Origin of the sequence: Streptomyces sp. NPDC005492 (genome assembly GCF_040605995.1) — a bacterium.
Taxonomy (GTDB): domain Bacteria; phylum Actinomycetota; class Actinomycetes; order Streptomycetales; family Streptomycetaceae; genus Streptomyces.
Genome location: NZ_JBEXDX010000015.1, coordinates 1 through 112,426 on the forward strand (window position 1 = coordinate 1; position 112,426 = coordinate 112,426).

At 70.6% G+C, this 112,426-nt stretch carries 108 protein-coding genes (1 of these 108 cut by a window edge); 56 read left to right on the top strand and 52 right to left on the bottom strand.

Annotated elements, in window-relative coordinates:
• Positions 1-318: 318 nt before the first annotated feature.
• From ABZT04_RS21230 to tgmB, 4 genes are all read left to right on the top strand, one after another.
• The gene (locus tag ABZT04_RS21230; protein ID WP_356058311.1) at positions 319-1,491 is read left to right on the top strand and encodes a hypothetical protein; all 1,173 of its coding nucleotides are present in this window, start codon (positions 319-321) and stop codon (positions 1,489-1,491) included.
• Between the two features lie 203 nt (positions 1,492-1,694).
• Positions 1,695-1,991 (top strand): YkvA family protein, encoded by a 297-nt coding sequence (locus ABZT04_RS21235; protein WP_356058312.1) that lies wholly within the window; start codon positions 1,695-1,697, stop codon positions 1,989-1,991.
• A gap of 165 nt (positions 1,992-2,156) precedes the next feature.
• Positions 2,157-2,348 carry a putative ATP-grasp-modified RiPP gene (tgmA, locus tag ABZT04_RS21240; RefSeq protein ID WP_356058313.1) on the top strand — a complete coding sequence of 64 codons (192 nt, stop codon included), beginning with the start codon at positions 2,157-2,159 and terminating at the stop codon, positions 2,346-2,348.
• Between the two features lie 16 nt (positions 2,349-2,364).
• Positions 2,365-3,351: an ATP-grasp ribosomal peptide maturase gene (tgmB, locus tag ABZT04_RS21245; protein WP_356058314.1), complete on the top strand. Its 987-nt coding sequence runs from the start codon at positions 2,365-2,367 to the stop codon at positions 3,349-3,351.
• Between the two features lie 80 nt (positions 3,352-3,431).
• On the opposite strand, the gene ABZT04_RS21250 is transcribed toward tgmB, so the two are convergent.
• Positions 3,432-4,580 (bottom strand): serine hydrolase domain-containing protein, encoded by a 1,149-nt coding sequence (locus ABZT04_RS21250; RefSeq protein ID WP_356058316.1) that lies wholly within the window; start codon positions 4,578-4,580, stop codon positions 3,432-3,434.
• A gap of 209 nt (positions 4,581-4,789) precedes the next feature.
• Between ABZT04_RS21250 and ABZT04_RS21255 the strand changes: the two genes are divergently transcribed.
• Positions 4,790-6,829 (top strand): SpoIIE family protein phosphatase, encoded by a 2,040-nt coding sequence (locus ABZT04_RS21255; RefSeq protein WP_356058317.1) that lies wholly within the window; start codon positions 4,790-4,792, stop codon positions 6,827-6,829.
• A gap of 4 nt (positions 6,830-6,833) precedes the next feature.
• On the opposite strand, the gene ABZT04_RS21260 is transcribed toward ABZT04_RS21255, so the two are convergent.
• Positions 6,834-7,301 carry a hypothetical protein gene (locus tag ABZT04_RS21260; RefSeq protein WP_356058319.1) on the bottom strand — a complete coding sequence of 156 codons (468 nt, stop codon included), beginning with the start codon at positions 7,299-7,301 and terminating at the stop codon, positions 6,834-6,836.
• Positions 7,302-7,445: 144 nt separating this feature from the next.
• On the opposite strand from ABZT04_RS21260, the gene ABZT04_RS21265 reads away from it, so the two are divergent.
• Positions 7,446-8,414, top strand: a complete 969-nt coding sequence (locus ABZT04_RS21265) for a helix-turn-helix domain-containing protein (RefSeq protein WP_356058321.1) — start codon at positions 7,446-7,448, stop codon at positions 8,412-8,414.
• Positions 8,411-8,923, top strand: coding sequence for a GNAT family N-acetyltransferase (locus ABZT04_RS21270; RefSeq protein ID WP_356058322.1), 513 nt, complete (start codon positions 8,411-8,413; stop codon positions 8,921-8,923). Before ABZT04_RS21265 ends, ABZT04_RS21270 begins: the two co-directional genes overlap by 4 nt.
• A gap of 7 nt (positions 8,924-8,930) precedes the next feature.
• Here the strand turns inward: ABZT04_RS21270 and ABZT04_RS21275 are convergent, their stop codons facing one another.
• Both ABZT04_RS21275 and ABZT04_RS21280 read right to left on the bottom strand, forming a co-directional pair.
• Entirely contained in the window at positions 8,931-10,703 is a 1,773-nt protein-coding gene (locus ABZT04_RS21275; RefSeq protein WP_356058323.1) for an ABC transporter ATP-binding protein, read from the bottom strand.
• An 89-nt stretch (positions 10,704-10,792) separates the two neighbouring features.
• Entirely contained in the window at positions 10,793-11,650 is an 858-nt protein-coding gene (locus ABZT04_RS21280; protein WP_356058325.1) for an aldo/keto reductase, read from the bottom strand.
• A 287-nt stretch (positions 11,651-11,937) separates the two neighbouring features.
• Here ABZT04_RS21280 and ABZT04_RS21285 point away from each other — a divergent pair, with 287 nt between their 5' ends.
• On the top strand, positions 11,938-12,825 hold the full coding sequence (locus ABZT04_RS21285; protein ID WP_356058326.1) for a Gfo/Idh/MocA family oxidoreductase: 888 nt from the start codon (positions 11,938-11,940) through the stop codon (positions 12,823-12,825).
• Here the strand turns inward: ABZT04_RS21285 and ABZT04_RS21290 are convergent, their stop codons facing one another.
• The 3 genes from ABZT04_RS21290 to ABZT04_RS21300 form a co-directional block, all read right to left on the bottom strand.
• Entirely contained in the window at positions 12,826-13,170 is a 345-nt protein-coding gene (locus ABZT04_RS21290) for a hypothetical protein (RefSeq protein ID WP_356058328.1), read from the bottom strand. It lies immediately after the preceding gene.
• 133 nt (positions 13,171-13,303) lie between these two features.
• Positions 13,304-14,194 carry a GNAT family N-acetyltransferase gene (locus ABZT04_RS21295; protein ID WP_356058329.1) on the bottom strand — a complete coding sequence of 297 codons (891 nt, stop codon included), beginning with the start codon at positions 14,192-14,194 and terminating at the stop codon, positions 13,304-13,306.
• Positions 14,195-14,418: 224 nt separating this feature from the next.
• Positions 14,419-16,836 carry a GH92 family glycosyl hydrolase gene (locus tag ABZT04_RS21300; RefSeq protein WP_356058331.1) on the bottom strand — a complete coding sequence of 806 codons (2,418 nt, stop codon included), beginning with the start codon at positions 16,834-16,836 and terminating at the stop codon, positions 14,419-14,421.
• A 331-nt stretch (positions 16,837-17,167) separates the two neighbouring features.
• Here ABZT04_RS21300 and ABZT04_RS21305 point away from each other — a divergent pair, with 331 nt between their 5' ends.
• The gene (locus ABZT04_RS21305) at positions 17,168-18,355 is read left to right on the top strand and encodes a glycoside hydrolase family 64 protein (protein WP_356058332.1); all 1,188 of its coding nucleotides are present in this window, start codon (positions 17,168-17,170) and stop codon (positions 18,353-18,355) included.
• A 322-nt stretch (positions 18,356-18,677) separates the two neighbouring features.
• Positions 18,678-19,772: a PP2C family protein-serine/threonine phosphatase gene (locus ABZT04_RS21310; RefSeq protein WP_356058334.1), complete on the top strand. Its 1,095-nt coding sequence runs from the start codon at positions 18,678-18,680 to the stop codon at positions 19,770-19,772.
• A 3-nt stretch (positions 19,773-19,775) separates the two neighbouring features.
• On the opposite strand, the gene ABZT04_RS21315 is transcribed toward ABZT04_RS21310, so the two are convergent.
• The 4 genes from ABZT04_RS21315 to ABZT04_RS21330 form a co-directional block, all read right to left on the bottom strand.
• Positions 19,776-22,022 carry an MMPL family transporter gene (locus ABZT04_RS21315; protein WP_356058335.1) on the bottom strand — a complete coding sequence of 749 codons (2,247 nt, stop codon included), beginning with the start codon at positions 22,020-22,022 and terminating at the stop codon, positions 19,776-19,778.
• A gap of 96 nt (positions 22,023-22,118) precedes the next feature.
• Complete coding sequence (locus ABZT04_RS21320) at positions 22,119-22,559, bottom strand: Lrp/AsnC family transcriptional regulator (RefSeq protein ID WP_356058337.1); 441 nt, start codon at positions 22,557-22,559, stop codon at positions 22,119-22,121.
• A gap of 23 nt (positions 22,560-22,582) precedes the next feature.
• Positions 22,583-23,932 (bottom strand): transaminase, encoded by a 1,350-nt coding sequence (locus ABZT04_RS21325; RefSeq protein WP_356058339.1) that lies wholly within the window; start codon positions 23,930-23,932, stop codon positions 22,583-22,585.
• An 847-nt stretch (positions 23,933-24,779) separates the two neighbouring features.
• Entirely contained in the window at positions 24,780-25,862 is a 1,083-nt protein-coding gene (locus ABZT04_RS21330; protein ID WP_356058340.1) for an alpha-hydroxy acid oxidase, read from the bottom strand.
• Positions 25,863-26,087: 225 nt separating this feature from the next.
• Between ABZT04_RS21330 and ABZT04_RS21335 the strand changes: the two genes are divergently transcribed.
• From ABZT04_RS21335 to ABZT04_RS21375, 9 genes are all read left to right on the top strand, one after another.
• Positions 26,088-27,518 carry an ATP-binding protein gene (locus ABZT04_RS21335; RefSeq protein WP_356058342.1) on the top strand — a complete coding sequence of 477 codons (1,431 nt, stop codon included), beginning with the start codon at positions 26,088-26,090 and terminating at the stop codon, positions 27,516-27,518.
• Positions 27,515-27,937 (top strand): roadblock/LC7 domain-containing protein, encoded by a 423-nt coding sequence (locus tag ABZT04_RS21340; protein WP_356058343.1) that lies wholly within the window; start codon positions 27,515-27,517, stop codon positions 27,935-27,937. The genes ABZT04_RS21335 and ABZT04_RS21340 overlap by 4 nt, the downstream gene beginning before the upstream one ends.
• Positions 27,934-28,296 carry a DUF742 domain-containing protein gene (locus ABZT04_RS21345; protein ID WP_356058344.1) on the top strand — a complete coding sequence of 121 codons (363 nt, stop codon included), beginning with the start codon at positions 27,934-27,936 and terminating at the stop codon, positions 28,294-28,296. Before ABZT04_RS21340 ends, ABZT04_RS21345 begins: the two co-directional genes overlap by 4 nt.
• Entirely contained in the window at positions 28,268-28,876 is a 609-nt protein-coding gene (locus ABZT04_RS21350; RefSeq protein ID WP_356058346.1) for an ATP/GTP-binding protein, read from the top strand. The genes ABZT04_RS21345 and ABZT04_RS21350 overlap by 29 nt, the downstream gene beginning before the upstream one ends.
• A complete protein-coding gene (locus ABZT04_RS21355; protein WP_356058347.1) occupies positions 28,873-30,090 on the top strand; it encodes a cytochrome P450 in 1,218 nt (405 codons plus the stop codon). The genes ABZT04_RS21350 and ABZT04_RS21355 overlap by 4 nt, the downstream gene beginning before the upstream one ends.
• The gene (locus ABZT04_RS21360) at positions 30,087-31,313 is read left to right on the top strand and encodes a cytochrome P450 (RefSeq protein ID WP_356058348.1); all 1,227 of its coding nucleotides are present in this window, start codon (positions 30,087-30,089) and stop codon (positions 31,311-31,313) included. Before ABZT04_RS21355 ends, ABZT04_RS21360 begins: the two co-directional genes overlap by 4 nt.
• A 204-nt stretch (positions 31,314-31,517) precedes the next feature.
• Positions 31,518-32,138: an L-threonylcarbamoyladenylate synthase gene (locus ABZT04_RS21365; RefSeq protein WP_356058350.1), complete on the top strand. Its 621-nt coding sequence runs from the start codon at positions 31,518-31,520 to the stop codon at positions 32,136-32,138.
• A 102-nt stretch (positions 32,139-32,240) separates the two neighbouring features.
• On the top strand, positions 32,241-33,002 hold the full coding sequence (locus ABZT04_RS21370; RefSeq protein ID WP_356058351.1) for a dienelactone hydrolase family protein: 762 nt from the start codon (positions 32,241-32,243) through the stop codon (positions 33,000-33,002).
• A 178-nt stretch (positions 33,003-33,180) separates the two neighbouring features.
• A complete protein-coding gene (locus ABZT04_RS21375; RefSeq protein ID WP_356058353.1) occupies positions 33,181-34,353 on the top strand; it encodes a glycoside hydrolase family 64 protein in 1,173 nt (390 codons plus the stop codon).
• An 85-nt stretch (positions 34,354-34,438) separates the two neighbouring features.
• On the opposite strand, the gene ABZT04_RS21380 is transcribed toward ABZT04_RS21375, so the two are convergent.
• The gene (locus ABZT04_RS21380) at positions 34,439-36,811 is read right to left on the bottom strand and encodes a M4 family metallopeptidase (RefSeq protein ID WP_356058558.1); all 2,373 of its coding nucleotides are present in this window, start codon (positions 36,809-36,811) and stop codon (positions 34,439-34,441) included.
• A gap of 434 nt (positions 36,812-37,245) precedes the next feature.
• Here ABZT04_RS21380 and ABZT04_RS21385 point away from each other — a divergent pair, with 434 nt between their 5' ends.
• The 12 genes from ABZT04_RS21385 to ABZT04_RS21440 all read left to right on the top strand — a co-directional run bounded on the left by ABZT04_RS21385 (position 37,246) and on the right by ABZT04_RS21440 (position 50,162).
• Complete coding sequence (locus ABZT04_RS21385) at positions 37,246-38,544, top strand: extracellular solute-binding protein (RefSeq protein WP_356058355.1); 1,299 nt, start codon at positions 37,246-37,248, stop codon at positions 38,542-38,544.
• Positions 38,545-38,551: 7 nt separating this feature from the next.
• Positions 38,552-39,463, top strand: a complete 912-nt coding sequence (locus ABZT04_RS21390; protein WP_356058356.1) for a sugar ABC transporter permease — start codon at positions 38,552-38,554, stop codon at positions 39,461-39,463.
• Positions 39,460-40,356, top strand: a complete 897-nt coding sequence (locus ABZT04_RS21395) for a carbohydrate ABC transporter permease (RefSeq protein ID WP_356058358.1) — start codon at positions 39,460-39,462, stop codon at positions 40,354-40,356. The genes ABZT04_RS21390 and ABZT04_RS21395 overlap by 4 nt, the downstream gene beginning before the upstream one ends.
• 47 nt (positions 40,357-40,403) lie before the next feature.
• On the top strand, positions 40,404-41,534 hold the full coding sequence (locus tag ABZT04_RS21400; RefSeq protein ID WP_356058559.1) for an ROK family transcriptional regulator: 1,131 nt from the start codon (positions 40,404-40,406) through the stop codon (positions 41,532-41,534).
• A 34-nt stretch (positions 41,535-41,568) separates the two neighbouring features.
• Entirely contained in the window at positions 41,569-43,095 is a 1,527-nt protein-coding gene (locus ABZT04_RS21405) for a GMC oxidoreductase (protein WP_356058360.1), read from the top strand.
• 14 nt (positions 43,096-43,109) lie between these two features.
• Positions 43,110-43,721: a nucleoside deaminase gene (locus tag ABZT04_RS21410; RefSeq protein WP_356058361.1), complete on the top strand. Its 612-nt coding sequence runs from the start codon at positions 43,110-43,112 to the stop codon at positions 43,719-43,721.
• A complete protein-coding gene (locus ABZT04_RS21415; protein WP_356058362.1) occupies positions 43,718-44,644 on the top strand; it encodes a sugar phosphate isomerase/epimerase in 927 nt (308 codons plus the stop codon). Before ABZT04_RS21410 ends, ABZT04_RS21415 begins: the two co-directional genes overlap by 4 nt.
• A gap of 93 nt (positions 44,645-44,737) precedes the next feature.
• Complete coding sequence (locus ABZT04_RS21420; RefSeq protein WP_356058364.1) at positions 44,738-45,988, top strand: MFS transporter; 1,251 nt, start codon at positions 44,738-44,740, stop codon at positions 45,986-45,988.
• 105 nt (positions 45,989-46,093) lie between these two features.
• Positions 46,094-46,276, top strand: coding sequence for an antitoxin (locus ABZT04_RS21425; RefSeq protein WP_356058365.1), 183 nt, complete (start codon positions 46,094-46,096; stop codon positions 46,274-46,276).
• Between the two features lie 154 nt (positions 46,277-46,430).
• Positions 46,431-47,444 carry an MHYT domain-containing protein gene (locus tag ABZT04_RS21430; RefSeq protein ID WP_356058367.1) on the top strand — a complete coding sequence of 338 codons (1,014 nt, stop codon included), beginning with the start codon at positions 46,431-46,433 and terminating at the stop codon, positions 47,442-47,444.
• 116 nt (positions 47,445-47,560) lie between these two features.
• Positions 47,561-49,066, top strand: coding sequence for a metallophosphoesterase (locus ABZT04_RS21435; RefSeq protein ID WP_356058368.1), 1,506 nt, complete (start codon positions 47,561-47,563; stop codon positions 49,064-49,066).
• Between the two features lie 67 nt (positions 49,067-49,133).
• The gene (locus ABZT04_RS21440; protein ID WP_356058370.1) at positions 49,134-50,162 is read left to right on the top strand and encodes an LLM class flavin-dependent oxidoreductase; all 1,029 of its coding nucleotides are present in this window, start codon (positions 49,134-49,136) and stop codon (positions 50,160-50,162) included.
• A 2-nt stretch (positions 50,163-50,164) separates the two neighbouring features.
• On the opposite strand, the gene ABZT04_RS21445 is transcribed toward ABZT04_RS21440, so the two are convergent.
• Both ABZT04_RS21445 and ABZT04_RS21450 read right to left on the bottom strand, forming a co-directional pair.
• Positions 50,165-51,139: a TauD/TfdA family dioxygenase gene (locus tag ABZT04_RS21445; RefSeq protein WP_356058372.1), complete on the bottom strand. Its 975-nt coding sequence runs from the start codon at positions 51,137-51,139 to the stop codon at positions 50,165-50,167.
• Positions 51,140-51,267: 128 nt separating this feature from the next.
• Positions 51,268-51,732, bottom strand: a complete 465-nt coding sequence (locus ABZT04_RS21450; protein WP_356058374.1) for a hypothetical protein — start codon at positions 51,730-51,732, stop codon at positions 51,268-51,270.
• 157 nt (positions 51,733-51,889) lie between these two features.
• On the opposite strand from ABZT04_RS21450, the gene ABZT04_RS21455 reads away from it, so the two are divergent.
• The gene (locus ABZT04_RS21455; protein WP_356058376.1) at positions 51,890-52,720 is read left to right on the top strand and encodes an aldo/keto reductase; all 831 of its coding nucleotides are present in this window, start codon (positions 51,890-51,892) and stop codon (positions 52,718-52,720) included.
• Between the two features lie 94 nt (positions 52,721-52,814).
• A complete protein-coding gene (locus ABZT04_RS21460; RefSeq protein ID WP_356058377.1) occupies positions 52,815-53,249 on the top strand; it encodes a cupin domain-containing protein in 435 nt (144 codons plus the stop codon).
• A gap of 9 nt (positions 53,250-53,258) precedes the next feature.
• On the opposite strand, the gene ABZT04_RS21465 is transcribed toward ABZT04_RS21460, so the two are convergent.
• From ABZT04_RS21465 to ABZT04_RS21475, 3 genes are all read right to left on the bottom strand, one after another.
• Entirely contained in the window at positions 53,259-55,598 is a 2,340-nt protein-coding gene (locus ABZT04_RS21465; protein ID WP_356058379.1) for a SpoIIE family protein phosphatase, read from the bottom strand.
• 64 nt (positions 55,599-55,662) lie between these two features.
• Positions 55,663-56,130, bottom strand: coding sequence for a peroxiredoxin (locus ABZT04_RS21470; RefSeq protein WP_356058380.1), 468 nt, complete (start codon positions 56,128-56,130; stop codon positions 55,663-55,665).
• Positions 56,127-56,510, bottom strand: a complete 384-nt coding sequence (locus ABZT04_RS21475) for a MauE/DoxX family redox-associated membrane protein (protein WP_356058381.1) — start codon at positions 56,508-56,510, stop codon at positions 56,127-56,129. Before ABZT04_RS21475 ends, ABZT04_RS21470 begins: the two co-directional genes overlap by 4 nt.
• A 145-nt stretch (positions 56,511-56,655) precedes the next feature.
• On the opposite strand from ABZT04_RS21475, the gene ABZT04_RS21480 reads away from it, so the two are divergent.
• The 12 genes from ABZT04_RS21480 to ABZT04_RS21535 all read left to right on the top strand — a co-directional run bounded on the left by ABZT04_RS21480 (position 56,656) and on the right by ABZT04_RS21535 (position 69,157).
• On the top strand, positions 56,656-57,822 hold the full coding sequence (locus tag ABZT04_RS21480; RefSeq protein WP_356058382.1) for an acyl-CoA dehydrogenase family protein: 1,167 nt from the start codon (positions 56,656-56,658) through the stop codon (positions 57,820-57,822).
• Positions 57,823-58,590, top strand: coding sequence for an SDR family NAD(P)-dependent oxidoreductase (locus ABZT04_RS21485; RefSeq protein ID WP_356058383.1), 768 nt, complete (start codon positions 57,823-57,825; stop codon positions 58,588-58,590).
• Between the two features lie 24 nt (positions 58,591-58,614).
• Entirely contained in the window at positions 58,615-59,478 is an 864-nt protein-coding gene (locus tag ABZT04_RS21490; RefSeq protein ID WP_356058384.1) for an FCD domain-containing protein, read from the top strand.
• 82 nt (positions 59,479-59,560) lie between these two features.
• The gene (locus tag ABZT04_RS21495; RefSeq protein ID WP_356058386.1) at positions 59,561-60,361 is read left to right on the top strand and encodes an enoyl-CoA hydratase/isomerase family protein; all 801 of its coding nucleotides are present in this window, start codon (positions 59,561-59,563) and stop codon (positions 60,359-60,361) included.
• 2 nt (positions 60,362-60,363) lie between these two features.
• Positions 60,364-61,335 (top strand): acyl-CoA dehydrogenase family protein, encoded by a 972-nt coding sequence (locus ABZT04_RS21500; RefSeq protein WP_356058388.1) that lies wholly within the window; start codon positions 60,364-60,366, stop codon positions 61,333-61,335.
• Positions 61,332-62,471, top strand: coding sequence for an acyl-CoA dehydrogenase family protein (locus tag ABZT04_RS21505; RefSeq protein ID WP_356058390.1), 1,140 nt, complete (start codon positions 61,332-61,334; stop codon positions 62,469-62,471). The genes ABZT04_RS21500 and ABZT04_RS21505 overlap by 4 nt, the downstream gene beginning before the upstream one ends.
• A gap of 15 nt (positions 62,472-62,486) precedes the next feature.
• The gene (locus ABZT04_RS21510) at positions 62,487-64,070 is read left to right on the top strand and encodes a FadD3 family acyl-CoA ligase (RefSeq protein WP_356058391.1); all 1,584 of its coding nucleotides are present in this window, start codon (positions 62,487-62,489) and stop codon (positions 64,068-64,070) included.
• A 1-nt stretch (position 64,071) separates the two neighbouring features.
• Positions 64,072-65,268 carry a CaiB/BaiF CoA-transferase family protein gene (locus ABZT04_RS21515; protein WP_356058393.1) on the top strand — a complete coding sequence of 399 codons (1,197 nt, stop codon included), beginning with the start codon at positions 64,072-64,074 and terminating at the stop codon, positions 65,266-65,268.
• Positions 65,265-66,086, top strand: coding sequence for an enoyl-CoA hydratase-related protein (locus ABZT04_RS21520; protein WP_356058395.1), 822 nt, complete (start codon positions 65,265-65,267; stop codon positions 66,084-66,086). The genes ABZT04_RS21515 and ABZT04_RS21520 overlap by 4 nt, the downstream gene beginning before the upstream one ends.
• Entirely contained in the window at positions 66,086-67,225 is a 1,140-nt protein-coding gene (locus ABZT04_RS21525) for a thiolase family protein (protein WP_356058396.1), read from the top strand. The genes ABZT04_RS21520 and ABZT04_RS21525 overlap by 1 nt, the downstream gene beginning before the upstream one ends.
• A gap of 11 nt (positions 67,226-67,236) precedes the next feature.
• The gene (locus tag ABZT04_RS21530) at positions 67,237-68,385 is read left to right on the top strand and encodes an acyl-CoA dehydrogenase family protein (protein WP_356058398.1); all 1,149 of its coding nucleotides are present in this window, start codon (positions 67,237-67,239) and stop codon (positions 68,383-68,385) included.
• 46 nt (positions 68,386-68,431) lie between these two features.
• Positions 68,432-69,157: an SDR family oxidoreductase gene (locus tag ABZT04_RS21535; protein ID WP_356058560.1), complete on the top strand. Its 726-nt coding sequence runs from the start codon at positions 68,432-68,434 to the stop codon at positions 69,155-69,157.
• 1 nt (position 69,158) lies between these two features.
• Here the strand turns inward: ABZT04_RS21535 and ABZT04_RS21540 are convergent, their stop codons facing one another.
• Both ABZT04_RS21540 and ABZT04_RS21545 read right to left on the bottom strand, forming a co-directional pair.
• On the bottom strand, positions 69,159-70,409 hold the full coding sequence (locus tag ABZT04_RS21540; RefSeq protein WP_356058400.1) for an amidohydrolase family protein: 1,251 nt from the start codon (positions 70,407-70,409) through the stop codon (positions 69,159-69,161).
• A complete protein-coding gene (locus ABZT04_RS21545; protein ID WP_356058401.1) occupies positions 70,403-71,452 on the bottom strand; it encodes a CoA transferase in 1,050 nt (349 codons plus the stop codon). The genes ABZT04_RS21540 and ABZT04_RS21545 overlap by 7 nt, the downstream gene beginning before the upstream one ends.
• Positions 71,453-71,522: 70 nt before the next feature.
• On the opposite strand from ABZT04_RS21545, the gene ABZT04_RS21550 reads away from it, so the two are divergent.
• On the top strand, positions 71,523-72,488 hold the full coding sequence (locus ABZT04_RS21550; protein ID WP_356058403.1) for an enoyl-CoA hydratase/isomerase family protein: 966 nt from the start codon (positions 71,523-71,525) through the stop codon (positions 72,486-72,488).
• Between the two features lie 60 nt (positions 72,489-72,548).
• Here ABZT04_RS21550 and ABZT04_RS21555 read toward each other — a convergent pair whose 3' ends face one another.
• The 7 genes from ABZT04_RS21555 to ABZT04_RS21585 are packed head-to-tail and all read right to left on the bottom strand — an operon-like array spanning position 72,549 to position 78,767.
• On the bottom strand, positions 72,549-73,277 hold the full coding sequence (locus tag ABZT04_RS21555) for an enoyl-CoA hydratase-related protein (RefSeq protein ID WP_356058404.1): 729 nt from the start codon (positions 73,275-73,277) through the stop codon (positions 72,549-72,551).
• Positions 73,274-74,569: an amidohydrolase family protein gene (locus tag ABZT04_RS21560; protein ID WP_355916019.1), complete on the bottom strand. Its 1,296-nt coding sequence runs from the start codon at positions 74,567-74,569 to the stop codon at positions 73,274-73,276. The genes ABZT04_RS21555 and ABZT04_RS21560 overlap by 4 nt, the downstream gene beginning before the upstream one ends.
• Positions 74,570-74,594: 25 nt before the next feature.
• Positions 74,595-74,912, bottom strand: a complete 318-nt coding sequence (locus ABZT04_RS21565) for a hypothetical protein (RefSeq protein WP_356058406.1) — start codon at positions 74,910-74,912, stop codon at positions 74,595-74,597.
• Positions 74,878-75,261, bottom strand: a complete 384-nt coding sequence (locus ABZT04_RS21570) for a hypothetical protein (RefSeq protein WP_262062248.1) — start codon at positions 75,259-75,261, stop codon at positions 74,878-74,880. Before ABZT04_RS21570 ends, ABZT04_RS21565 begins: the two co-directional genes overlap by 35 nt.
• Positions 75,258-75,965, bottom strand: coding sequence for an ABC transporter ATP-binding protein (locus ABZT04_RS21575; RefSeq protein ID WP_356058407.1), 708 nt, complete (start codon positions 75,963-75,965; stop codon positions 75,258-75,260). Before ABZT04_RS21575 ends, ABZT04_RS21570 begins: the two co-directional genes overlap by 4 nt.
• Positions 75,962-76,648 carry an ATP-binding cassette domain-containing protein gene (locus tag ABZT04_RS21580; protein ID WP_356058409.1) on the bottom strand — a complete coding sequence of 229 codons (687 nt, stop codon included), beginning with the start codon at positions 76,646-76,648 and terminating at the stop codon, positions 75,962-75,964. Before ABZT04_RS21580 ends, ABZT04_RS21575 begins: the two co-directional genes overlap by 4 nt.
• A gap of 4 nt (positions 76,649-76,652) precedes the next feature.
• A complete protein-coding gene (locus ABZT04_RS21585) occupies positions 76,653-78,767 on the bottom strand; it encodes an ABC transporter permease (RefSeq protein WP_356058410.1) in 2,115 nt (704 codons plus the stop codon).
• 159 nt (positions 78,768-78,926) lie between these two features.
• Between ABZT04_RS21585 and ABZT04_RS21590 the strand changes: the two genes are divergently transcribed.
• From ABZT04_RS21590 to ABZT04_RS21605, 4 genes are read left to right on the top strand one after another with little or no spacing between them, the layout of a single operon-like run.
• Positions 78,927-79,373, top strand: a complete 447-nt coding sequence (locus ABZT04_RS21590; protein ID WP_356058412.1) for a nuclear transport factor 2 family protein — start codon at positions 78,927-78,929, stop codon at positions 79,371-79,373.
• Positions 79,370-80,458, top strand: coding sequence for an acyl-CoA dehydrogenase family protein (locus ABZT04_RS21595; protein ID WP_356058414.1), 1,089 nt, complete (start codon positions 79,370-79,372; stop codon positions 80,456-80,458). Before ABZT04_RS21590 ends, ABZT04_RS21595 begins: the two co-directional genes overlap by 4 nt.
• 2 nt (positions 80,459-80,460) lie before the next feature.
• Positions 80,461-81,246: an acyl-CoA dehydrogenase family protein gene (locus ABZT04_RS21600; RefSeq protein ID WP_356058416.1), complete on the top strand. Its 786-nt coding sequence runs from the start codon at positions 80,461-80,463 to the stop codon at positions 81,244-81,246.
• 20 nt (positions 81,247-81,266) lie between these two features.
• Entirely contained in the window at positions 81,267-82,085 is an 819-nt protein-coding gene (locus tag ABZT04_RS21605) for an acyl-CoA thioesterase domain-containing protein (protein ID WP_356058418.1), read from the top strand.
• 93 nt (positions 82,086-82,178) lie between these two features.
• On the opposite strand, the gene ABZT04_RS21610 is transcribed toward ABZT04_RS21605, so the two are convergent.
• Both ABZT04_RS21610 and ABZT04_RS21615 read right to left on the bottom strand, forming a co-directional pair.
• Positions 82,179-83,327: a thiolase family protein gene (locus ABZT04_RS21610; RefSeq protein ID WP_356058420.1), complete on the bottom strand. Its 1,149-nt coding sequence runs from the start codon at positions 83,325-83,327 to the stop codon at positions 82,179-82,181.
• On the bottom strand, positions 83,320-84,741 hold the full coding sequence (locus ABZT04_RS21615) for a long-chain fatty acid--CoA ligase (protein ID WP_356058421.1): 1,422 nt from the start codon (positions 84,739-84,741) through the stop codon (positions 83,320-83,322). The genes ABZT04_RS21610 and ABZT04_RS21615 overlap by 8 nt, the downstream gene beginning before the upstream one ends.
• Positions 84,742-84,807: 66 nt before the next feature.
• On the opposite strand from ABZT04_RS21615, the gene ABZT04_RS21620 reads away from it, so the two are divergent.
• The 3 genes from ABZT04_RS21620 to ABZT04_RS21630 all read left to right on the top strand — a co-directional run bounded on the left by ABZT04_RS21620 (position 84,808) and on the right by ABZT04_RS21630 (position 86,632).
• Positions 84,808-85,569, top strand: a complete 762-nt coding sequence (locus ABZT04_RS21620) for an SDR family NAD(P)-dependent oxidoreductase (RefSeq protein ID WP_355916049.1) — start codon at positions 84,808-84,810, stop codon at positions 85,567-85,569.
• 5 nt (positions 85,570-85,574) lie between these two features.
• Positions 85,575-86,327 carry an SDR family NAD(P)-dependent oxidoreductase gene (locus ABZT04_RS21625; RefSeq protein ID WP_356058422.1) on the top strand — a complete coding sequence of 251 codons (753 nt, stop codon included), beginning with the start codon at positions 85,575-85,577 and terminating at the stop codon, positions 86,325-86,327.
• A gap of 122 nt (positions 86,328-86,449) precedes the next feature.
• Positions 86,450-86,632, top strand: a complete 183-nt coding sequence (locus ABZT04_RS21630; protein WP_356058424.1) for a hypothetical protein — start codon at positions 86,450-86,452, stop codon at positions 86,630-86,632.
• Positions 86,633-86,677: 45 nt separating this feature from the next.
• Here the strand turns inward: ABZT04_RS21630 and ABZT04_RS21635 are convergent, their stop codons facing one another.
• From ABZT04_RS21635 to ABZT04_RS21675, 9 genes are read right to left on the bottom strand one after another with little or no spacing between them, the layout of a single operon-like run.
• Positions 86,678-87,511, bottom strand: coding sequence for an SDR family oxidoreductase (locus ABZT04_RS21635; RefSeq protein WP_356058425.1), 834 nt, complete (start codon positions 87,509-87,511; stop codon positions 86,678-86,680).
• Positions 87,508-87,963: a VOC family protein gene (locus ABZT04_RS21640; protein WP_356058426.1), complete on the bottom strand. Its 456-nt coding sequence runs from the start codon at positions 87,961-87,963 to the stop codon at positions 87,508-87,510. Before ABZT04_RS21640 ends, ABZT04_RS21635 begins: the two co-directional genes overlap by 4 nt.
• Positions 87,960-89,018 carry a CoA transferase gene (locus ABZT04_RS21645; protein WP_356058428.1) on the bottom strand — a complete coding sequence of 353 codons (1,059 nt, stop codon included), beginning with the start codon at positions 89,016-89,018 and terminating at the stop codon, positions 87,960-87,962. Before ABZT04_RS21645 ends, ABZT04_RS21640 begins: the two co-directional genes overlap by 4 nt.
• Positions 89,015-89,971 (bottom strand): LLM class F420-dependent oxidoreductase, encoded by a 957-nt coding sequence (locus tag ABZT04_RS21650; protein ID WP_356058429.1) that lies wholly within the window; start codon positions 89,969-89,971, stop codon positions 89,015-89,017. The genes ABZT04_RS21645 and ABZT04_RS21650 overlap by 4 nt, the downstream gene beginning before the upstream one ends.
• Before the next feature lie 31 nt (positions 89,972-90,002).
• Positions 90,003-90,401, bottom strand: coding sequence for a cobalamin B12-binding domain-containing protein (locus ABZT04_RS21655; RefSeq protein ID WP_356058430.1), 399 nt, complete (start codon positions 90,399-90,401; stop codon positions 90,003-90,005).
• Positions 90,401-92,002, bottom strand: a complete 1,602-nt coding sequence (locus ABZT04_RS21660; RefSeq protein ID WP_356058432.1) for a methylmalonyl-CoA mutase family protein — start codon at positions 92,000-92,002, stop codon at positions 90,401-90,403. The genes ABZT04_RS21655 and ABZT04_RS21660 overlap by 1 nt, the downstream gene beginning before the upstream one ends.
• On the bottom strand, positions 91,999-93,441 hold the full coding sequence (locus tag ABZT04_RS21665; RefSeq protein ID WP_356058433.1) for a FadD3 family acyl-CoA ligase: 1,443 nt from the start codon (positions 93,439-93,441) through the stop codon (positions 91,999-92,001). Before ABZT04_RS21665 ends, ABZT04_RS21660 begins: the two co-directional genes overlap by 4 nt.
• On the bottom strand, positions 93,438-94,616 hold the full coding sequence (locus ABZT04_RS21670; protein WP_356058435.1) for an amidohydrolase family protein: 1,179 nt from the start codon (positions 94,614-94,616) through the stop codon (positions 93,438-93,440). The genes ABZT04_RS21665 and ABZT04_RS21670 overlap by 4 nt, the downstream gene beginning before the upstream one ends.
• Before the next feature lie 35 nt (positions 94,617-94,651).
• On the bottom strand, positions 94,652-96,190 hold the full coding sequence (locus ABZT04_RS21675; RefSeq protein ID WP_356058436.1) for an AMP-binding protein: 1,539 nt from the start codon (positions 96,188-96,190) through the stop codon (positions 94,652-94,654).
• A 64-nt stretch (positions 96,191-96,254) separates the two neighbouring features.
• Here ABZT04_RS21675 and ABZT04_RS21680 point away from each other — a divergent pair, with 64 nt between their 5' ends.
• Genes ABZT04_RS21680 through ABZT04_RS21690 form a run of 3 tightly spaced genes read left to right on the top strand, consistent with a single transcriptional unit; the run spans position 96,255 to position 98,794 of the window.
• Positions 96,255-97,268 carry a ferredoxin--NADP reductase gene (locus ABZT04_RS21680; RefSeq protein ID WP_356058438.1) on the top strand — a complete coding sequence of 338 codons (1,014 nt, stop codon included), beginning with the start codon at positions 96,255-96,257 and terminating at the stop codon, positions 97,266-97,268.
• Between the two features lie 4 nt (positions 97,269-97,272).
• A complete protein-coding gene (locus ABZT04_RS21685; protein WP_356058440.1) occupies positions 97,273-97,992 on the top strand; it encodes an enoyl-CoA hydratase/isomerase family protein in 720 nt (239 codons plus the stop codon).
• Positions 97,985-98,794 (top strand): alpha/beta hydrolase fold domain-containing protein, encoded by an 810-nt coding sequence (locus ABZT04_RS21690; protein ID WP_356058442.1) that lies wholly within the window; start codon positions 97,985-97,987, stop codon positions 98,792-98,794. Before ABZT04_RS21685 ends, ABZT04_RS21690 begins: the two co-directional genes overlap by 8 nt.
• Here the strand turns inward: ABZT04_RS21690 and ABZT04_RS21695 are convergent.
• The 15 genes from ABZT04_RS21695 to ABZT04_RS21765 all read right to left on the bottom strand — a co-directional run.
• Positions 98,748-99,320 carry a TetR/AcrR family transcriptional regulator gene (locus ABZT04_RS21695; RefSeq protein WP_356058444.1) on the bottom strand — a complete coding sequence of 191 codons (573 nt, stop codon included), beginning with the start codon at positions 99,318-99,320 and terminating at the stop codon, positions 98,748-98,750. The two genes, ABZT04_RS21690 and ABZT04_RS21695, sit on opposite strands and share 47 nt — an antisense overlap.
• 92 nt (positions 99,321-99,412) lie before the next feature.
• On the bottom strand, positions 99,413-100,381 hold the full coding sequence (locus tag ABZT04_RS21700) for an LLM class flavin-dependent oxidoreductase (RefSeq protein ID WP_356058445.1): 969 nt from the start codon (positions 100,379-100,381) through the stop codon (positions 99,413-99,415).
• Between the two features lies 1 nt (position 100,382).
• The gene (locus ABZT04_RS21705) at positions 100,383-100,694 is read right to left on the bottom strand and encodes a DUF1330 domain-containing protein (RefSeq protein WP_356058446.1); all 312 of its coding nucleotides are present in this window, start codon (positions 100,692-100,694) and stop codon (positions 100,383-100,385) included.
• Between the two features lie 14 nt (positions 100,695-100,708).
• The gene (locus tag ABZT04_RS21710; RefSeq protein WP_356058447.1) at positions 100,709-100,897 is read right to left on the bottom strand and encodes a ferredoxin; all 189 of its coding nucleotides are present in this window, start codon (positions 100,895-100,897) and stop codon (positions 100,709-100,711) included.
• Positions 100,894-102,186 (bottom strand): cytochrome P450, encoded by a 1,293-nt coding sequence (locus ABZT04_RS21715; protein WP_356058448.1) that lies wholly within the window; start codon positions 102,184-102,186, stop codon positions 100,894-100,896. Before ABZT04_RS21715 ends, ABZT04_RS21710 begins: the two co-directional genes overlap by 4 nt.
• A gap of 70 nt (positions 102,187-102,256) precedes the next feature.
• Positions 102,257-103,108: an NAD(P)-dependent oxidoreductase gene (locus tag ABZT04_RS21720; RefSeq protein ID WP_356058450.1), complete on the bottom strand. Its 852-nt coding sequence runs from the start codon at positions 103,106-103,108 to the stop codon at positions 102,257-102,259.
• Positions 103,108-103,674 carry a DoxX family protein gene (locus ABZT04_RS21725; protein WP_356058452.1) on the bottom strand — a complete coding sequence of 189 codons (567 nt, stop codon included), beginning with the start codon at positions 103,672-103,674 and terminating at the stop codon, positions 103,108-103,110. The genes ABZT04_RS21720 and ABZT04_RS21725 overlap by 1 nt, the downstream gene beginning before the upstream one ends.
• Positions 103,671-104,588, bottom strand: a complete 918-nt coding sequence (locus ABZT04_RS21730; RefSeq protein ID WP_356058454.1) for an alpha/beta fold hydrolase — start codon at positions 104,586-104,588, stop codon at positions 103,671-103,673. Before ABZT04_RS21730 ends, ABZT04_RS21725 begins: the two co-directional genes overlap by 4 nt.
• The gene (locus tag ABZT04_RS21735; protein WP_356058455.1) at positions 104,585-106,243 is read right to left on the bottom strand and encodes an OB-fold domain-containing protein; all 1,659 of its coding nucleotides are present in this window, start codon (positions 106,241-106,243) and stop codon (positions 104,585-104,587) included. Before ABZT04_RS21735 ends, ABZT04_RS21730 begins: the two co-directional genes overlap by 4 nt.
• Positions 106,240-107,616 (bottom strand): cytochrome P450, encoded by a 1,377-nt coding sequence (locus tag ABZT04_RS21740; RefSeq protein WP_356058456.1) that lies wholly within the window; start codon positions 107,614-107,616, stop codon positions 106,240-106,242. Before ABZT04_RS21740 ends, ABZT04_RS21735 begins: the two co-directional genes overlap by 4 nt.
• A 35-nt stretch (positions 107,617-107,651) precedes the next feature.
• Positions 107,652-107,846: a ferredoxin gene (locus tag ABZT04_RS21745; protein ID WP_356058458.1), complete on the bottom strand. Its 195-nt coding sequence runs from the start codon at positions 107,844-107,846 to the stop codon at positions 107,652-107,654.
• A 42-nt stretch (positions 107,847-107,888) separates the two neighbouring features.
• A complete protein-coding gene (locus ABZT04_RS21750; RefSeq protein ID WP_356058460.1) occupies positions 107,889-109,256 on the bottom strand; it encodes an ABC transporter substrate-binding protein in 1,368 nt (455 codons plus the stop codon).
• A gap of 41 nt (positions 109,257-109,297) precedes the next feature.
• Positions 109,298-110,503: a CoA transferase gene (locus ABZT04_RS21755; RefSeq protein WP_356058461.1), complete on the bottom strand. Its 1,206-nt coding sequence runs from the start codon at positions 110,501-110,503 to the stop codon at positions 109,298-109,300.
• Positions 110,500-111,939, bottom strand: coding sequence for an aldehyde dehydrogenase family protein (locus tag ABZT04_RS21760; RefSeq protein WP_356058463.1), 1,440 nt, complete (start codon positions 111,937-111,939; stop codon positions 110,500-110,502). Before ABZT04_RS21760 ends, ABZT04_RS21755 begins: the two co-directional genes overlap by 4 nt.
• Positions 111,936-112,426, bottom strand: the 3' portion of a protein-coding gene (locus ABZT04_RS21765) for an SDR family oxidoreductase (RefSeq protein WP_356058464.1). It continues 244 nt past the right edge of the window; 491 of the gene's 735 nt are visible here — the last part of the coding sequence; its start codon lies beyond the right edge, outside the window; it ends in the stop codon at positions 111,936-111,938. The genes ABZT04_RS21760 and ABZT04_RS21765 overlap by 4 nt, the downstream gene beginning before the upstream one ends.

Below are 112,426 nucleotides of genomic sequence, written 5' to 3' on the forward strand. Positions count from 1 at the left end.
GCTGATCACGACGTACTGGATGTCGGCGAAGGTCCCCCGGCCCGCGTCGTCGGTGAGACCGCGTGGCGCACGGAAGGGACCCACCCCGAGCGGATGGTGGGCGGGTCCCGTCCGCCCCACCATTCTGGGGACCGGGCCATGTCAAAGACACGAGTGAAACCCGGCCGCCCGGAGCGAACCGATCACACCCCGCGCGTACACTCGCGCCGTATCGCGGGAAACCCGGACATACGAGACTCTCCGACCCCCGCTTGACGCGCCAAGATCTCCGACGGGGATACTGGTGGGTCAACGCCGCCCGCGCACGCAGATTGGCCTATGTCGAACTCCTCCGCAGCTCCGCCCACGATCCCCCACACGGTGTGGCTGGCTCGCGGCCGCCACGTCGGGTCCGACGCCGCCGACGTCGTACGGCGACAGTTGCAGCGACTCAAGGACCGCGAGGTCATCGACGACCATCTGGAACCGGACGCCGACGACGAACCGGATGTTTCCCAGCCGGTCTTCGAGGCGCGCTGGCGGGTCGAGGAGACGGTCACCGTACGGGCCCGGTTGACGCTGCCCTCCGCTCCGGAGCCGGGTGCGCCATCGGCCGACGGGCAGGAGTGGGTCCTCGTCGCGGAGGCCGAGCGGGTCTGGGATCCCCGGTGGCCCTCCCCCGCGACCATGTTCTGGCCCGGGGACCCCGAGGACACGGACGCCGGCTGGGACCATGTGACGGTTCCTGGGCTGCGCTTCCGGGAGGTCAATCCGCTGCCTTCCGACGAGAAGGAGCTGCGGCGCCTGTTCAGGAGCTGCGCGCAGGACGGCTGGAGCATTCACGTCGTCGTGCACGAGGCCATGACCCCGGACGCGCGCGGCCGGCTGCCCCTGGCGCGGCTGCTGCCCGAGAGCCTGCGGCACCGCGTGGTGGAGCACCGCGCCGCGCCGGACCAACTGCGGTCCGTGAACTGGGCGTTGCTGCGCGAGTTCGACTTCCAGGTGCCGCGCGGCGGTGCGGTGGTGCTGCCGACGAGCCCGGCCGCTCCGGGCTACGACGTGCGTGACTTCTCCGTGCGCAGCGTCTTCCTCGACGGTTCCGAGCCGACCGAACTCGTCGACGTGCTCTGCCGTTACGCCGCCTCGGCACGTCCGCTGCCGGAGGACGGGGAGGCGGCCCTCACCGCTCTGCGTGAAGAGTGGCGCCTGATGACGCTCGAGGAGGAACTGGCCCGGGAGCGCAGGCTGGTGGCCATGTACGCCGAGGCGCTGGAGGCGATGACGAAGTCCCGGGACCTCTACCGGGAGTCCGCCGACCGCGCCAACGAGGCGCTCGCCGCCCTGCGCGAGTCCGCCGGAGCCGTGGCCGGGTTGCCTCCGCAGTCGTCCGAGTCCGCGCTCCAGCGGACGTTCGGCCGCCTGCGGGACGCGACGAAGGCGCTGCGCCCCGCCTCGCCGGTCGACGCGGCCCGCGCGGATCTGCCGCGTGACGGTGATCGGGACGGTTCCTGACCGACCCTGTGGGACACGGGAAAACCGCTGCAAGACCCGTGACAGTCCTGGGAGTTGTGGCTGACGGTCAAGCGTGGTCGACGACTGTCAAGACCCTTCCTGGCGTTCGGGTGTGATGTTCCCCTCGCCGGCAATACCGGGGCCGTAACCGGGCATTCGGTTAGGGCACATGCTGTGCGGCCGCACCGGAAAAAGGGGCTCCCGTGGATTCGACCACAACCGTGATCGTCGTCGCCGTGGTGCTCGCGGTGGTGCTGCTCGCCGTGGCCGTCGGAGTGCTGGTGCGGCTCGTCCGTACGCGGCGCGGACTACGGCGCGCAGGGCTTCCGACCGGCCCCAAATGGGTTTTCTGGGGTGCCGTCCTCTACTTCGTACTGCCGACCGACCTGATGCCCGACCCCGTGTATCTGGACGACATCGCCGTCCTCCTTCTCGCCCTGCGCACGATGCGCAACTCCCTCGGCGAGCAGGAGGAGGGGCGGCCTGGCGACCCCGGCTGACCCCGGCGTGCGTCTCACGTCCCTTCCTGTGATTACGCAGCGTAAGGAAACCATTCACTCGTTCGATTCGTATAAGTCTCTGGAAGCAGACGGAAGTCGGCGGGTCGAGCGACCCCGCGGGGTGGCCGGCCGCTTGCACGAGGCAGTACCGACGAGGGAGAGACGATGCAACCGTTCGCGCTCAACTACGCTCGCCCGGCTTCACAGTTGGAGCTTACCGCTCCGTACAGCTACGACTCCGGACTGCAGTTGAACGTGCTCGCCGACGGACGGGTGGCCGCCCACGATCTCGCTCTGCTGAGAGAACTGGGCACCACAACGTCCACCGCAGGATCGAAGACCCACTTCGACGACTGAACACGGAACGACATAAATGACCGTGTTGGTCCTTACTTGTGAAGAGGACGTCACGGCGGACATGGTGGTGGTCCACCTGCACGCGTCCGGCGTCCCCGTGGTCCGGATCGATCCCGCCGACCTCACCGGCGGGGTCGCGCTCTCCGGCGAGTACGTCCACGGCGCCTTCCGGGGTCATCTGTCCGCCGGAGGGCGGCTGGTGAGCCTGAGTGGACTGCGGTCCATCTGGGTGCGCAGACCGGGCACCCCGGCCACCCGCGCACCCCAGCCCTCGGAGTGGCTCACCGAGGAGGCGTCCCAGGCGCTCTACGGCATGCTCCGAGGATCCGGCGCCCGCTGGATGAACCACCCCGACGCCGCTCGCCGCGCCCGGCACAAGCCCTGGCAGCTACGGCTCGCCCAGCGCAGCGGCCTGCCCGTGCCGGCCACCCTGATCACCACCTTCCCGCAGGCCGCCCGCGAGTTCTCGCAGCGCTTCCCGGACCTGGTGGTCAAGCCGGTCTCCGGTGCCCACCCGCAGGATCCGCCCAGAGCGGTGCCCACCAGCCGGGTCGCGCCCGACACCGACTTCGCCGCCGTAGCGTTCGGTCCCACACTCTTGCAGCGGCGGATCCCCAAGCGCGCCGACATCCGGCTCACCGTGGTCGGCGACCGGATGCTGGCCGCCCGCACGGCGACCGCCCCGGACGCGGACCCCGCCGAGGTCGACGTCCGCTTCGCCGCACCCGCGCAGCGCTGGCATCCCACCGAGGTCCCGCCGCGCATCGCCGATGCCGTCCGCACCTATCTGCGCGAGGCCGAACTGGCCTACGGCGCCTTCGACTTCGCCGAGGACGGCGACGGCACCTGGTGGTTCCTGGAGTGCAACCAGTCGGGCCAGTTCGGCTTCGTCGAGGCGGACACCGGCCAGCCGATCGCCCGGACGATCGCGGAGTGGCTGTCCCTGCCCGCCTCGTCGGAGCGGGAGGGACGCCTCGACGGGCCGGACAGCACGGTCGCTTGAACTTGAACTTGAACCTCAGCAGGAACGGTTCACCAGGCTCAGAGGCCGCCGTCACGTCCGGCATGTCGCGGACGCCGGAATCACGACCCGTACGTTCCTCCCAGCAGGCTGCACACGGCGTCCTCCTCGACCGCGCGTAGCTTGCTCAGCAGAGCGGGGTTACCGGACTGGTTCACCTGAGTTGTCAATGAGAATGTCAGCGCGCGTCGGCCGTCGGGGGTGGCCGCGATCAACTGTGTGTAACCGAGGGTGTTTCCGGTATGTCCGAGAACGACCCCGCAGCGGGTGGCGTAGCGGAAGAGGGCGAGTCCGGCGCTGTTGCGGCCCGGGCCGGCCGGTTCGGAGGCGCCGGGGATCCAGTGGCGCTGTTCCTTCACTGCCGCCCGGGAAGTGAGGGCTCCGGCGGCGTACGCGCCGATGAACGTGGCCAGGTCGCGGGGTGAGGAGGTGATGCCGCCGGATGCCCATACGCCCGACATGCTGATCGCCTCGCTGACGTCCTCCGGTCCGTTCGGCCCGCCGAAGGCGTAGCCGTGCATGTAGGGCTCGGGCATCTCGTACCCCTGCGGCAGGCTCGTGTCGCGCAGTCCCAGCGGCCGGTAGACCTCGCGGCGCAGCAGGTCCTCGTAGAGTCTGCCGGTCGCCGCCTCCGCCATCAGCGCCACGGCGATGTTGTCGGAGTTGGAGTAGCGGTACTGAGAACCGGGAGCGAAGCCGAGCGGTTCGCCGGCCACGAAGTCGAGCAGGTGCCGCGAGTCGAAGTGCCGGCGCGGGTCGGCCGCGATGAGGCTACGGAACTGCGGGCTCTGGCTGTAGTCCGGCAGCCCGCTGGTGTGTTGGAGCAGTTGGCGCAGGGTCACCGACCGCCAGGCCCGGGGCAGTTGGGGCAGCCGCGCGCCGATCGTGTCGTCGAGGTCGAGCCGGTGCTGTCGTACGAGACTCAGGGCCACCGCTCCGCTGAACGCCTTGCTGGTGCTCGCGGTCCGGGTGTGGTCGCGCGGTTCGAGCGGGCGGCCGGTGGTGATGTCGGCGGTGCCGGCCGTCAGGACGCGCTGCCGGTCGCCGTCGCGCAGCACGACGATCACGCCGGGCGGTCCGTCGGGAGCGGCGACCAGTGCGTCGAGGCCGCGTTGGAGGGAGTGGTCGTCGGCCGCCGCGGGCGACGCGGGCACGAGGGCGCCCACGCAGGTGGCGACCAGGAGGGAGACGAGGCGGAGCGGGAAGGGCATCGGGTGTCCTGGGGGCAGTCGGGTCAGGGCACGACCAGAATCTGGGTGCTTGTCCGCATCCGCGCGGGTACGTGCTCCATACGGCCCTCTTCGCTCCCCTCCCCCACGTCCCCCACGGTGTTGCCGCGCGGGCCGTGCTGTGCCGTAATCGGATGACCCGCGGTGCGGATCTTGGCCGGTGCCGTGCCGCGCCGGAAGGAGCGGCTGGGATGGACGCGTACGGTGCCGGGGACGGTGTCACTGCCGCCCCGGGAGGGTTGCTGGACCTGTTGCGGGTCGCGGCGGTGGTCCTGGACGCCGACGGATACATCACGCTGTGGAGCCCCGAGGCGGAGCAGTTGCTCGGCTACTCCCCCGAGGAGGCGCTCACGCAGCGCGCGGACCAGCTGTTGGTGGCGCCGGACGACCGGGTCCGGGCGCGGGAGCTGTTCGCCCAGGTGGGTACGGGTGCCCGCTGGGCGGGGGTGTTCCCCCTGCTGCACCGGGACGGCACCGAGCGGCAGGTGGAGTTCCGCACCATGCGGTTGCGCGACAGCCGGGGCCAGGCGCATCTGCTGGGGCTGGCGGCGGACGCGACGACGGTACGAACCGTGGAGCGGGACCTGGCCCTGTCCCACAGCCTCGTGCGGCAGACGCCGGTGGGCATCGCGGTGTTCGACACCGAGTTGCGCTGGGTCGGGGTCAACCCGGCCCTGGAACGGATCAATGGCCTTCCGGAGGCGGAGGTCGTCGGGCGGCGGATCGGCGAGGTGCTGCCGGGTCTGGACGTGGCGACCATCGAGTCGCGGATGCGCCATGTGCTGATCACCGGCAGGCCGCTGCTCGACCAGCAGACCGTGGGCCGGACGGCGGCCGACGTCGAGGACCGCGCGTACTCGGAGTCGTACCACCGCATCGAGGACGCGCAGGGCCGGGTCCTCGGGCTGGCGATGGCCGTACTGGACATCACCGAGCGGGAGCAGGCCGCCGCCGAGGTCGCGCAGGCCCGCCAGCATCTGTCCGTCGTGGCGGAGGCCGGGGTGCGAATCGGCACGACGCTGGACCTCCAGCAGACCGCGCGTGAGCTGGCCGACGTCGCGGTGCCGCATGTCGCCGACCTGGCCGCCGTCGACGTACTGGAGTCGGTCGTGACGGACGGCACGATCACTCCGGTGACCGAGGACGCGCAGGTCGAGTTCCGGGCGCTGGCCGTCGCCGCCGGATACCTCACCGACGCCATCCACGCGGCGGACCCGGTCGGCGAACTGGCCACCTACGGCCCCAACCGCATCATCACCCGGTGCGTGCGCGAGGCAGGACCGATCCTGGTCGAGCGCGTCGACCAGCAGATGATGCGGCGCATCGCCCGGGACGGGCGCGCCGCGCAGACCCTGCGTGCGGCGGGCGTCCACTCCTACCTGGCCGTCCCGTTGATGGCCCGAGGCGAGGTACTGGGCACGCTGAGCCTCTACCGCACCGTCAACGAGCGTCCCTTCGACGCACAGGACCGCCTCCTCGCCACGGAACTCGCCGCGCGCGCCGCGATCTGCATCGACAACGCCCGCCTCTACGCCCGCGAGCGCACCACCGCGCTGACCCTGCAACGCGGCCTGCTGCCACCGGCCCCGGCACGCCAGGAGGGCCTCGACATCGCCGCCCGCTATCTCCCGGCGCTGAGCGAGGTGGGGGGCGACTGGTACGACGTGCTGCCGCTGGGGCCGGGCCGTACCGGTCTCGTCGTGGGGGACGTGATGGGCAAGGGGGTGCAAGCGGCCGCCATCATGGGCCAGTTGAGCACCGCGACCCGTGCGCTGGCCCGACTCGACCTGCCGCCCGCGGAGTTGCTGCACCACCTGGACGACCTCACCGGTTCCCTCGGCGACACGATCGCCACCTGCGCGTACGGCGTGGTCGACCTCGGGCGGGGCACCTGCTGCCTGTCCAGCGCCGGGCATCTGCCGCCGGTCCTGATCCACTCCGACGGTGCCGCGGAACTCCTCGACATTCCCGGCGGGGTCCCGCTGGGTGTCGGCGGGGTGGACTTCGGTACCGCCGAAGTCGACTTCACGACGGGTGCGTTGCTCGCCCTGTACTCCGACGGGCTGGTGGAGAACCGCGGTGAGTCGATCGACGTGGGGCTGCACACGCTGACGCGGTTGCTGCAGAGTTCGCGCCGTCCGCTGGAGCAGACGAGCGACATGCTCCTCAACGCGCTGCGCCCGGAGCCCGACGACGATGTCGCGCTGCTCCTGGTGCGGGTCACCGGCTGACCGGTCAGGCGCCCGTGGTCGAGCCGGGACGGATGATCATAAGGACGGTGACGGTCGCCCACAGGAGGTTGAAGATGCCGGTGAACATGGCGAGTTGAACGGTTCCGGCACGCTCCACGGGCCGCCGCGCGCCCAGTTCCTCCAGGAGTTCGTCCTGACGCGGCAGGACGAAGGCGATGAGGATACCGGCGGCCACGGCGGTGAGGGTGATGGAGGCGATCAGCCAGCCGCTGCCCAGGACGCCCATCGCGGAGGCGGTGGCGAAGCCGAAGAGGGGCACGGCCAGTCCGACCGCGCCGTAGACGCGGCAGATGCGGTGCAGCAGCCGTACGGTCGTCACCCCCCTGTCGGGGCCGTCCGCGGCGGTGAGAGCGCGGCGGGCCGCCGGTGGGAACATGCTGGCGGCTACGGTCACGGGGCCGACGGCGACGATGGCGGCCAGGACGTGCAGAGTGAGAAGGATCTTGGTCACCGGCCCAGGCTAGGCAGGTACCGTCCGGCCGCACAGGGGCTGGAACGACAGCTTTCAACGGATTCCCGCCAATGCCTCCGGCCAGGCTGCTGTGGTGGATGGCCACGTCACCTGCCTGGCGGGAATCCGCCTATGGTGGCGTTCATGCACACCGTCGCGATCCTCGCCCTCGACCATGTGGTGCCGTTCGACATGGCGACGCCCATGGAGGTGTTCGGCCGCACCCGGCTGCCCGACGGCCGGAGCGCCTATCGGGTCCGGGTGTGCGGCGAGACGACGGACGTGCGGACGGACGGGTTCACGCTGCGGGTCGACCACGGGCTGGAAGCGCTGGCGGACGCCGACACCGTCATCGTCCCTGGCCGCTCGGAACAGGCCGCGCCGCCCTCCGCCCGGGTGCTGGCGGCGCTGCGGGAGGCAGCGGCGGCGGGCACGCGGATCGTGTCGATCTGCGCGGGCGCCTTCGTGCTGGCCGAGGCGGGACTGCTGGACGGGCTGCGCGCCACCACGCACTGGATCGCCGCCGACCTGCTGGCCCGCGCCCATCCCCTGGTCGACGTGGAGCCGGACGTGCTGTACGTCGACAACGGCCAGATCCTCACCTCGGCCGGGGCCGCCGCCGGACTCGACCTGTGTCTGCACATCATCCGCAGGGACTTCGGCTCGGCGGTCGCGGCGGACGCGGCCCGCCTGTCGGTCATGCCGCTCGAACGCGAGGGCGGGCAGGCCCAGTTCATCGTCCACCAGCATCCGCCGGTCCCCCAGGGCTCGGCCCTCGAACCGGTCCTCCGGTGGATGGAGGACCACCTCTCCCACGAGATCACCCTGGGCGCGCTGGCGACGCGCTCGGGCATGAGCGAGCGGACGTTCAGCCGCCATTTCCGCGAACAGACGGGCAGCACACCGCTCCAGTGGCTGCTGCGGGCCCGGGTACGACGTGCCCAGTACCTGCTGGAGAACAGCGACCACCCCATCGAACGCGTCGCCCAGCAGGCCGGGTTCGGCTCCCCCACCGCGTTCCGCGAGCGCTTCCGCCGGGTGGTCGGCACGACTCCGCAGGCGTATCGCTCGGCGTTCAACGGCAGGACGGTCCCGGAGGTGGCGCCGGTATGACCCCTCACTCCGAGGTCGCGGTCGTCCGCTGGTCGGGTGAGGACCCTTCGCAACTCGACGCCCTGGCCGGTCTGTTGGCGTCCTACCATCTGCGCACCGAGGACGAGAAGGGGGAACCCGTCGCCGACGTGGACGCCCTGCCGGACCGGTACCGGACCGAAGTCCGCGATCCACGCGCCGCGTTCGCCGACGCCGCCGTGCTGCTGGCCCTGTGCGGCGAGACGGTGGTGGGCTGCCTGGTGGTGACCGCTCCGGCCGACGGGCGGTCGGAGATCAAGAGGCTCTGGACCGATCCCGAGTTCCGTGGCCGGGGTGCCGCCTCCCGTCTGATCACCGCCGCGCTCGTGCAGGCCGCCCAAAGTGGCGCCGGCACCGTCCAGTTGTCGGTGTGGGCCTGGCGCACCGCCGCTATCGCCCTGTACGAGCGCCTCGGCTTCACCGTCACCGAGTCGTGGGACGCACGGGATCGGCTGGTGTGCATGGAGCGGGCGGTACGGCCGGTGCTCTGACCCGGGATCAGGCGACCTGGCCGCTGTGCAGCGCCGTGTACGCCCCACCCCGGCGCAGGAGTTCGTCGTGTGTGCCGATCTCCAGGATCTCGCCGTCACCCAGTACCACGATCCGGTCGGCGCCGCGGACGGTGGAGAGCCGGTGTGCCACGACGAAGGTCGTGCGGCCGCGCAGCAGTCGGGCCAGGGCCTGTTGGACGAGGGCCTCCGAGCGGGTGTCCAGGGCCGAGGTCGCCTCGTCCAGGATGAGCACCCGGGGATCCCGGATCAACGCCCGTGCGATGGCGAGGCGTTGGCGCTGTCCGCCGGACAGCCTGGCCCCGCGCTCGCCGACCAGGGTGTCCAGGCCCTGCGGCAACTTGTCAACGAACTCAAGGGCGTTGGCGTCGCGCAGTGCCGCGCGCACCGACTCCTCGTCGGCGTCGTCCATGCCGTAGGCCACGTTGTCGCGGATCGTGCCGTCGAAGAGGATCGACTCCTGGGGGACGACCGAGACGAAGCGCCGGTAGGTGCGCAGGTCGAGGGTGTTCATGTCGGTGCCGTCGAGCAGCAGTCGGCCGCTCGTGGGGCGGATGAACCCGATGACGAGGTTGAGGACGGTGGACTTGCCGGCGCCGGACGCGCCGACGAGGGCGACGGTCTCGCCGGGTACGACGGTGAGGGTGAAGTCGTGCACGGCGGGCCGGAGTTGGTTCCCGTCGTAGATGTGGCCGACGCTCTGGAAGGTGACGGCCCCGCATACCGAGGTGACCTCCGCCTTGCCCTCGTTGTCCTCCAGCTCCGGCGCCTGGAGCACCTCGCCGACCGAACGGACCGATTCCAGGCCCTTGGTGATGACCGGCGCCAGGCTCGCGAGGGTCGTGGTGGAGTTGGTGAGCGTGGTCAGGAAGGCGCTGAGCATGACGACGTCGCCCGCGGTGACTCCCCAGGCGCCGTAATACGACACGAGGGCCGCGCCGGCGAGGACCAGCACGCCGACCACGTTGAGGACGACCCAGGCCAGCGAGCCGAAGCGGCCGTTGAGCAGGTCGAGGCGGTTTCCGGTGGTGAGGAGCCGGCGGAGGGTGCCGTCCATACGGCGCAGGGCCTTGCCCTCCAGGCCGTGGGCGCGGGTGACCGGGATGAGCCGGGTCATCTCCGTCACGCGCGAGGACAGGGTCTCGACCTCGTGGCGGAAGTGTTCGTTGTGGGTGCGCAGGCGGGCCCTGAGCCGGGACACGAGGAGCGCGGCGACCGGCACGACGACCACGAAGACGGGCACGAACTCCGGTGTGCGGAAGGCGATGATGACCAGACCGCCGGTGAGCACGGTGATCGCGCCGAGCCCGGTCTCGGCGGTCTGCTGGACCATCTGCTCGACCGTCTCCACGTCCCGCACGACCTTGGCCTGGAGCACTCCGGCGCTGACCCGGGAGTGGTAGCCGATGGAGAGCTGCTGCATCCGGGTGCACAGCGCCGAGCGCAGGTCGGTGCCCATGCGGCGGACACTGCCGTAGAGGAGGCGGACGTAGAGGACGTGCAGCGGGTAGTTGATCAGCAGGATGAACAGGATGATCCCGGTGCTGATCCAGAGTCTGCTGACCGGCTGGTGCTGGACCACGGTGTCGATGATGGACGCGGTGATCAGCGGGAGCAGCCAGATGGGGCTGTGCTTGACCGTGAACACGGCGGCGGCCAGGGCCAGGCGTCTGCGGTCGGTGCGGAAGAGGTAGGCGAGGGTGCGGATCGGGTGTTCGTCACGGTAGTGGTGGTCGAGCGGTTTGTCCGTGGACGACGCCATCGACGGTGGTCCTCCCCCTGTGACCGGTCGGCGGGCAAGGGCTTTCTCGCCCTGCCCGCCCCTGCTGCACCTCGGGCGTCGTCACCCTCTCAGACGGCGTCCAGCTCCGCGAACTCATTTTGGGAGAGGGTCAGTTCGGGTGCGGCGGCCGAGTCGCGGATCGTCTCGGGGCGGCTGGCGCCCGGGATCGGTACGACGACAGACGACTTGGCGAGCATCCACGCCAGGCACACCCGCTGCGGGCTGACGCCGTGCCGCTCGGCGATCCGGGCGAACGGCGCGTAGGCGGAGCCGAGTTCTCCGGCGTGGGCGATGCCGCCGAGGGGGCTCCAGGGCAGGAACGCGATGCCGAGCTCGTCGCAGAGCCCCAGCTCCGGCTCGCTCGAGCGGAAGGCCGGGGAGAACTGGTTCTGCACGGAGACCAGCCGTCCGCCGAGGATCTCGTTCGCGAGCCGGATCTGCTCCGGGTTCGCGTTGGAGATCCCGGCCATGCGGATCTTGCCCTCGTCGAGCAGCTCCCGCAGCGCACCGACCGAGTCCGCGTACGGGACCCTCGGGTCGGGGCGGTGGAACTGGTAGAGGCCGATGGCCTCCACGCCCAGCCGACGCAGGGAGGCCTCGCAGGCCTCCTTGAGGTACTCGGGACGGCCGTCCAGGGTCCAACTGCCGTCCCCGGGGCGGAGATGGCCACCCTTGGTGGCGACCAGGACGTCGGCGCCGCGGTCGTGGGAGGCGAGGGCCTTGGCGATCAGGGTCTCGTTGTGTCCGACCTCGTCCGCGTGCAGGTGGTAGGCGTCGGCGGTGTCGATCAGGGTCACGCCCGAGTCGAGGGCCGCGTGGATGGTCGCGAGGGAGCGTGCCTCGTCGGGCCGTCCCTCGATCGACATGGGCATACCGCCCAGGCCGATCGCACCGACCTCGACGTCACCGATACGGCGGGTGTCCATTGCTCGTGCTCCTCTTCCGGTCTTCCGGCTGTAGCGCAGAACCGTGCGTCCGGCACCGCCGGGCGACCGGTCGGATCGCGGCGGGCGGGACGCGCCTTCCAGCCTCTCCGGACCGAGTCCGCAGGTCCAATAGAAGAAATCGAACGCATCCAGCAGCCGCACTGCTCAATCGGCGGTCGCCGCGAGGGCTTGCGCACCTGCCCCGTCCATGTGGCACGCTCACCGGCGACCGGCCGGTCGGATCGACTCCGGTCGGCATCAGGTTCGACCCGTGGAAAGGCAGCGCCATGCGCATCGGACTGCTCGGCACCGGCCCTTGGGCACAGATGGCGCACGCCCCCGCCCTCGACGGCCACGCGGAGTGGGACTTCGCGGGCGTATGGGGCCGCCGTCCGGACGCGGCGAAGGAACTCGCCGACCGGTACGGCGTACCGGCCTACGACGACGTCGACGCCCTCCTCGCGGATGTGGACGCCGTCGCCGTGGCCCTTCCGCCGTCCGTGCAGGCCGAGTTGGCGGCGCGGGCCGCGCGTGCGGGTCGGCATCTGCTGTTGGACAAGCCCCTCGCCCCGACGGTGGAGCAGGGGCGGGCCGTGGTCGACGCGGTGCGGGAGGCCGGGGTCGCGTCGGTCGTGTTCTTCACCACCCGCTTCCAGCCGGAGACCGAGGCGTGGATTGCCGAACAGGCCGCCGCCGAGGGCTGGTTCACCGCTCGGGCCGACTGGCTCGGCTCGGTGTTCACCAGCGACAGTCCGTTCGCCGCCTCCCCCTGGCGGCAGGAGAAGGGCGCGCTGTGGGACGTCGGCCCGCACGCCCTGTCCGTGCTGCTGCCGGTGCTCGGTGACGTCCGCAGGGTGGCGGCGGCCGTGCGGGGCCCCGGGGACACGACCCTGCTGATCCTGGACCACGTGGGCGGTGCGACGAGCACGCTGACCCTGAGCCTCACGGCGCCGACCGCTGCGGCAGGCGTCACGGTCGAACTGCGCGGCGAGGCAGAGGTGACCGGCCTCCCGGACAGCTCGGGCAGTGCGGTGTCCGCCCTGACCCGGGCCGCCGACGCGCTGGGCGAGGCCGTCCGCACGGGTCGGCCGCACCTCTGCGACGCGGCTTTCGGGCAGCGGGTCACCGAGATCCTGGCGGAGGCCGAGGCGATGGTGGCCGACGCGGCCGGCTGATCACTCGCCACCCGGTGCCTCCTCGTCCTCGTCGAACGGCTCGTCGCTCCACCGGAACCAGGCCCGCTCCCCCTCGATGTGCAGCAGAAACTCGGGCACGGGCCCGTCCGGCGAGGTGAGCGTGACCCGCCGCCGGATCTCGTCGTAGGCCTCCTCCCAGAGGGACGGGTCGTCGTCCGCCTCGACCAGTTCCCGTTCCCGTATGAACAAGTCCCGTACGGCGTCGAAGGCCGGACCTGGGGTGAACTCGCCGGACAGCCAAGGGAAGTCGGCGTCGTCGATGAGGATCTCCCCCACCGACTCCTCGCCCCCGCGTACCTGCCAGACCTCGCCGACGAACCCCATGCCCGCCTCCATCCCGCCGTAGAGCGATGTGCCGTAGATCCACCTGCCGCCAGCATGGCACCCGGCACTGACAGTCGGCCCGGAACGGATCATGGGCCGGGCCGACTGCCGGCAGGTCTACGGGCCGGTGCGGCTACTCGACGAACTGGAAGGTGGCGCGTTCCCGGATGAGGGGATAGCCGATCTCGGCGAAGTGCGCGGCCATCGGGAAGTTGCCCTGGTCCGTGGCGGCGGCTATGAACTCGGCGCCCCGCTCGGCGAGATGGTGGGTGCACTCGGCCAGCAGGTCGCGGGCGTAACCGTGCCCGCGCTGTTCGGGTACGACTCCGATGAAGCCGACGCAGGGGCCCGACGGGTTGCGGGCCGGGATGTGGATGCCCACGAGGTCGCCCTCGGAAGTGCGGGCGACCTGCCACCACTCGCGCGGGGACGGGCACCAGCGGAAGAAGTCGATCTCCTCCTGTGCGGCCTTTTCGACTCCCCCTTCGCGGATGGCCCGGCGGGCATGGGCGTCGAGAGTGACGGAGTGGATGCGGCGCAGTGCGTCGAAGAACACGGCGTCGTCCGGTTCGGGGGCGAAGACGAGGCGCCCGGGGCGTTCGGGCAGCCCGCACGCCGGAGTCCATCGGTAGATGAACCGCTCGACGAGGAGGTCGTAACCGGCCGCGCGCAGGGCGGTGAAGCGGGCCTCGGCGGCGGCACGGAACTCGGGGCTGTCGCGCCAGCCGGCGGGGAGGTTCAGCTCCACGTCGACGCGCCAGGGCGCGCTGCGCAGCAGTTCGGCGCCCGCCTCCGCCTCACCCTCGGCCAGGTCGAAGCAGTCGACGGCGAGGGGTTCGGTGTCGTCGGGGCCGCCCCACCAGGCGGCGCGTGCGACGACCGTGCCGTCCCGCAGCGCCACCCGCTGCCAGTCGGGCCGCCAGGTCGTCAGCCGGTGTTGCGCCCGGGCGCCGAGCGCGTCGGGAAGTGCGTCGAAAAGATGGGCGTCGCTCGCGTCGAGCGCGCGGATGACCAGATCGGTCATGGATTCCTCCGGGATGCGTACCGCGTGAAGCGCTCCCGGTCGGATCAGTCGAGGCACACCGGGTCAACGGGGAGGGAGCGCAGGGGTGTTGTGGATCGCATGGCACTCGCCTCCTTCCGCGGGTCTCCGGGCGTGCGGGCTCAGGCTAGGGCCGGGTCCGTCCGCCCGTCCAGCGAATTGCGCGGGTGGCCCGGCGGAGTGCGCCTCCGCCGGGCCACCGCACGTCAGTGGGGCAGTCCCGCCGGGTCGGCGGCCCAGCTCGTGTTCGGGTCGGTGCCGAGCCGGAAGTCCAGCCTGCCGCCCTTGAGAGTCAGGGCCGAGCCGGTCCAGGAGCGGTTCAGGTTCCGGCCGTCGAGGCGTACGGCGTCGACGTACGAGTGGGTGTCGTCGGCGTCGGGTGCGGTGATGACGATGTCCGTGCGGCCAGGCCGGTCCAGGACCGCCTTCGGGAAGAGGGGTGCGCCGAGCAGCAGGTCGGCGCTGCCGGGGGTGCGCGGATAGATACCGAGGGCCGAGAGGACGTACCAGGCGGACATGGTGCCGAGGTCGTCGTTGCCGGGCAGGCCCTTGGGGCCGGTCCCGTAGGCGGTGTCGAGGATCTGGCGGACCGTCGCCTGGGTCTTCCAGGGCTGTCCGAGGGAGTTGTAGAGCCAGGGCGCGTGGATGTCGGGTTCGTTGGTCGGGTCGTAGCGCAGCGCGTCGCCGCCCCGGACCGACCAGGCTCCGTCCGTCGTGTGGAAGAAGCCGTCGAGGCGGGTCGCGGCCGTCTCGCGTCCGCCCATCGCCTCGGCCAGTCCCGTCACGTCCTGCGGGACCATCCAGACGTACGCGGCGGCCGAGCCCTGCGCGAAGCCGAGGTCACTCGCCGGGTTGAACGGGGTCACCCAGGAGCCGTCGAGATTACGGGCCTGGATGTAGCCGGTGGCGGGGTTGAAGACGTTGCGCCAGTAGGCGCCGCGTTCGGTGAAGGTCTTCGCCTCGCCGGTACGGCCCAGCAGTGTCGCCCACTGGGCGAGGGCGGAGTCGGCGACGGCGTCCTCCAGGGTCTCGGCGGCGCCGCCCCAGCAGTGGCACGCGTCCTGGGCGGCGTAGTGGGAGGTCATGTACTGGGCCAGGTTGGGGCGTTGGCCCACGCACTGGCCCGGGCAGCCGGCGTCCAAGAGTTCGTCCGCGTTGGGCACGGTGGCCTGGTGGACGAGGGAGTCGAAGGCGCCCCGGTAGTCGAAGTTGCGGACGCCCATGGCGTAGAAGGTGGCCAGGGTCGCGGCGGACGGGTCGCCCGTCATGACGTGGGTGGCGCCGCTGATGTGCACCCAGCGGTCCCATACTCCGCCGTTCTGCCGGGCGAAGTTGTAGAGCGACTGGGCGAAGTCGCCCGCGACGGTGGGCTCCAGGAGGGCGAGCAGTTGGATCTGGGCGCGGTACTGGTCCCAGCCGGAGAAGTTGCTGTACTGCGCCCGCTGACCGGATGCCAGCCGGTGCACGGCCTGGTCCATGCCCCAGTAGCGGCCGTCCGTGTCGCTGATCAGGTTGGGCTGCATGAGCGCGTGGTAGAGCGCCGTGTAGAAGGTCTGGCGGCGGGCGGGGGTGCCGCCGTCGAGGCGTACGGTGCTCAGCTCGCGGTCCCAGGCGCGGGCGCCGGCCTCGGCGACGTCGGCCACGCGCGCGTGCGGGGCGATCTCCTGGCCGAGGTTGGTCTCGGCCCCCGCGAGGCTGACGTAGGAGATGCCGATCCGCATGTGGACATCGTTGTCGGCCGCCGTGTCGAAGCCGACCCAGCCGCCGGAACCGCGGCCCGCGCGGTCGGCGCCCGTGGCGTACCCCTCGCCTCCGGAGGCGGTCGTCGAACCGGGTGACACCGTGCTGTCGTGCCAGGTGCCGACCGAGGAGAAGGCCCGGTCGAAGGAGGCGCTGAAGTACAGCTTGTAGTAGCTCTTGCGGTTGTTGACGCCGCCGTTGGCGCGGCGTCCGCAGAAGGCGCCGGTGAGGACCCAGCCGGTGACCTTGTGGTGGGCGGTGTCGATGTCGACGTGCGCGTCCTCGCTGCCGTTGAGGGAGTTGGAGACGCGGAAGAGCAGGCTCGCCGGGCGGTCGGCGGGGAAGGTGAAGTCGGCTACTCCGGCGCGCTTGCTGACGGCCAGGTCGGCGGTGGCGCCGGAGGCGAGGCCGAGGGTGTAGCGGCCGGGGGTGGCCTTCTCGTCGGTGTGCGAGAAGTTCGACGCGTAGACGGCGTCCTTGGTGTCCGCCGACGGTGACGAGGTGACGTCGCCGACGAACGGCATGATCGGAACGTCGCCTGCCGCGCCGGGGTTGCAGCCCGCACCGTTGACATGGGTGAGGCTCAGGCCGCGGACGCGGGTGGCGCCGTACTCGTAGCCGTTGGCGGCACCCGTGCTGGTCTGGTCGCCGGTGGTGCTGGTCGGGGACCAGGCGATCATGCCGCCCGGGAGGGTGGCGCCGGGGTAGGTGTTGCCGCCGTTGGACGAACCGATCAGCGGATCGACGAGCGAAGACGCCCGCTCGGTCGGGGAGTTGGCCGCGGCGGCGGGGAAGGGCGTGGACGCGGCGAGCGCGCTCGTGATCGCGAGGATCGCGACCTTGGTGCCCACCCGTCGCACGGTGTGCGGGAGTTGCTGAGGCATGCGGCAAGTCGCCTTTCGACAAGGGGACATGGAGGTGTCGTGAGGCTAGGAGGGCATGCAATGGGACGGAAGAGGCGCCCGGATACGGGCGATGAAGCCCGCGTGAATGCTTCACCGAGCACTTAAGTGGCCCTTAAGCGGGGGTTAAGGCCTCCGCCTCATCCCGTCTCCGCAGGTCAGGGCCGTGCCGACGGTTCACTCAACGGTTGGCCGGGGCGGTGCTCGTGCGTAACATCGGGGCCCGGCGGCGGTGTCGACGCGCGATCTGAGAGCGCTCTCATCGTCGGCACCGTCCGCTGCCGCACTCCAACTCGCCCGGAGGTCCCCCCACATGACTCCCCGTCACCAGCGCGCACTCGGCCGCCGCAAGATGCTCTTCGCCCTCGGCGGAGCCGCGGTGGCCGCGCCCGCCATCGCGGCGCTCGCCCCCTACGCCCTCGCGGACACCGGTTCGGCCGCGGCGGGCGCGCTCCCGCTGACGCTGGTCAACAACAGCGGCTCGTTCGACAACGCGAGCGTGCACGTCTACATCGTCGGAAACGTGGACGGCAAGCAGGTGCGGGTCGCTCCCGACGGGACGCTCGCGCCGATAGCGCTCTCCGACAACGGTGCCGACGGCTTCACCGACTACGCGATCAGTCTGAACTCCGGTGCGGAGACGACGATTTCACTGCCGTACCTGTCGGGACGCATCTACGTCTCGCTCGGCGCGAAGCTCAAGTTCAAGGCCGTGGCGGACGGAAACGGCAACCCGGCACTCCAGTATCCGGCGGGCTGGGTGACGTCCGATCCCAACTACGGGGTGCTGCACGACTGTGCCGAGTTCACGCACAACGCGTCGGGCATGTTCTGCAACACGACGATGGTCGACATGTTCAGCGTGCCGCTGAGCATCCGGCTGACCGGCGCGCAGGACCAGACGACGGGGACGCTGCGCGACGGCGGGCGCGCGTCGGTGTTCGCCGCGGTGCGGCAGGTCGAGGCGTTCGCCCCGCTGGTCGTGGACGACACGCGGGTGATCGCACCGGGGCACGGGCTGGACGCGGGCCTGTTCTCGGCGGACTACTTCGCGCCGTACATCGACGAGGTGTGGAGCACGTACACCGGCAAGGACCTCACGGTCACGACGAACGCGGGCGCCTTCACCGGGCGGGTGCGCGCCGACCGGTTCACCTTCACCGGTCCCGCATCGGTGTCGTTCGCGAAGCCGTCGACACGGGACGTGCTGTTCTGCGACGGCAACCTGGCCGCCCCGAACGACGGCACCACGGGCCCGGTCGCGGCCGTGCTCGGCGCGGGCTTCAACCGCTCGACGCTGCTGTCGAACCCGGCTCAACCGACCACCGACGCCTCGGCCTTCTACCAGACGGACCTCACGAACCACTACGCGAAGGCGGTGCACGCGGCCACCGCCGACGGCAGGGCGTACGGCTTCGCCTTCGACGACGTGGCGGACTTCGCGTCGTACGTCCAGGACACGGCGCCTACGGCGATCCGGCTCACGCTTACGCCGTTCTGAGGCCGGAGAGGGCGGGAGCGCGGCCCCCGCCCTCTCCCGTTCCGGGCAGCTCAGGCCGACGGCCGCGTGCGCCGACGCGACCATGCAGGACCCGCGCCGATCAGCGGGATCCCCACTGCGCCCGAGGCCTGATCGCCGCGGACGATCAGGCCGGTGTCGCGCGTGCCGTCGGCGGAAGCGGCTGCGAGTCCCCTGGCGGCCGGTGCACCCTCTGCGAGGGTGGCGAGGCTCCCGCGCCTCGTACCGCTCCCCGGACGTCGCTCGGCGTGCGGGGCGGGGCCCGTCGTAGGAGCGTGGGGGTGTGGGAAAGGTGCGTGTGCGCGTGCCGCGCCGGAACCGGGAGCCGGCCCGGCGGGGGTGGCTGCGAGGCGCGCCTGCTCCCCTGTGGGTGCGGGTGCTGCCGGGTGTGCTGGTGGCCGGTGTGGGTGTGGCGACGCTGGTGAGCCCGAGCCCGCTCGACATCGGCTTTGTACTGGGCGCCATCCCGCCGCTGGCCGGTCTGTCGTACGGCCCCGTGGCGACCGTGCTCTTCGGCGGGCTCAGCGTCGCTCTGCTGACCGTCCCGGCCTTCCACCTGAACGATCCGGGCAGTACGGATCTGCTGACGATCTGCTTCGTGGCGTTGCTGAGTGTGTTCGTCTCTTTCGTACGGAGTCGGCGCGACGCCCAGCTCGATCTGGAGCGTACGGTCGCCGAGGCCGCGCAGCGGGCCGTCGTGCCTCCCTTGCCGGCGCGGGTGGGGGCGGTGCGGTGTGCGGGGCTGTACCGGGCGGCGCAGCGCGGGACGCTGGTCGGGGGTGACTTCTTCGACGTGCGGGACGGGCCGTTCGGGGTGCGGGCGGTGATGGGTGACGTACAGGGGCACGGGCTGTCGGCCGTGGCGACGGTGGCGTCCTTGCTGGGGGCGTTCCGGGAGGCGGTGCTGGACCGGCCCGACCTGGAGTCGGTCACGGCGCGCCTGGACCGCAGACTCGTGGTGGACTCGGCGCGGTCGCCGCACGCGGAACTGTTCGCCACGGCCGTGCTGCTGGAGTTCTCGGCGGACGCGCGGGCGGTGCGGATCGTGGCCTGCGGGCATCCGGCTCCGGTGCTGCTGCGCGACGGACGGGTCACGGAGATCGGCGTCGTGCCGTGGACGCCACTGGGTCTCGGTCTGGCCGATGCGGGCCCGCTCGGTGGTGCCACTGTGCCGCTGCTGCCCGGGGACCGCCTGTTCCTGGCCTCGGACGGGGTGTGGGAGGCGCGGGACACCGCCGGTGACTTCTATCCGTTCGTCGACCGGCTGGCCGCACTCGCCGACGGCGACTCCGGCGATCTGGCGGAGCGGGTGTGGGCCGATGTGCTGCGGCACTCCGAGGAGATCCGCGACGACGTCACGATGCTGGTGCTCACCCCGGAGGCGGCGCCCGGCGACTGACGCTCACGCGCCCTCGTGCCCGCCCTCCGCGTCGATGTGCGGCAGGATCCGGTCCAGGAACCGGGGCGTCCACCAGGCGTGCCGGCCCAGCAGGGTCATGACCGCGGGCACCATCAGCAGCCGTACGACCGTGGCGTCGATCAGCACGCTGACGGCCAGGCCGAGGCCGAGCATCTTGACCACGATGTTGTCGCTGACGACGAAGGCCGCGAAGACGCTGACCATGATCAGCGCGGCGCAGGTGATGACCCGTGCGGTGATCTCCAGGGCGTGGGCGACCGACGCCTCGGCGTCGCCGGTGCGCAGCCAGGCCTCGTGGACGCGGGAGAGCAGGAAGATCTCGTAGTCCATGCTCAGTCCGAAGATGATCGCGAACATCATCATCGGGACGTAGCTCTCGATGGGGACCTTGCCGGCGACGCCCAGCGCGGGGCCGCCCCAGCCCCACTGGAAGACGGCGACGACGACGCCGTAGGAGGCCGCGATCGAGAGGACGTTGAGGACGGCGGCCTTGAGGGCGACGAGGAGGCCGCGGAAGACGGCGAGGATGATCAGGAAGGCCAGGGCGACCACCACGCCGATGATCAGGGGCAGCCGACTGGACACGATGTCGCGGAAGTCGACCTGGGCCGCCGTGGTGCCGGTGACATAGCCCTTGGCGGAGGTGCCGGAGACCGCGTCCGGGAGGGTGTCGTGGACGAGCCGGTTGGTGAGGTCGGTGGTGTCGGCGCTCTGCGGGGACTGTTTGGAGTAGACGGTGCCGATCAGGACGTCCCCGTCCTTGGTGGTCGTCAGCGGGGTGACCTTCGCGGCGCCGTGCACCCCGTCGAGGGTCTTCTGCGCCTGCGAGGAGAGCGCGGAGCGCTGTGAGGACGGCACGCCGCTCTGGTCGATGACGACCGTGAGCGGGCCGTTGGAGCCGGGCCCGAAGGCGTCGGTCATCAGGTCGTAGGCGCGCCGGTCGGTGAACGAGGTGGGGTCGGCACCGTCGCCGATGTGGCCGAGCTGGATCGAGAAGACCGGGATCGCGAGGACGACGACGGCCGCGATGCCCGCCGCGAGGAAGGTCCACGGGCGGTGTTCGACGCGCTGGGCGTAGCGGTGCCAGGTGCCCGTCGGCTCGGTTCCCGGTTCGGCGTCGGTCTCGGCGACCGGGCGGCGCACCCGGTAGCGGTCGATGCGCCTGCCGAGGAGCCCGAGCAGGGCGGGTACCAGGGTGAGTGCGCCGATGACCGCCGACACGACCGTCACGGCGGCGGCCAGCCCGAGTTTGCCGATGAAGGGCACGCCGGACACGAACAGTCCGGCGAGCGCGATGATCACGGTGCAGCCCGAGACGAGGACCGCCCGGCCGCTGGTGGCCGTGGCCTGCCCGGCGGCGCGGACCGGATCCGTGCCGTTCATGAGGTTCTGCCGGTGGCGGGTGATCAGGAACAGGGCGTAGTCGATGCCGACCCCGATGCCGATCATCGTGGCCAGGGTCGGTGACACCGTGGCGAAGGTGAACGCCGCCGCCAGCAGTCCGAGGCAGGCGAGCCCTCCGATCACGCTGATCAGCGCGGTCACCAGGGGCATCGCGGCGGCGATCACACTGCCAAAGCCGATCAGCAGGACGACGATCGCCACGGCGAACCCGATGAGTTCGCTGACCCGGTCGTCGGCGGCGGGCCGGGCCAGTTCGCCGAGCGGTCCGCCGTACTCGACCTGGGCGCCGGCGGCGCGCAGAGGCTGCACGGAGTGGTCGACGCCGTGGAGGTAGCCGTCACCGAGGGTGGACGGCTGGACGTCGAAGCGGATGGTGATGTAAGCGGTCTTGGCGTCGGACGACAGGGGTCCCACGTTCTGCCCGGAGGACGTCGGCGGCTGCGTGCCGGGCTGGGGCAGCGGATTCTGCACCGACAGGACGTGCGGAAGCTTCTGCAGGTCGCCGACCGTCTCGGACATCTGCGAGTTCAACGAGGTGAGCTGCTTGTCCTTGTCGTGCAGAACGATCTGGCTGCCGTAGCCACCGGCCGCCGGATCGTGCTCCTTCAGCACCTGCTGTCCGTGGTGGGACTGGACGCCGGAGAGCGAGAAGTCGTCCGAGTAGTCGCCCCCGAAGGACCTGTTGAGGACCTGGAGCGCGGCCAGCGCCACCAGCCAGGCCACGATGACGATCACGAAGTGCCGGGCGCACCACTCCCCCAGCCGCCGCAGCACCCCCTTGGCCGCAGCCCCGCTGCCCCCTGCACTGGAATCCGTGGGCGTCATGACCTCGGCCTTTTCCGCCAGGGGACATTTCCGACATCCCCATTAGACGCCCGCTGGATCACTCCGGCATCTCGGGCCCCACCGGCACCTCCGGACTCAGCCGACGTCCCACAGGAACCGGTGGGTGTGGATGCCGAAGTACGGGAACGACTGGACGCTCCGGACCCCTTCGACCGGCCGCACCACGTCGTTCACGAAGTCCAGCAGGTCCCGCGGCCCGGGGGTGACCACCTCGGCGAAGAGATCGAAGCCGCCGGAGGTGAGCACGGCGTACACCACCTCGTCGCGCAGGGCGAGTTCGTCGGCGACGGCACGGGGGTCGCCGTCCACCTCGATACCGAGCAGCGCCATGGCCTGGCCGCCCATGGCCATCGGGTCGGTCACCCCGACGACCTGAACCGCCCTGGAATCCAGCAGGCGTTGGAGCCGCTGCCGTGCTGCGGACGCCGACAGACCGACCTTGGGTCCGAGATCGGCGTAGGCGATACGTCCGTCGGTCTGCAGCTCGCGCAGGATGGCCCGGTCGATGTCGTCCACGTGCCTGTCCCCACCTTCCTTTGTCAGTGCGTCAGTTCGGCGAGCGCGTCGGCGAGGACCCGGGTGTGGGTGTCGACGTCCCGCTCGGTGGTGTCGGGGCACATCAGCGCCATGTTGTGGAACGGGGTGAGCAGGATGCCCCGGTTGGCGAGATAGAGGTGGAGGAAGTCCTCCAGCTCCGGGTCCCCCGCCGCCTCCGACTCGGTGCCGGTGCGCGGGGCCGGGAACGCGAAGCGGTACTCGCTGCGGGCACCGAGACGGCTCACCGTCCAGGGCAGCGCGTGGGCGTCGATGCCCTGCTGCACACCGGCGGCGAAGCGCTCGGACAGCTTCACCATGTGGGCGAACGCCTCGTCGGTCAGGACGTGTTCGAGCGTGGCGCGCATGGCGGCGACGGAGAGCGCGTTGCCCGCCAGGGTGCCGCCGACCCCGCCCATGTCGACCAGGTCCAGGTCGGCGCGGCCGAGCAGCCGGTCGGCGAGTTCGGCGGACAGGCCGTAGGCACCGGCCGGGATGCCGCCGCCGATCGCCTTGCCGATGGTGAGCAGATCGGGTGCGAGGTCCCATGCCGCGGTGCAGCCGCCCGGTCCTGCGGAGAAGGTGTGGGTCTCGTCGATGATGAGCAACGTGCCATGGCGACGGGTCAGTTCGCGTACGGCGGCCAGATAACCGGGCTCGGGCAGCACGATGCCGATGTTGGTGAGCGCGGGCTCCATGAGGACGGCGGCGACGTCGCCGTGCGCCAACTCCCGTTCCAGTTGGGCGGGATCGTTGAACTCGGCGACGCGGCTGGTGAGCGTGACGTCGCAGGGGGCGCCGACGTTGCCGGGGCGGGCGGTGCCCCGGCCGTCCGGTCCTACGACGATGAGCGACTCGTCGACGCTGCCGTGGTAGCTGTAGCTGTTCACCAGGATCTTGGGGCGGTCGGTGACGGCCCTGGCGAGCCGGATCGCCCAGCGGTTGGCGTCGGTCGCGGTCAGCGAGAAGCTCCAGCGGGCGAGCCCGAAGCGACGGGTGAGCTCGGCGCCCACCCACTCGGCGTCCTCCGTGGGCAGCATCGCCGTGGCCCCGCCCTGCTCGCCGAACCGGCGCCGCACCGCCTCGGCCACCACAGCGGGCGAGTGGCCGGCCATGGCTCCGGTGTCACCGAGGCTGAAGTCGACGTACTCGTGCCCGTCGATGTCCGTGACACGGGCGCCCCGGGCGGTGTCGAGGTAGCGCGGGAAGGCCCCGGCGGTCTTGTTCATCCAGGTCATCGGCACCCGACCGAAGAGATGCTCGGCACGGGCGTAGGCGGCCTTCGAGCGCGGGTTGGCCCGCTCCGCCTCGGCGCGCTCGCGGGCGAGGAGGTCCTGGAGACGGGTGCGGTCCATGGGGTACCCCGGTGGTGTCGGCGACGGAATATCCGGACGTTATGACGGAATAGATGGTTCGGGCAAGGTTACGCGACAGATTCCACCGCTACGACACTCGATTCACGCGCGCCGCCCCAGACAGAAGCGGGCTTCGCCCCCCACCAGGTGATCAAGCGGACCCTGGCCAAGCCGGTGCCGAACTCGACAGCGCCGGGCATCACCACCGGCGGAGTTGGACACCTGGACGTCCGCGAGGAGGAGGTGGCGGTCGCCGCACCCCCGCTGGGGCAGCCCCGGCCAACTCGTCGCGGCGCCGGCGCCGACCACTCCGGAGGCGTTCTCGCTCAACCAGGCTCCGCCGACCTACGGCCACTCGCGCGCCAGAAGGGTCAGCGGGTGTCCGGTGAACCTGCCGAACGCCTGAGGGCCGCCGACAGGTGGAGCAAGTCCCGCCCGATCGCCGGGAGTTCGGCCACGCCCGTCAGACGCATCGTCTCGACCAACTCCGCCGTGAGGTCATCGAGCGGGTCGTCGCGGGTTCCGCTGCTACGACAATCGATTCACGCGTGCGCCGACCCCGCTGACGGACGTGGGCCGCAGCCTTCAACTACTCGCACACCGAGAAGGTCAACGGACGTGCGGTGACCCTGCCGACCGGCTGAGGTCCGCCCACGGATGGAGCAAGTCCCGTCCCATCGCCGGGAGTTCGGCCACGCCCGTCAGACGCATCGTCTCGACCAACTCCGCCGTGAGGTCGTCGAGCGGGTCGTCGCGGGTTCTGCTGCTACGACAATCGATCCACGCGTGCGCCGACCCCGCTGACGGACGTGGGCCGCAGCCTTCAACCACTCGCACACCGAGAAGGTCAACGGACGTGCGGTGACCCTGCCGACCGGCTGAGGTCCGCCCGCGGATGGAGCAAGTCCCGTCCCATCGCCGGGAGTTCGGCCACGCCCGTCAGACGCATCGTCTCGACCAACTCCGCCGTGAGGTCATCGATCAGGCGGGTCACACCCTCCGCACCGGCCAGGGTCAGTGCCCACAGGGCCGGGCGGCCGACGAACACCGCGCGGGCGCCCAGGGCGAGCGCGGTGAAGATGTGGGTCCCTCGGCGCAGTCCGCCGTCCACGTACACCTCCGTGCCCGTCCCGGCGACCGCGTCGACGACCTCCGGCAACGCCCAGGCGCTCGGAATCAGTCCGTCGAGCTGGCGGCCGCCGTGGTTGGAGACGATCAGACCGGCGGCGCCCGCGTCGACAAGGGCGCGGGCGTCGTCGCCCCGCAGGACGCCCTTGACGACGACCGGCAGGCCGGTCAGGTCACGCAGCCAGCCGATGACATCGGGCCCCAGGTCGCACGCGTGCTCGGCGGCCTCCCGGTCGGGGGTGCCGGCGACATTGCCGTAGAGGTCCTCGGGCCCGACGAAGTCGGCGACATGCGCGCCGGGTCTGCCGTGGGAGCCGATGACGGGGGTGTCGGCGGTCAGCACGACCGCCCGGGCCCCGGCCGCCACCGCACGCCGGAGCGTCTCCTCGGTCAGGGAGCGGCAGCGGGCCACGTACACCTGCACCCACCACAGCGCGCCCGAGGGTTCGAGGGCCGAGAACGGGACCGCCGTGTTCGAGGTCACCGCGAGCAGCGACCCCGCACCGGCCGCGCCGCGCGCGGTGGCCGCCTCGCCCTCGGGATGCGCCCGGCGTTGCAGGGTGCTCGGGGCGATGAGGACCGGTGTGTCGACTGCCGTACCCAGCACGGTCGTCGAGGTCTCGCACCGCGACACGTCCCGCAGGATGTGCGGACGCAGCCGGAACCCGTCCCAGGCCGGGGCGGCCTCGGCGGCACTGAGACCCTGGCCCGCGCCCCTGCGAAAGTAGGCGTGGATTTCCGGTGGGAGCAGAGCTGCCGCCTCGCCCTCGATGCCGTCCAGCCAACGCGTCACGCCCGCCACACCGGTCTCCCTCAAGTGCGATACACCGACCTTGGCCACTCAACTCCCTTTCCCCACACGTCATTTCAGACACTTGGCGCAGAAGTGAACAGAGGCCGGTCGGTTTCGAAGGGAAGTCCTGCGACACCGCGCGAGAGCGGTCGATGACGGTGTGTACTGTGCTCCGGACGCCACGCCCCAGGGGCCCGAACTCAGCCCTGCCCGACTGCGCTTGGACTCGATTCGATGACCGATTTACCGGACCTGGTGACCGGTGCGCTCACCGCCGGCACGCTGTCCGCGCTCGTGCTCGGTGCCGGGCTGCTGCGGTCACGGCGTCAACGTGCCCTGCAACGCGAGGAGATCGCCGACCTGCGGGACCGACTCCACGGTGTCCAGGCGGCGTTGGCGGCCGAGGTCGAGCATCTCGCGGTGCAACGAGTTCCGGCCGCCGCACGGCAGTTGACCCATCCGGGGGTCGCCGTGCCGGGGCCCGCGCAGCCGCAGTTCATCGGTTCGCCGCTCGGGATCGCCCTGGAGAACGTGCTGAGCGCGCTGCGTTCGGAGCTCAGCGCGCAGCGCACCCGCGTCGACGCCGCCGCACAGGCCGGGATGCGAGGCGCGACCCGGGAGATCCAGGCCGCGCTGTACCGCTTGCAGGACGCTCTGCGCGCGCTGCAACAGCGGTACGACGACCCCGAGTTGACGCAGACCTTGTTCATGCTGGACCACGAGAACGAGCAGTCGCTGCGCCGCGCGCAGGTGACGGCGGTCGTGTGCGGGGCCTGGGTCGGACTCGCGCGTGAGGAGTCACATCTCGTGGAGGCGGTGACCGGCGGCCAGGCGCGGCTCGCCGGATACCACCGGGTGCGGGTGCACAACCATCTCGAAGCGGGCACCGCACTCGTCTCGCACGCCGTCGAACCGGTGGCCATCATCGTCGCCGAGCTGCTCGACAACGCGCTGCGGCACTCCGCGCCGGACACCGACGTCGTGGTCAACCTGGAGCATGTGCATCACGGCGCCTGCGTCACCGTCGACGACGCGGGGCTCGGCATGACCCAGGACGAACGGGACAACGCCCGGCGGATGGTGGCCGGTTCCGACCCGATCCTCCTCACCGACCTGGGCGACCCGCCCCGCATGGGGTTCGCGGCGATCGGCCGGCTGACCCGGCAGTTCGACCTCGGCGTCGATGTGTCGTCGCCCTCTCCCTACGGTGGCGTGCGCGCGGTCCTGCGGATCGACAGCCATCTCCTCAGCCGTATCGACCCCGAGCGGCGGCCGCCCGCGGCCGGCGCCCCGCGCTCGACCCGCCGGGACCCCGCACCCGCCCCCACACCTGCCCACTCCTACGGCTCGGAGCGCGCCGGGGCCGACGGGCCCGGGCAACACCAGGCCGTACCCGACGCCGGAGGCCTGCCGCGCCGACGTCGGCGTACCCCGGTCACCGCGCCGGCCGCGCCGGAGGCACCGCTGCCGGAGCGCCGCCCGGAACAGGCCGCCGCCGCACTTGGCGCCCTCCAGTCCGGCACCGCCGCCGCGCGCGCCGCGAGCGACGGCGCCGGGACGGCCGTAGGAGAGAGGCCCTTAGAACCCGTAGAACCAGGGGCATTTGGAGCGCACGACATCGGTCGGCTCGATCACAACGACTACGAGGGGGGAGCGGCCAGATGACCAGCCGCGATGGGGGCGACACGGCGTGGGTGCTCGATCCGATCCTGGAGGTGCCGCACGTGGTGGCCGCGGTGCTGCTGACCCGGGACGGGCTGGTGCGGGGGTACACCGACGCGCTGTCCCAGGCCTCGGGCGAGCGGGTGGCCGCGATCACCAGCACGGTGCAGGGGGCGTGTCGGACCGCCGCGGCAGCGTTCGCGGACCGGGAGACGGCCGAGATTCGGCAGGTGGTCATCGAGTCCGACCACGGGTACGTCCTCATCGTCCCGACGGATCACGGGACTTGTGTGGCGGCCTACGGCGACGGCGAGGTGCGTCTCGACCTGCTGGCGCATCGGGTGCATTCGCAGGTGGCGCGGCTGGGAGAGAAGGCGATGGCCTCCGCTCCACGGGGGGTCGACGGCGGCGCACCGGCGTGAGCGGCCGCCGCGGCGGCCGTCCTCTGGTTCCCGCGTATCTGTCGACCGGCGGTGTGGCCCGGCCGAGCCGCCCCCAACTGGAGCGGCTGACCGTGCTCAGCGGCAGCGGCGAGCCCGTCCCGGCCGGTCTGCCCGCCGCTCAACTCGCCCTGCTGGACGCCCTGCACGGCGGTTCGCTGACGGTGCTGGAGACGGCGGCCCTGCTGGAGCTGCCGGTGTCCGCGGTGCGGGTCCTGGCCGCCGGTCTCCTCGACCGGAGCCTGGTGCTCGCCCGCGCCCCGATCCCGCCCGCCGAACGCTTCGACCCCGACCTGCTGAAGAGAGTGGCCGATGGCCTACGCGCCCTCAAGCACCCCTAGCGGCATCCATCTGCCGGACACCGCACGCGAGTTGGTGAAGATCCTGGTCGCGGGCCCGTTCGGGGTGGGCAAGACGACCCTGATCGACTCCGTGTCCGAGATCCGCCCGCTGCACACCGAGGAGCGGCTCTCCGAGGCGTCCGTCCACGTGGACGATCTCGACGGGGTGCGGGAGAAGTCGACGACGACCGTCGCGATCGACTTCGGGCGGATCAGTCTGCCGGGAGGGGTCGTGCTGTATCTGTTCGGTACGCCCGGGCAGGAGCGGTTCCGGGCGCTGTGGGAGGACATCGCGTACGGCGCGCTCGGGGCGCTCGTCCTGGTCGACGGCCGCCGGATCGACGCCTCGTTCGACGTGCTCGGGCTGGTGGAGGAGAGCGGGCTGCCGTACGCCGTCGCCTTCAACACTTTCCCGGACGCGCCCCGGCAGCACACCGAGGAACAACTGCGGGCGGCCCTGGACCTGGCGCCGGGCACCCCGCTGGTGACCTGTGACGCCCGGGACGCGAACTCGTCGATCGACGCCCTGCTGTCCCTGGTCCAGCATCTGATCGACCGCGACCCTCCGGAGCACAGGTGACCGCCACTCCCCTCACGCGTCCCGTCCGACTGTGGGAGGACGGCTTCGCGCGGGATCCCTACGGCTACTACGCGGCCCTGCGCGCCCAGGGCTCGGTGGGCTGGGCCGAACTCGCCCCGGACGTACCGGCGTACGTGGTCACCGAGCGGCGGGCCGCGCTGGACCTGCTGCGCGACACCGACACGTTCTCGCACGATCCCCGGCCGTGGGAGACGACGGTCGCCGAGGACTCGCCGGTCCTCGGGATGATGCGCTGGCGGCCCAACTCCCTGTTCGCGGACGGCACCGCGCATGTCCGCTACCGTGCCACGCTGATCGACACCTTCGAGCGGATCGAGCCACACGACCTGCGGGCGCGGGTACACCGGGCGGTGCATGTGCTGGTGAGCCGGATCGGGCCACGTGGAGAGGCCGATCTGGTGGGCGAGTTCGCCCGGCCGCTGATGGCGCTGGTGTTCAACAGTCTCTTCGGGCTGCCCGACAGCCAGAGCGAGCGGCTGGACCGTGCGCTGGGCATGATGATGGAGGGCGGCGCCCAAGCGGCCGAGGGCGAGGCCGAGTTCGGCGGCTATGTCCTCGAACTGATCGCGGCCAAGGCCGAGTTACGCGGCGACGACCTCCCCAGTTGGCTCCTGGACCATCCGGCCGGGCTGAGTCCGGAGGAGGTCACCTGGCAGGTGTTCCTCACCCTCGGCGCGGGCCACGAGCCGACCGCGAACCTGGTGTCCAACGCCCTGTCCCGCATCCTCGGCACCTCGGTCTACTACTCCACCCTGACCAGTGGGGCCCGCCCGGTCATGGACGCCGTGGCGGAGGTCCTGCACCACGAGACACCGCTCGCCAACTACGGCATCCACTACGCCCGTTCGCCCGTCACGTTCCACGGTGTGTGGATCAGACCGGCCGTACCGGTCGTCGTCTCGTACGGTGCGCTCGCCCACTTCGCCGAGCAGGAGGTGGTCAGCGGCCGGCATCCCAAGGACGCCTCGCACCTGTCGTGGTCGGCGGGCCCGCACGCCTGCCCGGTCAAACAGCACACGCTGCTCATCGCGACGGAGGCGATCGAGCGGCTCACACTGTGGCTGCCCGACCTCCAAACCGTCCTGCCGCGCGAGCGGTTGACCTGGCGGCCCGGTCCCTTCCACCGCTCGCTGACGTCTCTGCCCGTCCGGTTCAGCCCCCGCTCCCCCGACCAGCCAGGAGACCTGTCGTGACCGTGACTGACCGCATCGCGCTCGACCCGTTCGGCGCCGACATCGCCGCCGAGAGCGCCCGGCTGCGTGCCCTCGGCCCGATCGTGCCCGTCGAACTCCCCGGCGGTATCCCCGCTTGGGCGCCCACCGACCACGACACCCTGAAGCGACTGATGCTCGACCCCCAGGTCAGCAAGGACCCCCGGCTGCACTGGAAACTCTGGCCCGAGATCGGCGAACACCCCTCCTGGGCCTGGGTCATGAGCTGGATCGGCGTGACCAACATGCTCTCCGCCTACGGCCCCGACCACACACGGCTGCGCAAGCTCGTCGCGCCGAGCTTCACGCACCGGCGCACCGAGGCGATGCGGAGCCGGGTGGAGGCGATCACGGCGGAACTGCTCGACACGGTGGCGGCCGGTGACGCCGAGGTGGTCGACATCAAGGCGGCGCTCGCCCACCCCCTGCCGATGCGGATCATCTGCGAACTGTTCGGTGTGCCCGAGGAGTTGGTGGACGACACCGGGCGGCTGATCGCGGCCATCATGGACACCTCCGACCCGTCCCCGGAGCACGCGTCGTCCGTGCAGCACCAGATCGGCACGGTGCTGCCCGCGCTGATCGCCCACCGCGGCGAGCATCCCGGCGACGACCTCACCAGCGAACTGATCCGGGTGCGCGACGAGGACGGCGACCGGCTGAGCGACGAGGAACTGCTGTACACGCTGCTGCTGGTGATCGGCGCAGGCTTCGAGACGACGGTCAACCTGATCGGCAACGCGATCGTCGCCCTGCTGGGGCGCCCCGAGCAACTGGCCGCCGTACGCGCCGGGAAGATCGGCTGGGACGCGGTCGTCGACGAGACCCTGCGCGTCCACCCGTCCATCGCCTCGCTGCCGCTGCGGTTCGCGGTCAGCGACCTCAGGATCGGCGAGGTCACCGTGCCGGCGGGGGACGCCATCCTCACCACGATCGCCGCGGCCGGGCTCGATCCCGCGCGCTACGGCCCCGACGCGGACGACTTCGACGCCACCCGCGGAGCCGACGACCACCTGGCCTTCGGCATCGGCGTGCACCGCTGCATCGGCGCGCCGCTCGCCCGGGTGGAGGCCCTCACCGCGCTGCCCGCGTTCTTCGAACGCTTCCCGGACGCCCGGCTCGCCGTCGACGCGGACGAGCTGCGCCAGGTGCCGTCGTTCATCGCCTTCGGCTGGCAGGAGGTACCGGTCCAACTGCACGGCTGAGCCGGACACCCGGTCGGTGGGCGGTGGAACCGCCCCGCCGCGGCCTCGGAGGGAGCCGCGGGCGGAGCCGGTCCTGCCCGGGTTCGGGGGAGAGTCCCGAGCGCTCTCGTCGGCTTCCCCCGATTCGCCGGGGTACGCCCGGCGAATCGGGCGTCGGACGGGGCCCGCGCGGCGACCCGCGCGGGCACGGCATAAGCTCGGCGGGTGGCCAAGTACTTCGACGTGCATCCCGACAACCCGCAGCCGCGCACCATCTCGCAGGTCGCGGACAGTGTGCGCTCGGGTGCGCTGATCGCGTACCCGACCGACTCCTGCTACGCGCTGGGCTGCCAGCTCGGCAACCGTGACGGCCTGGAGCGGATCCGTCAGATCCGGCATCTGAACGACCGGCACCACTTCACGCTGGTGTGCCAGAACTTCGCCCAACTGGGCCAGTTCGTGCACATCGACAACGACGTGTTCCGCGCCATCAAGGCCTCCACGCCCGGCAGTTACACGTTCATCCTCCCGGCGACGAGGGAGGTGCCGCGCCAGTTGCTGAACGCGAAGAAGAAGACCGTGGGCGTCCGCATCCCCGACCATGTCGTCACCCAGGCGCTGCTCGCCGAGCTGGGCGAGCCGCTGCTGTCCAGCACTCTGCTCCTGCCCGAGGAGGAGGAGCCGATGACCCAGGGCTGGGAGATCAAGGACCGGCTCGACCACGTGGTGGACGCGGTGGTCGACTCCGGGGAGTGCGGCACGGAGCCGACCACGGTCATCGACTTCTCCAGCGGCGAGGCCGAGATCGTCCGGAAGGGGGCGGGGGACGTCTCCCGCTTCGAGTGACCCCGGCGACGGGCCCATGATCCGGCGTGCCACGATGATCGGACACGCCGCGCCGGACCGGCAGGTGGCCCGGCGCCGAACCGCTGGGAGGCACCCCACGCCATGACCGCCGTACAGGGCACAGCCGTGGACATTCCCACCGAGGACGGCATCGCCGACGCCTATCTGGTGCGTTCCGGCGATGAGCGCCCCCGTCCGGCCGTGCTGCTCTACCAGGACGCCTTCGGGCTGCGCCCGCACCTGAGGTCGATGGCCGACCGGCTGGCCGGGGCCGGTTACACGGTCCTCGTGCCGAACGTGTTCTACCGGCACGGCCGCGCGCCGGTGGTCGAGCTGCCCGAGTTCATCGATCCCGAGGCGCGTCCGGAGATCTTCGAGAAGGTCGGTCCGCTGATCATGGGCCTTGCCCGGCAGCCCGACCTGTTCAAGCGGGACGCCGGCGCCTATCTGCGCTGGCTGGCGGACTCGCCGCTGGTCGTAGACGGGCCGGTGGCGATCACCGGGTACTGCATGGGCGCCCGGCTCGCGCTGTACACCGCCGGTGCCTACCCGGAGCGGGTGGCCGCGGCGGCCGGATTCCACGGCGGGCGGCTGGCCACCGACGCCCCGGACAGCCCGCACCTGGCCGCCGAACACATCACCGCCGAGGTCTACTTCGGCCACGCCGACCAGGACCACTCGCTGCCCGAGGAGCAGATCAAGCGGTTCGAGGAGGCGCTCAGCGCGGCGGGCGTCCGGCACCGCTGCGAGGTCTACCCGGGCGCGCAGCACGGCTACACGCAGGCCGACACCTCGTCGTACGACGCGGAGGCCGACGAGCGTCACTGGGCCGCGCTGCTCGACCTGTTGAAGCGCACCTTCTGATCGAAGACTGCTCCCCTCTGATCCAACCCGGGTGCCCACGGCGTGAGTTGCCGTGGGCGCCTTTCGTTCATCGCATTGACATGGACGTGTCTCGGCGCGACTCTGAGAGCGCTCTCAGATAGGTACGGACCAATTTCGTACACCCCCCACACGGAGGTGAGGAGTGCTCATCCGACTCATGCGTCGCATGGGTGCCGCGACCGCGGTGGCCACGATGCTCGCGCTGGCGACACCACTGACGGCGGACGCCGCGGTGCCCGCCACCATCCCGCTGAAGATCACCAACAACTCGGGCCGCGGCGACGCGGTCTACGTCTACGACCTGGGCACCAACCTGGCCACCGGCCAGCAGGGTTGGGCCGACGCCGACGGCACGTTCCACGCCTGGCCGGCCGGCGGCAACCCGCCCACCCCCGCACCCGACGCGTCGATCCCGGGGCCGGCCGCCGGACAGTCCAAGACCATCCGCATCCCGAAGTTCTCGGGCCGCATCTACTTCTCCTACGGCCAGAAGCTCGTCTTCAAGCTGACCACCGGCGGTCTGGTGCAGCCCGCGGTGCAGAATCCGACCGACCCCAACCGCGACATCCTCTTCAACTGGTCCGAGTACACGCTGAACGACTCCGGGCTGTGGATCAACAGCACCCAGGTGGACATGTTCTCGGCGCCCTACGCGGTCGGGGTGCAGCGTGCCGACGGGACCACGGCCTCCACCGGACACCTCAAGTCCGGCGGGTACACCGGGTTCTTCAACGCCCTGCGCGGACAGCCCGGCGGCTGGGCCAACCTGATCCAGACCCGGTCCGACGGCACCGTCCTGCGAGCGCTCTCACCGGGATACGGAGTGGAGACGGGAGCCCTGCCGAGCACCGTGATGGACGACTATGTCAACCGCGTCTGGTCGAAGTACTCGACGTCGACGCTGACCGTGACGCCGTTCGCCGACCAGCCGAACACGAAGTACTACGGCCGGGTGTCGGGCAACGTCATGAACTTCACCAACAGCGCCGGAGCGGTCGTCACCAGCTTCCAGAAGCCGGACGCGGCCAGCATCTTCGGCTGCTACAAGTACCTCGACGCACCGAACGACCTGGTGCGCGGGCCGATTTCGCGCACCCTGTGCGCGGGCTTCAACCGCTCCACACTGCTGGTCAACCCCAACCAGCCGGACACCACCACGGCGAACTTCTACAAGGACGTGGTGACCAACCACTACGCCCGCAAGATCCACGCGCAGATGGCCGACGGCAAGGCGTACGCGTTCGCGTTCGACGACGTAGGCGCCCAGGAGTCCCTGGTCAACGACGGCAACCCGCAACAGGCCTATCTGACCCTGGACCCGCTGAGCTGAGGGAAACCGGAACCCGAACACCCCGCACGCCTGGGAGCGCGTGCGGGGTGCCGGGCTCACGGGTGGATCGGATGGTTCATGTTGATCAACTGGTCGTCAGTGCCGTGTCGTCGACGACGAAGCTGGTCTGCAGCGAGGAGTCCTCGACGCCGCTGAACTTCAACGCCACGGTGGTGCCGGCGAAGGAGGACAGGTCGAAGGTCTTCTGCGCGTACCCGGTGGCCTGGTTGAGGTTCGAGTAGCTGGCCAGGGTGGTCGAGCCGGCGGTGACCGTCAGCCTGTCGTACGCGGTGCTGGTGGTCGTCTCCGCCGTGTCGATGTGCAGATAGAAGGTGAGCGTCGCCTTGCAGCCGCTCGGTACGGCCACCGACTGGGTCAGCGTGTCGGTGTGGGTCGAGCCGTAGCCGTCCAGCCAGGCGTAGTACGAGCCGGCGTGCGCGGCCTGGCCGGTGTCGTTGGTGATGACTCCGCTGCTCGCGGTCCAGGTCGTGTTGCCCGACTCGAAGCCCGCGTTGCCCAGCAACTGCGTCGAGGTGCACGTGCCTCCCCCGCCACTGGAGCTCACGGTCCAGGTGAAGGACGCGGTGCCACTCGCCCCGGTGCTGTCGGTGACGGTCACCGTGGTGCTGTAGGTGCCCGCCGTCGTCGGAGTACCGGTGATGGCGCCCGTGGAACTGCTGATCGACAGGCCGGTCGGCAGTCCGGTCGCCGCGTACGTCAGCGAACCGCTGTTGGTGCTGCTGGCCGAGACCTGGAGGCTCACCGCGGTGCCGACGGTGGAGGACTGGCTGCCCGGGTTGGTCACCGTGACACCACTGGTCGGCACGGTGATGTGGCTGCCGACGTTGATGCCCGCGAAGGCGTTGCCGACTCCCGCGTACTGCGCGGAACTTGTGCCGTACAGCGCGGCGGCCGCGTTCAGGGCGGCGGTGCGCGCCGAGGCGTAGTTGGTGCTGGACGTCATGTACGTCGTCAGCGCCTTGTACCAGATCTGCAGGGCGGCGGCCCGGCCGATACCGGCGACTGCCACGCCGTCGGAGGTGGTGCTGGTGTAGGTGGTGCCGTTGATGACCTTGGTGCCGCTGCCCTCGGAGAGCAGATAGAACATGTGGTTCGCCGGGCCCGAGGAGTAGTGGACGTCGAGGTTGCCGACGCCGGAGTACCAACTGTCCGCGGAGCCGCCGTCCTTGCTCGGCTTGTCCATGTAACGCAGCGGTGTGCCGTCGCCGTTGATGTCGATCTTCTCGCCGATGAGGTAGTCACCGACGTCACTGCTGTTGTTGGCGTAGAACTCGACACCGGTGCCGAAGATGTCGGAGGTCGCCTCGTTCAACCCACCTGACTCACCGGTGTAGTTGAGCCCGGCGGTGTTGGAGGTGACGCCGTGGCTCATCTCGTGGCCGGCCACGTCCAGCGAGGTCAGCGCGTGGGTGGAGCCGGACCCGTCGCCGTACGTCATGCAGAAGCAACTGTCGTCCCAGAAGGCGTTGACGTACGCCGTGCTGTAGTGGACGCGCGAGTACGCGGCGACACCGTCGTTCTTGATGCCGCTGCGGCCGAAGGTGTTCTTGTAGAAGTCCCAGGTCGTCTGAGCGCCGTAGGCGGCGTCGGCGCCGGCCGTCTGGGTGTTGGAGCCCGCGCCGGTGCCCCAGACGTCGTCGGCGTCCGTCATCAGCGTGCCGGTGCCGGAGGTGGCGTTGTTGAGGCTGTACGTCTTGTGGCCGCCGCGCGTGGTGTCGTAGAGCTGGTATGTCGAGCCGGACAGCGTGGTGCTCAGCGAGACCGTGCCGCTGTACTGGGTGTTGCCGGTGCCGGTCTCGATGCCCTGGAACCGGGAGAGTTCCTTGCCGGTGGTGGCATCGGTGATCACGTGCAGTTGGCTCGGGGTGCCGTCGTCCTGGAAGCCGCCGATCACCGTTTCCCAGGCGAGCTTCGGGGTGCCGTCACCGGCCCAGATGACCTTGCGGGCGCTGTCGGTGCTCGGCGCCTTGGCGTCGAGGGCCTTGGCGGTCGTCAGAGCCTTGGTCTCGGCGGCCGACTTGGCGATGGACGCGGTGGTCGACGGGACCCTGAGGGTGTGCTTGTTGTTGAAGGTCGCGCTCACCGTGCCGGTCGCCCGCGTGGCGGGCAGGGTGTGCACGACGAGGTCGCCGCCGAGCACGGGGAGACCGGCGTAGGTGCGCTCGTAGCGGGTGTGGACGGTGCCGTCGTTGTCCTTGACGACATCCTTGACGACCAGTTTCTCCTTGGCGCCGAGGCCGAGAGTGCGGGCGGTCGTCGCGCTCTTCGCGGCGGCGCTCTTCACCAGGGCGGCGCGCTGGGCCGGGGTGAGCTTCGCCTCCAGGCTGCCGGTGAGCAGCGGACTCGGGTGGGGGGACGCGGGCTTCGCGGTCGCGGGCACCGACTGGATGCCGACGGCCAGGAAGGCGGCGGTGGAGACCAGGGCTCCTACCGCCATCCGCTTACGGGGAATGCGTCTCACTCGTACTCCTCCTGCGACGACCGCGGACGCGGTCGGTGACAGACCGGGCAGCCGGGTCTGCTGTCCGGGCAGAGCTGAGCCGTGCGGGACTGGGGGAACTTTGACCAATCCGTGGAGGATCCGTGGGGGTGGCTGCGTGGAGGATGACAGCGTTGACCCGTCCATGTCACGCAGGTCACGGGCACTCAAGGGTTTTCCCTCTGTCAGGGATTTCGCTACAAGTTCCGAAATTATTCGTGACGGCTGAGCCACGCCGGCGAAACAGACCCTTCCTAACGTCGCAGACAGCCACAGAGGTCCCAACAGCCGCATCGCGGTCGACGGACCGATAACGCTGCTTTCCCCGAAAATCTCCGGAATCCCGGAAATCCCTCCACTGTCCTCAGCGCCCCATGAGACAGGAGCCCCGAGTGTCCGATCCCTCCCGACGCGGCGTCCTCAGACTGTCCGCCGGTACCGCTCTGCTCGGCAGCCTCGCCCTCGCGGGCTGTGGTCGCGGCGACACCGCCACCGCGAAGGCTTCCGCCGAGTCGGTCGACGACAAGCCCGCCACCGGCGCCGTCGACGTCTGGGCCGCCCAGGGTGACGCCGACGTCCTCGCCAAGGTGCTCAAGCCCTTCGAGTCGGCGAACCCGGACGTCACGCTGAAGTTCACGCTGATACCGAACTCCGAGTACTACACGAAGCTCCAGGCCGCGATCGCGGCGGGCAAGGGCCCCGATGTCGCCCAGTTCTTCCCCGAGTCCCAGGCGCAGTTCCTCGACCCGTCGATCCTGCGGCCCGTGCCGCACGGACTCGTCGACTCCGGCGCGTTCTTCAAGAGCCTGTGGGACGCGGGTGTGGTGAAGGGCGTCGCCTACACGGTGCCCTGGTACGCCTACACGTACGCACTCGTCTACCGCGCCGACCTCGCGAAGAAGGCGGGCGTCGCGGCACCGGCCACCTGGGCCGAAATGGTGCCGTTCTTCAAGGCATTGCAGGGTGCCGGAGCCGTACACGCGCTCGGGGCCGACAACGGCTGGGACATCTTCAACGGCCAGGACGTGGCGATGTACGCCTGGCAGGCGGGCGGCAACCTGCTGTCCTCCGACGGCGGTTGGACCCTCGACACACCGGCGGTGGTCGACGCCCTCAAGTACAACGCGTCGTTCTTCACCTCGGGTTCCGCCGACACCGCGACCCCCACCTTCCTCGACGCCCAGCCGTACTTCGTGTCCGGGAAGACCGCCACGATGATCACCGGCCCGTGGGTGATCGGGCAGCTCGACACCGCCGCGAAGAAGACCGGCTGGACGACGGCCCACGTCGCCACGGCACCGCTGCCGGCCGGCGCCTCGGGCAGTACCTCCTTCTCCGCCGGAGGCAGCTGGGGCGTCCTCGCGGACAGCCGGAACACGGACGCGTCGTGGAAGCTCGTGCGCCACGTCTCGAAGCCGGGCACCCAGGTCGCGCAGTACTCGGCGTACGGCTCGCTGCCGGCCGTTGTCTCCGCCTGGAACGACCCGGCCATCAGGAAACAGCCGCTCCTCGACGCCTTCCTCACCCAGCTCAAGAACACCAAGGCCTTCCCACAGGTGGGTACGTGGCAGCAGGTCGCCACCCGGCTGGGCAAGGAGATGGAGACCGTGGCCAAGGGCACGCAGACCGCCGAGAAGGCCGCCGCGAACATCCAGGCCTACGCCAAGAGCCTCGGCACCGGGGCGGAGTGAGCCACGCATGACCAACACGCTCGTCCCCGGACCGCGGAGCGGAGCGGGCCGTTACCGGCGTACGGCGGTCGCGTGGCTCTTTCTCGCTCCGTTCGCCGTCGTGTTCCTGCTCTACACCGCGATCCCCACGGTGGCCGCCCTCGGGTTCAGCCTGACCGACCTGCGCGGCTCCGACCTGCGCCACCCGCTCGCGGTCGACTTCACCGGCCTGGACAACTACCTGCGCCTGTTCCAGGACCCGACGTTCCTGCGGGACATCCTGAACACCGCCGTCTTCGTCGCCGTCGGTGTGCCGCTGACCACGGCGATCGGCTTCGGGCTGGCCGTGGCGCTGAACTCCGGGATCCGGCGGCTGCGCGGGGTGTTCCGTACGGTCTTCTTCGCACCGGTCGTCACCAACGTCGTCGCGGTCGCCCTGATCTGGCAGTACGCCTTCAACTCGGGCGGCACCGTCGACAAGGCGCTGGGAGCCGTGGGCCTCGCCGGACCGAACTGGCTGGACGACCCGCACCTCGCCATGCCCGTGGTGATCCTGCTCGGCGTCTGGCGCAACTTCGGCACCGCGATGGTCCTGTTCCTCGCCGGACTGCAGGCCGTACCGGAGGACGTGTACGAGGCCGCCGCGCTCGACGGAGCGGGCAGATGGCGGCAGTTGAGGCACATCACCCTGCCACTCCTGCTGCCCACCACCCTCATGGTGTCGGTACTGCTGACCGTGTTCTACCTCCAGGTCTTCGACGAGCCCTATCTCCTCACGGACGGTGGCCCGTTGGGGTCGACCGAGTCCGTGTCCCTGTACACCTACCACCAGTTCGGGTCCGGCCAGCTGGGCATGTCCTCGGCCGCGTCCTTCGTGATGCTGCTGCTCGTCCTGCTGGTGAGTGCCGTCCAGTTCCGACTGCTGAGGCCCCGCACATGACCGTGACCGCCGTAGCCACGTCGTTGAACGACGCCGACCTGAGCGCCACCGAGGACCGCCTCGCCGTACGCGCACGGTCCGTCGCCCGCCCGCTGCTGTACTGCGCGCTGGTGCTGTGCGCGCTGCTCACGCTGCTGCCCTTCTTCTGGGTGGTCAGCGGCTCGCTGCGCGGCCTCGACGAGATCCGCTCCGACCCGGGCGCGTGGCTGCCGCGGCACGTCACGCCCGACAACTTCGTCCGGTTGTTCCGGACCGAAGGCTTCGGACGGTTCCTCACGAACAGTGTCCTGGTCGCCCTCATGGTGGTGATCGGCAACATCGTGGCGGCGTCGGCCGCCGGATACGCCCTCGCCAAGCTCGAATTCGCGGGCAGGCGGCTCGCGTTCGGCGCGGTGATGGCCGCGATGATGGTGCCGTTCACGACGGTGTTCGTCACCCAGTTCGTGATCACCGTCGACATGGGTCTCGCCGACACTCTCACCGGGATCGCGCTGCCCGGCGTGGCGCTGCCGCTGTCGGTGTTCATCATGCGGCAGTACGCGCAGTCGGTCCCCGACGAACTGCTGGAGGCGGCGCGCATCGACGGCGCCGGCGAGTTCCGGATCTTCTTCCGGATCTTCCTGCCGCTGGCCGGGCCGGCGGTCGCCACCATCACGATCATGTCGTTCCTGAACTCGTGGAACAACTTCATCTGGCCGCTCATCGTGGCCCAGAGCACGTCGAGTTACACCCTGCCGGTCGGCCTCGCCGCCACCAGCCAGGCGGCCCAGCACGTCACCGACTACGGCCTCGTCCTCGCCGGCGCGATCGTCGTGATGCTGCCGGTCCTCGTGCTCTTCCTGTTCCTCCAGCGCTACTTCGTGCAGGGCATCGCCGGATCGGGAATGCGGTGACGGAGACGACGGCGACCGTGCGGGCTGGAGGGGTGTCGATGTCGGGGATGAACCAGAGCGCCGTGCGGCGCGTCAACACCTCGGTCGTCCTGCGCGCGCTCGCGGTGTCGGCGGGGCCGACGACGCTCACCGCGCTCGCCGAGGGGGCGGGTCTGTCCCGCCGTACGATCGAGCTGATCCTGGACTCGCTCGTCGAGGCGGGCTGGGTGGCCGAGTTGGAGCGGATACCAACCAGCGGCAGTGCCGGACGCCCCGCCCGGCGATACGAACTGCGTGCCGAACACGCCCTGTTGGCGGCGGTCTGCATCAACACCGCGGACGCCTCGGCGGTCATCGCGGACGTACGCGGCCGCATCGTCGGCCGGGCACATCGCCCGCTGCGCGCCTACCAGGACCCGGAGACCACACTCGACGACGCGGCGGCCCTGGTGCGCGAGGCCCTCGCCGACGCGGGCGGCTCCCCGGACCGGCTGCGCGCCGGTGCGGTGGCGAGCGGTGGCGCCATCGACGACGAAGGTGTCGTACGACGACTGGTGCACACCACGCGCTGGGAGGGCGTACATCTGCCCGCCGAACTCGGTCGGCGGGTCCGGATGCCTTGGTTCGCCGACAACGACTCCAACCTCGGTGCGCTGGCGGAGCGTTGGCGGGGCGTGGCCGGTGACCACGACAACGTCGTATGGGCGATCCTCGGCAACCGGGCCGGTCTCGGCATCCTGATCCGAGGGGCCGTGCACCGGGGTCTGGACGGTGCCGCCGGTGAGATCGTCGAGGCGCGGTCGATCCCGACCGGCACGATCCAGGACCGCCCCGTGGCCTGGCTGACTTCACCGGAGGCGGCCCGAAGCGAGGTGGCGCTGGCCCGTTTCGAGGCGGCTCGGGCCGGGGACTCGGGAGCACTCGCCGAGGTCGACGAGTTCGTCGAGAACATCGCCTCGATCCTCACCACCCTGTCGTGGACGGTCGCGCCCTCGCTCATCGTGCTGGGCGGCGGTCTGGAGGACGCGGCCGACGTGCTGCTGCCCCGGGTGCGCGAGGCGATGCGCGCCGCCCGAACCCCCGCGATCGAACTCCGGGCCACCGGCCTGGGCCGCGACGCCGCGCTGATCGGCGCCGTGAAGCTGGCACTCGACCGGATGGACACCGAGCTGTTCGGCCCGCTGGTCACCGGCGCGTAACTCTCCCCACAGCAAACGACTTTGGAGTCTTCCAGTGACCGACACCCCGTACACCGACGTCCTCATCGTGGGCAGCGGCATCATGGGTTCCGTCGTGGCCCGGCTGTTGCGGGACAGCGATCCGGGGCTGACCGTCACGATGGTCGACGGCGGCAGCGCGATCGGCGAGGCACCCGGGCTGCATCTGCACGACGTCGCCGACCCGGCCCTGTGGTCGCGGTACAACGAGCAGGTCGACTCCGGCATCCAGGCCATGTACACCGGTGCCGAGGTGGTGCACGAGGTCGCGGACAGCCTCGCCGACCTGACGCCCGGCATGTTCCACGCGCTCACCTTCGGGGAGGACGCCGAGGCGATGCCCGCGTCGGCGCTCGCGTGGAACGCGGGGGGCATGGGCGTGCACTGGACCGCCGCGACCCCGTGGCCCGCCGGGGACGAGGTGTTCGACTTCGGCGACCCGGACCGCTGGGCGGCCGACGTCGATACCGCACGCCGTCTGCTGGCCGTCACGCCCTCCCCCATCGGCCCGACCGGGGTCGGCCGGACCGTACTCGACGTACTGCGCCGCCGCTACGACGACACCGCACCCGGCGACCGGCGCCCGCAGCCGATGCCGATGGCCGTCACGGCTACGGCCTCGGGCCCCATGCCGCGCACGGCACCGGGGACGATCTTCCCGCCGATCGCGGCCGGCGGTGACCCCGCCTTCGCCCTGATGACCGGCACGCTGGCCACCCGACTGATCGTCGCGGAGGGGCGAGTGAGGGGCGCCCGGCTGCGCACCGTCGCCGACGGCACGGAGTCCGAACTCCACGCGGGCACGGTGATCGTGTGCGCCGACGCACTGCGCACCCCGCAACTGCTGTTCGCCTCGGGGATCCGCCCCGAGGCACTGGGCCGGTACCTGAACGAGCACGCGTTCATCACCGCCCAGGTCCTGCTCGACCTCGACCGGTTCGGCATCGCCCTCGACGAGTTGCCCCTGCCGCGCACCGGCGAGTTCAGCACGGACTCGCTCTGGCTGCCGCGGAACGGGGCGGCACAGCCGTTCCACGGCCAGATCATGAACCGGACGTACGTCGACGGGAACGGCCGCCCGCTCGCCCATGCCGTGGGTCTGGCGCTGCTCGTGCCCGTCGAGTCGCGCCCCGAGAACCGGCTCGTCTTCTCGGAGTCGCACACCGACCTCGCCGGACTTCCGCGGATCGGCGTCGAGTTCGACTACTCCGGGACCGACCGCGCGCTGATCGACCGGGCACTGGCCGAAACCCGTTCACTGGCCGAGGAGTTCGGCCGCTTCGACGCCGGGACCGAACTCGCCCTGCTCCCGCCCGGCTCGTCCCTGCACCTCACCGGCACCGTCCGGTCGGGCACCGCCGACGACGGGTCCAGCGTGTGCGACCCGGACGGCCGGGTGTGGGGGTTCGACAACCTGTTCGTCGCCGGCACCGGCGTGATCCCCACGGCGATGGCCGCCAACGTCACCCTGACGGGCGCGGTGACCGCCGTACGGACCGCCCGTGCCGTCACCACCCGCACCGTGCCGCTCGCCGCGCGCTGAAAGGAAGTTCGACCGTGATCACGACAGCCAAGGAGTACCGCGTGGCCCTGCCCGCGTGGATCGACGACGAGTTGGCGGACGTGCCGCCGGTCGTCCCCGGCCGCGAGGACCGGATGCGTCTGGTGCACCGGCTCGCGGACCGCAACTGGCGGGAGGGCGACGGGGGTCCGTTCGCGGCCCTCGTCGCCGAGCGCGACACCGGCCGGATCGTCTCGGTGGGCGTGAACGTCGTTCTCTCCTCCGGCGTTTCCAGCGCACACGCGGAGGTCGTGGCGCTCGGTCTCGCCCAGACGGCGACCGGCGGCTGGGACCTCGGCGCCACCGGCCTCCCGACCCACGAACTGGTCGTCAACTGGCGCCCCTGTGTCCAGTGTTACGGCGCCACCATGTGGTCCGGGGTGCGCGGACTGGTGGTCGCGGGCGAGGGTCCGGAACTGGAGGAGATCACCACCTTCGACGAGGGCCCGCTCGGCGCGGACTGGGCCGAGCAGTTCGAGGCCCGCGGCATCGAGGTCGTGGGGGACGTGCTTCGGGACGAGGCGCTGGCCGTGTTCCGGAACTATCGCGATGCCGTCGACGAGGCCGACGGCATCGTCGTCTACAACGCCCGCGGCGGTGCCGAGTGACTCCGCGCTTCGCGACCGACGTGGTCACGTTCTACCACCCCGACTTCTGGGGCCTGGCCTCCGCGGACGCGGTGCGCGACTGGGCTTCGGCGAACCCCGGGGCCTTTTGGGACCGGGTGATGGCAGCGCTGGCCGAGGCCGGTGTCACGGGCCTCGAACTCACCTTCGCGCCGGGCGACATCGAGTCGGCGCTACGGGCCTTCGGCAGCGCGCCGGCCTTCCGCCGCGAACTGGCGGCCAGGGGACTGTCCGTCGTGAGCGCGTTCATCGCGGGGAGCGACTGCCCGGACTGGCGGGACGCCGACAACCTGCCCGCGATCGTCGCCGACGCCGAGCGACGCGCGGCCTTCCTGGCCGACATGGGGGCGGAACTCCTCGTCGCGGGACTGCCCATGCGGACGACGTTCGGGACCCGGCCGCCCTTCTTCGTCGACGCCGCGTACATGACCCGCATGGCCGGCCTCGCCCACGCGGTGGGCGAGGCCGTCTCCCGGCAGGGCGTGAAGCTCGCCTTCCACACGGAGTCCAACAGCACGCTCTGGTATGAGCGTGACATCGATCTGTTCATGGCACTGACCGATCCGCGCTATGTCTGGCTGTGCCCGGACTCCTGTCATATCGCACTCGGCGGAGGCGACCCGGTGGCCGTTGCCCGCCGTCACTCACCCCGCGTCGCCCTCGCCCACTGGAAGGACGCGGTCAAGCCCATCGATGTCGAACTCACCATCGACGAAACGGTCTTCGCCCGGCAGCAGCCGTACATGACCGAGCTGGGCACGGGCATCGTGGACTGGAAGGGCTGGGCCGACGCGATGTCCCGCACCCCCGGCGCCGGCACGGTGCTCATCGAACTGGACGAGGCGGCCGATCCGGTCGCCGCGCTGCGGGCGGGAACGGCGGTGGCGACGGCGTTCCTCGCGTGATCGGTTCCGGGACCGGGCGACGCCGTCGCCTCCCGGCACGCAGGACCGCCAACACCCCCCGGCCCACCCGCACTTCGCTGATACGGTCCGATCATGTCGCGCCTGGTGGAGGTTCCTGGGTACGTACGGTTCTGGACCGCTTCGGCGGTCTCGGCGTTCGGTTCGCAGATATCGGGGCTCGCGCTGCAGATCCTGACCGCCGTCACCCTGGGCGCGTCCGCCACGGAGGTGGGGCTGGTCAGCGCGGCCCGTTGGGCTCCCTATCTGCTGTTCGGCCTGGTGGCGGGGGTGCTGGTGGACCGGTGCCGGCGCAGGCCGGTGATGGTGGCGATGGATTTCGGCAAGGCCGCCCTGCTCGGTGCGATCCCGCTGCTGTACGCCCTTGACCGGCTCGGCATCGCCGCACTGTGCGCGTGCGTCTTCGCCTTCGGGACGCTCTGTCTGTTCTTCGACGCGGCCAACCATTCCTACGTGCCGCGGCTCGTCCCCAAGGAGCTTCTCAACGCGGGTTATGCCCGGGTGGGGCAGGCCGACGCGGCGGCCGGGTCGACCGGGCCGCTGATCGCCGGCGTGCTGATCAGGCTCGTCGGCGCGCCGCTCGCCGTGCTCGTGGACGCCGTCAGCTATCTGGTGTCCGGCCTGCTGCTCGGCTCGGTGCGGGCCCACGATCCCGTGCCCGATCGAGGCGCGCGGCTCGGTGTGGTCCGCGAACTGCGTGAGGGGGTGGCCTGGGTCTACCGCCGTCGCACCCTGGCGTCCATCGCGCTGACCTCGCATCTGATGCTTCTGTTCAACACCGTCGTGAGTACGGTCTTCGTGGTCTTCGCGCTGCGTGAGCTGAGGGTCGGGGACTTCGGTCTGGGTGTGGCGTATGCCTGCGCGGGCCTCGGCGGTGTGCTGGGCGGCGCGTTGTCCGCGCGGGTGGCGCGGAGGTTCGATGTCGCCGTCACCTTGATCGCCGGCCGTCTCCTCGCCGCCGTCGGCTGGCTGCCCCTGGTCCTCGCCCAGCGCGGGCCGTGGGCCCTGGCCTCGGTGTCGTCGGCCTTCTTCGTCGTCTCCTTCGCGATCTCGGTCGAGAGTCCCGTGGAGATGGGCTACCGCCAGGCGGTCACTCCCGACCGGCTGCGCGGGCGGATGAACGCCACGATCCGCTCGTTCAACTGGGGAATGGTGGCGGTCGGGGCACCGCTGGGCGGTCTGCTCGCCGACCGGGTCGGCTACCGGTTCGCCCTGTGGGTGGGCCTGTCCGGGGCGGTTCTCCAGGCTCTTCTGCTCGCCGTGTCCCCTACCCGCGAGGCCCGCGACACGGATGCGGCCGAACCCGCCCCGACCTGCGCGGTATGACCCTCGTCCGGGCCGCCGGGACGCACCTCGGGACGTACCGACATGCGGCTCGCGGGAAGCCGGGGGATGCTGGGAGGGCCAACGCACGTCCGAAGGAGGACACCCATGTCGTTCATGGACAAGGTCAAGGGAATGCTGGGTCAGCACCCCGACAAGGCCAAGCAAGGCGTGGACCGGGCGGGAGACATGATCGACGACCGCACGGGCAGCAAGCACGCCAAGCAGGTCGACATGGCGCAGGACAAGGCCAACGACTTCATCGACCGCGACAAGCCGCAACAGCCCTGACCGCTTCTGTCCCCGTATCAACCCCGTTGCGACCGAAGTAGCCTCCCGAAAGCTGAGAGTTAGTCGACTTCCGGTGTGAAAAGGTTGCGCGGCCGGGCCTCGATCCATACATACTCCCCCCACAAGAAGCCAGAACTCTGGGGGGAGTTGGCTCATGCAAGGCACGATCGACGGGTTTCGTTATGGTGCGGTGACCCCGGTGGCGGCCTATCTGATGGCCTGTCTCGGAGGGGCTCTGGGACTGCGCTGCGTGGTGCGGTCCCTGCACAACCAACAGTCGTGGAAGGCGGGTTGGCTCGCGCTCGGCGCGACAGCGATCGGTAGCGGCATCTGGACGATGCACTTCATCGCGATGATCGGTTTCCAGGTCGAGGAGACCCGGATCGGCTACGACGTCGGCCTCACGGTGCTGAGTCTGGCCGTGTCGATCGTCGTGGTCGGCATCGGTGTGTTCGCCGTCGGCTACCGCGGCGCCACCACCGGCACACTGTCCGCGGCCGGTGTCATCACCGGTCTCGGAGTCGCCGCCATGCACTATCTGGGCATGGCGGCCCTGGAGTTGAACGGCACGATCGAGTACCGCACGGCCATGGTCGCGCTCTCCGTGGTGATCGCCATCGTCGCCGCGACGGCGGCCCTGTGGGCGGCCGTCTCCATCCGGGGCTTCCTGACGAGCCTGGGCGCCAGCCTGGTGATGGGCGTGGCCGTGACCGGGATGCACTACACGGGCATGGCCGCCATGAGCGTCCATCTGCACGGCAGCGGCGGAGCATGGTCGGGCGACTCGCCCAACTCCTTATTGCTTCCGATGCTGTTGGGGCCGATCGTCTTCCTGGTACTGGCCGGGGTCGTCGTGATGTTCGACCCGCTGCTGGTGATGGGCGAGGGCAACTGGGACCAGTCCTTCGCCCGCCACCCCGTCACGGGCTCGGACACCGCCCGCGAGCAGCCCGCCGCGTACTCCGGCACATCGGGCCGACCGGCCGTCGGCACCCCGGGCCGTTACGAGAGCCCGCCCGCTGCGCCGGGCAGTCGCCGGAGCCCGACCCCGCATCGGGGCCCGGCCGCCCCACCGGCGAGTCCCCGAAACGCCTACAGCACCCCGCCCAAGCCCTCACCCGGCCGCCAGGACCCGTACGGGACCTCGCGCCGACGCCGGGAATGGTGACCAACTGCGCGCGCCACGGGCGGAGTTCAGTCGTCGTACACCTTGATGCGGATGCGGGGTGATGTTGCCAGGGCCCTGCCGATCTCCCTGGCAGGGCCCGTTGTTACGGTGCACCGGTGTCTGAATCTTCACGCGATACCCCTGAGGGCGCCGGTTGGGGATCGGCGGAACGCGGCGCGTACCAGCAGCTCATGCCGTCCCATGTCGACAAGGTCTCGTGGCTCGACCCGAAGACCCTGTGGGCCGCGCGCAACGGTGTGCTGGCGTCCTGGTTCGGGGACCCCACCGGCAGCACCCGAAGCCGTTGGGTGGCGCAGCGCACGGCCGCCGGAGCACCCGCCGACAAGCTGATCCGGCGCGACGACGCGGACACCTTCTCCTTCATGGTCATCGGCGACACGGGCGAGGGCGACGATCCCCAATACGCCGTCGTGCCGGGCTTTCTGAAGGTGAGTCAGGGAACGGACTTCGCCGTCATCGCGAGCGACGTCATCTATCCCGTGGGCACGGCGGACGACTACGACACGAAGTTCTTCCGGCCCTACCACGACTACCCGGCGCCCATCTACGCGATACCCGGCAACCACGACTGGTACGAGGGCCTCGGCGGCTTCATGCGCGTCTTCTGCGACGACGCGCCGCCGCTGCCCGCACCGCCCTCGCCGCGACCGCTGACGCGTGCCTGGTGGCGTGCGCTGCTGTGGCACCACTCCCGCCCGTCCGACGGCCAACACCTGGACAAGGCACGGGAGTTGCGCTCCTCCCCGCTCCAACAGGCCGTCCAGCCGGGTCCGTACTGGGCGATCGACGCGGGACCGGTGCGGATCATCGGCATCGACACCGGCCTGCTGGGCACGATCGACGCCGAACAGGGCGCCTGGCTGCGCGAGATGGCGAAGGGACCGACGCCGAAGATCCTCATCACCGGATCGCCGCTGTACGTGGACGGCGAGCACCACCCCTGCGCCATCGAGGGCGGCGGCACGGTCGACGACATCGTGAGCGACCCGGCCCACCGCTTCGTGGCGGCGATAGGCGGCGACATCCACAACTACCAGCGGTATCCCGTGCGGTTGGCGGACGGCCGTACGCTCCAGTACGTGGTCTCGGGCGGTGGCGGCGCGTTCATGCACGCGACCCACACCGTCCCGCGCGTGAACATCGCGAACGTCACCGAGCAGGACTTCCGCTGCTATCCACTGCGCGGCGACTCCCTGGCCTTCTACAGCGGGCTGTACGGACGCCGCCTCCACCTGCGCCGCTTCTTCACCCTCACCGAGGCCGAGGCGACGGCCGTGATCTGCGAGCGCCTCGGCATCCCGCCGACCCGCACCCCGGGCCCGCCGGTCCGCGTCACCCGGCGGATCCGGCTGGTCGCGAGTCTGCTGGGCGCGGGCGGCCGGCCCGAACGGACCTCGCGTTTCCGCCTTCCGGTGCGGAAGATCTACACCCAGCTCTTCTCGCCCAGTTCGGTGACGTACAGCCCGCCGTTCTTCAAGTGCTTCCTTCGGCTGGACGTCACCCCGGAGGCGGTCCGCCTGCGCTGTTTCGCGGCCACCGGCAACCGTGCCCAGGAGATCGACCCGCCGGTCGAGGACGAGGTCGTCATCCCGCTGCGCTGATCACACTCCCGCAATGTCCGGGTGCGACAATCGAGGCAGAACTGACGCACGACCGCCGGAGGAGCCCGTGTCGCCCACCTCACGCCCGTTGCGGAAGCTGGGCTTCCTGACGATCGGCCTGTTCGACGAGGCCGATCCGCGCCGGGGCCACGAGTCGACGCTGGAGATCATCGAACTGGGCGAGCGGCTCGGCTTCGACAGCGCGTGGCTGCGCCACCGCCATCTCCAGTACGGCATCTCCTCCCCCGTCGCGATCATGGCGGCGGCCTCGCAACGCACCAGCCGTATCGAACTCGGCACCGCGGTGATCCCGCTCGGCTGGGAGAACCCGCTGCGGCTGGCGGAGGATCTGGCGACCGTCGACATCCTGTCCGGGGGCCGTATCAACCCGGGTGTCAGTGTCGGCCCGCCGATGCACTACGACCACGTCAAGGACGCGCTGTACCCGGACACGGGCGACTCCGAGGACTTCGGCTACGAGCGGGTGCGGCGGCTCCTGGACTTCGTGCGGGGCAAGCCGGCCACCGACTTCAGCGGGGTCGAGGGCTTCGAGGTGTTCTCGGACCGGGTGCAGCCGCACTCCCCCGGTCTGGGCCGCAGGCTCTGGTACGGCGGCGGCAGCGCGAGTTCGGCGAAGTGGGCCGGCGAGCACGGGATGAACTTCCTGACGAGCAGTGTCGTCAAGGCCGAAGGGCCGGACGAGTCAGGGGACTTCGCGGAGATCCAGCTCTCCCACATCCGCACGTTCCGCGCGCATCACCCGGACGGCGACGCGGCCCGTGTCTCGCAGGGGCTGGTGGTCATCCCCACCGACTCCGCGTCGCCCCAACAGCGGGCGAAGTACGAGGAGTTCGCCCGCAAGCGCACTCCCCGCACGAGGTCACCGCAGGGGCCGGCCGGGCTGATGTTCGCGCCGGACCTGGTCGGCACCTCGGCGGAGATCGCCGAACTCCTGCACGCGCACGCCGCGTTCAGGGAGATCGACGAGGTGGCGTTCGCGCTGCCGTTCACCTTCGAGCACGAGGACTATGTACAGATCCTCACGGACATGGCGACGAGGCTGGGACCGGCGCTCGGGTGGCAGGCCACCGTCTGACCTCACCAACGACCGGGCTCGGTACCGACGATGGGCTCCGACGGCTTGCCGTCCACCCCGACCGGTATGTCGCCGGTGAGCATCACACGGTGCATGGTCCGGGGAAAGCCCAGGTGGGCGTTGTCGCTCGGGGCGAGATGGATGGTGGCCCGGTTGTCCCAGAAGGCCACGCTGCCCGGCTCCCAGCGGAACCGGACGGTGTACTCGGGCCGGGTCGCCTGCGCGAGCAGCAGCTCCAGGATCGCGGCGCTCTCCGAGCGGGAGAGATCGGTGATCTGCTCCAGGTAGTAGCCGTTGACGAACAGCACCCGCTCCCCCGTCTCGGGATGCACCCGTACCAGCGGGTGCACCGAGGCGACCTGGTGGTCCAGCAGATGGCGGACGTACGCGTCGTCGCCGGGCCGGGGTTGGTAGCCGACGCCGAGCCGGTGTTCGGCCCGCAGCCCGTCCACGAACTCCCTTACCGGCTGCGACAGTCCGGCGTAGGCGGCGGCCAGGTTCGACCAGGTGGTGTCGCCGCCGTAGGGCGGGACGGTCTCGGCGCGCAGGATCGTCGCGGCCGGCGGGTCGACGCGGGCGCCGTGGTCGCAGTGCCAGCCGCGCAGCAGGGTGTGCCGGCGTCGCTCCAGCCACTCCTCGTGCTCCATGCCGAACCGGCCGCCCAACTCCAGCCGGTCCGCGGTGGTTTCGACCTCGGGGAAGCCGGCCGGTGAGGCGCTGCCGCGCCGTCCGAGCACGACCGGTTGCCCGAACCGCCGCGCGAACGCCACATGTCCGGTGTGATCGAGCCGTTGGTCCCGGAAGAACACGACCTTCCAGCGCAGCACCGCCGCGCGGATCGCGGCGACCACGGCGTCGTCGAGTTCAGCGGCCAGGTCGACACCGGTGATCTCGGCACCGATGTGCCCGGCGACCGGCCGCAGCTCCATGCCGTCCACCCCTGTCGCCTCGTCCGTCGTACCGCTGTCCGTCGTCATGCGTGCTCCGTCGTCGTACGTGCCCGGTGGGTCGTCCCTTCCGGGTCGTACCCAGGTCGTACCGGTTCCAAGGAAGATCGTGACAGCGATCACCGTGGGAGGCGACCGGGCTGCCGCCCGGACCTGGTTCAGCGACTCGTGGCGCACGCGGGCCCGGGGGGGGTGGTCCGGCGGTGGATCGGGCTGCCGGGCGTGTACCACCCGGCCTTCTTGCGGACCGGCGGGGGCGGGCCGGCGTCTCGGGCGCGGGTCAGGGCCGCGAGGGCGTCCGGGCGGCTGTGCACCCACGGTCCGACGAGTTCGACGGCCCTGGCCCGCACCCGGGGGTCCGGATCCCGCTCCAGGAGCCGGATCGCGCGGGGCAGCAGCGCGACGCGGTCCGGGAAACAGACCCCCGCGTCCGGGACGAGCGGCTCGTCCAGCAGCTTGCAGCACTGTGAGCCGCGCCGCCCCGGCGCCTTCCGTGAGCTGCTCCGGCGCGGACCCGCCGCCGTACCCGCCATCCGCGAGGGACTGCGCCCCACGCACCCGCGCGTGCGTGAACAGCCCAGCGCGTCGACGAGTACGGGTTCGGGGATGCCGGTCGGTGCCATCGGGGTTACGTCCTCCGACCCTTTCGCCACGACGAGTCCGCGCCCCTGAACTCGGCCCTCACAAAGCCTTTTCCACCGGGCCGGGCGGCCCTGCCTCGCGGGCCGTCGCGTCGGCTGCCCATACTGGCTGTACCGCACAGTCAAGGGAAGGTCGACCGTGATCAGCATCCCGACGCACACCCTCAACGACGGAACGAAGATCCCCGCCATCGGTCTGGGGACCTGGCCGATGGACGACGCGACGGCCGAGGAAGCCGTCGACGGCGCGTTGCGCATGGGCTATCGCCTGGTGGACACGGCCACGAACTACCGCAACGAGACCGGCGTCGGCCGTGGCATCGCCCGCAGCGAGGTGCCGCGCGAGGAGATCCTCGTGACGACGAAGCTTCCGGGCCGCCACCACGGCTACGAGGAGACCCTCGCCTCCTTCGAGGAGTCCCGGACGCGGCTCGGCGTGGAGTACGTGGATCTGTATCTGATCCACTGGCCGCTGCCCCGCGTCGGCAAGTACGTCGATTCCTGGAAGGCGATGATCAAGCTCCGCGAGGAGGGTCTCGTCCGGTCGATCGGCGTCTCCAACTTCACGCCCGAGCACATCGAGCGGCTGGAGAAGGAGACGGGTGTGCTGCCCTCCGTCAACCAGATCGAGCTGCATCCGCTGTTCCCGCAGGACGAACTGCGTGCCTTCCACGCCGAGAAGGGCGTTCTCACCGAGAGTTGGAGCCCTCTCGGGCGCGGTTCCGAGCTGCTCGACGACCCCACGGTCGTGACGGTCGCGGAGGCGTTCGAGGTGACGCCCGCCCAGGTGGTGCTGCGCTGGCACACACAGCTGGGGGCGGTTCCGATCCCCAAGTCGGCGGACCCGGACCGGCAGCGCGCGAACCTGGACATCTTCGGCTTCGAACTCGGACCGGCCCAACTGGCCGCCCTCTCCGAGCACTCTCCGCAGCGCCTCGGCGGAGATCCGGAGACGCACGAGGAGTTCTGAGGTTTCCGGGGAAGTTCGTGTTGTGGCTGCCAACTGCCCTTCCCTGCCTCTATGTTCACGGCGGATGCTCACGATCTAGCCGAGAGGCCCTCGTATGCGCAACGCGTTCCGTACCGCCGTGACCGGGTCGGTGGCCGCCGCGGCCCTGCTGGTCGGCACCGCCGCCCAGGCGACTCCGGCGGGACCCGGTGTCACCGCCCGGCTGATCAGCCAGACCACGGTCGGCGACACCGACTACACCCTGCGCGAGATCACCATTCCGCCCGGCCAGGCCACCGGCTGGCACTACCACGACGGCCCCCTGTACGGCGTCGTCAAGCAGGGCACGCTCAGCCACTTCGACGCGAGCTGCGCCTCCGACGGCGTCTACCGGGCCGGCAGCGCCATCCAGGAGCCGGCCGGCTCGGGCAATGTGCACATCGGCCGCAACCTGGGGAGCACGCCTCTCGTCCTCGACGTGCTGTACGTCCTGCCGCACGGAGCACCGTTCTCGGAGGACGCGCCGAACCCCGGCTGCCCCTTCGAGTGAGCGGTCCGGTCAGCGCGGCGGCAGCGACTGTTCGGCCCAGATCGTCTTGCCGCCGCCGGTCTGCCGGCTGCCCCAGCGCTGGGTGAGCTGGGCGACGAGCAGGAGTCCGCGCCCGCCCTCGTCGTAGGCGTGGGCGCGGCGCAGATGCGGTGAGGTGGAACTGCCGTCGGAGACCTCGCAGATGAGGGCGCGGTCGCGGATGAGGCGGAGCTGGATGGGCGGTACGCCGTAGCGGATGGCGTTGGTGACGAGTTCGCTGACGACCAGTTCGGTCACGAAGGCCTCCTCGTCCAGTCCCCAGGCGGTCAGTTGCTCGGTGGCGGCCTGCCGGGCCCCGGCCACGTGCGCGGGGTCCGGTTCGATGTCCCAGGTGGCGACGCGGTCGGCGCCCAGTGCGCGAGTGCGCGCCAGCAGCAGGGCCACGTCGTCGCTGGGTTCCTCCGGCATCACGGCCTTCAGCACCGAGTCGCACAGCGCGTCGAGCGACTCGGCGGACGCGGTGAGCGCACGGCACAGTTCGACGCTGGCGTGGTCGACGTCGCGGTCGCGGTCTTCGATCAGCCCGTCCGTGTACAGGGCCACGGTGGAGCCCTCGGGCAGTTCCAACTCGACCGCCTCGAAGGGGAGTCCGCCGACGCCGAGCGGTGGTCCCGCCGTCATGGCGACGAGGCTCGCGGTGCCGTCGGGGAGCACGAGCGCCGGCGGCGGATGTCCGGCGGCGGCCATGGTGAGGCGGCGGGAGACGGGGTCGTAGACGGCGTAGAGGCAGGTGGCGCCGAGCTCCGCGACCTCGTCGCCGGTGTCGTCCGTCGCGAGGTGGGTCACCAGGTCGTCGAGGTGGGTGAGGAGTTCGTCGGGCGGCAGGTCGACGTCGGCGAGCGTACGCACGGCCGTGCAGAGACGGCCCATGGTCGCCGAGGACGGGATGCCGTGTCCGACGACGTCGCCGACGACCAGGGCGACCCGGCTGCCGGACAGCGGGATCACGTCGAACCAGTCGCCGCCGATGCCCGCGAGCGACCCGGAGGGCAGATAGCGGTGCGCCACCTCGACCGCCGCCTGTCCGGGCAGGCCTCTGGGCAGCAGGCTGTGCTGGAGGGCGAGCGCGGTGGAGCGTTCGCGGGCGAAGCGGCGCGCGTTGTCGATGCAGACGGCGGCGCGGCTGGCCAACTCCTCGGCGAGTACGGCGTCGTCGGCCGCGTAGTCGTCCGGGTGGGCCATGCGGACCGCCACCGCGACGCCGAGCGTGGTACCGCGCGCCCGCAACGGCACCGCGATCATCGAGTGGACGCCCTCACGGTGTGAACGGCCTTCCGGGGAGCGCGCGTTGCGGTCCTCGACCCAGCGGACGAACTCGGGTTCGCCGGCCTGGCTGCGTACCGCCCGTCCCTCGCGCAGGGCCTGCACGGGTGGCGAGGAGGGTGGATGGCTGTCCATCTGCCCCAGGTGGACGGCGGCAGCCGGTGTGCCCTCCTCGACGGAGCCGTGGGCGACGCGGCGCAGCATGATCTCGCCGTCCAGGGCAGGTGGTGGTTCGTCGGCGCCGAGCACCCACGGCAGCAGGTCCACGCTGGCGAAGTCGGCGTAGCGCGGAACCAGTAGCTCCACCAGTTCCTCGGCGGTGCGCACCACGTCGAGGGTGGTGCCGATGCCGGCCGCCGCTTCGTTCAGCAGGGCCAGCCGCTGCCGGGAGAGATACTGCTCGGTGCTGTCGAACGCCGCGAGGGCGACGGCCGTCGTCTCGCCGGAGGCGTCCTTGAGGGGCCACATCTCGATGCTCCAGGCGTGCTCCCGGTTCAGCGCGGGGGCGCCCGCCCAACTGTCGTAGCGGACTGGCCTGCCCGTCTCGGCGACCAGGCGCAGGTTGCGCAGGAAGCCCCGGCTGTGTTCGGCGTCCTCCACGCTCTCCGGGAAGAAGCGGCCGATCAGGACGTCCTCGGGTACGCCCATCACGCGGCAGGCGACGTCGTTGAGGCGGAGATAGCGCTGCTGGGTGTCGAAGACGGACAGGGACATCGACGCCTGCTCGAAGGCCTGCTCGGCCAGGGTGGGCGCGGGCGGGGCGGACGGTTCGACGGTGAGGACGTATCCCTGCGGCGTACCGTCCGCGCAGAGCGTCGGGCACGCCCGCACGTCGATCCGGAGCGGGGAGCCGTCCCGGTGCCGTAGGACGACCGGGCCGACGAGCGCGGCGATGGACGCGGCGGACGGGGGTTCGGCGAGGAGTGCCCCCACCGACCGTCCCACGGCCTCCTCGGCCGGGTATCCCGTCAGTGTCCGGGCACCCTCGCTCCACCCCGTCACGATGCCTCGGGCATCGATGACCGCCGCGGCGGAGGCCTGCTCCATATCGTCCAGGATGGTCCCTTTACCGCGTGGCATCAACCGCGATAGGGCATTTGCGCCCTCAGGGTCACTTCCGGTGGGCGCGGAGTGCGGCGAGGGCGCGGTCGGCGTGGGTGTTCATCCGCAGTTCGCTGGAGACGACCTCCAGGACGGTGCGGTCCTCGCCGATGACGAAGGTGGCCCGCCTGGTGGGCGCGAGCGAGAAACCGCGCTTCACTCCGAACCGCTCCCGGATCGCCCCGTCGACGTCCGAGAGGAGGGGCATGCCGAGGGTGTGCTTCCCGGCGAACTCCTGCTGCTTGTCGACCGTGTCACCGCTGATGCCGACGGGCCGCGCGCCGACGGCAGCGAACTCGGCGGCCAGGTCCCGGAAGTGGCAGGCCTCGGCGGTGCAGCCGGCGCTCAGGGCTGCCGGGTAGAAGAACAGCACCACCGGCCCCTCGGCGAGCAGTTCCGTGAGGCTGCGCTCCGCACCGGTCTCGTCCGGCAACGTGAAGTCCTCGATCTTGTCACCGACGTTCGGGCGTCCGCTCATGACGGTCCCTCCCCTTTGTTCTTCGCGACACTGCGCGCCCACAGTACGAGGGGCACCTGGAGCGGCAGCCGTCCGAGGGCCGCCGCCTTCTGCGGGGCCGGGCGGTTGCGCCAGTCCACCGCCATCTTCACGTTGGCGGGGAACACCCCGACGAAGAACGCCGCCGCGGCCAGTGCGGCCGTACGCCGGGTGCGCGGCACCGCGATCCCCGCGGCCAGCGCCAGTTCCACGGCACCGCTCGCGTAGGTCCAGCCCCGGGGCGTCCCCGGGAGGGCCCTCGGGACGATCGCGTCGAACTGTCTCGGCGCGGCGAAGTGGGCGGCCCCCGACGTCGCCAGCAGACCGGCGAGCAGCAGCGACGAGCTTGCGGACCGTGGCACGGTTCCTCCTCCGATGGCCTGGCGCGCGATATTACTCGACGGTAGGAGTCGCGTGACATCCGGTCTGCTCGTTCTCCGGACTCTACCTTCTTCGGTCTGACCTTTGATATGTTTCAAAACCAGACCGAAGAAGGGTCCACAGTCCATGGACTTCGAACTGACCGAGGACCAGGAAACGATCCGCAAGTCCGTCGCCGGACTGCTGCGCGACTTCGACGACCAGTACTGGATGGAGAAGGACCAGGCGCACGAGTTCCCGGCGGAGTTCTACGCGACCGTCGCGGGCGGCGGCTGGCTCGGCATCACGATCCCGGAGGAGTACGGCGGCCACGGCCTCGGCATCACCGAGGCCAGCCTGCTGCTGGAGGGGGTGGCGCGGTCGGGCGGCGGCATGAACGCGGCCAGCGCGATCCATCTGAACATCTTCGGCATGCATCCGGTGGTGGTGCACGGCTCCGAGGAGCTGAAGCGTCGGACACTCCCCCGCATCGCCAGCGGCGACCTGCATGTCTGCTTCGGCGTCACCGAACCCGGTGCCGGGCTCGACACCGCGAGCATCACGACGTACGCCCGGCGCGACGGCGACCACTACGTCGTCAACGGCCGCAAGGTGTGGATCTCCAAGGCCGTGGAGTCCGAGAAGATCCTGCTGCTGACCCGCACCAGCAAGGCGGACGAGGTCACCAAGAAGACCGACGGGATGACCCTGTTCCTGACGGACATCGACCGCGACCGGATCGACATCCGCCCGATCCCGAAGATGGGCCGCAACGCCGTCACCTCGAACGAGTTGTTCATCGACGACCTGCGCATCCCCGTCGAGGACCGCGTCGGCGAGGAGGGCCAGGGCTTCCGCTATCTCCTCGACGGCCTCAACCCGGAACGCATGCTCATCGCGGCGGAGGCGCTGGGCATCGGCCGGGCATCACTCGACAAGGCCGTCCAGTACGGCAAGGAGCGGGTCGTCTTCGGCCGCCCGATCGGCATGAACCAGGCCATCCAGTTCCCGCTCGCCGACTCTCTGGCCCGCCTCGACGCCGCCGAACTCGTGCTGCGCAAGGCGACCTGGCTCTACGACAACGGAAGGCCCTGCGGGCGGGAGGCGAACACCGCCAAGTACCTGTGCGCCGACGCCGGGTTCACGGCCGCCGACCGGGCCCTGCAGACCCACGGCGGTATGGGCTACTCCGAGGAGTACGGCGTGGCCCGCTACTTCCGCGAGGCCCGTCTGATGCGCATCGCGCCGATCAGTCAGGAAATGATCCTGAACTACCTGGGATCGCACACGCTGGGACTCCCGAGGAGCTACTGAATGACCGACAGCACAGGGCTGTTCGACCTCACCGGGCGGTCGGCGCTGGTCACCGGCGCCGGAGGCGGTATCGGTTCCGCGGTCGCCGAGGCGCTGGCGCGCGCGGGTGCCGCGGTCCTGGTGACCGACGTCGACGAGTCCGCCGCCGAGGCGGTCGCGGGGAAGATCAATGCCGCCGGCTTCACGGCGGCCGGCGCCGCCCTCGACGTACGGGACCGGTCCGGAGCCGACGCGGCGGTGACACGCGCGGCGGCGCTCGCCGACGGGACGCTGCACATCCTGGTCAACAACGCCGGAGTCATCGCCCCGGCCATGTTCGACAAGCTGGAGGAGGACGCGTTCCGGCGGGTCCTGGACATCCATGTGATGGGCACCTTCCACTGCGCTCAGGCCGCGCTGCCGTTCCTGCCGGACGACGGGAAGGGGCGGATCATCAACGTCACCTCGTCGGCCGGTCTGGTCGGCACGCTCGGGCAGGTCAACTACTCGGCCGCGAAGGCCGGGATCATCGGCCTGACGAAGTCCCTCGCCCGCGAACTGGCCCGCAGGCGCGTCCTCGTGAACGCCCTGGCTCCGCTCGCCGCCACGCCCATGACGGAGACGATCCGGACCAACGAGAAGTTCGCGGCGCAGATGCTCGCCCGGATTCCGCTGGGCCGGTGGGCCGAGCCGGCCGAGATCGCGGGCAGTTTCGTGTTTCTGGCCTCGGACGCGGCCTCCTTCATCACCGGCCAGGTACTGCCGGTGGACGGCGGCATGGTGATGTGACAGGCGGCGCGTGTGCTGTGTTGAATGGTTCAGCCAAAGAGGCCGACGAGCGCGATGAGCGCGGCCTGCGACGAGAGGCCTGAACCTGTGCAGAGCGCCGAGCACCCTTCCCGCACCGTCCGGGGACGCGCCGGAGCCGGAGAGCCCCGGCCGCGCTTCGGCACGCTCACCGTCCCCAAGGCGTCGGACGTGCTGGCGGCGGAGGTGCGCGAGCGGATCCTCTCCGGGGAGTTCACCGAGGGCATGGCGCTGCCGCCGGAACGGCAGCTCGTCGAGCAGACGGGGCTGAGCCGGGCGACGGTGCGCGAGGCGCTGCGCATCCTGGAGGTCGAACGGCTCCTGGAGATCAGGCCGGGGCGCGGGGGCGGGGCCTTCGTGCACCGGCCGGGCCGTGAATCGCTCGCCGACACCGTGCGGTTGGTGATCCGGGGACAGCGGATCCGCCTGGAGGACCTGCACGAGACCCGGGAGGCGATCGAGCCGGCGTGCGCGGCGCTCGCGGCCCGGCGACGGACGGACGCCGACCTCGCGGAACTCGACGACGCCCACGCGGACCTCGTCGCGGCGGGCGAGGACATCCAGCGCTTCCTGCGCGCCAACATCCACTGGCACAACGCGGTGGCGCGGGCCGGCGAGAACGAGCTTCTCATCGGGTTCATGAGCGCTCTCTCGCAGTCGATCCACGCGGCCACCAACATCGAGCAGTTCATGGACGCGGACATCCGCAAGCTCACCGCCCGCGCCCACGCCCGGATCACCGAGGCGATCCGGGATCGCGACAGCGAGGCGGCGATGCGCCGTATGACACGGCATGTGTGCGGCTTCGCCCGGGCCGCGGCAGAGGTGGACCGGCGCGACGGCGTGGAACTCACCGATCCGGAGAACTGAGCGAAACGATCGCGAGAATGTGATTCTCTTCTTGGTGCAACCCCATTGACAGTTTCGGTCTGACCTTTAATACCATCGCGGTATGAGCAAGGTGAGTCCCGTGCTGACCGTGGCCGCCGACGGAGACGTCCGCATCGTCACCCTGAACCGCCCCGACCGGCTGAACGGCGTGTCCGAGGAACTGCACCGACGGCTGTCCGAGGTCTGGCGCGAGCTGGCGGACGACACGAAGGCGCGAGCCGTCGTCCTCACCGGCGCGGGCCGGGCGTTCAGCGCCGGCGGCGACTTCGACCATCTCCTGCGCCACCACACCGATCCGGAACTGCGGGAGCGGTCCATCCGGCTCGACCGCACCATCCAGACCGAGATGATCCGCTTCCCGCTGCCGGTGATCGCCGCCGTCAACGGCCCGGCGGTGGGCCTGGGTTGCAGCCTCGCCCTGGCCTGCGACCTCGTGCTGATGGCCGAGGACGCCTACTTCGCCGACCCGCACATCTCGGTCGGCCTGGTGGCGGGCGACGGCGGAGTCACCCTGTGGCCGCTGCTCACAAGCCTGCTCCGGGTCAAGGAGTACCTCTTCACCGGGGATCGCATCCCCGCCCCCAAGGCGGTCGAACTGGGCCTCGCCAACCGCACGGTCCCGCCCGACGACCTCATGTGCGAGGCGGTCGCCCTGGCCCACCGGCTCGCGGCCCAGCCCGCCGAAGCCCTCCGCGCCACCAAGCTGGCCCTCGCCGCCGTGGTCGAGCAGGTCTCGCGCGGCGGCATGGAGGCGGCCCTGATGGCCGAGCGGGCCACGATGACCAGCCCCGACCACATCCGCATCATCACCGAGCTCGCGACCCGCGCCGAGCGGCGCGCGAACCCCCCTGAGGAGCGCTGAGCGTGGAGCGCGAGGAGTTCGTCCTGGTCCGTGACATGGTGCGCGCACTGGCGACCCGGTACGGTGTGGCCTCGGCGGACGAGATCAAACCGTCGACCCGGACAGCCGCCCAACAGGCCCTGGAAGAACTGGGTTTGAGGGATCTGCGGCGCTCGTCTCCTCCGGCGGCGACCGCGCAGGAGTGCGCGCTGCTCGCGGAGGAACACGGTCGCCGACCACTCACCACGTCCCTGCTCGGTACGGTCCTGCTCGCCCCGGAGCTGCTCCGGCTGCTCGGCACCGACACCTCGTCCACGACACCCACCGTCGCGCTCACTCGTGAACTCCGTTTCCCCGGACTGACGCCGACCGAACTCGTCGCCTGGGACAGCGAGGGAGCCGACAGCGCGCTCTGCGTCGCCGCCGAAGGGACCGTCACCCGGGTCGAGTTGGGCCCGGCGGCACCGAGCACAGACCTCGTGCGCTCGCTGCGCGCGGTGCCCTCGGATGCTCCTGTGGAGGCCGTGGGCCGTCTCACCGCACCGGACCACCTCCGTTGGCAGGCCTACACGTTGGTTGTCGTGACCGCCGAACTCGTGGGCGCAGCAGGCTCGTTGGTGGAGCAGGCGGTTGAATACGCCCGGGTCCGCCACCAGTACGGACAGGCCATCGGCTCCTTCCAGGCCGTACAGCATCTCCTCGCGGACGCGACGGTCCTGGTGGAGGCGTGCACGAGTGTCACGCGCTATGCGGCCTGGTGCCTCGACAACGAACCCCCGCAGCGGGCACTGGCGGCGGCACGTGCCGCCAAGGCCGAGGTCAACTCCTCGGCGCTGGAGGCCATTTACGCCGGGATGCAGGTCTTCGGCGGTATCGCCCAGACGTGGGAGCACGTCGCGCATCTGTATCTGCGCAAGGTGCGGCTGGGCGCGACGCTGCTCGTCACGACGGCCGACCTGCTGCCCGCGCTGGCCGTACCGGAGGCGACGCGATGACCGACACTCCGCTGGACTTCGGCGACCCGGCTGATCTGGACCGGCTGCGGCGGGAGTTTCGTGCCTGGCTGGCCGAACACCCTCTCCCCGAGCGGCAGTCGGGCGAACCGCTGCCGGTCTTCCTCCACCGCTGGCACCGGCTGCTGCACTCGGGTGGCTGGGTCGGCCTCGACGTCCCCGAGCGCTACGGCGGCCGGGGCCTGACCGCCCTGCACCAGGTCGCGGTCAGCGATGAACTGGGCGCCTGCCGGGCCCCGGGGGTCCCCCGGATCGGCTATCTCGCCCACGCGCTCCTGGAGTTCGGCTCGGAGGAACAGCGGCTGCGGTTCCTGCCGCGGATGTTGGCCGGTGACGAGGTGTGGTGCCAGGGCTTCAGCGAGCCCGGCGCCGGTTCCGACCTGGCGGGCATGAGTACCTTCGCCGGGCGGCACGACGGCCACTACACGGTGCGCGGTCAGAAGCTCTGGACCAGCTACGCCCAGTACTCCGGCCGGTGTCTGCTGCTGGCCCGCACGGACCGCTCGGCACCGGCCCACAAATCGATCTCGGCGTTCGTTCTACCCCTGGACCGCCCTGGCGTGACGGTACGGCCGCTGCGCGCGGCCAACGGCGACGACGAGTTCTGCGAGCTGTTCCTGGACGACGTCCGCATCGAGGAGTCCGAGCGCGTCGGCGCCGAGGGCGTCGGCTGGGCGCTGGCGATGACGACGGTGTCGTACGAACGCAACGCCCTGGACACCGGGCACATCTCGAAGTACGGGCTGCTCGTCGAGCGGCTGCGGCGCCACGCCGCCGAGCGGGCCGGCAGTCTGCCCGACGGTCTGGTGTCCCGGATCGGCCGATGTGTCGTGGACTACGAGGTCCTCGTGGCGCATGCCCGCCGCCGTACCGCCGAGCGTCTCGCCGGGCAGGTCGCGGGACCGGAGTCGTCCGTGGACAAACTGCTGATGACGAGGACCGAACAGCGTCTCTACGACACGGCACTTGAGGTCTTCCCCGTCGAACTCGTCGAGGAGGGCGGCGAGTTGTTCGGGGACTACCTCTACTCCCGTGCGGCCTCCGTCTACGGCGGCACCTCGCAGATCCAGCGGAACATCATCGCCAAGCGGATCCTGCGTCTCCCCTCGAACGGCTAGCCCTGGAGCCAACTGATGCGCTACGACGACGAATTCCTGAGCATCCCCCACGTCATCAGGCTGGCCTCCAGGCGCTTCGGGGACGCCACGGCACTCATCGACGGGGACCGCCGGTGGACGTTCCGGGAGCTGGAGCAGCGGATGGTCGACGCGGTCCGCGCGACCGTCGCACTCGGCGTCAAGCCGGGGGACCGGGTCGGGCTGTGCGCCCCCAACTCGGCGGAGTGGATCTTCGCCGCGCTGGGCATCCACGGTGCCGGGGGCATCCTGGTTCCGCTCAACACGCGCTTCAAGGCACAGGAGATCTCTTACATCCTGCGGAAGTCGGAGGCGGCGGCCGTATTCGCCTCGCCCTTCCTCGGCAACGACTACATCGGCGAACTCCGCAAGGCCGATCCGGGCCTGCCGGCCCTGCAGAAGACGGTGTCCGTGCTCGGTCCGCAAGGGGCGGCCGAGCTGGCGTGGAACGACTTTCTCGGTGCGGGAGAGGGCGTTCCCGCGTCCGTGGCCCATGAGTCGGTCGACCGGTTGACGCCGGACGACGTGTCCGACGTGATGTTCACGTCCGGCACGACCGGCCACCCGAAGGGCGTGATGCTCACGCACGGCCAGTCCCTGCGCGCGTACGGGTGGATGGCCGAGGAGTACACCTTCGAGGCCTCCGACACCTTTCTGGTGATCCCGCCCTTCTTCCACTGCTTCGGCTACAAGGCGGGGTGGCTGGCCTCCCTCATGCACGGAGTCACCGTCATTCCCATGCCCGTCTTCGACGCCGGGCGGGCGCTGGATCTCATCGCCCGGGAGCGGGTGAGCATTCTCCTCGGACCGCCGACCATCTTCCACGACCTGGTCAACCATCCGGACCGGGCCGACCACGACCTGTCGTCGCTGCGGGTGTCCATGACGGGCGGCACCACGATCCCGGAATCACTGATCCGCGCCATGAAGACGGAGTTGTCGTTCGACATCGTGATGAGCGCCTACGGCCTGACCGAGTCGACGGCGCTGGTGACCACGACCCGGCTCGGGGACTCCGAGGAGACGGTCGCGCGCACGACCGGAAGTGCCATTCCCGGTGTCCAGGTCCGGATCGTCGCCCCCGACGGTCTCGACGTCCCGATCGGCCTCGACGGTGAGATCCTCGTGCGCGGCTTCAACGTCACCCGCGGCTACTGGGACGACCCGGAGGCCACCGCGGCGACGATCGACGCCGGGGGCTGGCTGCACACCGGGGACATCGGACGGCTCGACGACGACAGCAATCTCGCCATCGTCGACCGCAAGAAGGAGATGTACATCGTGGGCGGCTTCAACGCCTATCCGGCGGAGATAGAGAAGCTGCTTCTCGGCTGTGAGCACGTCCATCAGGTCGCTGTGATCGGCGTTCCCGACGAACGGCTCGGCGAGGTCGGCTGTGCCTTCGTCGTCCCGGACCCGCAGCACCCGCCGACCGAGGCGGAGGTCATCGCCTGGGCCCGCGAGAACATGGCGAACTTCAAGGTCCCCCGGCACGTCCGCTTCGTCGACCAACTCCCGCGCAACGCGAGCCAGAAGGTGCTGAAGGACGAACTCCGCGCCGGCTTCAAGGCTGCGGGCTGACATGACGAGCACCGGGCCGCTGGCCGGAATCACCGTGGTGGCGTTGGAGCAGGCGATCTCCGCCCCCATGTGCACCCGCACGCTCGGCGACTTCGGCGCCCGGGTGATCAAGGTGGAGAACCCGCAGGGCGGCGACTTCGCCCGCCACTACGACGACGTGGTCAAGGGGCTGGGGGCGCACTTCGTGTGGGTCAACCGGGGCAAGGAGTCGGTGGCCCTGGACCTGAAGTCACCCGGCGGCATGGGTGTCCTGCACCGCCTGCTGGAGCGCGCCGACGTCCTCGTCTCCAACCTCACCCCCGGCACCACCGCCAAACTCGCCATCTCCCCCGAGGACTTGAGGACCCGTCACCCCGACCTGCTGGCCGTCGAGATCGACGGCTACGGCCCGGGCGGCCCCCTCTCCCACAAGCGTGCCTACGACCTCCTGGTGCAGGCCGAGTCGGGCGCCTGCGCGGTGACCGGCCACCCCGGAGCGCCGGCCAAGCCGGGGCCGCCGATGGCCGACGTGTGCAGCGGCCTCTACGCCGCCCTGTCGGTCGTCGCGCTGCTGTGCGGCAAGGAGCGCGGAGTCGGGCCGGGCATGTCGTCCGTCGCGGTGAGCCTGTTCGACACGATGACGGAGCTGATGGGATATCCGCTCACCTACACCCAGCACTCCGGTGTCGAACAGCAGCCGCTCGGCCTGAGCTCCCCCGCCGTGGCACCGTACGGCGCCCACCGCACCACCGACGGCCACACCGTGATCCTCGGCACCACGAACGACCGTGAATGGCAGCGCCTGGCACGGGAGTTGCTCCACCGCCCCGACCTCGCGGACGACCCGCGGTTCCGAAGCAACGCCGGGCGGGTGGAACACCGTGCCCTGCTGGAGCCGGAGATCAGCGCCTGGTGCGCACGGCACGACCTCGCCGAGGTGCAGGACCGCGCGGACGCGGCCGGGATCGGCAACTCCCGCTACAACACGACCAGCGACGTCGTCGCCCACCCCCATCTGCGGGCCCGCGACCGGTGGCGCGAGATCGACACACCGTCCGGTCCGGTCCCGGCGCTGCTGCCGCCCCCGGTCATCGCCGGATACGACCCTCCGATGGGCGCGATTCCCGCTCTCGGCCAGCACACCGACGCCGTACTCGCCGAACTCGGCCTCACCGCCGAGGAGATCACCATTCTCCGGACGCAGGGAGCGGTGCGATGAGCGAGCAGCCGGTGCTCCTCACGAGCGACGCCGGCGGTGTCCGGACCCTGACGCTGAACCGGCCGTGGCGCAAGAACGCGATCGATGCCGAGCTGTGGGAGGCCCTGCGCGCGGCGCTCTCCGCGGCGGGCAGTGACCGTACGGTGCGTGCGCTGGTCCTGACCGGTGCGGGCGGCGCGTTCTGCTCCGGGGCCGACATCCGCAAGGGCGTCAGCGACGAGCATCCCCTGTACCGGATGCGGACCTTGACCGAGGTCACGCTGCTCCTGCACGAGCTGCCGATCCCCACCATCGCCAAGGTGAACGGGGTGGCGGTCGGCGCGGGCTGGAACATCGCCCTGGGCTGCGACTTCGTCGTGGCCACCCCGGAGAGCACGTTCTCGCAGATCTTCGCGCGCCGCGCCCTGTCCATGGACTGCGGCGGCTCGTGGCTGCTGCCCAAGCTGGTGGGGTTGCAGCAGGCGAAACGGCTCGTGCTGCTGGCCGAGACGATCGACGCCGAGGAGGCCCGCGACCTGAACCTGGTGACCTGGGTCGTGGACACCGACAAGATCGACGCCTTCGTGGACGACCTCGCCGCCCGGTTGGTGGCCGGAGCACCGGTCGCCCTCGCGCAGAACAAGGCACTCCTCAACGAGAACGCCGATCGCACCCTGCGCGAGGCCCTTTCCGGTGAGGCGCGGGCCCAGGCCATGAACTTCGCCACGGCGGACGTCCCGGAGGCGTACGCCGCGTTCACGGAGCGGCGCCCGGCGCACTACACGGGGCGCTGGGCCGTGCCGAGGACACCAGCGCCCCAGGCAACGGAGGACACGTGATGCGTGAGGCAGTGGTGGTGGAGGCGGTCCGCACGGCCGTCGGCAAACGGAACGGCGGACTGGCCGGCGTGCACGCCGCCGACCTCTCCGCCCTCGTCCTGCACGCGCTCGTGGACCGCACCGGCCTGGATCCCGAAGTCGTCGACGACGTGATGTGGGGCTGCGTGGGCCAGTTGGGCGACCAGTCCAGCAACATCGGCCGCTACGCCGTCCTGGCCGCGGGCTGGCCGGAGACCATCCCGGGGACCACGGTGAACCGGGCCTGCGGATCGAGCCAGCAGGCGCTGGACTTCGCCGCCCAGGCGGTGATGTCCGGTCAGCAGGATGTCGTGGTGGCTGGCGGCGTCGAGGTGATGAGCCGGGTCCCCCTCGGCGCCTCGCGGGCCGGCGGGATGCCGTACGGCCCCCAAGTCCTCGCCCGTTACGAGGACTTCTCCTTCAACCAGGGTGTCTCCGCCGAGCTGATCGCGCAGAAGTGGGGACTGGGCCGGGCTCTCCTCGACGACTTTGCCACGCTGTCGCACGAACGGGCGGCGACCGCACAGGACGGCGGGGCGTTCGAGGCACAGATCGTGCCGGTGACCACCGACACGAGCACGGTGACAGCGGACGAAGGCATACGGCGAGGCACCAGCATGGACACGCTCGCCCGACTGACACCGTCCTTCCAGGAGGACGGCGTGATCCACGCGGGCAACTCCTCCCAGATCTCCGACGGCGCGGCGGCCCTGCTGGTGACGACCCCGGAGAAGGCCCGCCAGCTGGGCCTGACACCGATCGTGCGCTACCGCGCGGGTGCAGTCACCGGTTCCGATCCCGTCCTCATGCTGACCGGACCGATCCCGGCGACCGAGAAGGTGCTCCGCAAGGCAGGCATCGGCCTCTCGGAGGTGGGCGTCTTCGAGGTCAACGAAGCCTTCGCGCCGATCCCGCTCGCCTGGCTGGCCGAGACCGGTGCGGACCCGGCGCTGCTCAACCCCCTCGGCGGCGCCATCGCGCTCGGGCATCCGCTCGGCGCGTCGGGCGCCGTCCTGATGACCCGCATGATCCACCACATGCGGGACCACCAAATCCGCTACGGCCTCCAGACGATGTGCGAGGGCGGCGGCACCGCCAACGCCACCGAACTCGCTTCCTGACAGGGGATGTTGTGCGCCGAGACGTCTTCACCGACGACCACGTGGCGTTCCGCCGGCTCGCGCGGGACTTCATCGGCAAGGAGGTGGTCCCCCACTACGCCGAGTGGGAGGAGGCCGGCCGGCTCCCCCGCTCGTTCTTCGAACAGCTCGGCTCCCTGGGCCTGTTGAGCACGGCCGTCCCCGAGGAGCACGGCGGAGCGGGCCTCGACGACTACCGCTACAACGTCGTCCTCCAGGAGGAAGCGGCCCGCACCCTGGTGACGTTGGGCACGGTACGCACCCAACTCGACGTCGTCCTGCCGTACTTCCTCACCTACGCCGACGCGGAGCAGCGCGCCCGCTGGTTCCCCGGTCTGGCCTCCGGGAAGCTGCTGACCGCCATCGCGATGACCGAACCGGGCACGGGGTCCGATCTCGCCGGGATCCGTACGACCGCCGTCCGCGTCGGGGACTCGTATGTCCTCAACGGCGCGAAGACCTTCATCACCGGCGGTCTGCTCGCCGATCTGGTGATCGTCGTGGCCCGTACGTCGACCGACCCGGACAACCGGCGCGCCGGCCTCACCCTGCTGGTCGTCGAGGACGGTATGCCCGGCTTCACGCGTGGCCGGGTGCTGCACAAGCTGGGCATCAAGGTGCAGGACACGGTGGAGTTGGCCTTCGACGACGTGCGGGTCCCGGTCGCCAACCGGCTCGGTGAGGAAGGTGCCGCGTTCGGCTATCTCGGCCGCAATCTGCCGCAGGAGCGGATGACCGTGGCGGTCGGCTCGGTCGCTCAGGCCCGTGCGGCACTGGACACGACGATCGCGTACGTCAAGGAGCGCAAGGCGTTCGGTAAGACGGTCGCCTCGTTCCAGAACACCAAGTTCGAACTCGCCGCGGTGGCCGCCGAGATCGAGGCCGCGCAGGCGATGCTCGACCGGGCGGTGCTCGAACTCGTCGCCGGCGAACTGAGCGGACCGGACGCCGCGAAGGTCAAACTCTTCTGCACCGAGATGCAGGCCCGGACGGTCGATCGCTGTCTGCAACTGTTCGGCGGTTACGGCTACATGCTGGAATACCCCATCGCCCGGCTCTACGCGGACGCACGCATCACCCGCATCTACGCCGGGACCAGCGAGGTCATGAAGGTCATCATCGCCAAGTCCCTCGGATTGTGAGGCGGTTACGGTGCCGGACTTCTCCAGCAGACCAGGTGTCGCGTTCGTGGCGGGCGGCTCGGGCGGTATCGGGGCGGCGGTCGTCCGGCTCCTCGCCGAGCGGGGCAGCGACATCACCTTCACCTACCGGTCCAACCAGGAGGCGGCGGACGCACTCGCCGCCGAGGTCACGAAACTCGGCCGTCAAGTGCGGTCGATCCGGCTCGACTTGGGCGACGAGGCGGCCACCGCCGAGGCCGTGTCCGGCACGGGACGGGGCATCCACACCCTGGTCTACGCCGCGGGCCCGCACGTACCGATGAGGCATCTGAGCCGGGTGACGCCGAGCGAGTACCGCACCCAACTCGAAGGCGACGCCATGGCGTTCTTCAACCTCGTGCACCCCGCGCTGCCGTTGCTGCGGGAGAGCCGGGGCAACATCGTCGCCGTGACAACCATCGCCACCCGCCGCTTCCCGATACGGGACGGCCTGTCCTCGGGCGCCAAGGGCGCGGTCGAGGCGGTCGCCCGAGCCCTCGCCGCCGAGGAGGGCCGCTACGGCGTCCGCGTCAACTGCGTGGCGCCCGGCATGCTCAACGACGGCATCGCGGGCCGTCTGATCAGCTCCGGCGAACTGGACGAGGCCGCCCTCGCCGTCACCCGGCGCAATATTCCGCTGCGCCGCTTCGGCGACGCCACGGACATCGCGGAGGCGGTCGCGTTCCTCGCCTCCGACCGGGCCGGGTTCATCACCGGGCAGGCGTTGGGCGTCGACGGCGGGTACAGCGTGTAGGTCACGCGGGGGTGATGGGTAGGCCCGACACGTATGCGGCACGCACCAGTTCGCCGGACAGGGTGCGGAGGGCCTCACGCAGCGGTACGTGGAGCAGGCACAGGTCCGCGACCGCACCGACCGTCAACCGCCTGGTTCGGGCGGGGTGTTGGGGTTCACCGGTGAACAGTCTTAGCGCCGCCCCGGGTTGGAGCTGTTCGCCGTCGTCCCGCCGCGTCGCCGCCCGCATGACCGCCCAGGGGTCCGCGGTCCCGTACGGCGCGTCGGTGCCGGCGGCAAGCGGGATGCCGGCCTCGGTCAGGGTCCGGCAGCGGTAGAGGTGCGGGCGGTCGTCGGCGTCCACGTCGGTGGCGTAGGCCTCGCCCCGCTCGACCGGGAAGTGCGGCTGCGTCACGACGGTCACACCGAGCCGGCGCAGCCACGGGATCGTCTCGGCCGGGATCACCGAGCCGTGCTCGATCCGGTCGCCGTCGACCGGGCCCACTTCGTCCAGGGCAAGCAGAGTCACCAGCAACTGCACCCGGGTCACACAGTGCACGGCGACCGGCCTTGGTCTGATCTCCCCTATGACACGGGCGAGTTGGGCAGGGGTGGGGAGTGTCGGATCGTCGAGCATCAGCTTCACCGGCTCGTCGACGCCCATCACCAGGAGGCGTTGCGGAAGGGCCGACAGCATCTGGGTGAGCCCGCTCGCCGGGTGCGGATCGGCATTGGTGAACCCGGTGACGCCGAGCGCCGCCGCCCGCCGCCCCACTCCTTCCAGATCCAGCCGTACGGGCGGCACGAACCCGCGCAGCCGCTCGTCCTCGCGCCAGAAGCGTCCGTCGCCCTCCAGCCCGGCCGCCCGGAGCGCGGCGCTGTTCCAGACCCAGAGCGCACCGGTGCGATGCTGCACCCGCACGGGCCGGTCGGGCGCGAGGGAGTCGAGCTCCCATCGGTCCAACTCCCCCGCGACGCTCTCGTGGTAGCCGACGGCCCGCACCCACTCCCCCGCCGGCCCACTCATCAGGGCCGCCGCGAGTGCCGTACGGTCGCGCACCTCCGCCGGCCCGACGCGCACGGAGGCGGTTTCGGCGGCGAGCGCCGCGAGGTGGACGTGGTGGTCGTGCAGGCCCGGCAGGAGCGCACCGCCCCGGCCGTCGACGTCTCCCGGTCCCGGCAGCCCCGGCCCGATCTCTGCGATCCGTCCATTCTCGATCCGTACGTCCACCATCGGTCCGTGGCCCTCGACGTCCACGTTTCTGATCAGCACGGTGGGTGGACCCGGGTTCCGGCCCGCGCGAGTGTCGCGGCGCAGGCCGCCATGGAGACGGAGAGCAGCACTCCGCCGCCCTCGGCCAGGGAACGAGCCACGGCGTGCGCGGCGAAGACGCCGGTGACGGGGTCGGCGAGCGCGTCGCCGAGAAAGACGGGAGCGCCGTTCCGGTCGACGCCGGTCAGACCGCCGGCCACGGCAGCGTCGTCTCCGAAGGCGATACGGTCGCTCTCGCGTCCATAGCCGGTGATGGAGACCCACACCCGCCCGGGCCGGGCGGCGAGGAACTCCTCGGCGCGGAGGCCCAGTCGGCGCAGGGCGCGTGGCCGTGACGCCTCGATGACGACGTCGGCCTCGGCGACGATCTCGTCGAGCGCGCCGGGGGCGAAGTCCACGACGAGGTTGTCGTGCCCGTCGTGCAGCCAGCGGTAGAAGGCGGGGTTTCCGAAGCGAGCGCCGTCGGGTCGCGTCACGCTCTCCACCTTCGTCACCCGCGCGCCCGCCACCCCGAGCAGTCGCGCGCACAGGGGTCCCGCCCATAGCGCGGAGAAGTCGACGATCCGGGTCCCCGCCATCTTGCGGATACGCCGTTCTCCCCATCGCGAGGCTTGCACCGCAGGTCGTGCGTCCTGGGCCGATCCCGGTACCGCGGCGGCGATGCCGAGCAGTTGCGCGGCCTCGGCCACTTCGGCGGCTGCGACCCGACGTGCCGCCGTACGCAGGCCGTCGGGTCCGTCGGGTCCGTCGGGTTCGTTGGGCGAGCCAAGGAGCGCCAGCAGTGTGGGTACGGCGGCGAGGTCGTCGGGGCGTGCGAGGTTCACTGCGGCCCAGCCGTCGGCGGCGTGGAGGAGGTGGCAGGAGCCGTTGGCGGATGTCCGTCCGGGGCGTTCCAGTCCGGCGAGTCGGGCCCGCAGGAACAGAGCACTCGGCAGATCGACCGGCACAGCGGACAGGTCGGTGAACGAACGGGCAACCTCGGCGAGAGGGGCGAGGTACGGCTCGACGGAGGCCATCCAGGGTTGGAGAGCATGATTCTCCACAGGTCGAACCCCCTTCTCGCCACAGGTGATCTCAAATTACACTCCGGTTCACGCCTGGAGGGAGTTCACTGTGGAGGCGCCCTTCACGATCGTCGACCTGGACCGCGCTCCCGCGCGGGGGATGGGTCCGCGCGACCGGGACCGGGTCCTGATCGGCGTGGCAGCGGAGCCCGTCGCTGCCGGCGAGGATTTCGACATCCTGCTCACCGGTGTACCCGATCCGCCCAGGCCGTGGGTGGGATGCGCGGATCCGTATGCCACGGCCCGGCAGCTCGGTGATGTCGTCGAGAGTCGGGCCGCCGCCGCTGTCGCGCTGGTGCAGGTGCTGCGGATGGGCAGCGGGCTCTCGATCCCCGACAGGCTGATTCTCGAATCCCTCGCGTACTCGACCCTTCAGGGTGGAGCGGACTTCCGGGCCTGGCTGGCCTCGGCGCCCCGGCGGACGCCCCGCCCCGCCGAGACTCCCGTACGGCTCGGCCGGGAGGGTTCCCGGCTGTCCATCACGTTGGACCGGCCCTGGGTGCGCAACGCGTTCGACGCGGCGACCCGGGACGCGCTGTGCGAGGCGCTCCAGGTGGCCGTGGCCGACCCCTCGATCGGCCGGATCGATCTGTACGGCAACGGTCCCGCCTTCTGCAGCGGAGGCGATCTCGCGGAGTTCGGTACGTCCCGTGATCCGGCGCGGGCCCATCTCGTGCGGGTCCATCGCAGTCCGGGCGCACTGCTGAACCGTTGCGCTCCTCGGGTGACCGCGCATCTGCACGGTGCGTGCGTCGGCGCGGGGATCGAGCTCGCGGCCTTCGCGGGGCGGGTGGTCGCCGCGCCGGACACGGTGATCCGGTTGCCGGAGATCGGGATGGGGCTGATTCCGGGCGCGGGCGGCACGGCGAGCATCCCGGTGCGGGCCGGCCGGGAGCGGACGGCGTATCTCGCCCTGTCCGGGGTGGAGTTGAGCGTCGGGGAAGCGCTGCGCTGGGGGCTTGTCGACGAGGTCAGCGCGACGGTGGGCGCACCTCAGGACAGCGTCCTGCGCTGAGCGCTGGGAGCCGCACCCTGGGGTCTCCGAGACCACAGCCTCGGAGACCCCGAAGTTCCGTCACTTGCCCGTCCACACCGGGCTACGGCGTTCCGCGAAGGCCCGTGCCCCCTCCGCCGCGTCCGCGCTCCTGAACACCGACTCGACCTCCTCCGGCTCCGCCCAACGGCGTTCCCGCATCAGCTTCTTGGTCATCGCGACCCCGAGAGGACCGTTCTCGGCGATGCGCCCGGCCAGGGCCAGTGCTTCCTCCCGCACCTTCTCAGCCGGTACAGCGCGGTTCACCAGACCGAACTGTCTGGCGTCCGTGGCGGTGACGAGGTCGCCGGTGAGGCCCATCTCCAGGGCGACGGCCAATGGCACCCGGTCGCCGAGGGTCGTACCGCCGCCGGCCGCGAACAGGCCGCGTTTGACCTCCGCGATGCCGAGCTTGGCGTCTTCGGCGGCGACCACCAGGTCGCAGGCCAGGGCGAGTTCGAAGCCGCCCGCGAGCGCCGAGCCGTTGAGGGCCGCGATCACCGGTGTGGCGATGCCCTCGCGGAAGAACCACACCAGGCCGTCGAACCTCCCGCCCCCCTTCGCGAACACCTTGAGGTCCATGCCGGAGCAGAAGACCGTTCCGGCGCCCGTGAGGACGATCGCCCGGACCGCCGGGTCGGCGTCCGCCTCCCGCAGCACGTCTGACAGATCGTCAATCAGCTCCGGACTCATGGCGTTCCGGGCCTCGGGACGGTTCAGGGTCGCCACCAGTACGGCGCCGACCCGTTCCGTCAGAACCAGGTCGCTCATCGGGCCGCCGCCACGGCCGCCTTCGCCTTGGAGCGGAACGCCTCCAACTTCTCGGCAGGCTCGATGAGTTGGTGACTGCGGGAGCGAGTGGTGACGTCGTGGCCCTCGGCCGCCTTGCGCAGTGCGCCCACGGTGGCCTGTTCGCGCGGGATGTGTGCGAAGGGGTCGAAGGAGTACCAGCGCATGGCGTTCTCGAAGGTGATCTTCCGGGTGTCCTCGTCGGAGACGTCGCAGCTCGTCATCACGTCGTGCAGTTGCTCGGGGGCGTCCGGCCACAGGGAGTCGCTGTGCGGGTAGTCGCCCTCCCAGCAGATGTTGTCGATGCCGATGTCGTGGCGCAGCCGTACGCCCAGCTTGTCGGTGATGAAGCAGGTCAGGAAGTGCTCGCGGAAGACCTCGGAGGGGAGCTTGCCGCCGAAGTCCTGGAGGGTCCAGGTCGAGTGCATCTCGAAGGTGCGGTCGAGGCGCTCCAGGAAGTACGGGATCCATCCCGTTCCGCCCTCCGAGAGGGCGATTTTCAGGTTCGGGAACTCCTTGATCGGGGGTGACCAGAGCAGGTCGGCCGCGGCGGAGACGATGTTCATCGGCTGGAGCGTGATCATCACGTCGGGCGGCGAGTCGGCGGCCGGCACGGCGAGCCTGCCGGAGGAGCCGATGTGCACCGACATGACGGTGTCGGTGTCGGACAGCGCGCGCCACAGCGGGTTCCAGTACGGGTCGTGGAAGCTCGGGTAGCCGAGGACGGCGGGGTTCTCGGTGAAGGTGAGCGAGTGGACGCCCTTCTCGGCGACCCGGCGCACCTCCGCCGCGCACAGCTCCGCGTCCCAGATGGCGGGCAGCGCCATCGGGATGAAGCGTCCCGGGTAGGCGGCGCACCACTCGTCGATGTGCCAGTCGTTGTAGGCGCGGACGAGCGCGAGGGAGAAGTCGGTGTCCTCGGTGGCGAAGAGCCGGGCCGAGAAGCCGGGGAAGGAGGGGAAGTTCATCTGGGCGAGGATGCCGCCCGCGTTCATGTCCTTGATCCGCTCGTGCACGTCGTAGCAGCCGGGGCGGATCTCGTCGAGGCCCTGCGGTTCGACGCCGTACTCCTCCTTGGGCCGCCCGGCGACGGCGTTCAGCGCCGAGTTGGTGATGGTCGTGCCGCGGAACTGCCATACGTCGGTTCCGTCGTCCCGGTGCACCAGTTGGGGCGCGTCTTTCTTGTAGCGCTCGGGGAGGTGGTTCACGAACATGTCGGGCGGCTCGATGATGTGGTCGTCGACGCTGATGAGAATGAGGTCGTCGCGGTCCATGACGGCTCCTTCGAGGGTGGGTCGGTCAGTCGGAGGCGGGCAGCGGCTTGGCCGCCTTGAGGGCCATGGGCGCGCCGTCACAGGTCAGTTCGCCCGCGCCGGAGGCGGTGCAGAGCAGTTCGAGCGTCCCGGTGGCGTCGACGTACCGCTTGCCGATGAGGGTGGTGGTGCCGGCCGGTCCGGGCTTCGCCGGGGGTGCGTCGGCGACCGGGACCAACGGGCTGCCGCCGCACCCCAGTTGAGGCTGTGCGGCGGCGGGTGCGCGGATGACGACCACGCGGGTGCCGCAGACGGTGCTGGCGAGTTGGTCACCGGGGCGCAGCGTCGGTGCCGGTGGGGTCATGGCGGAGTTCCCTTTCGAGCAGGCGGTCGGCGAGGAGTTCCACGTCGTAGGACTGACGTGCCATCCAGTACCGCAGGAAGCCGGTGAGCGAGTAGCGCAGGAAGAGCGCGGAACCGACGACGCTCCCGGCGACCGCGGCCAGGCCGAGGGTGAGAGCGTCGTTCTGCACCAGCGGGTCGCTGGTGTTGTGCGAGATGAAGTAGGCGCACACGCCGAGGACGACGCCGATCGTCATCAGGGCGGCGCCCGCGCGGAGCCAGAGAACGGCCCTTCCGGCGGCCGGGTCCGGGATTTTCAGGACGGTGAGTTCGCGGACGAAGCGGTCCGCTCGCGTCTCGGTGGACGTCATGTGGAACTCCCCAGGTAGAGAGCGGACAGTTCGGCACGCAACCCGCCGTCGGGGTGGCCCTGCCGTTCGACCCGGCCGCGTACGAGGACGGCGGCGTGGTCGCAGATGTCGAGAACCGCGGCGGCGAACTGCTCGACGACCAGGACGGCCACGCCCTGCCGGGCGATCTCGCCGACCTGTTCGTAGAGGCGGCCGACGACCAACGGGGCGAGCCCCATGGAGAGTTCGTCGAGCAGCAGTACGGCGGGGTCGGTGGCGAGGCCGCGGGCGAGGGCGAGCATCTGCTGTTCGCCGCCGGAGAGGGTGCCCGCGGCCTGTCCTGCGCGCCGGGCGAGGACGGGGAAGCGCGTGAAGGCGATCTCCTCGATCTCCTCGCGGCCACGGCCGGTGAAGGTCATCATGAGGAGGTTGTCGCGGACGGAGAGGTTCGGGAACACGCCTCGTCCTTCGGGGATGAGGCAGACTCCGGCGCGGGCCAGGTCGCGGGGGTCGGCGCCGGTCATGTCCCGTCCGCCGAGCAGGAGTTGGCCCGACTCTGCGGGGTGGACTCCGGCGGCGACGCGCAGCGTGGTGGTCTTTCCGGCGCCGTTGGGGCCGAGCAGCGCGACCACCTGTCCGGCGGCGACGTCGAGGTCGACGCCGTGCAGGACGGTGATGCGTTCGTGGGCGGCCCGGATGCCGCGCAGTTCGAGAAGTGCGCTCACGCGTCCCCCAGGTAGGCGGCGAGAACCGTTTCGTCGCTGCGGATCACCTCGGGCGGGCCGACGGCGATGATCTTGCCGAGGTCGAGGACGTAGACCTCGTCGCAGACGGCCATCACGAGGCTCATGTCGTGCTCGACGAGGACGACGGCCGTGCCGTCGTCCGTGAGTGCGCGGAGGAGTTCCGCGAACCGTTCGGTCTCCTCCGCGTCCTGTCCGGCGGCCGGTTCGTCGAGGAGAAGCACCTTCGGGCGGATCGCGAGTGCCCTGCCGACCTCGACCAGGCGGCCGACTCCGGTGGGGAGTGCGTCAGGTGAGGTTTCGGCGAGGTCGGTGAGATCCAGGCGCCGCAGGAGCTCGGCGACAAGCTGGTCCGCCCGGTGGCGTTCGGGGCCGAGCTCGGCGGCGACGAGGAGGTTGTCGCGCACGCTGAGGCGGCCGAACAGTTCCAGGCGTTGGAAGGTGCGGGCCAGTCCGTGCCGGGCGCGCGCGGAGGGCCGGGCCCGGGTGACGTCCCGGCCGTCCAGGTGGACCTGTCCCGAGGAGGGCCTGCGCAGTCCGGAGGTGACGTCGAACAGGGTACTTTTCCCTGCCCCGTTGGGCCCGATGAGTCCGGTGACCCGGCCCGCCTCGGCGGTCAGTGCGACCTGGTCGAGAGCGCGGTTTCCGCCGAAGGAGACGGTCACTCCACTAACCTGCAGCGATGCCACGGGTCAGCACCTCCTCGTCCTCCGGGCGCCAGTCCCGTCGTAGCCCCCACCACTCGACGGGGATCTCCGGTTCTCGCGGGGCGGTCTGCCGGGCGTCGGCCCAGGCGCGCAGCGCGACGGCGAGGAGGAGTGAACCTCCGTAGTACGTCCAGTCGTTGATGACGTCGCCGAACCGCAGCGCCCAGGCCAGGGCGAGGACGCAGAGCAGGGCGGGGAGGGCGATGCGGTCGCGGGCGAGGGGTTCCCACTGGCGGCGGAAGCGGGAGACGATGCCGTCGGGGTTGTGGCCGAGTCCGACGCCGGCGAGGCCGGGGAGCAGGGCGACCAGGTTCGCGGTGCCGGGGGCGATGGCGATCAGGGCATTCGTCGGGGCGACGAAGGCGGTGCCGGCGAAGAGGCCGTTGCCGACCGCGCCGAGTCCGCCGACCACGGCGACGAGGAAGATGGGCAGACCTGCCACGAGGTTGAACTGGTCGGCGGTGACGGTGCGTTGCTGCATCCCGTAGAGCGCTCCGCCGAGTCCGGCGATGCCGGAGGCGAGGGCGAACACGGCGACCTTGGCGACGAGGAGGTTGCCGCCGAGGGTGGCGTAGGCGGCCTCGCTGTCGCGCAGGGCGATCAGCCGCCGTCCGAAGCGGCTGCGGCGCAGCGCGGCCACACCGATCGAGGCGAGGGCGAGGCAGACGGCGGCGAACACCATCAACTCCCGTCCGCTGTCGAGCCGTAGACCGAACAGGCTGGGTCCGGAGACGTCCACCGAGCCCTGGTCGAAGAGGGCGATCCGCACCCCAAGGACATGGAAGGCCGGGATGGTGAAGATCCACCGGTCGAGGATCACGGCGAACGCGGCGGTGCCCAGGGCGAGATACACGCCGGAGAGGCGCAGTGCGGGCAGGGCGACCAGTGCACCGGCCGCCGCCGACACGAGGATCGCGGCGCCGAGCGCCCAGAGTTGGCCGTGGGCCCCGAGGTGTCCCCAGACGACCGCGCCGATGCCGGCCATGCTGAGCTGACACAGGGAGACCTGTCCGGCGTACCCGGCGAGGGGGACGTACGAGAGCGCCACCACGCCCAGCGAGAAGATCGCTCCGTAGGTGATGAGGTCGGCTTCTCCGAGCAGGGAGGCCAGTACCGCACCGAAGGCGACGACGACCGCGGCGAACACGAGGGTGCCGCGCGCGCTGGGCACGGGTACGCGGGCGAGCCTCCGTTCGCGGCCGCGCAGGCGTCGGTGCGGGAACACGAGCAGGGCGAGGAAGAGCAGCAGGGCGGGGGCTGCAAGGCGTAGTCCGGGGAGGTATTCGTTCTGCGGCAGGTAGCCGGTCAGATAGCTCTCCATGCAGCCGACGACGACAGCGCCGAGGAAGGTGAGCGGCAGGCTGCGCAGCCTGCCGAAGACGGCGGCGGTGTAGGCGCTGACGATCAGCAGGGAGAGCTGGGCGGCGTCGAGGGTGACGGTCGGGGCGATGAGGATGCCGCCGATCGCGGCCAGTTGGGTGCCGAGGATCCAGGAGACCCGGCCGGCCCGGACGGGGTCGGCACCGGTGAGGCCGACGAGTGCCCGGTCGTCCACGGCGGCGCGCATCTCGGCTCCGGCACGGGTGCGGTAGAGCAGGACGCGCAGGCCGACGGCGACGGCCACGGCGACCGCCATGGTGATCGCCTGGTGCCAGGTGATGACGGCCGGGCCGAGATGTATGGGCTTGCGCGCGGCGAAGAACATGGGCAGGGGGCGCGCCACGTTGGGGTCCCAGACCCAGCGCGCGGCGGCGATGAGACCGCTGAGCAGTGCCACCGTCATCACGAGCCGTTCGGCTTCGCCGAGGGCCTGGACGGGCCGCAGTACGAACCGCTCCACCAGCAGCCCGAACCCCGGGGCGAGCACGAGCAGCACCACGGCCAGGGCGACCGGAACGGGCCAGCCCCAGCCGACGGTCAACTGCCAGTACATGAACGCGGACAGCATCCCGGCCGCGCCGTGCGCGAAGTTGAACACGCCGGTGGTGGTGTAGGTGAGCACGAGCCCACTGCCGATCACGGCATAGATCGCGGCCGTGCTCAGGCCGACGATTCCGAAGGTGAGGAACTGGTCCATCGCGTCGGATCTCCCCTCTCCATCGCTGGAAACTAGCTTCTCATCTACGGAGAATCAACCATTCAGACAGAGACTGTTGACGTCGCCTCACGCTCCATGGAAATCTGCCACTCATCTGAGAGAATGCCATTCTCACTCATGGTGAAGGGTGGAAAGTCCTTGTCCTCCTTGCCTGTTCCGGCCTCTCCCGCCGGTCCGACCGACGACCTGATGGAGATCCAGCAGCTCCTCGCCCGCTACGCGGTGTGCATCACCCGCGGCGATCTGGACGGGGTACTGGGGGTCTTCACGCCCGACGGCACGTACAGCGCCTTCGGGGACTCCTACGGCCTCGACGAGTTCCCGTCGCTCGTGGCCGCCGCCCCCAAGGGGCTGTTCCTCACGGGTACACCGGCCGTCGACCTGTCCGGCGACACGGCGACCGGCACCCAGCCGCTCTGCTTCGTCGACCACGCCACGCACGATCTGCGGATCGGCTACTACAACGACACCTACGTCCGTACGGCCGAGGGGTGGCGGCTGCGCACGCGGGCCATGACGTTCATCCGCCGCAGCGGAACACACGACTCGGGCCGCCCGCACGCCTATCAGCGCCCGGGAACATGAACGTCGACGACTTCCGCTCGGGCCTGCGTGCCTGGCTGGACGAGCACGACCTGTCCCCCGGCCCCGACCACTCCCTGGACACCCAGGTCGCTCAACTGGCCCGGGTGCGCCGGGCGTTGTACGGGGCGGGCTGGATGCGGTACGGCTGGCCCGCCGAGGTGGGGGGGCTCGGCGGGCCCGCGGTGCTCAGAGCGGTGCTCGGTGAGGAGGTCGCCACAAGGGAGTTGGCCGAGCCGGGGATCTACTCGATGGTCGAGGTCCTCGTCCCGACGCTGATCTCCTACGCCCCGCCAGCCCTCGCCGCCGAGATGGTCCCGCTGCTGCTGAGCGGCCGCGAACAGTGGTGCCAGGGCTTCTCCGAGCCGGGCTCCGGCAGCGACCTCGCCTCGCTCACCACCAAGGCCGTTGCGCGCGAGGACCACTGGGTGATCAGCGGCCAGAAGGTGTGGACGAGCCTCGCCCAATTCGCCGCCCGCTGCGTCCTGTTGACCCGCACCGCGCCGGGCCACGACGGGATCACCGCGTTCTTCGTCGACATGGACACCCCCGGCATCACCGTCCGGCCGCTGCGCACGATGCACGGCGTGGACGAGTTCGCCGAGGTGTTTTTCGACGACGTGATCGTGCCCACCGAGCGGATGCTCGGCAACCCGGGCGACGGTTGGCGCCTCGCGATGGACCTGCTCCCGCACGAGCGCTCCACCTGCTTCTGGCACCGGATCGCCCATCTCTACACGCGACTTGACCGACTGCTCGCCGAGACGAGCGTCCCGGACGACGCCGAACTCGGCGCCGCCTACCTGGCGTTGCACACTGTGCGCTGCCGCTCCCACGCCACCCAGCGGCGCCTGGCCGCGGGCGGCCGCCTGGGCGCGGAGACGTCGGTCGACAAGGTGCTGCTGGCCACGGCCGAGCAACAGCTCTTCGAGACCGTGCGCGATCTGCTGCCCGGCGTCCTGGAGTTGACGGACTCGCCGTGGCGCTCGGAATACCTGTACGCGCGGGCCGCGACGATCTACGGCGGTACGGCCGAGATCCAGCGGAACATCATCGCGCGCCGACTGCTCGACCTGGGGAGGGAGTAGGGGTGGACGCCGCCGAACGGGACCTGCTCACCGAGACGCTCCGCAAGACGATGACGGCGGCCTCGGGGCAGGCGCTGGACACCACCCTGGCCACCCTCGGCTGGGCCGAACTCCTCGCCGAGCAACCGGAGATCGCCGTGCCCCTCGCCTTCCGCCTGCTCGGCGAGACGGGCGCCCACGCGCCGCTCCTCAACGACGTGCTGCTCGGCGCGGCGGGCCGTCCGGCCGGCGGCACGGTGCCGCTGCCGTTCACGGGCGGTACCTGGGTCGTCTGGGAGCGCGACGACAGCGCCGCCGGGACGGCCCTGGACGCCGAACTTCCGCTGCGCACCGTGCCCGCCGGACCTCCCGTACCCCTTGCCGGGGGCCGGGTCGCGCTCGGTTGGTGGCTGGTCGGTACCGGTCACGCCATGCTCGCGTTGGCCCGCCAACACGCCGTGGACCGCGTCCAGTTCGGCCGACCGCTCGCCTCCTTCCAGGCCGTACGGCATCGGCTCGCCGAGACCCTCGTGGCCTTGGACGGGGCCGAAGCCACGCTGGTGGCCGCCACCGACGAGTTGGGCGCGCTGCTCGCCAAGGCGGCGGCCGGGCGGGCGGCATTGACTGCGGCCCGGCACTGTCAGCAGGTCCTCGGCGGCATCGGTTTCACCGCCGAGCACGATCTGCACCGGCATGTACGGCGGGCCATGGTGCTGGACGGACTGCTGGGCAGCGCACGGGAGTTGACGCGCGAGGCCGGAGCCCTGCTGCGGGCCGGCGGGTCCGCGCCACGGATCGTCCACCTGTGACCGACCGAGGAGTGACTTCAGTGACCGACCAAGCGACTGATCTCTGGGCCGACCTGCTCTCCTGCCTTGACCTCGACGCCCAGCCTCCCGGTGACGTCTTCGCCGGACGGAACCAGGAACTCGGCTACTACCGCGTCTTCGGCGGGCAGTTGCTCGCGCAGAGCGTCCGCGCCGCCCAACTGGCCTGCCCGGACAAGGCGGTCAAGAGCCTTCGGATGCAGTTCGCACGGGCGGGACGGCCGCAGGAGCCGGTGCGGTACGAGGTGACGCGTCATCATGAGGGCGGTTCCTTCGCGTCGTTGACGGTCGTGGGCCGGCAGGCGCAGGGCGTCGCGACCGTCGCGAGCGTGTCGCTGCACTCCTTCGAGGAGGGCCCCCAGCAGCAGATCGCCTTCCCGATGCCTCCGGTGCCGGGGGCCGAGCACGACGTGGCCCTCAGGCTGATTCCCTGGGACACCCGGGCCACCGTCGAGGTGGACACACCGAAGTCGGAGCCTCCCGAGTACGACCTGTGGATGCGCACGCCGACCGTCGCCCCGGAACTCGCCCCCGCCTTGACGGCGTACGCGAGCGATCTGAGCCTGATCGGTACCGCGCTCCGCCCGCTGGAAGGGGTCACCCAGCACGATTCGGGAACGGCGTTCACCTCCGCCGTGACCGCGCACTCGGTGTGGTTCCACCGCCCGTTCACGACGGACGAGTGGCTTCTCCTGCGCCAGGAGAGTCCGCTGCTCGCCCACGGCCGCTGCTACGGCCGGGGCGATGTACTCACCGCGAACGGGACCCTGGTCGCCTCGTTCGCGCAGGAGGCTCTGGTGCGCTTCCGCGGCGCCGCGTAACTGCCCTCCTGGGGCGCTGCGGGTACGGGCGAGCAGCACCTCCAGGAGAGCCGGCGCGGCGCCCTCTTCCGTCGGCCGCCGGGCACTCGTGTACTACGGCGCCGGCACCTCGATGACCGTGGCCGAGCCCATTCCGCCGCCCGCGCACATCGCCGCGACACCGATGCCGCCGCCGCGACGGCGCAGTTCGTGCACCAGCGTGACCAGCATCCGGGCGCCCGTCGCGGCGACCGGATGGCCGAGGGAGCAACCGCTGCCGTTGACGTTCACGCGGTCGGGGTCGAGGCCGAGCAGTTTCACCGCGGCGACGGGCACGGCGGCGAAGGCCTCGTTGATCTCGAACAGGTCGACGTCGGACGGGGAAAGTCCCGCGCGGGCAAGGGCCTTGGGGATCGCCTTCACGGGGGTGAGACCGGTCTCGGCCGGGTCGGCGCCGACCGACGCCCAGGAGCGGACGACGGCGAGCGCGGGGAGGCCGAGCCGGTCGCTGGCCACCACCAGCGCGGCGGCACCGTCGTTCGCGCCGCCCGCGTTGCCCGCCGTGATGGAGAAGCCGTCGATCTCCGGGTGGAGCGGCTTGAGCGCGGCCAGCTTCTCCAGGCTGGTGGTGCGGCGGGGGTGTTCGTCGACGGAGAACAGGCCGTGCGGTGTGTCGATGGGCACCAGCTCGGCGGCGAAACGGCCTTCGTCGATGGCGCGAATCGCGTTCTGGTGCGAGCGCAGCGCCCAGACGTCCATGTCGGCGCGGCTCAGGCCCGCACGTACGGCGGTGTTCCAGCCGACCGTGATCGACATGTCCAGGTTGGGGGCGTCGGCCCGATCGGGGTGCGTGGGCGGGCTCCACGGGTCGACCCAGTCGCCGTCGACGCGGAAACGCTGTTTCGGTGAGGTGGAGGCGGAGTTGACGCCACCGGCGATCACGAGTTCGTCCATGCCGGCGCGGATGCTCCCCGCCGCGCTCTGCACCGCCGCGAGTCCGGCGGCGCAGTGGCGGTTGTGGGCCAGGCCCGGTACCTCGGTGAGCCCGACGGTCAGTGCCGCGTGCCGGGCCACGACTCCCCCGCCGTACAGGCCCTCGCCGAGGATGATGTCGTCGACCGCGTCCGGGTCGAGCCCGTCCGTGGCAGCGGCGGCGGCGACGATGTGGTGGGCGAGGTCGAACGCGGTGGTGTCGCGGAGGGTGCCCTTGACGGCGGTGCCGACGGGGGTGCGCAGGGCGGACACGAGGACTGCTTCAGGCATGGGTGGTCTCCAACTCGGCCAGCAGGGTGCGGCGCAGCAGTTTTCCGGTCTCGGTCTTGGGGAGTTCGGCGCGGAACACGATCGTGTCGGGGGTCTTGGAGGAGCGCAGCCGGTCCTTGACCCACTGGCGGACCTCGGCGGGGTCGCCCTCGCCGACCACGACGGCGACGATCCGCTGGCCCCACTCGGGGTCGGGCAGGCCGATCACCGCCGCCTCCGTGATGCCGGGGTGGGCGACGAGAACGTCCTCTATCTCGGCGGGAGCGATGTTCTCGCCGCCGCGAATGATGGTGTCGTCGGCGCGACCCTCGATGAACAGATAGCCGTCGGCGTCCAGTCGCCCCCGGTCCCGGGTGGAGAACCAGCCGTCCTCATCGAGAGCACTGCGGCCGCCGTACTCGCCGGAGATCTGGTCCCCGCGCACGAACACGAGCCCGGTCTCCCCGTTACCGGCGGGCCTTCCGTCGTGGTCGCGGATCTCGATCTCGACGCCGGGCAGCGGCCGTCCCACGGAGCCGAGCCGCTCCCGTACGGCCGGGTCGGTCGCGGCGAGTGCCGCGCGGTGGTCGTCGGGTCCCAGCACCGCGACGGAGGAGGCCGTCTCGGTCAGGCCGTAGGCGTTGACGAAGCCCGTCCCGGGGAAGACCCGCAGGGCCCGCTCCACCACGGGCCGCGGGGTCCTGGCGCCGCCGTAGGCGAGGCTCCGGAGGGTGGGCGTGCCGGCGTCGTCGGCCGGGACCTCCGCGACGATGCGGGCCAACATGGTGGGCACGACGAGTGCGTGCGTGACCTTCTCGCGGCGCGCGGTCTCCAGCCACTCCCCCGCGTCGAAGGCGGACAGGTAGACCAGTCGGCGGCCGGAGTAGAGGTTCGTCAGGAGGTTCATCAACCCGGCCACGTGGTACGGCGGTACGGCCACCAGCGCCGCGTCGCCCTCCTGCGCGGAGGCGAACTCCTGGGTGTTCAGGACGTAGGCCAGCAGGTGCCGGTGGCGCAGCAGTGCCGCCTTGGGTTCCGCGGTCGTGCCGCTGGTGTAGAGGACCACCGCGACGGAGTCCTGGTCCTGGTCCTGTTCGAACTCCGGGTCGCCGGTGGCCTCTTCGGCGGCGAGCAGGGCGTCGAGGTCGGCGGGGCGCAGCACGACCGCATCGGGGTGGCGGGCCAGGAGGCGGGTCAACTGGTGGTCGCCGAGGCGGTAGTTGAGGGGGATGAACGGGATGCCCGCCAGGGCGGCGCCGAACAGGGCCACCGGATAGGCGAGATGACTGGGGCTCAGATACAGCACGGCCCGGTGGCCCCGGAAGCGGTGGGCGGCGGCGCGGGCGCGGGCGAGCAGTTCCGAGGCGGTCAGGGAGCGGCCGTTCGCCGTGACCACCGGTCGGTCGCCGCCCGAGGCCACCATCTCCAGAATCATGGTTATATTCATGAGAATGCTATTCTCATCTCACTAGAGCGCTGTTCGCAAGAGAGGAAATCCTTGATGCAGATCAGTGGGAGCTCCGCGGTCGTCGTCGGTGGGGCGGGCGGCCTGGGCGAGGCCACCGTCCGGCGCCTGCACGCGGCGGGAGCGAAGGTCGTCGTGGCCGATCTGGCCGACGAGAAGGGCAAGGCCCTGGAGCAGGAGCTGGGCGTCCGTTATGTGCGCACCGACGCCACCTCCGAGGACGATGTCCAAGCGGCCCTGGCCGAGGCGGAGTCGGCGGGGCCGCTGCGGATCTCGGTGGACGCGCACGGCGGACCGGCGAGCGGCGGTCGGCTCGTCGGCAAGGACGGCTCTCCCCTGGACCTCGCGGGTTTCCGCACGACGATCGACGTGTATCTCACCGGGGTTTTCAACGTGATGCGTCTGGCCGCGGCCGCGATCGCCCGTCAGGAGCCGCTGGACGGCGGCCGGGGTGTCATCGTCAGCACCGCGTCGATCGCCGCGTACGAGGGCCAGATCGGTCAACTCCCCTACGCCGCCGCCAAGGGCGGGGTCGTCAGCATGACCCTGGTCGCCGCGCGCGACCTGTCCCCGCTCGGCATCCGGGTCGTCACGATCGCGCCGGGCACCTTCAACACACCGGCCTACGGCAAGGCGGGCGACCAGTTGGAGGCCTACTGGGGGCCGCAGATCCCGTACCCGAAGCGCATGGGGATGCCGGTCGAGTACGCGGGTCTCGTGCAGCACATCGTCGAGAACGACTATCTCAACGGCGAGGTCGTCCGTCTCGACGGCGCCCTCCGTTTCCCGCCGAAGTAGGGGAAGTGACCTACGTGAGCGGCCCGTTGAAGGGCAAGGTCGCGTTCGTCGCGGGCGCCAGCCGTGGCATCGGCCGTACGGTCGCGCTGGCGCTCGCCGAGGCCGGGGCGTCGGTCGCGGTAGCCGCGCGGTCGGAGCGGGAGGGCCGGCTGCCCGGCACCATCCACTCGGTCGCGGACCGGATCGTGGCGGACGGCGGACGGGCTCTGCCGGTGCACTGTGACGTGAGCGACGAGTCCTCGGTCGACGCGGCCGTCGCCGCGACGGTCGCGGAGTTCGGCGGTATCGACATTCTCATCGCCAATGCCGGGGTGCTGTGGCTCGGTCCGGTCGAGTCGACGCCGCTCAAGCGCTGGCAACTGTGTCTGGACGTCAATCTCACCGGTGTGTTCCTGGTGACCCGGGCGGTGATTCCGCACGTTCGCGCGCGTGGCGGTGGTTCGTTGGTGGCCGTGACGACCGGCGGGGTGGGCATGACGGACCGGGGCGCCAACGCGTACTGGGTCTCCAAGTCGGCGGTCGAGCGGCTCTACTTGGGGCTCGCCGCCGACCTGCGGGAGGACAACATCGCGGTCAACTGCCTCGCGCCGTCACGGGTGGTCCTCACGGAGGGCTGGCAGGCGGGCAGCGGCGGGCGGGAGATCCCGGCGGAGATGGTGGAGCCGCCGGAGGCGATGGCGAGGGCCGCCGTCCTGCTCGCGAGTCAGGACGCCACCGGCCTCACGGGGACCGTCCAGCGCTCGGAATCCCTTGCCTGAACGGCGGTCGGACCGCCGGGCGGTGCGCTGCGCGCACGACTGATCCGCACCGTCCGGGGCACATGGAAGGGCGCAGCCACCGGGATCACCCGTGGCTCGCCATCCATCCGTAGGGGTTACCGATGCTTGCACTCGTGGCTGCCGCGCTCTTCGTCATCGCCTTCATCATCCGCGTCTCCGAGACGTCGACCCAGTTGGCCTTCACCCCGACCAGCCTCATGCTGCTCGGGCTCGCCTTCCTCGCCGCGCACTCGGCCGGCATCGGCTCCGGCTGGTCCTACACCCGCAGCGGGCGCCGCCGCTGAGGAAACGGTGCGCGCCGGCTCGCCGAGCGGACACCACGTCGCCGGTCACCGGCCGGCGCGCTCCCGCACCGCCGCGTACACCCCGCCGTCGACGAGAACGTCGATCCCGGAAATGAAAGCGGCCTCCTCCGACAGCAGGAACGCCACCGCCGCCGCCACGTCCTCGGCCCTGCCCATCCGGCCGAGCGGAGTCTGCTCCACCAGCGCGGCCATGGCGGGCTGGGCCAAGGCCTCCCGCCGCCCCTGAGGAGTGTCGATGACGCCGGGCGAGACGGAACACGCACGAGCGCCGTACGGCCCGAGCCGCACCGCCTCCCGGCGTACGAACCGGTGCACCCCGTGCTTGGCCCACGCGTACGCGAGCCCGGTGTTCTCGACGGCCGGTCCGAGAGCGTCGTGGAGCCGGTCGAGGAAGCCCTCCTGCAGCGGGTCGTCGAGGATCGCCCCTACGGCGGGATCGGCCTCCAGGTTGCCGAGAAGCGGGGCCATCGAGGCGAAGCACACCAGCGCCGTCCCCGCGGTGGCGAGCGGGCGGAGCGCCTCGGCGAGCCGGGCGGTGCCCACGAGGTCGACCTCGAAGATGCGCCGCCAGTCGGCCATGGTGGGCGAGATCCCGGCGGCGTGGGAGACGGCTCTGAGGGTGCCCGATTCAGCGACGTGGGCGGCCAGTTGAGCGAGACCCGCTGTGTCGGTGATGTCCAGCACGAAAGGCTGGATCTCGATCTCCGGTTCGGCGGCGGCCAGTTCCTTCGCCGCGGCGGTCACGGCCAACTCGTCCCGGTCCACCAGCAGCAGCGTGTCGACCAGTTCGGTGAGCCGCCGTGCGCAGGCCAGTCCCATGCCACGCCCGGCCCCGGTCGCGATGCCCACGGTCGTCATGCGTCCACTCCTCCGTGGCCCCAGTACTTCTCCAACCCCGGCCGCGCCAGCCGATCCACGAGTTCCACGAGCAGGCCGCTCGGGCCGCGCAGGAAGGCGAAGGGCGCGCCGCCGGAGCCGGCCCGGGTCGCCTCGGTCACGAAGCCCTGGCCGGTGAGTTCGGCGGCGTCGGCGGCGACGTCGTCTGACCAGTAGCCGATGTGGTGCACGCCTCCGCCCGCGACCGGTTCCCACAGGGTTCCCGGGACACTCCGGATGATCTCCAGTCGGGGCAGTGTCCGGGAGTAGACGCAACTGATGTCGACAACGGCGTTTCCGGTCGGCAGCGTCAGCGGCAGCGGTCCGCCGATCTCGGCGCACCACTCGTACCCGAACGCGGCCGAGAGTTCGGCCAAGGTCGCCTCGAAGTCCTCGGCGACCAGCCCGAGATGGAACTGGTCCTCGGCCCTCATGACTCGATCACCTCTCCGGAAACGCCGTGTTCGCCCAGCCGGGGCGGCGGCCCGTAGTCGGGTTCGTATCCCGCGACCCGGACGGGACTGCGGACCAGTCGGAAGTCCCCGGCCGTCACCACGGCCTCCGGCGTCGCCGCCAGCGCCTGCGGCAGTGTCCGTACGGCGGCGGCCGGCACCCCGAGCGGACGCAGCCGCGCCTCCCAGGCCGTAGCGGTGTCGCAGGCCAGGGCGTCCGTCACGGCGGCCAGTACCTCTTCGCGGCGTTCCGCCCGTTCGGCCATGGTGGGGAATCCCCGGACGCCGGCCTCGGCGGCGAAGGACTTCCAGAAGCCGTCGTGGGTGATGAAGAGCGCCAAGTAGCCCTCCGCGGTGGGAAAGAGCTGGGCCGGCACGTAGTAGGAGTGGGCGCCGAGCGGCAGCCTGCGCGGTTCGGTGCCCTCGTTGAGGTAGGCGGAGGCGCGGTAGTTGAGCTGAGAGAGCATCACATCCCGTAGCGACACCTCCACTTGGCCGCCGCACCCGGAGACGATCTGGGCGAGCAGGCCCAACGCGGCTGTCAGACCCGAGGAGTTGTCGGCCGAGGAGTAGCCGGGCAGGGTCGGCGGGGCGTCCGGGTCGCCGGTGAGGGCGGCGACACCCGTGGCGGCCTGGACGACATAGTCGAAGGCGGGTTCGTCGCCCGCCTCCAGTCCGTATCCGGTGAGCGCGACGCACACGATCCGGTCGTTCCACTTGCGCAGCACGTCGTACGTCAGGCCCAGCCGGTGGATCGCCGACGGTTTGAGATTGACGAGCAACGCGTGGGCGTCGGCGACGAGTTCACCGAGCCGGGCCTGTCCGTCGGCGGTCGTGAGATCGAGGCGGACGCTGCGCTTGCCGCGGTTGAGGCTGGCGAAGTAGGCGTCGCTCACCTGGCGCGAGATGTCCCCGCCGGGCGGCTCGATCTTGGTGACCTCGGCGCCGAGGTCGGCGAGCATCATCGTGGCGTAGGGGCCGGCCAGCATGTGGCCGACCTCCAGGACGCGGATGCCGTCCAGCGGTCCGGCACTCATCGCAGGTCCGCGGCGAGGGCGGCGAGCATGTCGCGGGTGCGGTACTTGGAGGCGACCAGGTCGTCGCGGTTGTCGCCGATGGGCAGCAGCCGTACGGAGAGGTCGGTGACGCCTGCGTCCGCGAAGCGTTGGAAGCGGGCGGCGATGGCGTTCTCGTCGCCCGCCGCGCACAGATCGCCGATGTCGCGGGCGTCGCCGTATTCCAGAACGCGTTGGTAGTTGGGCGAGATCTCCGCCTCGCCGAGGATCCGGTTGGCGCGATCGCGGGCCTCGTCGACCCGGCCGGGGCCGCACAGGCAGACCGGGATGCCGGCGACGATCCGGGGTGCTGGGCGTCCGGCGCTCTCGGCGGCCTTGGTGATGCGGGGGACGACGTGCTCGCCGACCGCGCGTTCGTCGGCCATCCACAGCACGGTCCCGTCGGCCCGTTCCCCGGCGAGACGCAGCATGACCGGGCCGAGGGCCGCGAGCAGGACCGGCAGCGGGGAGACCGGGGCGAGGGTGAGTGGGTTGTGGACGGTGAAAGTGTCGTTCTCGATGTCGACCATGTCCGTTCCGCCGAACGCGGCGTCCAGGACGTCCAGGTAGTCACGGGTGTAGGCGGCCGGTTTCTCGTACGGCAGTCCCAGCATGTCCTGGATGATCCAGTGGTGGGACGGCCCGAGGCCCAGGGCGAGCCGTCCCCCCGCCGCGGCCTGGGCCGAAATCGCCTGCCGGGCCAGGGCGATGGGGTGCTGGGTCTGCAACGGCACGACGGCGGTGCCCAGTTCGATCCGCTCGGTCCGCGCGCCCATCAGCGCGACCGCGGTGAGCGCGTCGAAGTCGGTGGGGATCTGCGGCACCCACACGGTGTCGAAGCCCGCCTTCTCGGCCCAGGTCACGTCGTCGATCATGCGCGTGACCTTGCGGACCGAGTCTCCGCGCTCGGGTCCGATCATCACTCCGATGCGCACGGTGCCTCCAGGTTTTCGGCTCGCCGCCGGGTCATGGCGAGGTGACGGATGTCAGGGCGCGCATCTCGGCCACGAGGGCGTCGAGCGGTGTGCCCGTGGGGAAGACCGCGGCGGCTCCCGCCGAGAGCAGTTTCGGTACGTCGGCGGGCGGGATGGTGCCGCCGACCACGACGGCGATGTCCTCGGCCCCGGTGGCGCGCAGCGCCTCGATCACGCGGGTGGTCAGCGCGAGATGCCCGCCGGAGAGGATGCTGAGGCCGACGACGGCCACGTCCTCCTGGACGGCGACGGCCACGATGCCGTCGACGCGCTGCCGGATCCCGGTGAAGATCACCTCGAAGCCCGCGTCGCGCAGGGTCCGTGCGACGATCTTGGCGCCGCGGTCGTGTCCGTCGAGCCCCGGTTTGGCCACCAGCACACGGGAGTTCATCAGAACACCACCGGCTGCTGGAACTCGCCCCAGACCGCCTTGAGCGCGGCGACCATCTCACCGACGGTGCAGTAGGCGTTGGCGCAGTCGATGAGGATGGGCATGAGGTTGTCGGTGCCTTCCGCGGCGCGGGTCAGTTCGGTGAGGCGTCGCCGTACGAGGGCGGCGTCGCGGGTGGCCTTGACGTCGGCGAGCCGTTTCAACTGCCGGTCGCGGCCCTCCGCGTCGAGTTCGTACGTGGCGAGATCGGGCGGCGGCTCGTCGGAGACGAAGCGGTTGACGCCGACGACCGGGCGGGTGCCCGCCTCCACCTCGCGGTGCAACTGGTAGGCCTCGTCGGCGATGAGCGTCTGGAGGTAGCCGTCCTCGATGGCGCGGACCATGCCGCCGTAGCGCTCCAGGTCGTCCATGATCTCGACGATGCGGGCCTCGGTGGCGTCGGTGAGCGCCTCGACGAAGTACGAGCCGCCGAGCGGGTCCGCGACCCGGGCGACGCCCGTCTCGTGGGCGAGGATCTGCTGGGTGCGCAGGGCGAGCGTCGCCGACTCCTCGCTGGGCAGGGCGAAGGGCTCGTCCCAGGCTGCGGTGAACATCGACTGGACTCCGCCGAGTACCGAGGCGAGTGCCTCGTAGGCGACCCGGACGGTGTTGTTCTGCGCCTGGGGCGCGTAGAGGGAGGCGCCTCCGGCGACACAGCCGAAGCGGAACATGGCGGCCTTGTCGCTGTCCGCGCCGTACCGCTCGCGCACAATGGTCGCCCAACGCCTGCGTCCGGCACGGTACTTGGCGATCTCCTCGAAGAAATCGCCATGCGTGTAGAAGAAGAAGGAGACCTGCGGGGCGAACTGATCGATCGTCATACGGCCGCGGGCGAGGACCGTGTCGCAGTAGGTGACGCCGTCGGCGAGCGTGAACGCCATCTCCTGTACGGCGTTGGCGCCGGCGTCGCGGAAGTGCGAGCCGGCGACCGAGATCGCGTTGAAACGCGGCACCTCGGCCGCGCAGAACTCGATGGTGTCGGCGATGAGCCTCAGGGAGGGTTCGGCGGGCCAGATCCAAGTGCCCCTGGAGGCATACTCCTTGAGGATGTCGTTCTGGATCGTGCCGGTGAGTTTCGCCCGGGGCACGCCCGCCCGTTCGGCCGCGGCGACGTAGAAGGCGAGCAGGATCGCGGCCGTGCCGTTGATGGTGAAGCTGGTGCTGATCCGGTCGAGCGGGATGCCGTCGAAGAGGATCTCGGCGTCGGCGAGTGTGTCGACGGCGACGCCCACCCGGCCCACCTCCTCGCCCACTTCGGGGTCGTCGGAGTCGTAGCCGCACTGTGTGGGCAGGTCGAGTGCCACCGAGAGTCCGGTGCCGCCCTGTTGGAGGAGGTAGTGGTAGCGGCGGTTGGACGACTCTGCGGTGCCGAAGCCGGAGTACTGCCGCAGCGTCCAGAGGCGTCCCCGGTAGCCAGTTGCGTAATTGCCGCGTGTGAAGGGGAAGTTGCCGGGCGCTGGTGGTTCAGCCTTGACGTCGTCGGGGCCGTAGACCGGTTTGAGGGGCAGGCCGGACGCGGTCCGGGTGAGATCGTCGCCCTGGGGCGGTGTGGGAGGCGTCATCGCAGGAGGTCCTTCATCACCTTTCCGGTGGCGTTCAGCGGCAGTTCCGTCAGGAACTCCACGGTCCGGGGCACCTTGAACCCGGCCATCCGGCGCCGGCTCCACTCGATCAGCTCGTCGGCGGTCAACTCGTCCCCGGGCAGCGCCTTTTGGCGTACGACGAAGGCTTTGCCGACCTGTCCCATGCGTTCGTCGGGGACGCCGATCACGGCGGCCTGGGCGACCGCCGGGTGTTCCATCAGGTAGCCCTCGATCTCGGCCGGGTAGGCGTTGAAGCCGCCGACGATGAACATGTCCTTCTTGCGTCCGACGATCCGCAGATAGCCGCGCTCGTCGAGCGTGCCGAGGTCTCCGGTGCGCAGCCAGCCGTCCTGGTCGATGGCCTCAGCGGTGGCGTCGGGGTCGTTGAAGTAGCCGCGCATCACGCTGTAGCCGCGGACGAGGACTTCGCCGTCGTCGGCGATGCGGACCTCGACGCCGTCGCAGGGGGTGCCGACGGTGGTGGCGATGTCCTCGAAGGAGTCGCCGGGACGGGTGGCGGTGGCGGTGCCCGCCTCGGTCAGGCCGTAGCCCGTCATGATCGAGGTGAAGGGCAGTTCGGTCATCACCCGGCGGATCAGTTCGACCGGGATGTCGGCGGCTCCGGTGACCGCGACTCGTAGTGAGGACAGGTCTCTTGAGCCGCGGTCGGTGAGCAGTGAGTGGTAGAGGGTGGGCGGTCCCGGCAGGACCGTCACCTTCTCGCGCTCGACCAGGTCGAGGACGTGGTCCACGTCGAAGACGGGCACGGGGAGGATGGTCATGCCGCGGATCAGCGACGCGACCAGGCCCGCCTTGAAGCCGAAGATGTGGAAGAACGGGTTGACGATCAGATAGCGGTCGCCCTCCCTCACCCCGGCCAGGTCGCACCACTCCGTGTACAGCCGGAGGGTCTGGGCGTGGGTCATCAGCACGCCCTTGGGCCGGCCGGTGGTGCCGGAGGTGAAGACGATGTCGCTGACCTGGTCGCCGGTCACCGTGCGCTCGAAGGGCGAACCGCTCGCCAGGAAGCCGGACTTGAGGTCGATGACCGGCACCCCGGGCGGCGCCTCGAAGTCCAGACCGAGGAAGCCCTCCTGGACGAGAACGGCCTTCGCCCCGCTGCGGACGATGATGTCGTGCGCCTCGTCCGCCTTGAAGCGGGTGTTCACCGGCACCACCACACCGCCCGCGGTCATGAGACCGAAGGCGGCGACGATCCACTCGGCGGAGTTCGGCGCCCAGATCGCGACCCGGTCGCCCTGCTCCACCCCGGCCGACGCGAACGCTCCCGCGGCCACGCGCACCCGCTCGACCAGCTCGGTGAACGTGAGGCGGAGCGGGCCGTCCACCACGGCTTCGGCGTCACCGAAGCGGTCGGCCGCACTCAGCACCATCCGCGGGATGCTCTCCCAGGTCATACGCCGATCAGCCGGGCGAGGTTGCCGCCCATGATCATGGCCTGGTCGGCCTGGGTCATGCCCTGGATCGCGTCGATGTAGGAGACCGGGTCGGCCAGTCCCTCGGGGTGCGGGTAGTCGGATCCGAACAGGACGCGCTCGACACCGACGACCTCGGAGAGCGCGGCCATGTCCTCCTCCCAGAACGGGCTGATGTGGATCCGCTTCCTGACCTCCTCGACCGGGTCGCCCAGGAAACCCTTCGGCTGCTTCTTGTAGGTGCTGCCCAGTTGGTCGAGCAGGGGCAGCAGCCAGGAGGAGCCGTTCTCGATGACCGAGACCTTGAGTTCCGGGAAGCGGAACAGGGCTCCGTGGCAGACCCAGGACGCGACCGCGTCGGTGACCGGGCGCCACTCGGACATCATCCGGAAGACCTGCGCCTGGAACGGCGTCATCTCCTGGCTCTTGCCCTCCCAGTCGCTGGAGTAGCGGGAGTAGCCGCTGTCGGAGGAGTGCATGGCCACCAGCACGCCCGCCTCCTCGACTCGCTTCCAGAACGGGTCGAACTCCGGCAGCGCGAAGGACCGCGAGCCGCCGAAACCGGGGACGGGCGCGGGCCGGACGAGAATCGCCCGCGCTCCCCGCTCAAGGCACCACTCCAGTTCGGCGATCGCCTTGTCCAGGATCGGCAGGCTGATCACCGGGGTGGTGAAAATGCGGTTCTTGTAGTTGAACTGCCAGGTCTCGTGCAGCCACTGGTTGAGGGCGTGGACGACGACATGGATCAACTCCGGGTCGTCCCGCATCCGTTCCTCGACCAGGCTGGCGAGGGTCGGGAACATCAGGGTCTGCTGGATGCCCAGGTCGTCCATGAGTTCCAGGCGGGGCCCGGGCTCGCGGAACGCGGGGATCGACCGCATCGGCTCACCGAACAGCTCCCGGTGGGACTTGCCCTCCGGGTTGCCCTCGCGGAAGTAGTCCTCCCACGCGCCGGGCCGGGCCACGACCTCGAAGGTGGGGTTGGGGATGTAGTCGCTGATCTGACCGCGGATGGCGATCTTCGTACGGCCCTTCACCTGCACGTACTGGATGGCACTCGCGTACTGCTTGGGCAGATGGCGGGTGAGTGCGTCCTCGGTCTCGTACAGGTGGTTGTCCGCGTCGAACAGTGGATACGGCGGCACGCGCGATGGCATGAGATCCTCCTTCGCAGATTACGAGAATCCTATTCTCACTCTTGATGGGCTGCAATATCCCTACGGAGAACGAACTTCTGAACCTTGCCGCTGGCGGTGCGCGGGAAGTCGTCGACGACATGCAGTTCTTCCGGCCACTTCTGCCGGGCGAGGCCCACCGAGGCGAAGTGGGCGCGGAGTTCGTCGAGGGTGGGCTCGGCCCGGCCCGTCCGCAGTCGTACGACGGCTGCCGCGTGTTCGCCGAGGCGGGCGTCCGGCGCCGCCACCACCGCGGCCTCGGCGACGGCCGGCAGGGCGAGGAGCACCTCCTCCACCTCCAGCGCGCCGATGTTCTCGCCGCCTCGGATGATGATGTCTGCCTTGCGGTCGGTGATGGTGAGGTAGCCGTCCTCGTCGAGTTCACCGATGTCGCCCGTGTGATACCAGCCGTCCGCGTCGAAGGCGCGCTCGGTGAGGGCCGGGTCGGTGTAGCCGAGGCACAGGTCCGGGCCGCGGCTGAGGATCTCGCCGTCATCGGCCAGCCGGATCTCCACTCCGGTCAGCGCGTCTCCGTCGGTGTAGAGCCGTTTGCCCTCGGGCGCGGTGTGGGCCGAGGCGGTGATCGAGGGGTGCTCGGTGCTGCCGTAGGCGCGGAAGACGGTGATGCCGAGGTCCGCGAGCCGTCTGGTCACCGTGTTCGGGACGGCCGCGCCGCCGAGGCCCGCGTACTTCATGCGGGTCAGGTGGGCGGGCGTGAAGTCGGGGTGGTCGAGCAGGCTCGTCATGTAGTAGGCGGCGCCGCCTCCGACGGTGAGGCCGTCGCGGGCCATCAACTCCAGGGCGAGGCCCGGGTCCCAGGTGTCGGCGAGGTTCACGGGGCTGCCGTCGAGCACGGGGATCAGGAAGGCGTTCACCATGCCGATGAAGTGGCCGACGGGCGCGGAGGTGAGCTGGTGGCCCCGGTCGGGCGGGTAGCGGCCGGCCAGTTGACGGGTCTCGAAGCCCAGGGTGCGGTGGCTGTGCACAACTCCCTTGGGATCGCGGGTCGTTCCGGAGGTGAAGGCGATCAGCGCGGGTCCGGAGGGGTCCGTCGGGAGGACGCCGGGCAGTGGTTCGTCGGCGAGCAGGTCGCCGAAGTCCCGGCCCACGACGCCGACCACGGGGATCTTCGCGCTCAACTCGGGGTCGTGGCGCAGGTGTCCGAAGCGTTCGGCGGTGACGAAGACCTTGGGTTCGACCGTGTCCAGGATGTAGCCGACTTCCTTGCGTCCGTAGAAGTGGACGATTGGCACCACGACCGCACCGAGGAACGCCGACGCCCAGAAGGCCGCGGCGGCCTCCATCCAGTTGGGCAGTTGGAGCGCCACGACGTCACCGGGGCCGACGCCCCTCTCGCGCAGGCCGGCCGCGAGTCGACGGGCCGTCAGCTCGACCTCGGCGAAGGTGCCTTCCCAGGGCCGGACCGCCGAGTGCACGCGGAACGCGGCTTCCGGGGCCGCCGTCAGTCCCCGCGCCAGCAGGTCACCGATCGTCTCCCTGGTCCACCAGCCTTCCGCCTCATAGCGGTTGACCAGTTCAGCGGGGATCGTTCGCACGACAGGAACTTCCTCTCGTCATTGAGAATTGCACTCTCTCAGAGCGAGAAGGTAAATTCCATACATGGGACGAGACCACGGGTTCCACCCGGTGCGGATCACACGGATCATCCAGGAGACGCCCGACACACGGACGTACGTACTCGACGCGCCCTTCCCTTACCGGGCGGGCCAGTTCGTGACGATCAAGGCCTGCGGCACGCTGCGCAGCTACTCGATGTCCAGTGCGCCGGAGACGGACACCGAGGTGATGACGACGGTGAAGCGGGTTTCGGGCGGTCTGGTGTCCAACTGGATGCACGACCATCTCGCGCCCGGCGATGTCGTCGAGACAACGCTGCCCGCAGGAGTGTTCTGCCTCCGGGAAGGCGGCGAGGCGGGCGGTGACATCGGTGTTCCGGTGGTGGCGTTCTGCGGTGGCAGCGGGATCACACCGATCCTCTCGCTCGCGAAGTCCGCGCTGGCCGGCACCAGACGCCGGGTGCGGGTCCTGGCCGCCGACCGGGACGCGGCCGCCGTCATCTTCGCGGCGGCGCTCGGCGAGTTGGCCGAGCGGTATCCGGACCGCTTCGAGATCCGGCACCACCTGGACGACTTGCAGGGGTTCGTCACCGGGGAATCGGTGCGGGAGTTCGTGGGCGGCGACACGGACGCGGACTTCTACCTCTGCGGACCCGCGCCCTTCATGGAGTTGGTGGAGAACGCGCTTCTCGACCGTGGAGTCCTCCCGGAGCAGATCTTCGTCGAGCGGTTCGCGCAGACCACCGATCCCCCGCCCGCACCCGAAGAGGCCCCCGAACAGGACGGCACGCTCACGCTCGTGCTCTCCGGCAAGCGGCACACGCTCGCGCAGCGCTCCGGCGAGACGTTTCTGGAGAGCGCGCGTCGGGCAGGTCTGGCCCCGCCGTTCTCCTGCGAGGCGGGCAACTGCGCCACCTGTATCGCCCAAGTCACCGAAGGCGAGGCCAAGATGCGCGTCAACAACGCGCTCGACGAGGACGAGATCGCCGAGGGCTGGGTCCTGACCTGCCAGGGCGAGCCGACCGCACCGCACGTCACTGTCGTCTACGAGGACTGAGGCCATGGACGTAGATCTCGAACTCGACGAGGGCCTGGCGGTCGTCACCATCGACCGCCCGCAGGCCCGCAACGCCATCGCCCCCACGACGATGGACGAACTCGACAAGGTGCTCGACGCGGCCGCGGGCGCCAAGGCCCTGGTCATCACGGGCGCCGGCGACCGGGCGTTCGTCTCGGGCGGGGACCTCAAGCAGTTGAGCGCGATCCGGACCGAGGAGGACGCGATGGCCATGGCCCTGCGGATGAGGGGGATCTGCGATCGCATCGCGGGCTTCCCCGGGCCGGTGATCGCCGCGTTGAACGGACACGCGTTCGGCGGTGGCGCCGAGGTCGCGGTGGCCGCCGACATCCGGGTCGCCGCCGACGACATCAGGATCGGCTTCAACCAGGTGGCCCTGGCCATCATGCCCGCCTGGGGCGGCGCCGAGCGGCTCGCCCAACTGCTCGGCGGGGGAAGGGCGTTGATGCTCGCCGGTGCCGGGACGGTGCTCGACGCTGCCGAGGCGCACCGCGTCGGACTGCTCGATCTGGTGCTGCCGCGCGCCGAGTTCGCCGAGGGCTGGCGCACCCTGGCCAGATCGCTGGCCACCCATCCGGCACGGGAGATCAAACGGGTGATGAGCGGAGCCGTCCCGGAGGAGGAGGCCGCGCGTGCCTTCGCCCGGCTCTGGGTGTCCGACGAGCACTGGCAGGCAGCGGAGAGGGTGATGTCCCGTGGGTGACACACGAGTTGGGGCGACCGGAGCGGGCGCCGACCTGAGCGACGTACGCGCGCATACGGACCGTCCGGCGGCCGGCGACGGTCGGGTGCGGGTCGAGTCGAGCCCGGTCGGGCCGATCGTCCGGCCGCCGGATCCGACCGATCTGGTGGTGCTGTATCTGCACGGGGACCGGCAGTTGTCGGGTTCGCCGGAGTCGGCGGTGGACCTGGCCGAGCGGCTCGCGCTGCGCACGGGGGCGGTCGTGGTGTGCCCGCGCTACCGGTCGTCGTTCCCCGGGGCGCTCGACGACGTGCATGCCGTGTACAGCTCGTGCCAGGCCCGTGGTCCGGTCGCACTGGCGGGCGAGCGGCTGGGTGCGGGGCTCGCGGCCTCGCTGCTGGTGCGGCTGCGGGACATGGGAGCGCGGGAGCCGGAGTGCGCGGTGCTGAGTTCGGCGTTGCTCGATCTGACGCTGGACGCGCCGAGTCTGCTGCTCAACGCGGCCGCCGATCCCGGCTTCGACTTCGACGAACTCCGGCTGCACGCGGCCCGGTTCGCGGCCGGCGCCGACCGCACCAACCCGCTGTTGAGCCCGCTGCACGCCAACCTGCACGGGCTGCCGCCGATCCAGCTCCTGGTGGCGGGGACCGATCCGCTGCTGGACGACTCCCTGTCGTTCGCCGCCCGCGCGGCCCGTTCCGGGGTCACGGTGGATCTCCGGGTACGGCCGGACGCGGTGAGTCTGCATCCCGAGAGCGTCACGGCCATGGCCGATTTCATACAGGCATGGGCCCGAGCAGCACGCCCATCACCTCGCGGATGATCTCGGGGTAGTCGGTCTGTTCCTCGTCGAGCATCCACTGCTGCTGGACCCCGTCCAGCATGGCGACCACGGCCGTGGCGGCGGCCCGGGGAGTCAGGCCGCTGGGCAGTCGGTCGCCGTAGAGGCCGGTGAGGTGCTCGATGGTGTGGTCCTGGATCGCCCGGTAGTAGTCGTGGCAGAACCGCTGCACCTCGTCGCCGCCGGTGACGCCCTCGGCGACGAGCACGCTGTGGATCTGCGCGAGACCGGGGTTCCTGTGGTCGTAGGTGATGACCTCGGCGAGCAGTCCGGGCAGGTCCTTGCCGGCGTCCGCGTGGAGGGCGGCAAGGTGTTCGCGGGCGAGGTCCTCGCGGAGCTGGACGAGGGCGAGGAGCAGTCGCTTCTTGCTCGGGAAGTAGTGCAGGACGCCCTGGCGGGTCAGGCCGGCGCGCTCGGCCACGGCGTCGATGGATGCCTTCTTGTAGCCGCGCTCGGCGAACACCGCGAGCGCGGCCACAAGGATCTCCTCGTGTCGGGTCGTCGTCATGGAGCACCCCTTCCACCTCGGCAACACGGTCGTGACCTTACGGTTGCCGTGGCGGTGTGGCGACCCTTCCGGCCATCCGGGGGGAGGTGTCTCTAACCTGCCGTCCGCCGGTGTGCGTCGGCGAAGGCGCGCAGTTCGCGTGCCACGTCGGGCCCGGACGGTGTGTAGACGATCTCCTGGAATCCGGCCGCGTCGAGCGCGGCCAACTGCGCTCCGATGCCCGGCGCGTCCGCCACCAGACTGGTGAGGTCGATGTGCGGGAGGAGTTCCTGGTCCCGGTCGGTGAGCCCGGTGACATGGCTCTCGAAGGCCAGGAGATGGCGTTCGCCCTCGGGGGCGAGTGATTCGAGGGTCTTGCGCCAGGCCTCGCCGCCGGGCAGCGCGTCGACCGCCTCGGCGCCGCGTGAGGCGTAGGCCTCGTGCCAGGGGATGACCCGCCACGGGCCGATGGCCTCGCGCACCCGGTCCGATCCCGGTTCCTCGCCGGAGTCGAGCACGGTGCCGGACACGATCATCGCGGACGGCAGCGTGGGGTGGACGGGGCCGATGATGCCGTCGGCGACCTCTCCGGCCAGCTCGGCTCCCCGGGGTCCGAACACGCTGAGCCACAGGGGGACTTCGAGCGGGCGGGGTGCTGCGCGGTCACTCGCGTGCAGCATGCGGACCGGGCTGCCGTCCACGGTCACGGTCTCCCCGGCCAGCAGGCCGCGCAGTGCCGTGACGTACTCGGCAAGTGCCGTGAGTTTCATGGGGCGTTGGCCGATGGCCAGGCGCGCGGTGAAGCCCGTACCGAAGCAGGCGCGGAAACGCCCCTCGGAGAGGCGGGCGATCGTCGCGATCCCGGATGCCATCGCCATCACCGAGCGCTGGTCCGGCACGAGGACGGCCGAACTCAGGCCGATGCGGGATGTCTCCCGGGCGGCCAGCGCGAGGTGGACGAAGGGGTCCTCCCACAGCGGGGCCGACTCGTAGATCCATGCCCGTGAGTAGCCCAACTCCTCGGCGAGTACGACGAGTTCGGCGAAGTCGGGGCCAGGTGGCAGGCCGCAGGACAGTTCCATGTCACTCCCCCTGCGACGGCATCTCGAAGCCGGCGACGATCGCGACGCGCGATTCGGCCGCGGCCTGCCGCAGGGGCTTCGCCCGCCCGTACTCCTCCGACTCGTACCAGGCCCTCGCCGCTTCCACGGATTCAAATTCGAGAATGACGGTCTGGTCCCCGTGCCACTCGCCCTCAAGAACCTCCGGCCGTCCGTCGACCGCGAGGATGGACGCGCCGGCCTGGACGATCGACGCCCCCGCTGCCTGACCGTAGGCGGCCATCCCGGCCGGGTCCTTGATGACCTCGGTCACAATCACGTAGCCCTTGGGCATGTACTCGTTCTCCTCTAACTCACTGTGATCGCACGCTCCGGGCAACTGCCCTGAGCTTCACGGACCGCCTCCTGATGCTCCGCGGGGACTTCGGGCAGCAGGACTTCGGCGTATCCGTCGTCTGTCAGGTCGAACACCTCGGGGCAGATCGACCAACAGATTCCGTGGCCCCGGCAGCGGTCCGGGTCTACGGAGGCTTTCATCGCGCGGACTCCTCGGCGAGCGTGAACTCCAGGTTCAGATGGGTGAGTCCGCGCAGGATGTACGTCGGCAGGTAGCGGTAGTTCCGCGCGTCGGCGGGGCCGTGCACGCGCTCCGAGATCCTGATGTCGGTCGTCCGGTCGAGGATGCGTTCGATGCCGACGCGGGCCTCGGCGCGGGCGAGCGGGGCGCCGGGGCAGGTGTGCGGGCCGCGGCCGAAGGCGAGGTGGTGGCGGGCGTTGGCGCGGGCCGGGTCGAAGGTCTCCGGGTCCTCGAAGTGGCGCGGGTCGCGGTTGGCGGCGCCGTTGAGGACCATGAGGGTGGTGCCGGCGGGGAGGTCGACGCCGCCGACCGTGGACGGGACGCGGGAGAGCCGGAAGTCGCCCTTGATCGGGCTCTCGGTGCGCAGCGTCTCCTCGATGAAGTTCGGTATGCGCTCGCGCTCGGTGCGCAACAGCCGCTGCAGATCGGGGTCTTCGGCGATCAGCTTGAGGGCGTTGCTCAGCAGCCGGACGGTGGTCTCCTGGCCGGCCGCGAACAGGTTGGTGGCGACGCGCGCGACATCGGCGACGTCGGGGGTCGAGCCGTCGGCGAACTTCGCGGTGGCCAGGCCCGTGATCACGTCCTCGCGGGGTTCGCGTCGGCGCTCCTCGACATAGGCCGAGAACTGCCCGTACAGGTACTCCAGCGGTGAGTACGACACCTCGCCGTCGGTGCTCCCGATGCCGGCCTGCGGCCGGTGTTCGAGGCCCTCGACGAACGAGTTGCGGTCCTCGTCGGGCACGCCGAGCAGGTCGGCGATGACCCGCAGGGTGAAGGGGCCGGCGAACCCGCTGATGAAGTCGCCCTCGCCGGCCGCGAGATACGCGTCGAGCTGGGCGTCGGCGAGGTGCCACATCGACGCCTCGTTCTCCTTGAGGCGGCGCGGGGTGATCAGCCGCATCAGCAGTCCGCGGTGATCGGTGTGCATCGGTGGGTCGAGCGTCGGCAGTTGGTCGCTCATCGGGAGCTGGTCGCGGTACTGCTCGATCAGCGCGCTCACGTCGTCGCCTTCGAGCGGGACGGGGAACCCGGGGAAGGGGCCGGTCACCGAGAGGCAGGACGAGAAGGTGTCGGAGTCGTTGAGGACCTGGATCGCCTCGTCGTACCCCGTCACCATCGTCACGTCGTGGTGGCTCTCGCGCAGCACCGGGCACTTGCCGCGCAAGGCCTCCAGGTAGGGATAGGGGTCCGCGACGACCTCGTCGTCCTGGAAGAAGTCGATCGCCTCGAAGTCCTTCACGGTGTGCACGGTTCCCTTCCGTCACCAGTCTGACGACGAGCGACGATATCAATCTTCTCCGGTCACAAGAAGGCCGTTTTCACTTTCGTGGAGCGGGAGTCGCGTTCGCCGTGAGGCGTCCTTGTCCCATGTGGTCGAGGGCCGCGTCGGCCGCCGCCAGTACCGAGCCGGTCGGCACGCCCGCCGTGTCGGCGAGGCCCGCCAGCAGCTTCACGTCCTTGCGGAGGAGTGGTCCGGCGCGCTCCGCGAGGCGGTCGAGGGTGCCGCCGCCCTCCTTCACCCGGTCCAGCGCGAAGCTCGCTCCGCTGCCGTGCAGGACGACCTCGGCGAGGGCGCCCCGGTCGATGCCGAACTCCGGCGCGAGGGCCAGTGTGTCGGCGGCGGTCGCCAGGTTCGCGGTGAACAGGAGGTTGTTGAGGAGCTTGGCGATCTGTCCCGAGCCGAGCGGGCCCATGTGCACGACCGGATCGCCGAAGGCCTCGAACACCTTGCGGCAGTAGGCGACCGTGCCGGACTCGCCGCCCGCCATCACCAGCAGCCGGCCCTCGGCGGCCGCCTGTCCGCCGCCGCTCACGGGTGCGTCGACCACGGAGACGCCGTGCGCCTCGGCCCGTTCGGCGAGCCGTCGGCAGGTGTCGGGATGGACCGTGCTGTGTACGGCGATCACGCCGCCCCGGCGCAGGCCGGTCAGTACGCCCTGTTCGCCGGTGACGACCTGTTCGACATCGGCGTCGTCGACGACACAGACGCACACCAGGTCGCTGGCAGCGGCCAGTTCGGCGGGAGACGCGGCCTGCCGCGCAGGTGTGTCCGTGAACGCGGCGAGCGTGGCCGGGCGGCGTGCCCAGAGGGTCGTGGCGAAGCCGGCCTCGACGATCCGGCGCGCCATGGGCGCGCCCTGGCTGCCCAGCCCGATGAATCCGACGCGCATCAGCGGGCCTCCTGGTCGACCGACTCCGGAGCGGGCACGGCCTCGGCATCCGTGCTTGGCGTGGCCTCGGTCTTCGGTTCCGGTCGCCAGAACGTGCCCAGGAGTCCCGCGGTCGCCGCCACGGCCACGCCGAGCGCGACGGCTCCGCCGGTCCAGCCGGTCACGTCGATGCCGGCCGCGTGGTCGACGGACCAGCGGCCGGGGCCCAGTACCGCCAGCGCCAGGGCGACGACGGCCAGGGTGAGGACGTACTCGTAGCCGTCCTTGAAGACGAAGAAGCCGTTGGGCCGATGGGCGAGCAGGCCCGCGACCAGCATCACCGAGATCACGGCCGCGCAGGCCAGCGGGGTGAGGAGACCGAGAATCAGCAGGACGCCCGCGGCGACCTCGGTGAGCACGCTCATCCAGGCCTGCAGCACACCCTGCCTGAGGCCGAGTCCGGTGAACCAGCGGGCGGTGCCCTCGATACGGCCGCCGCCGCGCCAGTGGTTGAGCCCGTGCATGATCATGATCAGTCCTACGACCACGCGTACGAGCAGCAGTACCGCGATGTCGGCGTCAGTCATCCGGCCCTCCGTGGCAGATGGTCGATCCCGTCGTTCTCGTATCCGAGAACGCACTCCTCCACGAACGAGAGGATCTTCAGGTGGTACCCGGTCGCGGTGCGCCCGATGCTCAAGTTGTGGCCGCCGTCGGCCTGTTCGTCGGTGACGACCCGCGGGGAGGCGGTGAACAGGCTCGCGATGTCGGCCAGGGCCTCGGGACCGGAACTCCATACGCGTTCGTGGTCGCCGAGCGTGTAGTGGACGGGAGTCCTTACCCGGGCGGCGAGTTCGGCGAACGCCAGCGGCCAGCGGCGGGCCACGGTGGACTCGTAGCGCGGGCCCGGGGACTGGATGCGGGCGGCCCCGATGACGTCGTCCGGATACAGGCGCGAGGGTTCCCACAGCAGGTCGCGCAGGCCGGGTCCGGGCCGTCTCGGCACGGCGGGGTCGCGCCGTCTGAAGTCGAGGATCTCGACGGCCCCGGGGGCGTGGTGGCGGCCGGTACCAGCGATCTCCAGGCCGAGAAGGTCGTTCCGTCGTTCGTCGCCCGCCATGCGGACGCCCAGGTCGCAGCCGATCGAGTGCGCCCACAGGAACAGCCCCGCCCCGCGCGGACGGGCGGCGAGCAGTCGGTCGACGGCTCCGTAGGCGAGGTCGACGCGCCGTGTGGGGGAAGCCATGCTCTCGGCGTGCGGAGCCGAACTTCCGTATCCGGGACGGTCGATGGCGACGACGGTGAAGTCGAGTGCCGCGGCGGTGCGCAGGAGGGACAGCCGGGGCTGGTCCGGGTAGTCGAAGTAGCTCGATGTCACCGCTCCCCCGTGCAGCGCGACGACGACCGCGCGCGGGTCGCGGGCCTCGCACAGCAGCGCCGACACGGGGACGCCGTCGACGTCGACGACATGCGAAACGACGTTCGTGGTACGGGAGTTCATCCGTCCGCCCGAAGGAGGAGCACACCGCTCGGAGCGAGGCCGCCGGTGCTGACCGCCGCGATCCGCGCGCCCGGCACCTGCCGTGCCCCGGCCGCACCGCGCAGTTGGACGATCGCCTCCTCGACCAGCCCCATGCCGTGGGTGCGGCCGTGGGAGAGCTGTCCGCCGTGGGTGTTCAGAGGCAGGATGCCGTCGCGGGCGATGTTCTTGCCGCCGTCCAGGAAGTCCTTGGCCTCGCCGATGCCGCAGAATCCCAGCCCCTCCAGCCAGGACAGGCAGTTGAAGGTGAAGCCGTCGTAGAGTTCGGCGATGTCGACGTCCTGCGGGCGCAGGGTGGTACGTGACCACAAGTGGGCGGACTGGCCCAGGACTTGGGGTTCGTGAGTGAGGGTGCTCTGGTCCCATTCGAGGCGTTCCAGGAGCTGGGTGCCGACGGCTTCGACGAAGACGGGCGGCTGGGCCAGGTCCCGGGCGGTGTCCACGGCCGACACGATCACCGCGACCGCGCCGTCGCAGGGTACGTCGCAGTCGTAGAGGCCGAAGGGTGTGGTGATGGGGCGGGCGCTCAGGTAGTCGTCCATGGTGAGCGGCTCGCGGTAGATCGCGGTGGGGTTGAGCGCCGCGTTGGCCCGCTGGTTGAGGGCGATCCAGCCGAGGGTCTCGCGGGTGGTGCCGTAGCGGTGGAAGTGGCGCTGGGCGTTCTGCGCGAGGGTGTGCGCCGCCGAGACACCGCCGAACGGCTTGATCCAGCCGTCCAGTTGGCGCGGCTGATCCACTGCGACGCGTCCGCGCCGTACGAGTTCGCCGTACGACGCCTCCCACACCGTACGGAAGCACAGCACATGTCGGGCGAGGCCACCGGCGACGGCGAGCATCGCGGAGACCAGTGAGCCGCCGGGGCCGAAGGTCTCTCCGCCGCCGTTGTACCAGGTGGGTTCGAGACCGAGGGCCGACTCCAGGGCGGTCACTCCGCCCTCGCTGAAGCCGCCGTGCGGGGTGGGGCCGGGGTAGGTCGCGAGGCCGTCGATGTCGGCGGCGGTGAGTCCGGCGTCGGCGATCGCGCGCTCGCAGGCCTGGACGGTCAGGGACACGGGAGGGACCAGCAGGCGGCGCCCCAGTTCGGAAGCGCCTACGCCGGTGATCGCGACCTTGTCCTCGAACTTCTCCGTGGTCACCATCGGCCGTACGCGACGGGCCAGTTGGAGGGTCTCCTCCTCACCGAGCGGCAGCGGGCGGGCGGGCGGCTGGTCGGGGGCCGGGCGGAACAGGGGCAGCCAGGCGTCCTCGACCTGTTCGAAGACGACCTCCATCCGCAGGCCCAACTCCAGCTCGTCAGGCTCGCATTGGACGGCGTTGGTGGTGAGCCGGACCCGGGGGTCCTCCTCCACCGCGACCTGCGCCACCACATACGGTGCGGGCAGGCCGGGCAGGGCGAAGCGGTGGTTGACGGTGAAGCCGATCAGGGTCGCGAAGCCGGAGACGGCCCGGACACCGATGTCGTGCCCGTGGCAGTACCGGCAGACCGGCTGCGGCGGGTGGATGAGGGCCGCGCAGGACCCGCACTCCGCCAGCCGCAGCCGGCCGTCCGCGCCGGAGGTCCAGAAGAACTCGTTCTCCTCCGTGACCACCGGACCGGGACGCTGATGCTCTGTCATGTGTCGATCCGTGCCTTTGACTTGCGGATGGTGACCGGTTCGGCGAGGCGTTGTTCGTCGCAGACCTTCTGGAGTTCGGCGAGGGTCTCGTCGAGCCCGGCGCCGAGCCGCTCGCCGGGGGTGAAGGTCGCCGGGAGGTGGCGCATGCCCTGGATGACGCCGATGGTCTCGTAGTGCACGGCGCCTTCGGGGTCGCAGTGGTAGTCGGGCATGCGGTCCAGTACGGCCGTCACCATCCGTTTGAACACGGTGCGGGCCACGTTGGAGCCGATGCAGCGGTGGATGCCGAGGCCGAAGCTGCTGTGCCGGTTGCCCTTGCGTTCCATGTCGATCGTGTCCGGGTCGGGGAAGACCGAGGGGTCCCGGTTGGCCATCGCCCAGGAGAGCCAGAGGCGTTCGCCCTCCTTGAACTCGGTGCCGGCGATCTCGCAGTCGGCGGTGATGGTACGGCCGTCTCCGGGTGCCGGGGTGTAGAAGCGCAGGAACTCCTCGGTCGCTGAGTCCAGGAGGGTCTTCCGCTCGCGGCTCAACCGCTCGCGTTCCCGGGGGTGTTGGGAGAGCCATTCGAGGGAGTGGGCGGTGAGGGCGGTGGTGGTGTCGAAGCCGCCGCCGATCAACAGGGCGCACACGCCGAGGAGTTCGCCGTCGTCCGGGTTGCGGCCGTTGATGTCGGCGCGGACCAGTGCGTCCACCAGGCCTGGGCGGGGATTCTTGCGGATCTCCGCGAGCTGGGCCATGAGGTCGATGCCCATCTTGCGGCTCAGGTCCAACACCCGTTGCATGTCCGGTGAGTTGGGGGGTGTGTAGACGGAGGCGTGGGCAGGTTCGTTGTAGATGGTCCAGTGCGCCAGGGGGATGCCCATCATCGCCAGGGTGAGCACGGCCGGGACGATGTTGGCGAGGTCGTCGACGAAGTCGATGCGCCCGGTCTCGATCTTCTCGTCGATGCTGGCGCGGACGACCTCGTCGACGAACGGGATCCAGCGCTGGATGGCCGCCGGTGACAGATAGGGGTTGAGGGTCTGCCGGTAGTGCCGCTGCTCCGGCGGGTCCATCTCCAGGAAGCCGCCCCGGGCTTCGCGGGCGCGGGGCGGCGGGGGGATGGAGATGCCCTTGTAGCCGCGCCGCTCGTTCTTCACGTCGTGGTCGTTGGAGAGGAACTCGGCGGACCTCGCGAGTTCGAACACCTCACGGTTGCCGCTGGCCACCCAGTGGCCGCCGTGGGCCTCCGTCCAGGCGATCGGGCACCGGCCGTGCAACTCGTGGGTGATCTCCTCGAACCGGTCGCGGTAGTCGGGGGTGTGCCGGTCGAAGTGCACCAGGTGGTGCTTGCGGCCGCCGTCGTCGTCGACGGCCGCGTCGTCCGTGGTCATGCGGAGTCCTCTCCCGCTCGGTGGCTGAGGTGGGGTCAGGAGATGAGGGAGATGGCCCGTTCCGGGCAGGACAGGACCGCTTCACGCACGGCCGTCTCCTGGTCGGCGGGGACGTCCTCGTCGATGACCGAGGAGTGTCCGTCGATCTCGCTGAGTTCGAAGCTGTCCGGAGCGTGCATCGCGCAGAGCGTGTGGCCCTGGCAGCGCTCGGGGTCGACTCGTACCTTCACGGTCCTTCCTTCCTGCCGCGGTGAACGGGGGGCGAGGTGTGCCTACTTGAGGTCGGACAGCGACTTGCCGACGTCAGCGAGCGTGACCGGCTTGCCGTAGTTGCCCGTGAACTTGTAGACGGGCGCGTCACAGCGGTAGGCGCCTTCGGTGGGCTTGAAGTCCGCAGGCACCCAGCCGCTGGTGGTGGCCTTCTCGACGTTGAAGCACTTCACGGGCTCGTCGGGCGAGGACAGGTTCACCGGGGCCTGGAGCCCTCCCCCGGTCCACTCGGTCTGCTTCTTGGCGTTCGCCAGGACACAACTGCGGGTCAGTTCGGCGCAGTCACGGGCGGCGGTGGCGAACAGCAGCCAACTGGAGAAGGCGTGCACGGCGGGCAGGGTGATCTGCGCGTCGGGCGCGTACTTCTTGAACAGGGCGACCATTTCCTTGGTGGCCGGGTTGTCGTCGGCCTTCTCCAGGGGGTAAGTGCCGTCGATGGAGGCGAAGTTGGTCTGGGCGCTCAGCGCGGTGTCGGCAAGCTTGAGGAACGCGGGACCGTAGGCGTTGTTGTTGGCGTCGATCCAGTCGAGCTTGTAGTCGATGTTGGTGAGCGCCTGCTCCAGCTTCGCCAGTTGGGTGAAGTCCCCCAGGAAGACGAGTCCCTTGACCTTCTTCGTCTTGATGGACTGGGCGTACGGCGTCCAGTCGGAGACGCCCTGGGCGGGGTAGAGGTCGGAGTAGGTGACCTTGCCGCCCATCGCGGTGAGGACTTCCTTGTCCTGCGCGGCGAGGGCCTTGGTGACGGGCACGTCTCCGGTGATGATGCCGACACCGCTCGCCGACGACGGGTACGCCTCCTTGAGCAGCCAGGAGTAGTAGCCGGCGTAGGGCGAGTAGCCGGTGGAGGCGCCCTGGCTCATCACCTGGAGGTCCGCGCCGAGTTCGGAGGTGACCTGTGCCGGGAACTCGGGGAGCAGGCACTTGAGGCGGGTCTTGACGCCCAGGCCGTCGAGGGCGGCGCCGCCGCCCACCTCGAAGAAGTCGGTGCGGCAGGCCGCGATCATCTGCTGGTTGACCTGCATGAGCTGGGAGTCGTGCGTCACGGGCGTGATCTTGCGGCCGTTGATGCCACCCGCGGCGTTGCACCAGGAACTGAAGACCTTCGCCGCGTTCTCGAACTCCGGGTTCTTGGTGAACCCGACGTCGGTGAAGACGCCGACCTTGATGTCGGTGGCGGTGACGCCCTGGCCGGTGACGGTCTTGGCGGTGCCCTTGCCGCAGACGGACTTCAGGGTGCCGAAGTCGGCCGTCGCGGTGTCGGCGGCTCCGGTGGTCGAAGGGCTGGTGGTGTCCGCGGATTTGGTGCGGCCGGAACATCCCGCCGCGGCCGCGAGGGCCAGGACCAGCGCGGGGATGAGCAAGCGTCTCATCGGTTCTCCTCGTTGAGAATGTGAGTCTCGCTGTCGGGTGATCAGGTGACCGCGCCGGCGGCCTTGAGCGCGATGATGCGGTCCCAGTCCAGGCCCAGTTCGAGGAGGATCTCCTCGGTCTGGGCAGCGAACTCGGGTGCGGGTGCGAGGTGCGGGGCCTGTACGTCGAACTGCACGGGGCTGGAGACCAGTTCGAGCTCTCCTGCCGGGAGCAGGTACTCGTTCGCCCTGATCTGCGGGTCGTCGCCCACTTGCAGGGAGTTCTGCACGGGGGCCCAGGGCCCGGCCAGGGTGGCGAAGCGCCGGCTCCACTCCGCGAGGGTGCGGGTGGCGAGGACCTCGCGGAGGATCTTGACGGCCTCCGCCGTGTTCGCGACGAGGTGCTCGGCGGTGTCGAAGCGGGGGTCGTCGGCGAGTTCGGGGCGGTCGATGTGCCGGCACACATCGGCCCAGAACTTTCCGGGCTGCATCATGACGAACGCCAGATGGTGGCCGTCGGAGGTCTCGTAGAGCCCGGACAGGGGGTTCGCCACGGAACCGTGGGTGCCGACGGGCGGCGGGAGCCAGGGCTTGCCGAGGTGCAGGGAGAGCGCGGTGGCGTGGCCCATCGCCCACAGGCCGCTGCCGAGCAGGGAGACGTCCACGACCGAGGGTTCGCCGGTGCGCTCGCGTTTGAGGAGCGCGGCCGCGATGCCGCCGGCGAGGTTGGTGCCGGAGATGGTGTCGCCGTAGGCGGGCGACGGCGGGTTGATGATGCCGTCGGTGCCTTCGGGGGTGATGCTCGCGGCGGTGCCGGCGCGGGCCCAGAACGCCGTCATGTCGTAGCCACCCTTTACCGCCTCCGGTCCGCGTGGCCCGAAGGCGCTGCCCCGGGCGTAGACGATGCGGGGGTTGACGGTACGGATGTCGTCGACGTCGATGCCGAACCTGTCCCGGTGGCCGGGAAGGAAGCTGGTCAGGAACACGTCGGCGTGCCGGGCCAGTTCGTACAGCACCTCCTTGCCCTCGGGCTTGGAGATGTCGAGTCCGAGGCTGCGCTTGCCGCGGTTGGCGTGCTCGACGTTGGGGTTGGGGTCGCCCTCGACGCGCATCGTGCCGGTCTGGCGGAGACCGCGTTGCGGGTCGCCGGTAACGGCGTGCTCGACCTTGATGACGTCCGCTCCCCAGTCGGAGAGGACGGCTCCCGCCGAGGGCACGAAGCCGTACATGGCGACTTCGAGGACGCGGATGCCTTCGAGGGGCCTCATGACCGGACCACGACCGCGAAGGATTTGTACTCCAGGAACTCCTCCAGTCCGGGAACACCGCTCTCCCGGCCGATGCCGGACTGCTTGTAGCCGCCGAACGGCACGTCCGCGGCGAAGTAGTTGCCGCCGTTGATGCTGAAGGTGCCGGTGCGGATCCGGCGGGCGAGGGCAATGGCCCGCTCGTCGTCGGCGCTCTGGATACCGCCGGAGAGGCCGAAGACGGAGTTGTTGGCGATGCGCACGGCGTCGTCATCGTCGTCGTACGGAATGACGACGAGTACGGGTCCGAAGACCTCGTCCTGGGCGATCTCGCTGTCCGGGTCGACGTTGCTGAGCAGGGTCGGCTTGTAGAAGAAGCCGGGATCGACCTTCTCGCCGCCGGTGACGAGGTTCGCGCCTGCCGCGACGGCCCTGCGCACCATTCCGTCGACCTTGTCGCGCTGGCGTTCGCTGATGAGCGGGCCCGCGAAGGTCTTGGGGTCGACGGGGTCGCCGAGTGGGATACGGGCGAGGCCCGCCGCGACCTTCTCGACGAGTTCGTCGTGGTGTTCCCTGGGCACGAGCAGCCGTGAGGTGAGCGCGCAGCCCTGGCCGGAGTGGGAGCAGATGGTGCCGGCCGCGAACATGGCGGCGGTGGCGAAGTCGGCGTCGTCGAGGACGATCATGGCGGATTTGCCGCCGAGTTCGAGGAAGACCTTCTTCACCGTGCGGCTCGCGGCCTCCATGATGCGGCGGCCGGTCGCGGTGGAACCGGTGAAGGTGATCATGTCGACGTCGGGGTGCGTGGTGAGCGCCTCGCCGACCTCGGCGCCGGAGGAAGTGAGGACGTTGACCACGCCGGGCGGGAAGTCCGTGTGCTCGGCGATGAGTTGCCCGAGGAACAGGGTGGTCAGCGGGGTGTCCGGGGCGCCCTTGAGCACGACGGTGCAGCCGGCCGCGAGGGCGGGGGCGAGCTTGGCGAGGGCCAGTTGGTTGGGGTAGTTGTAGGCGATGATCGCGGTGACGACCCCGGCGGCCTCCTTCTCCACCCAACGGCGGTGACGCTGGCCCCGGATCTCTACCTCGCCCAGCTCCTCGGTCAACGGGTACTTGCGCAGCAGGTCGGCGTAGAAGCGCACCAGCTTGACGGGGTCGTCGAGTTGGGGGCCGTAGGTGAGCATGCGGGGCGCGCCCACCTCGGCGATGGTCAGCTCGCGCAGCTCCTCGACGTGGTCGAGGAGCGCCTGGTGCAGTTGGTCGAGACAGCGGATGCGCAGCTGTACGTCGGTGGACCAGGTGGTGGTGTCGAAGGCGGTGCGGGCGGCTGCTACGGCAGCCTCGGCCTGGGCGGTGGTGGCGTCGGGGGCTTGGCCGTGGACCTCGCCGGTGGCGGGGTTGAGGGAGGGGAACGTCCGCTCCGCGTCGACCAGTTGGCCGTTGATGAGAAGGCGGGTCACAGCCGTACCACCTGTCCGCCGTCCACGCTGATGGTCTGTCCGGTGAGCCAGCCGGCGTCGTCGGAGAGCAGGAACAGCACGGTGGGGGTCAGGTCGCCCGGTGTGCCCATCCGTTTGAGGGCCAGGGCCTGGGTCATCCGCTCCTGGAACTCGACCGGTACGACGGTCGCCGTGGCCTCGGTGTCGGTGGGGCCGGGGGCGATGCCGTTGACGCGGATGCCCCGGCCGCCGAGTTCGGCGGCGAGGGACGCGGTGAGGTGATTGATGCCGATCTTGGCCAGGCCGTAGTAGCCGCTGGCCATGTAGGCGGCGGCGGAGGACTGGTTGACGATCGCGCCGCCCTCGCCCATGTGCGGGACGGCGGCCCGGGTGACGTACAGGGCGCCCATCAGGTTCACCTGGATGAAGCGGTTGAGATAGTCGAGGTCGACGGTGGTCAGGCCCTCGCGCCGCATGCTGTGGTAGATCGCGGCGTTGTTGATCAGGT

Excerpts from the sequence above, each read along its gene's own strand:
- ABZT04_RS21230 (WP_356058311.1), top strand. The coding sequence starts at position 319 with ATGTCGAACTCCTCCGCAGCTCCGCCCACGATCCCCCACACGGTGTGG.
- tgmA (WP_356058313.1), top strand. The coding sequence starts at position 2,157 with ATGCAACCGTTCGCGCTCAACTACGCTCGCCCGGCTTCACAGTTGGAG.
- tgmB (WP_356058314.1), top strand. The coding sequence starts at position 2,365 with ATGACCGTGTTGGTCCTTACTTGTGAAGAGGACGTCACGGCGGACATG.
- ABZT04_RS21250 (WP_356058316.1), bottom strand. The coding sequence starts at position 4,580 with ATGCCCTTCCCGCTCCGCCTCGTCTCCCTCCTGGTCGCCACCTGCGTG.
- ABZT04_RS21255 (WP_356058317.1), top strand. The coding sequence starts at position 4,790 with ATGGACGCGTACGGTGCCGGGGACGGTGTCACTGCCGCCCCGGGAGGG.
- ABZT04_RS21265 (WP_356058321.1), top strand. The coding sequence starts at position 7,446 with ATGCACACCGTCGCGATCCTCGCCCTCGACCATGTGGTGCCGTTCGAC.
- ABZT04_RS21270 (WP_356058322.1), top strand. The coding sequence starts at position 8,411 with ATGACCCCTCACTCCGAGGTCGCGGTCGTCCGCTGGTCGGGTGAGGAC.
- ABZT04_RS21275 (WP_356058323.1), bottom strand. The coding sequence starts at position 10,703 with ATGGCGTCGTCCACGGACAAACCGCTCGACCACCACTACCGTGACGAA.
- ABZT04_RS21280 (WP_356058325.1), bottom strand. The coding sequence starts at position 11,650 with ATGGACACCCGCCGTATCGGTGACGTCGAGGTCGGTGCGATCGGCCTG.
- ABZT04_RS21285 (WP_356058326.1), top strand. The coding sequence starts at position 11,938 with ATGCGCATCGGACTGCTCGGCACCGGCCCTTGGGCACAGATGGCGCAC.
- ABZT04_RS21290 (WP_356058328.1), bottom strand. The coding sequence starts at position 13,170 with ATGGGGTTCGTCGGCGAGGTCTGGCAGGTACGCGGGGGCGAGGAGTCG.
- ABZT04_RS21295 (WP_356058329.1), bottom strand. The coding sequence starts at position 14,194 with ATGACCGATCTGGTCATCCGCGCGCTCGACGCGAGCGACGCCCATCTT.
- ABZT04_RS21300 (WP_356058331.1), bottom strand. The coding sequence starts at position 16,836 with ATGCCTCAGCAACTCCCGCACACCGTGCGACGGGTGGGCACCAAGGTC.
- ABZT04_RS21305 (WP_356058332.1), top strand. The coding sequence starts at position 17,168 with ATGACTCCCCGTCACCAGCGCGCACTCGGCCGCCGCAAGATGCTCTTC.
- ABZT04_RS21315 (WP_356058335.1), bottom strand. The coding sequence starts at position 22,022 with ATGACGCCCACGGATTCCAGTGCAGGGGGCAGCGGGGCTGCGGCCAAG.
- ABZT04_RS21325 (WP_356058339.1), bottom strand. The coding sequence starts at position 23,932 with ATGGACCGCACCCGTCTCCAGGACCTCCTCGCCCGCGAGCGCGCCGAG.
- ABZT04_RS21335 (WP_356058342.1), top strand. The coding sequence starts at position 26,088 with ATGACCGATTTACCGGACCTGGTGACCGGTGCGCTCACCGCCGGCACG.
- ABZT04_RS21340 (WP_356058343.1), top strand. The coding sequence starts at position 27,515 with ATGACCAGCCGCGATGGGGGCGACACGGCGTGGGTGCTCGATCCGATC.
- ABZT04_RS21350 (WP_356058346.1), top strand. The coding sequence starts at position 28,268 with ATGGCCTACGCGCCCTCAAGCACCCCTAGCGGCATCCATCTGCCGGAC.
- ABZT04_RS21370 (WP_356058351.1), top strand. The coding sequence starts at position 32,241 with ATGACCGCCGTACAGGGCACAGCCGTGGACATTCCCACCGAGGACGGC.
- ABZT04_RS21375 (WP_356058353.1), top strand. The coding sequence starts at position 33,181 with ATGCGTCGCATGGGTGCCGCGACCGCGGTGGCCACGATGCTCGCGCTG.
- ABZT04_RS21380 (WP_356058558.1), bottom strand. The coding sequence starts at position 36,811 with ATGGCGGTAGGAGCCCTGGTCTCCACCGCCGCCTTCCTGGCCGTCGGC.
- ABZT04_RS21390 (WP_356058356.1), top strand. The coding sequence starts at position 38,552 with ATGACCAACACGCTCGTCCCCGGACCGCGGAGCGGAGCGGGCCGTTAC.
- ABZT04_RS21395 (WP_356058358.1), top strand. The coding sequence starts at position 39,460 with ATGACCGTGACCGCCGTAGCCACGTCGTTGAACGACGCCGACCTGAGC.
- ABZT04_RS21400 (WP_356058559.1), top strand. The coding sequence starts at position 40,404 with ATGAACCAGAGCGCCGTGCGGCGCGTCAACACCTCGGTCGTCCTGCGC.
- ABZT04_RS21420 (WP_356058364.1), top strand. The coding sequence starts at position 44,738 with ATGTCGCGCCTGGTGGAGGTTCCTGGGTACGTACGGTTCTGGACCGCT.
- ABZT04_RS21425 (WP_356058365.1), top strand. The coding sequence starts at position 46,094 with ATGTCGTTCATGGACAAGGTCAAGGGAATGCTGGGTCAGCACCCCGAC.
- ABZT04_RS21430 (WP_356058367.1), top strand. The coding sequence starts at position 46,431 with ATGCAAGGCACGATCGACGGGTTTCGTTATGGTGCGGTGACCCCGGTG.
- ABZT04_RS21445 (WP_356058372.1), bottom strand. The coding sequence starts at position 51,139 with ATGACGACGGACAGCGGTACGACGGACGAGGCGACAGGGGTGGACGGC.
- ABZT04_RS21450 (WP_356058374.1), bottom strand. The coding sequence starts at position 51,732 with ATGGCACCGACCGGCATCCCCGAACCCGTACTCGTCGACGCGCTGGGC.
- ABZT04_RS21460 (WP_356058377.1), top strand. The coding sequence starts at position 52,815 with ATGCGCAACGCGTTCCGTACCGCCGTGACCGGGTCGGTGGCCGCCGCG.
- ABZT04_RS21465 (WP_356058379.1), bottom strand. The coding sequence starts at position 55,598 with ATGGAGCAGGCCTCCGCCGCGGCGGTCATCGATGCCCGAGGCATCGTG.
- ABZT04_RS21470 (WP_356058380.1), bottom strand. The coding sequence starts at position 56,130 with ATGAGCGGACGCCCGAACGTCGGTGACAAGATCGAGGACTTCACGTTG.
- ABZT04_RS21480 (WP_356058382.1), top strand. The coding sequence starts at position 56,656 with ATGGACTTCGAACTGACCGAGGACCAGGAAACGATCCGCAAGTCCGTC.
- ABZT04_RS21485 (WP_356058383.1), top strand. The coding sequence starts at position 57,823 with ATGACCGACAGCACAGGGCTGTTCGACCTCACCGGGCGGTCGGCGCTG.
- ABZT04_RS21490 (WP_356058384.1), top strand. The coding sequence starts at position 58,615 with ATGGTTCAGCCAAAGAGGCCGACGAGCGCGATGAGCGCGGCCTGCGAC.
- ABZT04_RS21495 (WP_356058386.1), top strand. The coding sequence starts at position 59,561 with ATGAGCAAGGTGAGTCCCGTGCTGACCGTGGCCGCCGACGGAGACGTC.
- ABZT04_RS21505 (WP_356058390.1), top strand. The coding sequence starts at position 61,332 with ATGACCGACACTCCGCTGGACTTCGGCGACCCGGCTGATCTGGACCGG.
- ABZT04_RS21510 (WP_356058391.1), top strand. The coding sequence starts at position 62,487 with ATGCGCTACGACGACGAATTCCTGAGCATCCCCCACGTCATCAGGCTG.
- ABZT04_RS21515 (WP_356058393.1), top strand. The coding sequence starts at position 64,072 with ATGACGAGCACCGGGCCGCTGGCCGGAATCACCGTGGTGGCGTTGGAG.
- ABZT04_RS21520 (WP_356058395.1), top strand. The coding sequence starts at position 65,265 with ATGAGCGAGCAGCCGGTGCTCCTCACGAGCGACGCCGGCGGTGTCCGG.
- ABZT04_RS21525 (WP_356058396.1), top strand. The coding sequence starts at position 66,086 with ATGCGTGAGGCAGTGGTGGTGGAGGCGGTCCGCACGGCCGTCGGCAAA.
- ABZT04_RS21555 (WP_356058404.1), bottom strand. The coding sequence starts at position 73,277 with ATGAGCGACCTGGTTCTGACGGAACGGGTCGGCGCCGTACTGGTGGCG.
- ABZT04_RS21560 (WP_355916019.1), bottom strand. The coding sequence starts at position 74,569 with ATGGACCGCGACGACCTCATTCTCATCAGCGTCGACGACCACATCATC.
- ABZT04_RS21565 (WP_356058406.1), bottom strand. The coding sequence starts at position 74,912 with ATGACCCCACCGGCACCGACGCTGCGCCCCGGTGACCAACTCGCCAGC.
- ABZT04_RS21570 (WP_262062248.1), bottom strand. The coding sequence starts at position 75,261 with ATGACGTCCACCGAGACGCGAGCGGACCGCTTCGTCCGCGAACTCACC.
- ABZT04_RS21585 (WP_356058410.1), bottom strand. The coding sequence starts at position 78,767 with ATGGACCAGTTCCTCACCTTCGGAATCGTCGGCCTGAGCACGGCCGCG.
- ABZT04_RS21595 (WP_356058414.1), top strand. The coding sequence starts at position 79,370 with ATGAACGTCGACGACTTCCGCTCGGGCCTGCGTGCCTGGCTGGACGAG.
- ABZT04_RS21610 (WP_356058420.1), bottom strand. The coding sequence starts at position 83,327 with ATGCCTGAAGCAGTCCTCGTGTCCGCCCTGCGCACCCCCGTCGGCACC.
- ABZT04_RS21615 (WP_356058421.1), bottom strand. The coding sequence starts at position 84,741 with ATGATTCTGGAGATGGTGGCCTCGGGCGGCGACCGACCGGTGGTCACG.
- ABZT04_RS21620 (WP_355916049.1), top strand. The coding sequence starts at position 84,808 with ATGCAGATCAGTGGGAGCTCCGCGGTCGTCGTCGGTGGGGCGGGCGGC.
- ABZT04_RS21630 (WP_356058424.1), top strand. The coding sequence starts at position 86,450 with ATGCTTGCACTCGTGGCTGCCGCGCTCTTCGTCATCGCCTTCATCATC.
- ABZT04_RS21635 (WP_356058425.1), bottom strand. The coding sequence starts at position 87,511 with ATGACGACCGTGGGCATCGCGACCGGGGCCGGGCGTGGCATGGGACTG.
- ABZT04_RS21640 (WP_356058426.1), bottom strand. The coding sequence starts at position 87,963 with ATGAGGGCCGAGGACCAGTTCCATCTCGGGCTGGTCGCCGAGGACTTC.
- ABZT04_RS21645 (WP_356058428.1), bottom strand. The coding sequence starts at position 89,018 with ATGAGTGCCGGACCGCTGGACGGCATCCGCGTCCTGGAGGTCGGCCAC.
- ABZT04_RS21655 (WP_356058430.1), bottom strand. The coding sequence starts at position 90,401 with ATGAACTCCCGTGTGCTGGTGGCCAAACCGGGGCTCGACGGACACGAC.
- ABZT04_RS21660 (WP_356058432.1), bottom strand. The coding sequence starts at position 92,002 with ATGACGCCTCCCACACCGCCCCAGGGCGACGATCTCACCCGGACCGCG.
- ABZT04_RS21665 (WP_356058433.1), bottom strand. The coding sequence starts at position 93,441 with ATGACCTGGGAGAGCATCCCGCGGATGGTGCTGAGTGCGGCCGACCGC.
- ABZT04_RS21670 (WP_356058435.1), bottom strand. The coding sequence starts at position 94,616 with ATGCCATCGCGCGTGCCGCCGTATCCACTGTTCGACGCGGACAACCAC.
- ABZT04_RS21680 (WP_356058438.1), top strand. The coding sequence starts at position 96,255 with ATGGGACGAGACCACGGGTTCCACCCGGTGCGGATCACACGGATCATC.
- ABZT04_RS21685 (WP_356058440.1), top strand. The coding sequence starts at position 97,273 with ATGGACGTAGATCTCGAACTCGACGAGGGCCTGGCGGTCGTCACCATC.
- ABZT04_RS21695 (WP_356058444.1), bottom strand. The coding sequence starts at position 99,320 with ATGACGACGACCCGACACGAGGAGATCCTTGTGGCCGCGCTCGCGGTG.
- ABZT04_RS21700 (WP_356058445.1), bottom strand. The coding sequence starts at position 100,381 with ATGGAACTGTCCTGCGGCCTGCCACCTGGCCCCGACTTCGCCGAACTC.
- ABZT04_RS21705 (WP_356058446.1), bottom strand. The coding sequence starts at position 100,694 with ATGCCCAAGGGCTACGTGATTGTGACCGAGGTCATCAAGGACCCGGCC.
- ABZT04_RS21710 (WP_356058447.1), bottom strand. The coding sequence starts at position 100,897 with ATGAAAGCCTCCGTAGACCCGGACCGCTGCCGGGGCCACGGAATCTGT.
- ABZT04_RS21720 (WP_356058450.1), bottom strand. The coding sequence starts at position 103,108 with ATGCGCGTCGGATTCATCGGGCTGGGCAGCCAGGGCGCGCCCATGGCG.
- ABZT04_RS21725 (WP_356058452.1), bottom strand. The coding sequence starts at position 103,674 with ATGACTGACGCCGACATCGCGGTACTGCTGCTCGTACGCGTGGTCGTA.
- ABZT04_RS21730 (WP_356058454.1), bottom strand. The coding sequence starts at position 104,588 with ATGAACTCCCGTACCACGAACGTCGTTTCGCATGTCGTCGACGTCGAC.
- ABZT04_RS21735 (WP_356058455.1), bottom strand. The coding sequence starts at position 106,243 with ATGACAGAGCATCAGCGTCCCGGTCCGGTGGTCACGGAGGAGAACGAG.
- ABZT04_RS21740 (WP_356058456.1), bottom strand. The coding sequence starts at position 107,616 with ATGACCACGGACGACGCGGCCGTCGACGACGACGGCGGCCGCAAGCAC.
- ABZT04_RS21750 (WP_356058460.1), bottom strand. The coding sequence starts at position 109,256 with ATGAGACGCTTGCTCATCCCCGCGCTGGTCCTGGCCCTCGCGGCCGCG.
- ABZT04_RS21755 (WP_356058461.1), bottom strand. The coding sequence starts at position 110,503 with ATGAGGCCCCTCGAAGGCATCCGCGTCCTCGAAGTCGCCATGTACGGC.